Origin of the sequence: Streptomyces sp. 7N604 (assembly GCF_052245475.1) — a bacterium.
GTDB lineage: Bacteria > Actinomycetota > Actinomycetes > Streptomycetales > Streptomycetaceae > Streptomyces.
The window spans coordinates 57,672-173,014 of record NZ_JBQQBX010000009.1; the positions used below are offsets into that span (position 1 = coordinate 57,672).

Sequence of the window (115,343 nt, forward strand, 5' to 3'; positions counted from 1 at the left end):
CTTGGCGAGGCCCGCGAGATAGCCGATGACGCAGAGCACGAGCGCGTAGCGGCCTACCGCGTGGTCGGCGGGTGGCGCGAGGTCGGCGAGCAGTCCCGCGCCGAAGCCGACGAGGCAGCCGCCGGTGTGCCCGTACACGAGGGCGAGGGCCAGCACAACGAGGAGCATCAGGTCGGGCACCGCGCCCGGCAGCTGCAGCCGGGCGAGGATCGTCACCTGTACGACGAGCGCGACGACCACGAGCGTGGTGGCGAGCAGCATCCGGTTGAAGCGCATGGGTCAGCTCCTGGTCGGGCTCGGCGCGGGCGTGGCCCCGCCGCCGGCGGGGGTGGCGCCGGCCGCCGACGGGCTCGCCGAGCCCGAAGGGTCGGCCGATCCTCCGGCGGAGGGGGTGGCGGTGACGGTGACCGTGGGCGTCGGCTTGGGCTTGGCGGGCGGCGGCAGCACCGTGTCGCGCGGGTCCTTGCGCGGCGGCTGGACGACGATCCCGACGATGTCCAGCTTGGTGAAGCCGACGAACGGGCGGACCTGGAGGGTGCGGGTGAGGTCGTTGCCCAGGGGGTCGACGCGGATGACCTCGCCGACCGGTACGCCGGGTACGAACGGCCGGTCGGCGCGCGAGCCGAAGGTGACGAGCCGGTCGCCCTTCCGCACCTTGGCCTTGCTGTTGAGGAGCTGGAGGCGCAGCGGCCGGTCGCCCTGGCCGGTGGCGAAGCCCAGTTCCGCGGTCTTCTCCATGCGCGTGCCGACCGTGAAGTCCGGGTCGTTGGCGAGCAGGACGGTCGAGGTCGACGGGGAGACGGTGGTGACGCGGCCGACGAGGCCGTCGCCGTTGAGCACGGTCATGTCGCGGGCGATGCCGTCGTCGCTGCCCGCGTCGATGGTGACGGTCCAGGAGAAGCCCTGGGCGGCTCCTATGGCGATGACCTCGGCGCCCTTGATGCCGTAGCGGCCCGCGCCCGCGGTCTTGAGCATCTTGTCGAGCTCGGCGGCCCTGCCCCGGGTACGGTCGTCGCTGCCGAGCCTGGCCTTGAGAGCGGCGTTCTCGCGCTCCAGGTCGGCGATCCGGTTGTGCCGCGCGTCGGAGTCGCGCACCGCCCCGATGGCGTTGCCGATGGGGTCCACGGCGGAGGCGACACCGTTCTCGACGGGACCGAAGGCCGACGCGGCTGCCCGCCGGGCGCTGTCGAGCGGGGAGTTCTCGCCACCGCGGATGTCCACCGTGATCAGGGCGAACGCGATGGCGATCAGCAGCACCAGGAGCAACCGGCTCTCTCGTGTGTCCCTCACGTGCGGCGGCCGTGCCTTCCTCGTCGGATGCGGGTGTCCTGCTCGGGAATTGTCCCGGAAAAGTCCGGGAATCGTCAGGCAGTTGTCGTGCCGGATGTTCCGATGTGCGAACGATCCGCTCCCTGACCTACGGTGGGGAGGCCCCACGCGCGACAGCTCTGCGCGTGGGGTTCATGTTCCGCTCCGTCATCTGCGGGGCTGGGCGTCCAGCACCTGCTGGAGCGCCTCGAACTCCTCGACACACTTGCCGGAACCGAGCGCGACGGAGTCCAGGGGGTCCTCGGCGATATGGATCGGCATGCCGGTCTCGCTGCGCAGCCGCTCGTCGAGGCCGCGCAGCAGCGCACCGCCGCCGGTGAGCACGATGCCGCGGTCCATCACGTCGCCGGAGAGCTCCGGCGGGCACTTGTCGAGGGTCGTCTTGACCGCGTCGACGATCGCGTTGAGCGGCTCCTCCATGGCCTTGCGGACCTCGCCGGTGGAGATGACGACGGTCTTCGGCAGGCCGCTGACGAGGTCGCGGCCGCGGATCTCGGTGTGCTCGTCGTCCTCGTTGTCGTAGGCCGAGCCAATGGTGATCTTGATGCTCTCGGCGGTCCGCTCGCCAAGGAGGAGGCTGTACTCCTTCTTGATGTGCTGGATGATCGCGTTGTCCAGCTCGTCGCCGGCGACCCGGATCGACTGTGCCGTGACGATTCCTCCGAGCGAGATCACGGCGACCTCGGTGGTGCCGCCGCCGATGTCCACGACCATGTTGCCCGTGGCCTCGTGGACCGGGAGGCCGGAGCCGATCGCGGCCGCCATCGGCTCCTCGATGATGTGCACCTGGCGGGCGCCCGCCTGGGTGGACGCCTCGATGACAGCGCGGCGCTCGACGCCCGTGATACCGGAGGGGACGCACACGACGACCCGGGGGCGGGCGAGATAGCGGCGCTTATGGATCTTCAGGATGAAATAGCGGAGCATCCGCTCGGTGATCTCGAAGTCGGCGATGACGCCGTCCTTGAGAGGTCGGACCGCGACGATGTTGCCGGGGGTGCGGCCGATCATCTTCTTCGCTTCCGCGCCGACCGCCAGGATGCCGCCGGTGTTCGTATTGATGGCGACGACGGATGGCTCGTTGAGGACGATCCCACGACCCCTGACGTACACCAGCGTGTTGGCGGTGCCGAGGTCGACAGCCATGTCACGGCCGATGAACGACATATTGTTCCCCATGAGGATACGTCTGGCCTTCCCAGCTGGAGCGAGTGTGTGTAGGTCGGCGAGGTGAGCGCTGTAAGGGCGTGGAGTCCATCGTAGTCACGCCGGATCGAACGCGCCGCGAGGGCTACTCCGCCATTGTCAGCAGAACACGCGCCTACCCCCGTATTGGTGACGTCGTGTCGGAGTGACAGGTTCCCCGTTTCGCCGAGCATATGCCAGGGTTCGAACGAATAATTGAGGTCGCCCCAGGTCACAAGGCGGAAACGACTGACGAGCCGTCAAGGGAAAAACGGGAAAATGCAGCCTTCAGCCAACCGTGGGAAAAAACAGCTTCAGCTCACGCTCGGCGGACTCCTCCGAGTCCGAGGCGTGGATCAGGTTCTCGCGAACGATCGTGCCGAAATCGCCGCGAATGCTGCCGGGCGCGGCCGCGATCGGGTCGGTCGGACCGGCCAGGCCCCGCAGGCCCTCGACGACCCGCTCACCCTCGACGACCAGGGCCACGACCGGGCCCGAGGCCATGAACTCCACCAGCGGCTCGTAGAACGGCTTCCCGACGTGCTCGGCGTAGTGCTGCTCCAGCAGCGAGCGGTCCAGGTGGCGCATCTCCAGGGCACTGATCTTCCAGCCGGCCTTCTTCTCGATACGGCCGACGATCTCGCCGATCAGGCCGCGTCGTACGGCGTCGGGCTTGAGCAGGACGAGCGTGCGCTGGCTCACGGTGCGGGCTCCTTTGGAGATACGCCGACGGGGGCGGCAATGTGCGGGTGCGAAGAGGCTACATGGGCGAACGGCGGCACCGTCACGCAGCGTCGGATCCTTGGGCCGCGGCCTGGGCCGCGAACCGGGCCTTCGCCTCGTCGACCTTCCGGCCGAAGTGGACCGAGGCCCACCACAGGGCCGCGAAGACCGCGCCGAGGAAGAACATCACCGGGACGACGAAACCGCTGGCGATCAGCCCGATCTGCAGCGCCCAGCCGGTCTGCACGGCCCCCGGCCGGGACAGCATGCCGCACAGCAGGACGCTCAGCACCATGGCGGTGCCGCTGACCGCCCAGACGGTGGTCGCGGGCAGACCGGCCGTCTGCATGGCGACCAGACCCGCGAAGCCGATCACGAAGAACTCGCCGATCAGCGTGGAAGCGCACAGGGTTCGCATCTCAGGCCCTCCCGAGCAGCAGCCGGGCCTCGCCGACCGTGATCACGGAGCCGGTCACCAGCACGCCCCCGCCGGCGAACTCGCTCTCCTCCTCGGCGAGCGTGATCGCCGCCTCCAGGGCGTCGTCGAGCCGCGGCTCCACCTGCACCCGCTCCTCGCCGAACACCTCGACGGCGATCGCCGCGAGCTCGTCCACGTCCATCGCCCGGTGAGTGGAGTTCCGGGTCACCACGACCTCGGCGAAGATCGGCTCGAAGGCCTCCAGGAAGCCCTTCACATCCTTGTCGCCACTCGTGCCGACCACCCCGACCAGCCGGCTGAAGCCGAACGCCTCGCCGACCGCCGCGGCCGCCGCCTGCGCCCCGCTCGGATTGTGCGCCGCGTCGAGGATCACCGTCGGGCTGCGCCGTACGACCTCCAGGCGGCCCGGCGAGAAGACCGACGCGAACGCCGCGCGTACGGTCTCGAGGTCGAGCGTGCGGGCGTGCTGCGAGCCGACGCCGAAGAAGGCCTCGACGGCGGCCAGCGCCACCACCGCGTTGTGCGCCATGTGCGCGCCGTGCAGCGGCAGGAAGACGCCCGGGTACTCGCCGCCCAGGCCGCGCAGCGTCAGCAGCTGCCCGCCGACCGCGACCTCCCGGCTGACCACCCCGAACTCCATGCCCTCGCGGGCCACGGTGGCGTCCATCTCGGCCGCCCGCTTGAGCATCACCTGCGCCGCGTCGACCGGCTGCTGGGCGAGGACGACGGTCGCGCCCTGCTTGACGATGCCCGCCTTCTCGCCGGCGATGGTCCCGGGCGTATCGCCGAGCCGGTCGGTGTGGTCCAGCGCGATCGGGGTGACCACGGCCACCTGGCCGTCGATCACGTTCGTCGCGTCCCAGGTGCCGCCCATGCCGACCTCGACGACCGCGACGTCGACCGGCGCATCGGCGAACGCCGCGTACGCCATGCCCGTCAGCACCTCGAAGAACGACAGCCGGTGCTCCTGGGAGGCGTCGACCATCTCCACGTACGGCTGGATGTCGCGGTACGTCTCGATGAACCGCTCGGCGGAGACCGGCCCGCCGTCGAGGCTGATCCGCTCGGTGACGGACTGGACGTGCGGGCTGGTGTAGCGGCCGGTGCGCAGCTCGAACGTGGCCAGCAGGGCCTCGATCATCCGGGCGGTGCTGGTCTTGCCGTTGGTGCCCGTGACGTGGATGGCGGGATACGCGCGCTGCGGCTGGCCGAGGACGTCCATCAGGGCCTCGATCCGGACCGTGGACGGTTCGAGCCTGGTCTCGCCCCAGCGGCCCGCCAGCTCGGCCTCGACCTCGCGCAGCGCCTTGTCCACCTCGGGGTCGGCGGGCCTGGCCGGGATGACGTCGCCCTGCGGCGGCCCGGCCTGCGTACGCAGGGTCCGGCTGCCGGCCTCGATCACCGCGAGATCGGGGTCGCGGCTGGTCTCCTCCTCGACGATTTCGTCGAACTGGGCGAGGGGGTCGGGGCCGCGGTCGTTCCGGCCGTCGGGGCCTTCGGGGCCGTCGTTCTCGGGGCGCTCACTCACGCCCCCAGTCTACGGACGCGGTGGTGGCGTCCATGACGAAGGCCCCGCGCAGTGCGCGGGGCCTTCAGCGTGCTGCGGAACGCCGGGGACTCAGCCCGGGGGCAGGGCCGCCAGCTGGGCGGAGATGCGCTCGATGTCGGACTTCGCGGTCTCCTGGCGCTTGCGGATCTTGTCCACGACCTGGTCCGGGGCCTTCGCCAGGAACGCCTCGTTGCCCAGCTTCGCCGTCGTCTGCGACAGCTCCTTCTCGGCCGCCGCCAGGTCCTTCGCCAGCCGCTTCCGCTCGGCCTCCACGTCGATCGCGCCCGAGAGGTCGAGGGCGACCGTCGCCCCGGCCACCGGCAGGGTGGCCGTCGCCGTGAAGCCCTCGCCCTCCGGCTGGAGGCGCAGCAGCTGCCGGATCGCGTCCTCGTGGTCCGCGAGCGCCGGGCTGCCGGCCAGATCCAGCCGGGCCGGGACCTTCTGGCCGGGCTGCAGGCCCTGGTCGGCGCGGAACCGGCGGACCTCGGTGACGACCTGCCGGACGGTCTCGATCTCCCGCTCGGCCTCCCGATCGCGAAACCCGCTGTCGCGCGGCCAGTCGGCGACCACGACCGACTCCTGGCCGGTCAGCGTGGTCCACAGCGCCTCGGTGACGAACGGGACGACGGGGTGCAGCAGCCGCAGCGTCACGTCCAGGACCTCGCCCAGAACGCGCCGGGACGCGTCGGCGGCCGGGCCGCCCTTGGCGAAGGTGGTCTTGGACAGCTCGACGTACCAGTCGAAGACCTCGTCCCAGGCGAAGTGGAACAGGGCCTCGCTGAGCTTGGAGAACTGGTAGTCCTCGTAGTACGCGTCGACCTCGGCGATGACGCTGTTCAGCCGGGACAGGATCCAGCGGTCCTCGGCCCGCAGCTCCGCGGCGGCCGGGAGTTCGCCCTCGACCGTCGCGCCGTTCATCAGCGCGAAGCGCGTCGCGTTCCAGATCTTGTTGGCGAAGTTCCGGGACGCCTGGACCCAGTCCTCGCCGATCGGGACGTCGACACCCGGGTTGGCGCCGCGGGCCAGGGTGAAACGGACGGCGTCGGAGCCGTACTTGTCCATCCAGTCCAGCGGGTTGACCGCGTTGCCGAAGGACTTCGACATCTTCTTGCCGAACTGGTCACGGACCATGCCGTGCAGGGCGATGGTGTGGAACGGCGGGGCGCCGTCCATCGCGTAGAGCCCGAACATCATCATCCGGGCGACCCAGAAGAAGAGGATGTCGTAGCCCGTGACCATGACCGAGTTCGGATAGAACTTCTCGAGGCTCTCGGTCCGCTGCGGCCAGCCGAGCGTGGAGAACGGCCACAGGCCGGACGAGAACCAGGTGTCCAGCACATCGCTGTCCTGGTGCCAGCCCTCCTCGCTCGGCGGCTCCTCGTCGGGACCGACGCAGACGACCTCGCCCTCCGGCCCGTACCAGACCGGGATGCGGTGGCCCCACCACAGCTGGCGCGAGATGCACCAGTCGTGGAGGTTGTCGACCCAGCCGAAGTAGCGGGACTCCATCTCCTTGGGGTGGATGGTGACCCGGCCGTCGCGGACCGCGTCGCCCGCCGCCTTCGCCAGCGGGCCGACCCTGACCCACCACTGCATCGAAAGACGCGGCTCGATCGTGGTCTTGCAGCGCGAGCAGTGGCCGACGGAGTGGGTGTACGGGCGCTTCTCGGCGACGATACGGCCGTCGGCGCGGAGCGCGGCGACGATCGCCGACCGGGCCTCGAGCCGGTCCAGGCCCTGGAAGGGGCCGTGCGCCGTGATGACCGCGTGCTCGTCCATGACCGTGAGCGAGGGCAGGTCGTGCCGCTGCCCGATCTCGAAGTCGTTCGGGTCGTGGGCGGGCGTGACCTTGACGGCGCCGGTGCCGAACTCCGGGTCGACGTGCTCGTCCGCGACCACCGGGATACGGCGGCCGGTCAGCGGCAGTTCGATCTCGGTGCCGACGAGGTGCCGGTAGCGCTCGTCGTCGGGGTGGACGGCGACGGCCGTGTCACCGAGCATCGTCTCGGCGCGCGTCGTCGCGACGACGATCGCTGTGTCGCCGTCGCCGTAGCGGATCGAGACCAGCTCGCCCTCGTCGTCCTGGTACTCCACCTCGATGTCGGAAATGGCGGTCAGGCAGCGCGGACACCAGTTGATGATGCGCTCGGCGCGGTAGATCAGCTCGTCGTCGTAGAGCCGCTTGAAGATGGTCTGGACGGCCTGGGACAGCCCCTCGTCCATGGTGAAGCGCTCGCGGGACCAGGCGACGCCGTCGCCGAGGCGCTTCATCTGGCCGGAGATCTGGCCGCCGGACTCGGCCTTCCACTTCCACACCCGCTCGACGAACGCCTCGCGGCCGAGGTCGTGGCGCGACTTGCCCTCCTTGGCCAGCTCCCGCTCCACGACGTTCTGCGTCGCGATACCGGCGTGGTCCATGCCGGGCTGCCACAGCGTCTCGTAACCCTGCATCCGCTTGCGGCGGGTGAGGGCGTCGATCAGCGTGTGCTCGAAGGCGTGGCCGAGGTGGAGCGAGCCGGTGACGTTGGGCGGCGGGATGACGATCGTGTACGGCTCTTTGTCGCTCTTCGCGTCCGCCTCGAAGTAGCCGCGCTCTACCCAGCGCTCGTACAGCTGCCCCTCTGCCTCGGCCGGTGCGTACTGGGTCGGCAGGTCTGCTGGGCGCGCGCTGTTGGCCCCGTCCTGGGGGCGCTGGGTGTTGTCGGTCACGACGGCCAGTGTAAGGGCCGCGCCGGGGCGCTTACGAACCGCTTCCCGGGCCGCTTCCCGAGCCGCTTCCCGGGCAGCCTGAGGGCGGTCGAACACCGTCGGTGCGCGACAGCGCGTCCCATTTGATCCGGTGGGCCCGCACCTGTCCGACAACAGTTTCCAACCTGTTGCTCCCCCGGGTTAAAGACCGCATAAGACGTCCGGAAGGATGTGCCCAACTGTCTTGTCAACGAGGGGATGCAATGAGTTACCACCAGCCGCCACCGCAGCCTGGTCCCTACGGGGGCGGTGCGCCGGGCCCGTACGCCCAGGGCGGCGCGGCCGGTCAGCCCGGATACGGCTCCCCGCAGGCGGGCCCCGGCCAGGTGCCGCCGCAGCAGGGCTACGGCTATCCGGGCCAGGGTCAGGGGCAGCCGGGCCCGTACGGCGGTCCGCCGCAGCAGCCCGGCCCGTACGGCGGCCAGCCGCAGCAGCCCGGCCCCTACGGGCAGCAGCCCGGTCCTTACGGCCAGCCTGGTCAGCAGCCCCCGTACGGACAGATGCCGCCGATGCCTCCGCAGGGCGGCAGCGGCAGGAAGACCGGGATCATCGTCGGCGCGGCAGTCGCCGTCGTGGCGGTGGGCGCCGGTGCGTACTTCCTGCTGAGCGGCAAGGGCAGTGCGGCGGATGACGGTCCGCACAAGCTGACGACGCCGGCGACCGTGGCGAAGGAGTACAAGCGCCAGGGCCCGGGCAAGGACGACTCCAGCATGAGCTCCAGCGACAAGGAGGAGCTCAAGCGGATGCCGGGGGTGTCCGACCCTCATCCGGTCCAGGCCGAATACGCGTCCGGCTCCAAGAAGTCGATGCTGTTCACCGGACTCTGGGGGAAGATCGAGAACCCTGAACAGGTCGTGGACGCCATGTTCGTCGTGCTGACGAAGTCCGCCGGCGACGAGGGCGACACCGAACCGGTCGGCAGCCCGGAGACGGTCGAGCGCGAAGACCTCGGCAGCGCCGTCATGAAGTGCCAGAAGTTCAAGGTCACGAACGATGACCCGGACGCACCCGTCAAGTCCGCCGAGATCCCCGTCTGCATCTGGGGCGACTCCAGCACGGTCGGCGGCGTCCTGATCGTGGACCCGGTCGCCGCCATCTCGGGCAAGGCCGACATCGGAGCCGCGGCGGAGACCACGGCCGAGGTACGCAACGACGCGCGCGTCGAAATCAAGCAGTCATAACCGCGAGAGGAACCCCATGAGCTACAACCAGCCCGGTCCGTACGGCGGCCAGCCGCAGCAGCCGGGCCCGTACGGCGGCCAGCCGCAGCAGCCGGGTCCCTACGGCCAGCCGCCCCAGCAGCCCCAGGGCCAGCCTCAGCCCGGCTACGGATACCCGCAGCAGGGCCCCGGCCAGGTGCCGCCGCAGCAGGGCTACGGCTACCCGCAGGGCCAGCCGCCGCAGCAGCAGCCCGGCCCGTACGGCCAGCAGCCGCAGGGCGGTTGGGGCGGCACTCCCCCGCCCCCGCCCCCGCAGGGCGGCGGCGGCAAGGGCAAGACGATCGGCATCGTCGCCGGTGTGGTGGGAGTCGCGGTGATAGCCGTCGGCGCCTACTTCATCGTGGGCGGCGGTGGCGGCGGCGACTACAAGCTGGCGACGCCGAAGACGGTCCTCGGCGGCAAGTACACCAAGGACGACAGCCAGAAGGCGCCGTCGGAGCGCGGCAGCGGCGACGGCATCGAGGACGGCCAGTCCACGGGCGCGGCGTACAAGGGCGACGACGCGAAGATCGGGTTCGGCGGAGCATACGGCAACGTCACCGACCCCGAGCAGGCCGTGGACGCGATCATCTCGGAAGGCCTCACCAAGGGCACCAAGACCACGGAGCAGAAGCCTTCGGGCTTCGACGGCGACCTGATGAAGTGCGGCGAGTACGACCTCAAGGTCATCAAGACGCCGTTCTGCGTGTGGGGCGACGACAGCACGGCCGCCCTCGTCATGTGGGGCCCGTCGGACACGGCCAACGACCCGAGCGCCCTCAAGCCGCCGTCCGTCGAGGAGTGGGCGGAGACCACCGCCAAGTTCCGCGACGAGGTCCGCGTCGAGAAGTAGGCAGCAGGAGCAACGCCGAAGGGGCGCCCGGCAGTTGATGCCGGGCGCCCCTTCGACGCGTGTGAACGGGCCGCGCGCTACGCGCTCTTCTCGTGGCGTTCGCCCTTGCCGATCGCCCGGGGCTCCCGCGGGACGAGGGTGGGGTTGACGTTGGAGTGGACGACCTCTTCGGTGATGACGACCCGGGCCACGTCCTTGCGGGACGGGACCTCGTACATCACCGACATCAGGACCTCTTCCATGATGGCGCGCAGGCCGCGCGCGCCCGTGCCGCGCAGGATCGCCTGGTCGGCGATGGCCTCGAGGGCCGGGCGGTCGAAGTCCAGCTCCACGCCGTCGAGTTCGAAGAGCCGCTGGTACTGCTTGACGAGCGCGTTACGCGGCTCGACGAGGATCTGGAGCAGCGCCTCGCGGTCGAGGTTGTGGACCGAGGTGATGACCGGCAGGCGGCCGATGAACTCCGGGATCATCCCGAACTTCACCAGGTCCTCCGGCATGACCTCGCGGAAGTGGTCCGAGGAGTCGACCTCGCGCTTGGAGCGGATCGTGGCGCCGAAGCCGATGCCCTTCGCGCCCGCCCGCGCCTCGATGATCTTCTCCAGGCCCGCGAAGGCGCCGCCCACGATGAACAGCACGTTCGTCGTGTCGATCTGGATGAACTCCTGGTGCGGGTGCTTGCGGCCGCCCTGCGGGGGGACCGAGGCCGTCGTGCCCTCCAGGATCTTCAACAGCGCCTGCTGGACGCCCTCGCCGGAGACGTCGCGGGTGATCGACGGGTTCTCGCTCTTCCGCGCGACCTTGTCGATCTCGTCGATGTAGATGATGCCGGTCTCGGCCTTCTTGACGTCGTAGTCGGCGGCCTGGATCAGCTTCAGCAGGATGTTCTCGACGTCCTCGCCGACGTAACCCGCCTCGGTGAGCGCGGTGGCATCGGCAATGGCGAAGGGGACGTTGAGCATCCGGGCGAGGGTCTGGGCGAGGAGGGTCTTGCCGGAGCCTGTGGGGCCCAGCAGCAGGATGTTGGACTTCGCCAGCTCGATGCCGTCGTCACGCCCGCCCTGGCCGTTCTCGCCCGCCTGTACGCGCTTGTAGTGGTTGTAGACGGCCACCGACAGCGCCTTCTTGGCGGCCTCCTGGCCGACGACGTACCCCTCGAGGAACTCGTAGATCTCCCGGGGCTTGGGGAGTTCCTCCCACCGCACCTCGGAAGTCTCGGCGAGCTCTTCCTCGATGATCTCGTTGCAGAGATCGATGCACTCGTCGCAGATGTACACACCGGGACCTGCGATGAGCTTCTTCACCTGCTTCTGGCTCTTCCCACAGAATGAGCACTTGAGCAGGTCGCCGCCGTCACCGATGCGTGCCACGAGGTGCTTCCCCTTCGCCTGGGATCTGCATCGCCTGCGCAGACCCGGGTGCTTGCCTATCGACGGTACCTTGCCGGGCCCCCCGTGCGGGCCCCCCTTGGCCCGGTTCACTTGACCGTGACCGGCCCAAGGGGTTGCCAACGGTACTGTCAGCCGCCCAGACCCACGGAGCTCTTCCGGGTGGACACGATCTGGTCGACCAGACCGTACGCCAACGACTCCTCGGCGGTGAGGATCTTGTCGCGCTCGATGTCGTCGCGGATCTTCTCGATCGGCGTGGTGGAGTGCTTGGCCAGCATCTCCTCCAGCTGCGAACGCATCCGCAGAATCTCGTTGGCCGCGATCTCCAGGTCGGAGACCTGGCCGCGGCCGGTCTCGCTGTACGGCTGGTGGATCAGGATTCGGGCGTTGGGCAGCGCCATCCGCTTGCCGGGGGTGCCGGCGGCGAGCAGCACGGCCGCGGCGGACGCCGCCTGGCCCATGCAGACCGTCTGGATGTCGGGCTTCACGAACTGCATCGTGTCGTAGATCGCCGTGAGGGCCGTGAAGGAGCCGCCGGGCGAGTTGATGTAGATCGAGATGTCCCGGTCCGGGTCCATCGACTCCAGGCACAGCAGCTGCGCCATGACGTCGTTGGCCGAGGCGTCGTCGATCTGCACGCCCAGGAAAATCACGCGCTCCTCGAAGAGCTTCGCGTACGGGTCGTACTCACGGACGCCCTGGGAGGTGCGCTCGACGAAGCGCGGGACAACGTAGCGGGACTCTGCGGCCGGGCCCTGGTGCAGGCCGCTGCCGGGGAAGTTGTTCATCTGGTTCTTCACCATCCTGGTGGCGATCAGTGGGCTGGGGTCGGCTGCGGGGTGGCCTGCGGGGCTCAGGCCCCGGTGCCGCCACCGCCCGGAACGCCGGCCGCCGTGGCCATGACGTCGTCGACCAGGCCGTACGCCTTCGCCTCCTCGGCGGAGAACCAGCGGTCGCGGTCCGAGTCGTGGGTGATCTGCTCGACGGTCTGACCGGTGTGGAACGCGGTCAGCTCCGCCATCTTCTTCTTGGTGCGCAGCAGCTGCTCGGCGTGGATCTTGATGTCCGAGGCGGAGCCCGCCAGGCCCGCGGAGGGCTGGTGGATGAGGATCTCCGCGTTCGGCAGCGCGAAGCGCTTGCCCGGGGTGCCGGCGCTCAGCAGGAACTGGCCCATGGAGGCGGCCAGGCCCATGGCGATGGTGACCACGTCGTTCCTGATGTACTGCATGGTGTCGTAGATCGCCATGCCGGCCGTGATCGAGCCGCCCGGGGAGTTGATGTAGAGGTAGATGTCCTTGTCCGGGTCTGCGGCAAGGAGGAGCAGCTGCGCCGTGATCCTGTTGGCGATCTCGTCGTCGACAGGCTGGCCGAGGAAGATGATCCGCTCGTTGAGCAGCCGGTTGTAGACCTGGTCGCCGTGGGTACCGAAGGTCGGCTCGCCGCCGGCGGCCGAAGGCATCAGATTCGTCACGTATCCACCTGCTCGTTGTTTGACGGCCGCGCGCCGTCAGCGTCTTCTTGTGGGCGCGGGGACTCCCCCTGCCCTCATACCTACGGACCCTAACGCGCTGGTCGGCGGGCGCCATCCCGCACAGCGAACTGTTCGCTGTGAGCGCAGGGGGGTACCCGGCGGCGCGGCGCGGCCGGCGGCTGAGCAGCGGGCCCGTCGCGGGGGTCAAGGGGCCCGGGGCCGGTGATCAGGCCTCGGGCTTCTCCTCGGCGGCCTCCGCCGTCTCCGCCTCGTCCGCGGCGGCGGCCGGCTCCTCGGCCGTCACTGTCTCGGCGGTCTCGTCCCCGTCGTCCAGGTCCACGACCTCGCCGTTCGTGTCCTTGACCGTGGCGGCCTCGACGACCAGCGCGAGGGCCTTGCCGCGGGCGACCTCGCCGACGAGCATCGGCACCTGGCCGCCCTCGACGACGGCCTGGGCGAACTGGTCCGGGCTCATGCCGGAGGACTGCGCACGGCGCATGAGGTGCTCGGTGAGCTCCTCCTGGCCGACGGACAGCTGTTCCCGGGAGACCAGCTCGTCGAGGACGAACTGGGTCTTGATGCCCTTCTCGGCCTGCTCCTTCAGCTCGGCCTCGAACTCCTCTGCGGACTTCTCCTGGATCTTGAGGTACGCCTCGAGGTCCAGGCCCATCTGGCCGAGCTGGTGGTGCTCCAGGTTGTGCTTGCGGGTCCCGATCTCGTCCTCGAGGAGCTTCTCGGGGACCGGCACCTCGACCAGCCCGATGAGGGCGTCCAGGACCTTCTCCTGCGCCTGGGTGGCCTGCTCGTACTTCTTCGACTGCTCGAGGCGCTTGCGGCTGTCCGCCTTGAGCTCCTCGAAGGTGTCGAACTCGCTGGCCAGCTGGGCGAAGTCATCGTCGAGCTCGGGCAGCTCGCGGACGGCGACGGCGGTGACGTCGACCTTGACCTCGGCCTCCTTGCCCGCGGCGGAACCGCCCTTGAGCTCGGAGGTGAAGGTGGCGGAGCCGCCGGCCTCGAGGCCGGTCACGGCCTCGTCGATGCCGTCGAGGAGCTCGCCGGAGCCGATGGTGTAGCTGACGCCCTTGGCGACGCCGTCCTCCAGGACCTCGCCTTCGACGCTGGCCTCCAGGTCGAGCGTCACGACGTCGCCCTCGGCGGCAGCGCGCTCGACCGGGGAGGTGGCGGCGAAGCGCTCACGGAGCTGCTCGACGGACTTCTCGACCTCCTCGTCGGTGACCTCGATGGCGTCGACCTCGACCTCGATGCCGGAGAAGTCCGGGATCTCGATGGACGGGCGGACGTCGACCTCGGCGGTGAAGGCGAGGAGCTCGTTGTCCTTGAGCTCGGTGATGTCGACCTCGGGCTGGCCCAGCGGGTTCAGATCACCCTCGTTGACGGCCTCGGTGTAGAACTTCGGCAGCGCGTCGTTCACGGCCTCCTCGAGGACCGCGCCGCGGCCGAACCGCTGGTCGATGACGCGCGCCGGTACCTTGCCCTTACGGAAGCCCGGCACCGTGACCTGCTGGTTGATCTTCTTGTACGCCGCGTCGAGGCTGGGCTTGAGCTCCTCGAAGGGCACCTCGACAGTGAGCCGAACCCGAGTCGGGTTCAGGGTCTCCACGGCGCTCTTCACGGTTCGGTCTCCTTGGGGGCTGATTTCTGGGGTCTGCCGGTCTCAGCTGTGCTGAGTTTCGGCGGATCGCGCCCGGTACAGAGACACAGGGGCACGTAGCTTGCATAGTAACCGCAAGCAGGACGGGCCCCACAACGTGATCTTGATGGTCGGGGTGGCCGGATTCGAACCGACGACCTTCCGCTCCCAAAGCGGACGCGCTACCAAGCTGCGCCACACCCCGCTGGTGCGACACGTAGGGTACATGCCCAGCCGAGCTGCGGCTGCCGCATTACAGGGGGCGGAATGGAGTGTGCGCGGGGGCGCCCGGACCCGCTACGATGCAGTCCGTGCGCCGCGCTTCTCATGATCCTCGGCGCGTGCGGGCGTAGCTCAATGGTAGAGCCCCAGTCTTCCAAACTGGCTACGCGGGTTCGATTCCCGTCGCCCGCTCAGCGGCCTCCGGCCCGGTCCCGCGAGTGCTCTCGAAGCCTCGCAGGACCGGGCCGGAGGCGTTTCCGCGACCCACGACGCTCAGAGGTTGATCTGGCTGATCGTCTCGGATATCGAGTTGAGGAAGCGGTTTATCGACGGGGCCATGTCGGTTGACGCCAGGAAGAAGCCGAACAGCGCCGCCACGATGGCGGGCCCAGCTTTGATCGAACCTGAGCGGATCATGACCACCAGGACGATCGCCAACAGCACCACCACGGACAGCGAAATGGCCACAACGGATCACACCCTCGGTCGGAAAAGCCTCACCGGCCCGGGGATGATGCCCCGCACACCCCCGCTTCGACCATCGTGCCACCAACGTGGCCGGTGATGCCCCCCGGTGACACACCGTCGGTCACGTGTTCACTGCCACATGAGGGCGCCCGCCCCGGGGTGATTTGACCGATTTAAGTGGGACTAGCCGTGATAGAACGGGCACTTGACGGCATAGCGAGGGAGGTTTTACGGATTCCGCACCCGGCGCTATCGTGCCTCAGATGTTCCACGCTGCCCTGACCCCCGCATGCGCAGTGAGGTCGCGAATCGTCTCCCCCAGTTCCTGGTGGGAGGGCCTGTGACGAACTCACTGAGCCCGCACGACTATCAGCGGGCACCACTCCCCCCGGCCCGGAAATCAGCGGACATCCCGCAACGACCCGACACAAGAGCGGCCGGACGCGACAAGCCGGACACGCCGCCCAAGCGCGGCGAGCCGAAGCAGCGCGACGCGTTCTTCGACAACGCGAAGTACCTGGCCATCGTGATGGTGGCCTGCGGACACGCCTGGGAGCCGCTCACCGACGGCAGCCGTGCCGCAGAAGCGCTCTACATGGTCATCTACACCGTCCATATGCCGGCGTTCATCCTCATCTCCGGCTATTTCTCCCGTAGTTTCGACATGCGGCCGGACCGGCTCAAGCGGCTGGTGACCGGGATCGCGGTGCCGTACGTCCTCTTCGAGGTCGCGTACAGCTTCTTCAAGCAGTGGGCGGACGACGACCCCGGGTACCCCATCAGTCTGCTCGACCCCTGGTACCTGACGTGGTTCCTGGCCGCGCTCTTCGTCTGGCGGCTGTCCACCCCGCTGTGGAAGCTGGTCCGCTGGCCCGTGGCGCTCGCGCTGGCGATCGCCGCGCTCGCCTCGATCTCCCCGGACATCGGCGACGACCTCGACCTCCAGCGCGTCCTGCAGTTCCTGCCGTTCTTCGTGGTCGGCCTCTTCATGAAGCCGGAGCACTTCCAGCTGATGCGCCGCCGCGAAGTGCGGATCCTCTCCGTTCCGGCCTTCGCCGTAGCGACCGTCGTCGCATACTGGGCGGCGCCCCGGATGTCCTCGGCGTGGTTCTACCACCGGGACAGCGCCCAGGAGCTCGGCGGCCCCTGGTGGAGCGGCCTGGTGATGACGCTCGCGCTGTTCGGCTGCTCGATGGTGCTCGTCTCCTGCTTCTTCGCCTGGGTGCCGCGGCGGCACATGTGGTTCACGGCGCTGGGTGCCGGGACGCTGTACGGCTACCTGCTGCACGGCTTCCTCGCCAAGGGATCCCGCTTCTGGGGCTGGTTCGACGACTACGCGTGGGTGCAGACCCCGCTGGGCGCCATCGCCGTCACCTTCATTGCCGCGATCGTGATCACGGTGCTGTGCACCAGGCCCGTACAGCGGATGTTCCGCTTCGCGATGGAGCCCAGGATGGAGTGGGCCTTCAAGAAGGACGCGGCCGAGCTGGCGCGCGACCGCTCGAAGCCGGTCAAGGCCGCCTGAGGGGGCACCGCCTGCGCATGGGTGAACGGCCCCGGAGCCCCGCTCCGGGGCCGTTCGGCCGTTCAGGCGCCTTCAGGTGCGCCATCTGCGCAACAAGCTCGACCGGCCCTTCGGGCGCGCGGCGATCGAGACCCGCCAAGCGGCCCGGGTGGCGCTCAGTCCCGGCAGATCAGCAGCAGCGCCCGGTCGTCGTTGACATCCCTGGCCACGGTCTCGATCAGGTGCCACGCCGCACCCTGGAAGCCGGAGGAGATATAGCGGTCCGCTGCGCCCGTCAGGCGGTCCATGCCCTCGGTCAGGTCGCGCTCGGAGGACTCGACCAGGCCGTCCGTGAAGAGCATCAGTACGTCGCCCTGGCGCAGCGTCCCCTTGATCGGGTCGAACTGCGCCCCGTCGTAGACCCCGAGCAGCGGCCCTTCCGCCGCCTTCTCCTCCCACGTGCCCGCGCCCGCGCTGCGCTGGAGCGCGGGCAGGTGGCCTGCCGACAGCAGTTCGTAGTCGCCGGTGTCCAGGTCCAGGACCATATGGATCGAGGTCGCGAAGCCCTCGTCCCAGTCCTGGCGGAGCAGATAGCCGTTGGCCGCCCGCAGGAACTCGTGCGGCGGGAGCGAGCCGAGCAGGCCGCCGAAGGCGCCCGACAGCAGCAGGGCGCGCGAGGCCGCGTCCATGCCCTTGCCCGAGACGTCGGTGAGGACGACCTCGAGCGTCCGCCCGCCGTTCGTACGGGCCGCCACGACGAAGTCGCCCGAGAAGGACTGCCCGCCCGCCGGCCGCAGGGCCATCTCCCGGTGCCAGCCTCTCGGCAGCTTGGGCAGTTTGCTCTGCACCCGGATGCGCTCGCGCAGGTCGAAGAGCATGGTGCCGCCGCGCCGCCACGGCACCCCGACCCGGCTGCGGAACTGGGCGATGACAAGACCGACGAAGCCGATGGCTCCGACCAGCAGAATCGTGCCCGGGGTGACGCGGGAGGTGCCCTGGCTGTACGGGCCGAGGACCGCCGCCTCCACGATCAGCCCCACCGCGGACCCGCCATAGAGCAGCAGCAGGCTCGCGGGCCGCAGCAGCAGTCCGCCGAGCACGATCGGGAGGACGAGCGCCGCGGGCGGGCACCAGTCGGGGACGGCGATCGTCCCGGCGGCGATGGCCGGGACGGTGAGCATCAGGGCGGCGAGGACGATCCAGTCGGAGCCGTCGCCGCGGAAGTAGTCGACCCCGGCCCGGCGCAGCCCGATGCGGACCCGATGCGAACTCCTGCGCATCCGGGCCGTCAGGGTCTCTGCTCCCGCGACGCGTGCCATTGCTCCGGGACCCTATCCACCCGGGCCCGTGATGTGCACTGTCGGCCTGCCGGGTGACGCACATGCGTACGGGAAATGCGCTCGCACGTACAGGAATGCGCTGATAGGGATGGCGTATGAGGACACGGGTGCCGGCTGAGCTGCGTGTGCTGCGGCCCGCGGAGTGGGACGAGTGGTTCGACACGCTGGTGCGCGCGTTCGGCGGGGTGGCCGTGTCCCCGGAGGAGCGGGAGCTGGACCACGACCTGACCGAGGTGGAGCGCTCCATCGGCGCCTGGGACGGCGACCGCCCAGTGGGCACGGCGGGTGCGTTCAGCTTCCGCCTGTCGGTGCCGGGCGGCGCGCTGGTCCCGGCGGCCGGCGTCACGATGGTCTCCGTGGCAGCGACGCACCGCCGCCGCGGCGTGCTGAGCGCGATGATGCGGCGCCAGCTGGACGACGTACGGGCGTGGGGCGAGCCGCTCGCCATCCTGACCGCCTCGGAGCCGGAGATCTACGGCCGGTTCGGCTACGGCATCGCGACCGGGCTGATGCACGCGGAGGTGGACACCAGCCGGGTCCGGCTGGCGGTCCCGCCCGGCACGGACGATGTACGGCTGCGGATGGCGGACCCGGCGGACGTGCTCCACGCGTGCGAGGCGGTGTACGCGGCCTCGGTGGGGCTGCGCCCGGGCATGCTGGTCCGGATACCGGGCTGGGAGCGGCACGCTCTGCTCGACCCGCCGTCGGAGCGCGCAGGCGCGTCCCCGCTGCAGTGCGTGGTGGCGGAGGCCGGCGGCGAGGTGGCCGGCTACGCGCGCTACGCCGTCGAGCCGGAGTGGGACGCGGCCGGTCCGAAGGGTGCGGTCCTGCTGCGCGACATCTGCGCGCCGGACCCGGCCGCGTACGCCGCGCTCTGGAGGTTCCTCTTCGACCTCGACCTCACGTCGACGGTAAAGGTCAGGAACCGGCCGGTCGACGACCCGCTGCTGCACATGGTCTCCGACCCGCGCCGGTGCCGGATCGGGTTCCGCGACTCCCTGCACGTACGTCTGGTGGACGTCGGCGCGGCGCTTCAGGCGCGGGCGTACGCGGCGCCGGTGGACGTCGTGTTCGAGGTGCAGGACTCCTTCTGTCCCTGGAACGAGGGACGCTGGCGGCTCACGACTGACGCCAAGGGCGGCGCCGACTGCAGGCGTACGGACGACCCGGCCGATCTGGCGCTGTCCGTACGGGAGTTGGGGGCCGCCTACCTGGGCGGGACCACGCTCGCGGCGCTGGCGGGGGCGGGGCGCGTACGGGAGTTGCGCGGGGGCGCGCTGCGGGAGGCGTCGGTGGCGTTCGCCTCCGACGTGGCGCCGTGGCTGCCGCACGGGTTCTGAGCGGCCCGGCCCAGGGCCACTTGGGCCGTCAGGCCTGACAGGTCGGGCACCAGAAGAGATTGCGGGCGGCGAGGTCGGCGGTGCGGACCTCGCCGCCACAGATATGGCACGGCAACTGCGCGCGGCGGTAGACGTACACCTCGCCGCCGTGGTCGTCGACGCGCGGCGGGCGGCCCATCGCCTCCGGCGTGTGCTCGGGGCGGACCGTGTCGATCCGGTTGTTCCGTACTCCTTCCCGCATCAGCGCCACCAGATCCGCCCAGATCGCGTCCCACTCCGCCCGCGACAGATCGCGGCCCGCCCGGTACGGGTCGATGCCGTGCCGGAAGAGGACCTCCGCGCGGTAGACGTTGCCGACGCCCGCGACGACCTTCTGGTCCATGAGCAGCGCCGCGATCGACGTACGGCTGCGGGCGATACGGGCCCAGGCGGGCTCGCCGCCCCTCGTCTCATCAGATGCGGTCGCGGAGCGCAGCGGATCGTCGCCGAGCCGGTCGTGGATCGCCTGCTTCTCGCCGTCCGTGATCAGCTCACAGGCGGTCGGGCCGCGCAGGTCCGCGTACGCCTCCGGGGTGGCGAGCCGCAGCCGTACGGCGCCGACGGGCGCGGGTGCCGGACCGTCGCCGAAGCGGAAGGTGCCGTAGAGGCCGAGGTGGATGTGGACCCAGCCGACCGCTCCGAAGCCGAGGAAGAGGTGCTTGCCGTGAGCGTCGGTCTCCGCCAGCTCCGTGCCGTCGACGAGCGCGGCGCCGTCCGCGAACTTGCCCTGCGGGCTCGCGGCACGCACGGACCGGCCGCCGAACCTCGCGAAGTGGTCGGCGGCCAGCCGGTGGATGGTGTGCCCCTCGGGCATCCGGCGCTCAGCCCTCCTGCTGGGGCTGCTGGGGGTGGTGCGCGGGGATGGGGGGCAGCTCGCCCGTGGTCTCGTACGCGGTGAGCATGTCGATGCGGCGGGTGTGGCGCTCCTCGCCCGAGTACGGGGTGTTCAGGAAGATCTCGACGAACGTCGTCGCCTCGTCGCGGGTGTGCATCCGGCCGCCGATGCTGACCACGTTGGCGTTGTTGTGCTCGCGGCCGAGGGCCGCGGTCTGCTCGCTCCAGGCCAGCGCGGCCCGTACGCCCTTGACCTTGTTGGCGGCGATCTGCTCGCCGTTGCCCGAGCCGCCGATCACGATCCCGAGGCTCTCGGGGTCGGCCGCGGTCTTCTCGGCGGCGCGGAGGCAGAACGGCGGGTAGTCGTCCTGGGCGTCGTAGATGTGCGGGCCGCAGTCGACGGGCTCGTGGCCGTGGGCCCTGAGCCACTCGACGAGGTGGTTCTTGAGTTCGAAACCGGCGTGATCGGAGCCGAGGTAGACGCGCATGATCCGAGTGTGGCATGCCCACGGCCGGGCCGACGGCATCGGGTGGCGCGTGGGTGGCCTGTGTCGCATCTGAAGGGAAGTTCCCCTATAACGATCCGGAATCAAAGGTTTTCCTCAAACTTCCCCTGCGTTTCACTGGCCGGGCTCGTAACCCGAGAGCTAAGGATCGTGCACATGAGCGCACAACCCACGGCCACGAAGACGGCGGCGGACCCGGGCACCCCGGGCCATCCCTCCTCCCCCGACGGCCTCAAGGCGGGTCTCAAGAACCGCCACCTCTCCATGATCGCCATCGGCGGCGTCATCGGCGCCGGGCTGTTCGTGGGCTCCGCCTCCGGCATCGCCGCCGCGGGCCCCGGCATCCTGCTGTCCTACGCCCTCGTCGGCGCCATGGTCGTCTTCGTCATGCGGATGCTGGGCGAGATGGCCGCGGCCAACCCGACCTCCGGCTCCTTCTCCGCCTACGCGGACCGCGCCCTTGGGCGCTGGGCCGGCTTCTCGATCGGCTGGCTGTACTGGTTCTTCTGGGTCGTGGTGCTGGCGGTCGAGGCGACCGCCGGCGCGGTGATCCTGGAGGGCTGGGTCCCTGCCGTCCCGCAGTGGGCCTGGGCCCTGATCGTCATGGTGGTGCTCACCGCCACCAACCTCGCCTCCGTCAGCTCGTACGGCGAGTTCGAGTTCTGGTTCGCCGGGATCAAGGTCGTCGCAATCGCCGCGTTCATCCTCATCGGCGGGCTCGCGGTCTTCGGCCTGCTGCCCGGCTCGCAGAGCGAGGCGGCGGGGCTCGCCAACCTCACCTCGCACGGCGGTTTCCTGCCGAACGGCGCGGGCGCCATCCTCACCGGTGTCCTGATGGTCGTCTTCTCCTTCATGGGCAGTGAGATCGTCACCCTCGCCGCCGGTGAGTCCGAGGACCCGCAGCGCGCGGTCACCAAGGCCACCAACAGCGTGATCTGGCGGATCGGCGTCTTCTACCTGGGCTCGATCTTCGTCGTGGTGACGCTGCTGCCGTGGGACGCCAAGGCGATCACCGAGCACGGCTCGTACGTCGCCGCGCTCGACTCCATCGGCATCCCGCACGCCGGGCAGGTCATGAACGTCATCGTGCTGACGGCCGTGCTGTCCTGTCTGAACTCCGGCCTCTACACCGCCTCCCGGATGGCCTTCTCGCTCGGGCAGCGCGGCGACGCGCCGAAGGCGTTCGCGCGGACGAACGCCAAGGGTGTGCCGCAGGCCGCGATCCTGGCGTCGGTCGTCTTCGGCTTCGTTGCGGTCTACTTCAACTACCAGTCGCCGGATACCGTGTTCAGCTTCCTGCTGAACTCCTCGGGCGCGGTCGCGCTCTTCGTCTGGCTGGTGATCTGCTTCACGCAGCTGAGGATGCGGGGGATCATCCTGCGCGAGGCGCCGGAGAAGCTCATCGTCCGGATGTGGCTGTTCCCCTACCTGACGTGGGCGACCATCGCGATGATCTCGTTCGTGCTGGTCTACATGCTCACCGACGACGCGGGGCGGGAGCAGGTCGTGCTCTCCGTGCTGGTCGCGGCGCTGGTGGTGGCGATCGCGCTGGTGCGCGACCGGCTGAACGCGCGCAAGAAGGACGCGGCCGTCAAGCCGTAGGGCCCCCGCGTAAGGCACCCCGTAAGGCCGCCGCGCCATACGGGTCGGGGCCCGCGCCCAGTTACAAAGAAGGAAGGGCCCCCGCGCGGACGTGACGGGCGGGGGCCCTCCTGCATGTCGGCCCGCGGTGTGGTTCAGTCGAAGATCGGGCCGACCGTCCGCGTCCTCTTGATCTCGTAGAAGCCGGGGGTGGACGCCACCATCAGGGTGCCGTCCCAGAGCTTGGCCGCCGCCTCACCCTTGGGGGCCGGGGTGACGACCGGGCCGAAGAAGGCGACCCGCCCGCCGTCGGCGCCGGGTACGGAGATGACCGGGGTGCCGACGTCCTGGCCGACCAGTTCGATGCCCTCGCGGTGGGAGTCGCGCAGCTCGGTGTCGTACGCGTCCGAGCCCGCGTAATCGGCCAGCTCCGCCGGGAGCCCGGCGTCCGCCAGAGCTCCGGCGATCGCCTCCGGCGTGGCGCCCTCGCCGCGGTTGTGGAAGCGGGTGCCGAGCGCCTCGTAGAGCGGGCCGAGCACCGCTTGGCCGAATTTCTGCTCGGCGGCGATGGCGACCCGGACCGGTCCCCAGGCCTTGGTGGCCAGCATCTCGCGGTACTCCTCGGGCAGCTCGTCGAGCTTGTTCTCGTTGAGCACCGCCAGGCTCATCACATGCCAGCGCACCTCCACCGGGCGCAGCTTCTCCACTTCGAGCATCCAGCGCGAGGTCATCCAGGCCCAGGGGCAGAGCGGATCGAACCAGAAGTCGACCGGGGTTTTCTCGGAGGCGGTCACGTAAAGCTCCTCAGGGGTCACTACCGCTTGGGGACTCCCGGAGAACACCGCGCGGTGCCGCCGCCATTCCCGCACATGTCGTGTGCTGGCTGTCAGCGCAGCGTGACACCATGGCGAACGTTCAGAGTGTGAGACGGAGACGACGATGACGAGGGAGAGGAGCCGCCGTGCCCGGTGAGAACCTGACCCGTGACGAGGCCCGCGAGCGGGCCCGGCTGCTGTCCGTGGACGGGTACGAGGTGGCGCTGGACGTGCGCTCGGCCGTCGGGGCGGGCCCCGCCGCGGGCGCAGGGGACGGTGACGAGCCGCGCACCTTCCGGTCGGCCACGACGATCCGCTTCCGCTGCGCCGAGCCCGGCGCCGCCACCTTCGCCGATCTGGTCGCGCCGTCCGTGACCTCGGTGGTCCTCAACGGGCGGGAGCTGGACCCGGCCGGGGTCTTCGACGGGGCGCGGATCGCGCTCGACGGCCTGCTGGCGGAGAACGTACTGACGGTGGACGCCGAGTGCGCGTACAGCAGGACGGGCGAGGGGCTGCACCGGTTCGCCGACCCGGAGGACGGCGAGGTCTACCTCTACACGCAGTACGAACCGGCCGACGCCCGGCGCGTCTTCGCCAACTTCGAACAGCCGGACCTCAAGGCCCCCTTCACCTTCACCGTGACCGCCCCCGCCGACTGGACGGTGCTGAGCAACGGCGCGGCGGAAGGCAACCCGGAGCCGGCCGGTACGGGGGCCTCGACCTGGCGATTCGTGACGACCCAGCCCATCGCGACGTACATCACGGCGGTCGTCGCGGGCCCCTATCACTTCGAGCGCGAGCACTACAGCCGGACGCTGCCCGACGGGAGGGTTCTCGAGATCCCGCTCGGTGCGCTCTGCCGCAGGTCACTCGCCAAGCACTTCGACGCGGACGACATCTTCACCGTCACCAAGCAGGGCCTGGACTTCTTCCACGACCACTTCGACTACCCGTACCCGTTCGGGAAGTACGACCAGGCGTTCGTGCCGGAGTACAACATCGGGGCAATGGAGAACCCGGGCTGCGTGACCTTCCGGGAGGAGTTCGTCTTCCGGGGCAAGGTCACCCAGGCCTCGTACGAGCACCGGGCGAGCGTCATCCTGCACGAGATGGCGCACATGTGGTTCGGCGACCTGGTCACCATGGAGTGGTGGGACGACCTGTGGCTGAAGGAGTCCTTCGCCGACTTCATGGGCTCCTTCTCGCTGGTCGAGGCCACCCGCTTCACCGACGGCTGGATCACCTTCGCCAACCGCCGCAAGGCGTGGGCCTACCGCGCCGACCAGTTGCCCTCCACCCACCCGGTCACGGCCGACATCCGGGACCTGGAGGACGCCAAGCTCAACTTCGACGGGATCACGTACGCCAAGGGCGCGTCCGTGCTCAAGCAGCTCGTCGCCTACGCCGGGCGGGAAGCCTTCCTCGAGGGCGCCCGGCGCTACTTCCGGCGGCACGCGTACGGGAACACCCGGCTCGAGCACCTGCTGGACGTGCTCGAGGAGACCTCGGGCCGCGACATGGCCGCGTGGTCGCGGGCCTGGCTGCAGACCGCGGGCGTCAACTCGCTGACGCCGCATGCGACATACGACGCCCAGGGCCGCGTCACCGAGCTCGCCGTCCTCCAGGAGGCGTCCCCGTCCCACCCGACCCTGCGCCCGCACCGGGTCGCGGTCGGGCTCTACCGGCGCGAGGAGATCTCGGGCCGGCTGGTGCGGTACGCCAGGGCCGAGGTGGATGTCGCCGGGCCGCGCACCGTCGTCGCCGAGCTGGCCGGGGCCGAGCGCCCCGAGCTGGTCCTGATCAACGACGAGGACCTCACGTACTGCAAGATCCGCTTCGACGAGGCCTCGCTCGACACGCTGCGGGAGCGCCTGGGCGACCTCGGCGACCCGCTCGCCCGCGCCCTGTGCTGGTCCGCGCTGTGGAACCTCACCAGGGACGGGCTGATGCCCGCGCGGGATTACGTGAACCTGGTGCTGCGCTTCGCCGGCCGGGAGAGCGACATCGGCGTGCTCCAGACGCTGCACACCTGGGCCAAGTCGGCGCTGGTGCACTACGCGGCGCCGGAGTGGCGGGCGGAGGGCGGCAGGGCGCTCGCCGAGGGTGCCCTGCGCGAGCTGCGGCTCGCCGAGCCGGGCAGCGGCCACCAGCTGGCGTGGGCGCGCTTCTTCGCGCAGGTCGCCTCATCGGAGGCGGATCTGCGGCTGCTCGAGGGGCTGCTCGCGGGCACCGGCAAGATCGACGGTCTGGACGTGGACCAGGAGCTGCGCTGGACGTTCCTGGAGCCGCTGGCCTCGCACGGGGTGGCCGATGCGTCGGTGATCGGGACCGAACTGGCCCGTGACGACACGGCGTCGGGGAAGCGGCACCAGGTGCGCTGCCTGGCGGCCCGGTCGTCCGCGGAGGTGAAGGCGCAGGCCTGGGCCGATGTGGTGGAGTCCGACCATTTGTCGAACGCGCTCGTGGAGGCGACGATCGCGGGCTTCGGCCAGCCCGGCCAGCGCGGACTGCTCGCGCCGTACGCGCCGAAATACTTCGCCGCGATCGAACGGGTCTGGCGGGAGCGGTCGATCGAGATCGCCATGGCGATCGTTCGCGGCCTCTACCCGGCGCTCCAGGACGACCGCAGGACCCTGGAGATGTCCCAGGCGTGGCTCGACGAGCACACGGACGCGCCGCCCGCCCTGCGCAGGCTCGTGCTGGAGGCGCACGACGACCTCGCGCGCGCCCTGCGCGCGCAGCGCTGCGATACCCAAGCCGCCCCAGGCGCCGGGGCGTTGTGACATCTGGGGGCGAAGCCCCAGGTGAGCGGCGGGAACCCCCGTTCGGTGGAACGCCTGTCGGCACTCGAACTCCCGTACTTTAGGGCGGCGATGTCTGCGTTTGTCGACGGGCGTGTAACAGCGGTTAGGGGGCGGTCGGGCGGCGGGAATCGGCGGGTCATGAACTCCAACCTCCCGCTCTCCCCCCGCCCCTTGCGCCACCTTTCCGACGCCCAGCGGCGAGTTTTGACGCTTCGTCAGTTGCGCGACCACGGCATCTCCACGGCCGACGCCGCCGAGCGCACCCGCCCCGGCGGCTGCTGGCAGCGCCTGCTCCCAGGCGTCTATCTGCTGCACCCGGGGCCACCCACGAGCGAGGAGCGGCTGCACGCAGCCCTGCTGTACGCGGGAAGGCACGCAGAGGCCGACAGCGGCGAGGCGATGATCACCGGTCTCGCGGCGCTCACCCTGCAGGGCTTCGCCTCCGCTCCACCGCTGCGCTCCCTGGACCGCATCGACGTCCTGGTTCCGCGGAACCGCCGGGTCCGCTCTTCGGGCCTGGCGCACATCCTGCGCACCGCACAGCTCCCCGCGCCGCTGGAGATCACCGGTGTGCCTGTGGCCCCCGTGCCGCGCGCCCTCGCCGACGCCGTCGCCCAGCTCTCCGACCCCGCTGCCGTACGCCGCCTGCTCACCGAGGCCGTACGCGGCGGTCACTGCGAACCCGGCGCTGTCGTACGGGAGTTGAACCGCGCCCGGCTGCTCTCCCGGCCGCATGTCGTCGATGCCGTGGACACGCTCCTCGCGGAGAGCAGGGCGCTCGCCGAGGGCCGTCTCTACGAGATGGTGCGCTCGTACGGCCTGCCCGAGCCGGTGTGGAACGTCGACCTGCGGCTGCCGGGCGGCCCGCTCCTCGGGGGCGTGGACGCGTACTGGCCCGAATACTCGGTGGCCCTGGAGCTCGACGCGCGCACCCCCCGGCAGGACGAGAACACCGCCTGGGCGGAGGGCGCGCGCAAGCGTGAGCACCTGGAAGGGCTCGGCATCACGGTGGTGCACACCACCCCGAAGAAGCTGCGCGAGGCGATCGAGCAGCAGGCCGCCGTGGTCCGCACGGCCCTGATGGCGGCCGGGGACCGGGAGCCCGCGGCCTACGTGGCCGTCATCCCTCGGTGAGGAGGCCCGCGCACCTTCGCTACGGCGTTACAGCGCTGCGGTGCTGCGGTGCTGCGGTGCTGCGGTGCTGCGGTGCTGCGGTGCTGCGGTGGAGCGGCGCTACGGCCGCTTGAGCAGCAGCTCCGTGTTCCGGTCCACCGGGTCGCCCGCCAGCGCGGACCGCGTGCCCGGGGCGTTGAAGGACAGTTCCCGGTAGAGGGCGGCGAGGCCGGTCTGGGACAGGTCGGCGAAGTCCGTGCGATAGGGGGCGGCCGACTCGATGAGCGTGGTGAAGAGGGACAGCGTGCCGTCGCCGTTGTCCACCAGCTCGATGATCCGGGCGAGTTGGGGGAAGTCGATGTGCGAGGCGGTGGAGATCTCCCAGAAGGTGCCGTGCGGAGTGATCTTGTTCTTGTGGCTGTGGCCGTTGATCCAGGCCACCGCGTTGCGATGCCGCTTCAGCACCGCGACCACCTCGTCGCCGCCGTGCCGCTGCTCGTTCGGCCGCGCCGGGTCGGGCCGCAGGTTCCGCATCGTCTTGCTCGTGTGGTGGCTGAAGATCAGGGCGTAGCGGTCCTTGTGCTTCTCCAGCGTGCGCTCCAGCCAGCGCAGCTGCGCGGTGCCGAGCGAGCCCTCGTAGTGGCCTCCGGGGTCGGTCGTGTCAAGGCTGATGCCGATGACGTCGTCGGAGATCCGGAAGGAGTAGTGCAGCCGGTTCGCGGCCAGGTCGGCGGCGGTGTAGCCGTGGCCGACGGGGCCCGCGCCGGCGTACTTGGGGTCGAGGTGCGCCTGGAGGTACTCGCGCGGGGTGAAGGGGGCGCGGCCCTCGTCGGGCGTCACGCTGCGCATCTTCCGCGCGTATGTGCGCAGCAGCTCCTTGAAGTTCTCACCCTTGGGGTCGAGCCCCTTCTTCACGGCCTTCCACAGGGCCGCTCCCTCGGCCTCCGGCAGGGTCTCCAGCTTGCGGCCGCCGACCGCGAAGTCGGCGAAGAAGCTGTCGCCGGGCGCGTAGCAGCCGCCGGGCAGGCTGTCGTGGTTGCCGACCGTGGAGTACCAGGGCATGCGCAGACCAGGGCTGTTGACCTGCCGGATCGCCGCGTCGAGGAAGCCGTCGATACGCGGGAAGCCGAGCTGCTTGTCCGCGTCACGGAGCGCCGCCTCCGGCTGCCAGTACAGCTTCAGGCCGCTGTCCTGCACGCCTTCGTAGCGGTGCGGGTCACCGGAGTTGGGCGTGACGCGCCCGCCGCTCATGGCGGTGAGGAACCAGTCGAGCTCGGTGCGGGAGTTGTTGTCGGTGTTGTCGCCCGTGGTCATGACGAAGGAGAGCGGTGCGCCGGTGGCGGGGCCGCCGCGCAGGGCGTTGACCCGCTCGACGAGCGAAATGGCACCGGCGACGGACAGGGCCTCCTGCGGCCGCCAGGCGCTGGCGGTCTGGGCGCGCATGTACTCGTAGCGCAGCGGGTGCTGGACATCGACCACGTGGAGATCGGTGAACTGCACAAAGGAGGCGAGCGTGGTGCGGCGGTCCTCGCGGCCGGACTTGGCGGAGACGATCTCGGGGCGTACGACACGGGGCCAGGCGGGCCCGTCGGTGAGTCGCTGGTAGCCACCGGAGCCGCGCGGGGCCGAGACGGTGCGGAGGGTGGTGCCGGCGGTCGACGGCGCGGCGGCGGGCTCGGTGGCCGGGGCGCCGGGCGCGTCCCGTACGGCCCTCTGTCCGGCGAGGCGCCCGGTCGCGGGCGACGTCGCCTCGGCCGATCCACCGCCCGGCCCGAAGGCGAGCCCGAGCCCGGCTGAGACGCCGACGGCGCTCGCTGCGGCGAGCAGGGCACGGCGGTCGAGGGCGGAGGCGACGGACTTGGTCCGGGACATGCGCGAACTCCCCGAGTGCGGTTGGGCGCGAGCGGGTTTCCCGCTCTCTCGGGATGGTTGGCACCGGGGGTGGCCTGAGCTTTAACGATGCAGAAACGACCGACGCCGATCGCGGCACATGGATCATGTGCCGCGAAAGCGGTCACCCTGCACTTGCGTTCCGGCGAGTTGGCGATCACCGCATGTTCATCTGACGGGGTAGCGGGCCCTGCCGTCCGGGCTTGCCGCATCGTGGCCGACTGCGGGCCGGTGGTCGTGTTGTGCCCACCCTCCCCCATGGCCTGAACGGCATGGAGGCACCCCCATCGCCCTGCGGAACGGCTGCCCACAACATGAAATGTGCGCCTTTGCGCTCGGTGGCGTGTGGCGGAAATGTGCCATGGCCACCACGCGTCTCGGACAACGCTCCCCAAACCCCCGCCGCTTACATAAAAGTTCGGTCATCCGGCTCCGAAATCCGGACCCCCTTTTCCTTTTGAGAAGCAGGGATGACCATGCCTTCATCTTCGCTACCCGAGTCCCCCGCACCCGGGCCGAGACGCACGGTACGGATCGCGATAGCCGCGGGCCTGGTGGCCGCCCTCGCCGCCACCGGGCCCGCCGCCGCTCCCGCACTCGCCTCGGACGGTGACCCCGCCCCGGCTGCGGTCAAGTCGGCCGACGACAAGCTCGGTTCGGCCGACGCCGACCTCCTCGCCGAGGCCAAGGCCGACGGCGACAAGAACGTCACCCTGATGATCGCCACCGCTCCCGGCGCGACCGAGCAGGTCGCGGACCAGCTGGATGCGGTCAAGGGCGCCTCCGTCGGCCGCACGTACGACAAGCTCGGCTACGTACGGGCCACCGTCCCGACGAGCAGAGCCGATGCGGCGATCGCCGACGCGAAGAAGCTCTCCAGCGTCCACGCCATCGACCTCAGGCACGAGATCGAGCTCGACGACCCGACGCCGAAGGCCGACCGGGCCAAGGGCGCCGGGACCGCGGCGGAGGGCACGTACCCGGCGCCCGGCAAGAACACCCCGGCCAGGAACCCCTACCAGCCGTCCTTCGAGACCGGCGCCGTCGACTTCGTCAAGCAGTACCCGAAGGCGGACGGCCGCGGCATCACCATCGGCATCCTCGACTCGGGCGTCGACCTGGGACACCCGGCGCTGCGGAAGACGACCACCGGCGAGCGCAAGATCACCGACTGGGTGACGGCGACCGACCCGATCGTGGACGGGGACGCGACCTGGCGGCGGATGACCAACCCGGTCACCGGGCCGACGTTCACCTTCAACGGCCGCACCTGGACCGCGCCCGCGGGCTCCTACCAGGTCAACGTCTTCCGCGAGGCGGCGAGCACCGGCGGCGACGCCAAGGGCGACCTCAACCGGGACGGCGACACCACCGACCTGTGGGGCGTGCTGTACGACCCGGCCGCCGGCACCGTCCGCGTCGACCTCGACGACGACGGCGACTTCACCGACGACGAGGCCATGAAGCCGTACAAGGACGGCTACCAGACTGGCTACTTCGGCAAGGACGACCCGGCGACCGACGTGGTCGAGCGGGTGCCCTTCGTCGTGGAGATCCGCAAGGACGTCCCCACCGACCCCTACGGCGGCGACTGGGTCGGCAAGAAGGCCGACTTCGTCAGCATCGGCATCATCGAGTCCGAGCACGGCACCCACGTCGCGGGCATCACCGCCGCCAACAGCCTCTTCGGCGGCAAGATGAACGGTGCGGCGCCCGGCGCCAAGCTGGTCTCCTCGCGCGCGTGCACCTGGACCGGCGGCTGCACCAACGTCGCCCTCACCGAGGGCATGATCGACCTCGTCACCAAGCGCGGCGTCGACATCGTCAACATGTCGATCGGCGGCCTCCCGGCGCTCAACGACGGCAACAACGCCCGCGCCGAGCTCTACACCCGCCTCATCGACGACTACGGCGTGCAGCTGGTCATCTCGGCCGGCAACAGCGGCCCCGGCGCCAACACCATCGGCGACCCCGGCCTCGCCGACAAGGTGATCTCCGTCGGCGCGACCGTCTCCAAGGAGACCTGGGCCGCCAACTACGGCTCCCAGGTGGAGAAGCGGTACGCCCTGTTCCCCTTCTCCTCGCGCGGCCCGCGCGAGGACGGCGGCTTCACCCCGACCATCTCCGCCCCCGGCGCCTCCATCAACACCATCCAGACCTGGCTGCCGGGCGCCCCGGTCGCCGAGGCGGGCTACGCGCTCCCGGCCGGCTACGGCATGCTCCAGGGCACCTCGATGGCCTCCCCGCAGGCCGCCGGCGCCTCCGCGCTGCTGCTCTCCGCCGCGAAGCAGAAGCACATCGACCTGACCCCGGCGACCCTGCGCACCGCGCTGACCAGCACGGCCGACCACATCAGCGGCGCCAAGGCGTACGAGGAGGGCTCCGGCCTGATCGACATCGTCGACGCCTGGGAGTCGGTCAAGGACGGCGCCTCCGCCCACGAGTACAAGGTCAAGGCCCCCGTCGACACCTCGATCGACTTCGCGCTCAAGGAGCCGGGCTTCGGCACCGGCCTCTACGACCGCGAGGGCGGCCTCAAGGCGGGCAAGAAGAAGACCTACGACATCACCATCACCCGTACCACAGGCCCCGACCGCCCCGTGCGCCACGAGCTGTCCCTGGCGAACAACGACGGCACGTTCCGGCTGGCCGGCTATGACGAGATCGGCCTGCCGCTGAACAAGCCGGTCACCGTCAAGGTCGAGGCCAGGCCCGGCTCGGCCGGACTGCACAGCGCGATCCTGGAGCTGGACGACGAGCGCACCGAGGGCACCGACCGGCAGATCCTCACCACGGTGGTCGTCTCCAGGGAGCTCGCGAAGCCCGCGTACGCCTTCTCGGCGTCCGGCTCGGTGCAGCGCAACAGCACCAGGTCCTACTTCGTGACCGTGCCGGAGGGCGCGAAGACCCTCGAGGTCGCTATCGGCGGGCTGAAGACGGGCAGCCAGACCCGCTTCATCGCGATCCACCCGTACGGCGTTCCGGTCGACCCGACCTCCACGCCCAACTGCTACAACAACTACCCGAATCCGGCCAACACCTGCCGCCCGGACCTGCGCTCGTACGCGGACCCGCAGCCGGGCGTCTGGGAGATCGAGGTCGAGGCGCGCCGCACCTCGCCGCTGCTCGACAACCCGTACACGCTGGACGTCACCGCGCTCGGGGCCACCTTCGACCCGGCCGTGAACACCGTCCCCGAGGCCGAGGTCGGCGCGCCCGCCCCGGTCGAGTGGAAGGTGACCAACGGCTTCGCCGCCATCGACGGCAAGCTGAAGGGCGGCTCGCTCGGCTCGGCCAAGGTCGCGCGCCCGTCGATCAAGGACGGCGAGACCCAGACCACGGAGCTCACCCTCGGTGAGGGCGTGGAGCGGCTTGACGTCGCCATCGGCAACGTCTCGGACACCGCCGCCGACCTGGACCTCAACGTCTACCGGGACGGCGAGCTCGTCGGCTCGGCGGCGGACGGCGACTCGGAGGAGGCGGTCAGCCTCGACAAGCCGGCCGCCGGTACGTACACCTTCGAGGTCATCGGCTACGCGGTCCCGGCGGGGAGCACCGAGTACGACTACCGGGACGTGTACTACGCGTCCTCGCTCGGCCAGGTCAACGTCGACGAGTCGCAGGCCGTCAAGCTCGCCAATGGCGCATCGACGCAGGTCACAGCCGAGGTCGTGGTGGGCGGCGCGGCCCCCGAGGGACGGCAGTTCTTCGGCGAGGTCCAGCTGCTGAACGCCCGTGGCACGGCCGCAGGCACCGGCAGCGTCCGGATCGAGAAGGTCACTCCGTAACCCGGAAGGGCCCTGTGACGGCGGGGCGGGCGCCCGGAAACGGCGCCCGCCCCGTCCGTCTGTCCGGCCGTCTGTCCGGGGCCCGCTCGATCGGCCCGTCCCGTCGGCCGCCCCATCTGCCCGTCCCGCAGTCCGGACAAACCAGACAATCGAGTGGACAGAACGGCCGGGTCCCGGCTCATGATGTGGGGCATGTGTCGTGCCGTTCCGGCACGCCGGAACGGAGAGGGAGTCGTATGAGGGTCGGAATCGTCGGAGCCACGGGGCAGGTCGGCAGCGTGATGCGGGCCGTGCTCGCCGAGCGCGGGTTCCCGGTGGATGAGCTGCGGCTGTTCGCGTCCGCGCGCTCGGCGGGCTCGACGCTGGCATGGCAGGGCCAGGAGATCAGCGTCGAGGACGCCTCGACGGCCGACTACTCCGGCCTGGACATCGTGCTGTTCTCGGCCGGCGGCGCGACCTCCCGCGCGCTGGCGGAGAAGGTCGCCGCGCAGGGCCCCGTCGTCATCGACAACTCCTCGGCCTGGCGCCGCGACCCCGAGGTGCCGCTGGTGGTCTCCGAGGTCAACCCTCACGCGATCGGGAACCGGCCCAAGGGGATCATCGCCAACCCGAACTGCACGACGATGGCCGCGATGCCCGTGCTCAAGCCGCTCCACGCGGAGGCGGGTCTCGCAGCGCTGGTCGTCGCCACCTACCAGGCCGTATCCGGCTCGGGCCTGGCCGGCGTCGCCGAGCTGCACGGCCAGGCGTCCAAGGTGATCGCCGACGCGGACAAGCTCACCCACGACGGCCGGGCCGTGGACTTCCCGGAGCCGGGGGTCTACCAGCGCCCGATCGCCTTCAATGTGGTGCCGCTGGCGGGCTCGATCGTCGACGACGGCCTCTTCGAGACCGACGAGGAGCAGAAGCTCCGCAACGAGTCCCGCAAGATCCTCGAGATCCCTGGGCTCAAGGTCTCCGGCACCTGCGTCAGGGTCCCGGTCTTCTCAGGCCACTCGCTGCAGGTCAATGCCCGTTTCGAGCGTCCGCTCAGCGTGCGGCGCGCCTACGAGCTGCTGAAGGACGCCCCGGGCGTGGAGCTCTCCGAGATCCCGACCCCGCTCCAGGCGGCGGGCAAGGACCCCTCGTACGTGGGCCGCATCCGCACCGACGAGACGGTCGAGAACGGTCTCGCGCTCTTCGTCTCCAACGACAACCTGCGCAAGGGCGCGGCGCTCAACGCGGTCCAGATCGCGGAGCTGGTGGCGGCCGAGCTCAGGGGCTGACGCCGACCGGACGCAAAGAGGGGCGGGCGCCACGAGCGCCCGCCCCTCATTCGTCGTGCGGCCCGCCCGCCGAGGCCCGCTCGCAGACCCCGGGCGGAAGCGCCACGACGTGGAAGGATGGCTGAAACGTAACGACGAAGGAGATGACGCCGCGTGCCTGGCACGAATCTGACCCGCGAAGAGGCGCAGCAGCGGGCGCGCCTGCTCACCGTCGACTCCTACGAGATCGAGCTCGACCTCTCCGGCGCCCAGGAGGGCGGCACGTTCCGCTCCGTGACCACGGTGCACTTCGACTCCGCCGAGGCGGGCGCGGCGACCTTCATCGACCTGGTGGCGCCGACCGTCCACGAGGTCGTGCTGAACGACGCCGCGCTCGACCCCGCCGAGGTCTTCGCGGACAGCCGGATCGCCCTGCCGTCCCTGGAGGCGGGCCCCAACGAGCTGAAGGTCGTCGCCGACTGCGCGTACACCAACACCGGTGAAGGGCTGCACCGGTTCGTCGACCCGGTCGACCAGCAGGCGTACCTCTACACCCAGTTCGAGGTGCCGGACGCCCGCCGGGTCTTCGCGTCCTTCGAGCAGCCGGACCTGAAGGCGACCTTCCAATTCACCGTGAAGGCCCCCGAGGGCTGGACGGTGATCTCGAACTCGCCGACGCCCGAGCCCGTCGGCAACATCTGGCGCTTCGAGCCGACGCCGCGGATCTCCGGCTACGTCACCGCGCTGATCGTCGGCCCGTACCACAGCGTGCACAGCAGCTGGGAGAAGGACGGCCGGTCGGTGCCGCTCGGGATCTACTGCCGGCCCTCGCTCGCCGAGCACCTCGACTCGGACGCGATCTTCGAGGTGACGCGGCAGGGCTTCGACTGGTTCGAGGAGAAGTTCGACTACCCCTACCCGTTCGCGAAGTACGACCAGCTGTTCGTGCCGGAGTTCAACGCGGGCGCGATGGAGAACGCGGGTGCGGTCACCATCCGCGACCAGTACGTCTTCCGTTCGAAGGTGACGGACGCGGCGTACGAGATGCGCGCCGAGACGATCCTCCACGAGCTGGCCCACATGTGGTTCGGCGACCTGGTGACCATGGAGTGGTGGAACGACCTGTGGCTGAACGAGTCGTTCGCCACGTACACCTCGGTCGCCTGCCAGGCGCACGCACCCGGCAGCAAGTGGCCGCACGCCTGGACCAGCTTCGCCAACTCCATGAAGACGTGGGCCTACCGGCAGGACCAGCTGCCCTCGACCCACCCGATCATGGCCGAGATCCGCGACCTGGACGACGTCCTGGTCAACTTCGACGGGATCACGTACGCCAAGGGCGCCTCGGTGCTGAAGCAGCTCGTCGCGTATGTCGGCATGGACGAGTTCTTCACCGGCGTGCAGACGTACTTCAAGCGCCACGCCTACGGGAACACCCGGCTGACGGATCTGCTGGGCGCGCTGGAGGAGACCAGTGGCCGCGACCTGAAGACGTGGTCGAGGAAGTGGCTGGAGACGGCGGGCATCAACGTGCTGCGGCCGGAGATCGAGACGGACGCCTCGGGTGCGGTCACCTCCTTCGCCGTACGGCAGGAGGCCCCGGCGCTGCCGGCCGGCGCGAAGGGTGCGGCGTTCGATGATGCGGCTCCGCCGCATGGCACGCTCCGCCCGCACCGGATCGCGATCGGCAACTACGACCTCAAGGACGGCAAGCTGGTCCGTACGAGCCGGATCGAGCTGGACGTGGACGGCGAGCTCACGGAGGTCCCGTATCCGCAGGGCACGCCCCGCCCGGCGGTGATTCTGCTCAACGACGACGACCTGTCGTACGCCAAGGTGCGGCTCGACGCCGAGTCGCTCGCGACCGTCACCCAGCACCTCGGCGCCTTCGAGGCCTCGCTGCCGCGCGCGCTGTGCTGGGCCTCGGCCTGGGACATGACGCGCGACGGCGAGCTGGCCACGCGCGACTACCTGGACCTCGTGCTGTCCGGAATCGCGAAGGAGTCGGACATCGGCGTCGTCCAGTCGCTGCACCGCCAGGTCAAGCTGGCCCTGGACCTCTACGCCGACCCGGGCTGGCGGCCCACCGGCCTCGCCAAGTGGAGCGAGGCGGCGCTGGAGCGGCTGCGGGCGGCGCAGCCGGGCAGCGACCACCAGCTGGCGTGGGCGCGGGCGTTCGCGGCCACGGCCCGTACGGACGAGCAACTCGCCCTGCTGCAGGGCCTGCTGGACGACACGGAGACGATCAGCGGCCTGGCCGTCGACACGGAGCTGCGCTGGGCGCTGCTGCAGCGGCTGGCGGCGATGGGCAGGGTGGACGAGAAGGGGATCGCCGCGGAGCTGGAGCGGGACAGGACCTCGGCGGGCGAGCGGCACGCGGCGACGGCGCGGGCCGCGAGGCCGACGGCGGAGGCGAAGGCCGAGGCGTGGGCGTCGGTGGTGGAGTCCGACAAGCTGCCGAACGCCGTGCAGGAGGCGGTCATCGCGGGCTTCGTCCAGACCGACCAGCGCGAGCTTCTCGCCCCGTACACCGCGAAGTACTTCGAGGCGGTGAAGGGCGTCTGGGAGTCGCGCAGCCACGAGATGGCGCAGCAGATCGCGGTCGGGCTCTACCCGGCGGTCCAGGTCTCGCAGGAGACGGTGGACGCGACGGACGCGTGGCTGGCCTCGGCGGAGCCGAGCGCGGCGCTGCGCCGGCTGGTGACGGAGTCCCGCGCGGGCGTCGAACGCGCTCTGAAGGCCCAGGCCGCGGACGCCGCAGCCGCCGACCAGCCGTAACAACCCCACGAGTTGGTGGTGCCCCGGACCGTACGACGGCCCGGGGCACCCTGCGTGGCGGCAGGCCCTGCGCGGCGGCCGTGGCGGCGATCAGAAGGCCCATGCGACGCGTACCGCGCCGTATTTGGACTGCGATACGGCGGACCGCGGCCGCTTCTGCACGACCAGGTGCGGCCCGGGAGCCGCCCGGTGTGCCGCTACTTCGAGATGCTCGCGCCGGCGGCCGCGCCGGACGCGGGCGGCGGGATCGGCGACGCGCTCTGCGACTTCGGCGAATCGGGGCTGGCAAGGGCCGACGGGGCGGCCACACCCGCAGCCGGGTCGAGACCCGGCTCCGCGCCCGCCTCCAGCGGTATTCCGCCGACGATCCGGATCCCCGCCTCGTCGAAGGCCTTCTTGATCCGCCAGCGCAGCTCCCGCTCCACGCCCAGCGCCTTGCCGGGCATGGTCTTGGCCTGCGTACGGATCACCATCGACTCCAGCGTCACCGAGTCCAGCCCGAGGACCTCGACCGGGCCCCACAGCCGCTCGTTCCACGGCTCGTCCTTGGCGAGCGTCTCGCCCGCCTCGAGGATGGTCCTGCGGGCCTTCTCCAGGTCCTCGTCGTAGCGGACCTGCACGTCCACGGCGGCGGTGGCCCAGCCCTGGCTCTTGTTGCCGATCCGCTTGACCTCGCCGTTGCGGACGTACCAGATCTCGCCCTCGTCGCCGCGCAGCTTGGTGACCCGCAGCCCGACCTCGATGACCTCGCCGGATGCGACCCCGGCGTCGACGGTGTCGCCGACCCCGTACTGGTCCTCGAGGATCATGAAGACGCCGGAGAGGAAGTCGGTCACGAGGTTGCGGGCGCCGAAGCCGAGCGCGACGCCTGCGACGCCCGCGCTGGCGAGCAGCGGCGCCAGGTTGATGTTCAGGACCGACAGGATGGTCAGCGCGGCTGTGCCGAGGATCACAAACGACGCGACGCTGCGGAGCACGGATCCGATCGCCTCGGAGCGCTGGCGGCGCCGCTCGACGTTCACCAGCAGACCGCCGAGCGCGGTGCCGTCCACGGCCTGTGCGGTGCGGTTCATCCGCGCGATGAACCTGGTGATCGCCCGGCGGACGAGCGATCGCAGCACCATCGCGATGACGAGGATCAGCAGGATGCGCAGGCCTGCGCCGAGCCAGGCGGACCAGTTCTGCTCCACCCAGCCGGCGGCCTGGGACGCGTTCTCCTGCGCCTCCTGGAGCGAGGGCGCGGCGTCGGGCGACGTGCCGTCGGCGAGGAACCAGGACACAGTGAACACCTTCCGTATGGGACGACCAACCACACTAACGGGGCATCCTGCATGGTCCGCTGCTCTGTTCGAGAGAGGGCCGGTTTCGAGCTGGGGAAAAACCAAGGTGTGGTCGAAAACACTCCTGATGCGTTACCCGGACGTGGTGGCGCCGCGACCAGGCATGAGGAGAGACTGAGACCAGATCGTCCCGGCGCGAGCCACGCGCCGCCGGCGTACAAGGAGGCACCCGTGCCGCATGTCCTGGTCCTCAACGCGTCGTACGAGCCACTCGGCGTCGTACCGCTTCGCCGCGCGCTCATCCTCGTGCTCAACGACAAGGCGATCAGCCTCGAGGATTCCGGCGCGCTCATGCGGAGCGCCACCCGCGTCGTCCCCGCACCCAGCGTCGTCCGTCTGAAGCGCTTCGTGCGGGTCCCCTTTCGGGGCCCTGTCCCGCTCACCCGCCGCGCCCTGTTCGCCCGTGACGGCGGCCGGTGCGCGTACTGCGGTGGCGTCGCAACCAGCGTCGATCACGTCATTCCGCGCAGTCGCGGCGGGCCGCACTCGTGGGAGAACGTGGTGGCCGCCTGCCGCCGCTGCAATCACGTCAAAGCCGACCGGCACGTCGCCGAGCTCGGCTGGCGGCTGCGGCACCAGCCCGCACCGCCGTCGGGTCTCGCCTGGCGGATCATCGGCACAGGCCATAGGGATCCGCGCTGGCTGCCATACCTGCAGCCGTACGGCGCGGACGACGCGATGGCCCGGATCGACGGCATATCTGCCTGAAGCCGGGCCATCGTCATGCCGCCTGACGGCCGCGGACGCCGTCGGGCGGTTCCTCGTGCCGCGGCCCCGGTCCTTCCTGCACCATCGGACCGCACGAAATCGGGCAAATCAGGGCATGCGGTGAGCCGTTCGTGCAGCAAAGCCGACCCCTGCCCGTAGAGCCGCCGGAAACGGCCGGGTGATGGACCGTACGCCGTACAGTGAGGGCGTGGATGACGTGCATGAGCTGAGCATGCTCGAGCAGGCCGCTGCCGTTCGCCGCGGGGACGTGTCGCCCGTCGAGCTCGCCGAGCACTATCTGCGGCGGATCGAGCGTCTCGACGGCGCCGTCGGCGCCTATCTCACCGTCACCCCCGAGCGGGCGCTCGACGACGCCCGCCGCGCGGAGCGGCGGCTCGCCGCCGGCGGGGAGCTGCCGCCGCTGCTGGGGGTGCCGCTGCCGGTGAAGGACCTCGACCCCGTGCCCGGGATCCGCTGCACCGCCGGGTCGGCCGTCTTCGCCGACCGGGTCGCCCCGCCCGAGGCCGCCACCCACCTCGTCGGCCTGCTGGAGCGCGCCGGGACCGTGCTGCTGGGCAAGACCAACACCCCCGAGTTCGGGCTGCCCGCCTACACCGAGAGCCGCGTCGGGCCGCCCGCCCGCAGCCCGTACGAGCCCGCCCTCGGCGCCGGCGGGTCGAGCGGCGGGGCGGCCGCCGCCGTGGCCGCCGGTCTCGCGCCCGCCGCGCCCGGCAGCGACGGCGGCGGGTCCATCCGGATCCCCGCCAGCTGCTGCGGCATCGTCGGCCTCAAGCCCAGCAGGGGCAGGATCAGCCCGGCTCCGGAGGGCGACGTCAGCGGGCTCGCCACCGCCGGGCCCCTGGCCCGTACGGTCCGGGACGCGGCCGCGCTGCTCGATGTGATGGCCGGGCCCGTGCCCGGCGACCCGGTTCCGCTGGCCGCGACCGAGACGCCGTTTCTCGCGTGGTGCGAGCGGACTCCCGGGCGTCTGCGCATCGCCCGCTGGGCGCGGCCCGACGTGCCGGACGTCACCGTGGAGCCCGAGGTGCTCGCCGCGTACGAGAAGACGTCCGCGCTGATCGCCGAGCTCGGCCACGACGTCATCGACGCGGACCAGCCGCTGCGGCCCGGCGACCGGGACGCCTTCACGCCCGTGTGGGCGGTGCTGGCGGGGCTCGCGCCCGTGCCGCCGGAGCGGGAGGCGGAGCTGATGCCGCTCACCCGCTGGCTGCGCGAGCAGGGCCGGGCCGCGACCGGCCTGGAGTACGCGCGTTCGCTGGCCGCCATGCAGCGCGTGGGGCGTCGGCTGGCCGCCGCCGTGGCCCCGTACGACGCCGTGCTCACCCCCACCCTCGCCCGGCTCCCGCAGCCCGTCGGCGCCCTGCGCGACGACGCCGACCCGGCCGCCGACTTCGCCGCACAGATCGCCTTCACGCCCTTCACCGGTCCCTGGAACATCGCCGGGCTGCCCGCCGTCTCCCTTCCGCTCGGCTGGACCGGCCAGGGGCTGCCCGTCGGGATGATGCTGGGCGCGCCGCACGGCGCGGAGGGTCCGCTGCTGGCGCTCGCGGCCCAGCTGGAGGCGGCGGCCCCATGGGCGGGCAGGCGCCCGAAGATCTGGTGACGGCGGCGCCCCGGGGCCCGGCACCCGTACGTCGCGTCCGGGCACGCGCGCGTGCCCGGTGTCCGTGCGTTGGGCCCGACGCGGGTCGTACGTCCGGGTCCGTACGTCGGGGTCCGTACGTTCCGGAAATTCGACGCCGTAGACTCTCGTTCCGCCGCAATCCCTGCGCTCGACACCGCACGCGGCCGTGAAATCACGCACGGGAACCATATGTGACCTGTCCCACGTTCCTGTGGTGTTTACGTCTGCGGCCGCGCCCGGTGGGTAGAGCTGCTGTGACCCACTCCCGTCTACTCACGGAGGCCCGCGTGGCCGCGCCAGCCCAACTGCTTCTGTCCGCTCAGTCCAAACCCGCCGACCCCCTGGATCCCGAGCCCGTCAACCCGCTCGACCTGGACGGCCTGTCCGACCCCGACTCCGGCCTCGAGGGCGCCAGCTCCAGCGAGTGGGCCGAGCCCCCGCTCACCAGCGAGCCGCCGCTCGCCGACACCGCTCCCCTCACGAGCGAGCCGCCGCTCGCCGCAGAACTTCCGCTGACCAGCGAACCGACCGCCACCGGCATGGGTGCTGGGGGCACCTCCCAGCGATAGCTGGGGGAGCACGGAGTCCATGGAGGTCTAGATGGGCCGAGCGCGGCTCGCCACCCTGCACGGAGTTGCCACTTCGTACGAGCCCGCCCCCGGCCGTACGGTCGAAGTGCCCGAAGACACCGTCGTCGCCGTGCTCGCCGCGCTGGGCGTCGACGCGTCCACACCGCGCGCGGTACGCGCGGCACTCGACGAGCACGCGCACTGGGAAGCGAACCGCCTGCTGCCCGACACCGTGGTCCTGCGGAGACCGCCCGCTCCGGCCGCCGCACCCGCGCACGGCGCCGCCGTCCCACCGGCCCCCCAAAGCGCCGTACCAGCCGGGCCGCCGGCCCGCGGCAGCGCGGGCAGCGCGCACCCGCGCGACGTCGCCCGAGTGCAGGGCGTCCTGCGGTACGCGCCCGTACCGGCCCTCCCCGAGGGCACCCTGCTGCACGTCGACACCGAGAGCGGCGACAGCCTCCCCTGGGACGGCTCCGCGTTCTTCCGCGGCAACCCCGCCCCGGGGCGCACCGCATCCGCCTGGGCCGCCTCCGCCCCCACGGCTCCCTCGGCCTCCTCGGCCTCCTCGGCCTCCGGCGCCGCGGGTCAACTCCCGCTCGGCACCCACACGTTGCGCGCCCTGGCCCCCGACGGCCGCTCCGCCCGCGCCACCCTCATCGTCGCGCCCGACCGGATGCCCGAGCCTCCGGGGCGCAGCTACGGCTTCCTGGTCCAGCTCTATTCCCTCCTGTCGGCCCGTTCCTGGGGCATGGGCGACCTCGGCGACCTGGCGGATCTCGCGGCCTGGTCCTGCAGATCGCTGGGCGCCGGATTCGTCCAGCTCAACCCGCTGCACGCGGCCGTGCCGGGGAACGGGACAGAGCCGACCGACCCGTCCCCGTACCGCCCGTCCTCCCGGCGCTTTCCCGACCCGGTGCATCTGCGCGTCGAGGACGTGCCCGAGTACGCGCACCTGACCGGACCGGCCCGGGCGCGGGCCGCAGAACTCGCGGAGCAGGCCACCGAGTTGCGCGACGGCGTCCTCCACAAGGGGGCGCTGATCGACCGGGACGCGGTGTGGCGGCTCAAGCGGGAGGCCCTGGAGCTGGTGCGCGGGGTCCCGCTGAGCCCCGGCCGCCGCGCCGCGTACTGCGACTTCCTCGCCGAACAGGGCCGGGCCCTGGACGATCACGCCACGTGGTGCGCGCTCGCCGAGGTCCACGGCTCCGACTGGCACGCCTGGCCGAGCGGCCTGCGCGACCCGCGCTCGGCCCGTACGGAGCGGGCGCGCCGCGAGCTCCTGGACCGCGTCGACTTCCACTGCTGGCTCGCCTGGCTGACCGACGGCCAGCTGGCCGCCGCGCAACGGGCCGCGCGTGACGCGGGGATGGGCATCGGGCTCGTCCACGACCTGGCGGTCGGCGTGCACCCGGGCGGCGCCGACGCCTGGGCGCAGCGGGACGCCTTCGCCGCGGGAATGTCCATTGGCGCGCCCCCGGACGCCTTCAACTCCCGCGGCCAGGACTGGGGCCTGCCACCGTGGCGCCCGGACGCCCTGGCGGCCGCGGGCTACGGGCCGTACCGCGACCTGCTGCGGGGCCTGCTGCGGCATGCGGGCGCGCTGCGCATCGACCATGTGATGGGCCTGTTCCGGCTGTGGTGGGTCCCGGAGGGCCGCGAGCCGACCCAGGGGACGTATGTCCGCTACGACGCGGAGGCGATGCTGGGCGTGCTCGCCCTGGAGGCGCACCGCGCGGGCGCGGTCGTCATCGGAGAGGACCTCGGCACGGTCGAACCGGGCGTGCGGGACGCCCTGGCGGGACGGGGGGTGCTGGGCACGTCGGTGCTGTGGTTCGAGCGCGACTACGAGTCGGCGGCGCTGCCGGACGACCCGCCCGCCGATGGACCAAGCGACCCGCCCGCCGCCGAGACCGCCGACCCGCCCGCCGCCGAGACCGCCGACCCGCCCGCCGCCGAGGACGCTGCCGCGGGCGGCAGCCCAGGGGGCGGCAGCCCAGGGGGCGGTGCGGGCGGCCGGGGCGCGGAGCGTTCCGGGCGGGCGCGGCCGTTGGGGCCCGAGGCGTGGCGGGCCGGGTGTCTGGCCACCGCCACCACGCACGATCTGCCGAGCACCGCCGCCCGGCTCACCGGCGAGCACGTCGAGCTGCGCCACCGGCTCGGCCTGCTCACTCGCCCGCTCGCGCAGGAGCAGGCCGAGGACGCCGTCGAGGTCGCCGAGTGGCTGGCGCTCCTCGGGCGGCTCGGCCTGCTGCCCGAGGGCGCCGAGGACGAGGAAAGCTCCATCAAGGCGGTCTACCGCTTCCTCGCCGGCACACCGGCCCGGATGGTCGGCGTCTGGCTGCCCGACACCGTCGGGGACCGGCGGCCGCAGAACCTGCCGGGGACCTGGGACCAGTACCCGAACTGGCGGCTGCCCATCGCCGACGCGGATGGGCAGCCCGTCACGCTGGAGCAGCTCGCGGCCTCTCCGCGCCTGCGCGCCCTGATGTCGGAACTCGCCGAACGCCTCCCGCCGCCGTGCCCGGCGACGGAGCAGCCGTAACGGAGCGGCCATAGAGGGCACCCCGGGCGCGCGGGCCGCCAGGGCGCCCGCTACGGTGAGGCTGTGGACAAGAAGAACGCCCTGCGCACCGGAGCCGTCGCCGCCGGTTCGACGCTGATGATGCTGCTGATGTCGTCCCCCGCGCTCGCGGTCACCCGCGACGACGGTGACGACCCGGGTTCCGGCCTGAGCGTCGTCCAGACGCTGGGCCTCTTCGTCGGGCTGCCGCTCCTGCTCTTCGTGGTGATCGCCGGCCTGGTGGTCATGGGCGAGAAGAAGTCCGGCCAGCAGAGCTGAACTCCCGCGCAGCACCCCGCATCACCTGACCGACGAGGGCGCCGCCCCGCCGTACGTACCCATACGAGTACGAGGCGAGGGCGGCGCCCTCGTCGCGCTGCCCGCCGCTTCCCCGCCGCGCTCCCCGTCCTTTCACGCCGTTTCCCGCCGGTAACGCTTCAGCCGTCTCCGCGGGGACCATTGACGCCCGCTCTCACCGCGGCCTACCTTTCCTCCCAGCAATAGGAAACTTTCCTAACAGTGCAGCACCAGCTGGGGGTATGCGCATGGCTGTGACACCGGGGAGCACAACGCCGGGAGGCACGACGCCGGGTACGCCACGGGTGCTGCGGGCGATGAACGACCGCGCCGCCCTCGATCTGCTGCTGGAGCACGGCCCCCTCTCCCGCTCCCGCATCGGCAAGCTCACCGGACTCTCCAAGCCGACCGCCTCTCAGCTGCTGGCCCGGCTGGAGTCGGCCGGGCTCGTAGTCGCCACCGGCACGAGCGAGGGCCGCCCGGGGCCGAACGCCCAGCTGTACGCAGTGAATCCGGCCGCTGCGCACGTCGCCGCGCTCGACGTCACCCCCGACCGCATCCTCACCGCGGTCGCCGACATCACCGGCCGCACCGTCGGCTCGTACGAGCTGATCACTCCGGGCCGCCACGCCCGGGGCGCCGTACGCCAGGTGGTCGAGGCCCTGGACGGCGCGGTCAAGGTGGCCGGGCTGACCCGGGCCGACCTGCACCGGATCGTCATCGGCACCCCCGGCGCCTTCGACCCCAGCACCGGCCGGCTGCGCTACGCCAGCCACCTGCCCGGCTGGCACTCCGCCACGCTCCTCGACGACCTCGCCGCCGCCCTGCCGATGCCGCTGGAGTACGACAACGACGTGAATCTGGCCGCGGTCGCCGAGCAGCGGCTCGGCGCCGCCCGGGGCCACGACGACTTCGTGCTGTTCTGGAACGAGGAGGGGCTCGGCGCCGCGATCGTCATCGGCGGACGGCTGCACCGGGGCTGGACCGGCGGCGCAGGCGAGGTCGGCTTCCTGCCGGTGCCCGGCACCCCGCTCGTACGGCAGGTCGCCAAGGCCAACAGCGGCGGATTCCAGGAGCTGGCGGGCGCCCAGGCCGTACGGGTGATCGCCCGCGAGCTGGGCCTCGACGTGCCGGAGGGACCGCACAAGGAGGTCGCGGCAGAACTCCTTTCGCGGGCGGCGGAGGCTGCGAAAGCGGCGACGACCGCAGAAGTCACCGCACCCGCAGAAGTCACCGCACCTGCCGAGGCCGCCGAAGCGGCCGGGCAGTGGCCCCAAGACCCCGGCCGGGAGCGCGAGTTGCTGCAGCGCTTCGCGACCGGACTCGCGACCGGACTCGCCTCGCTGGTCGCCGTGCTCGACCCCGAACTCATCGTCCTCTCCGGCGGGGTGATCGCCGCCGGCGGAGAGCCCCTGCGCGAGCTGGTCCAGGCCGAACTGGCCGAACTCGCCGTGCCCCGCCCGCACCTCGTCCTCGGCGACGTGCAGGAACGCCCTGTCCTCTGCGGCGCGTTGCAGAGCGCCCTCGCCACCACTCGCGACGAGGTATTCGACACCTCCCGCTGACCCGCCCACCGTTCCACCCCAGCACCTCCCTTTCGTCCCACGAACCCCTGGGAGACACCGTCATGTCCGGAACACGTACGGCCACCGCAGCGGCCCTCGCGGCGACCGCCGCCCTGTCCCTCCTCGCCACGGCCTGTACGGGCCAGAGCGGCACCGCCGCGAGCGACGACCCCAAGGCCGAGACGACCATCAACTTCTGGCATGGCTGGAGCGCCCCCAGCGAGGTGAAGGCCATTCAGGAGAACGTCGCCCGCTTCGAGAAGGCCCACCCGAACATCAAGGTCAAGGTCACCTCGAACATCACGGACGACAAGATCAACCAGGCGCTGCGGGCCGGCGGCGCCAACGCCCCGGACGTCGTCTCCTCCTTCACCACCGACAGCGTCGGAAATTTCTGCACCTCCGGCGCCTTCGTCGACCTGAAGCCGTTCCTGGAGAAGTCGGATATCGACCCGGCGAAGGTCTTCCCGGAGGCGCTGCGGCAGTACACGCAGTTCGACGGGAACCAGTGCACGCTGCCGCTCCTCAACGACGCGTACGGCCTCTACTACAACAAGGACGCCTTCGAGAAGGCCGGTATCAAGGCCCCGCCGAAGACCTGGTCCGAGTTCGAGAAGGCCGCGGTCAAGCTGACCAGAGCGAAAGGCGACTCGTACGAGCAGCTCGGCTTCATGCCGATCTTCCACGGATACGAGACCACTCCCGGCCATTACGTCGCCCAGTGGGGCCCGGAGTACTTCGACGAGGACGGCAAGTCCAACATCGCCAAAGACCCCGCCTTCGCGAAGATGTTCACCTTCCAGAAGGACCTCATCGGCAGGCTCGGTGGCTTCGAGAAGCTGACGAAGTACTTCAACACCTTCGGTGACGAGTGGGGCGCCAAGCACCCCTTCCACACCGGCCAGGTCGCCATGCAGCTCGACGGCGAGTGGCGGCTCGGCATGGCCAAGGACGCGGGCGCGACGTTCGAGATCGGTACCGCGCCGCTGCCCGTCCCGGACGACCAGGCCGCCGACTACGGCAAGGGCTACCTGTCCGGCACGATCATGGGCATCGCCGCCACCAGCAAGAAGCAGAACGCGGCCTGGGAGCTGGTCGAATACATGACCACGGACACCGACGCCGTCGTGGCGTTCTCCAACGCGATCCACAACGTGCCTTCCACGCTCGAGGCGCTGAAGTCACCGAAGCTGAAGATCGAGCCGGAGTTCCGGACCTTCATCGAGATCGCTCAGCACCCGGAGTCGAACACCACCCCGGCGCAGGCCGACGGCGGCGCGTACCAGGTCACGCTCCAGGACTTCGGCTACGCCTACGAGAGCGGAAAGCAGAAGGATCTCAAGGCCGGTCTGAAGAGGACCGCCCAGCAGATCGACACGGACATCGCGAAGCAGAAGTAGAACGCCGATGACCACGCACACCCTGCGGGCAAAACGCACGCGCAGTGCCCTTGGCGCGAAGCGCAGAAAATCGGCACTGCGTACTGCGGCCTTCATGTCGCCCTGGCTGATCGGCTTCAGCGTCTTCTTTGCCTATCCGCTGATCTCCACCGTCTACTTCTCCTTCATGAAGTACGACGGCTTCCGGGCGCCCGCTTTCAACGGCCTGGACAACTGGAGCTATGTCTTCAGCGACTACCGGCTGTTCTGGCCCGCCCTGCAGAACACCCTGTGGCTGGTGCTCGTCATGGTCACCTGCCGGGTCGTCTTCGGGCTCGGCGTCGGGCTGCTGATCACCAAGATCAAGACAGGCGCCGGGGTCTTCAGAACCCTCTTCTACCTGCCCTACCTCGCCCCGCCGGTGGCCGCGACGCTGGCCTTCGTCTTTCTCCTCAACCCCGGTACGGGACCGGTCAATTCGATGCTCGCCGACCTCGGCCTGCCGGCCCCCGGCTGGTTCACCGACGCCGCCTGGTCCAAGCCCGCGCTCACCGCGCTCGCCCTCTGGGGCGTCGGCGACCTGATGGTGATCTTCATGGCCGCGCTGCTCGACGTACCCGGGGAGCAGTACGAGGCGGCCGAGCTGGACGGCGCGTCCGCCTGGCACCGCTTCCGGTACGTCACCCTGCCGAACATCTCCCCCATCGTGATGTTCGCCGTGGTCACCGGCGTGATCCAGACGATGCAGTACTACACGCAGCCGCTGGTGGCGGGGAAGGTCGCCTCCGGCATCATCGGCGGCTCCGGCCAGCAGTTCGAGCCGGGCTACCCCGACAAGTCCACGCTCACCCTCCCCCAGCTCGTCTACAACCTCGGCTTCCAGCGCTTCGACTACGGCTCCGCCTGTGTGATCGCGCTGGTGCTGTTCGCTCTCGCCATGGCCTTCACCGCGCTGCTGATGCGCCGCCGCGGCGGCCTCGTCCAGGCAGGTGACTGACCATGGCCCAAGTCCTCACCGCCCCCACGACGCCGGCCACCCCATCGGCCACCCCGGCCGCCCGCACCGCGCGCCGCAAGGTCCTGCTCCACTGGATCGCGGTGCACGCACTCGGGGTCGCCACCGCGCTCTTCTTCGTGCTGCCGTTCGTCTTCGTCTTCCTGACCTCGGTGATGAGCGACCAGCAGGCACTCACCCGCGATCTGTGGCCGCACACCTGGGAGTGGGACAACTACGCGCAGGTGTGGAACACGCCGGGCTTCCTGACCTGGTGGCGCAACACCCTGCTGTACGCCGGGCTCGGCACGGTGCTGACCGTGCTCTCGTCGATCCCCGTCGCGTACGCGCTCGCCAAGTTCCGCTTCCGCGGCCGCAATCTCTCCCTGATGCTGGTCATCTCGATGATGATGCTGCCGCCGCAGGTCGTCATCATCCCGATGTACCTGTTCTGGGCGAAGCAGCTCGGGCTCTCCGGGACGCTGTGGCCGCTGATCATTCCGATGGCGTTCGGGGATGCGTTCTCCATCTTCCTGCTGCGCCAGTTCCTGCTGACCATCCCGAACGAATACCTGGACTCGGCCCGGGTCGACGGCTGCGGTGAGTTCCGCACGCTGCTCAGGATCGTGCTGCCGATGGCGAAGCCGGGCATCGCGGCCGTGGCGCTGTTCCAGTTCTTCTACGCCTGGAACGACTACTTCGGCCCCCAGATCTACGCATCGGAGAACAAGGCCGCCTGGACGCTCAGTTACGGCCTCGAGTCCTTCAAGGGGGCGCACCACACCGACTGGAACCTGACGATGGCCGCGACCGTGCTGGTCATGGCGCCCGTCATCGTCGTCTTCTTCTTCGCCCAGAAGGCATTCGTCGAGGGCGTCACGCTGACCGGAGTGAAGGGCTGACCTCACGCTATGAAGCTCGCTGTAGTGGGTGGCGGATCCACCTATACACCGGAGTTGATCGACGGTTTCGCACGGCTGCGGGACACGCTCCCCCTCACTGAGCTGGTCCTCGTCGACCCGGCGGAGGAGCGTCTTGAGCTGGTGGGCGGGCTCGCGCGGCGGATCTTCGCCAGACAGGGCCACGGCGGACGGATCGTCACCACCTCCGACGTGGACGCGGGCGTGGACGGCGCCGACGCCGTACTCCTCCAACTGCGCGTCGGCGGGCAGGCCGCGCGCGAGCAGGACGAGACATGGCCGCTCGAGTGCGGCTGCGTCGGGCAGGAGACGACCGGCGCGGGCGGCCTCGCCAAGGCGCTGCGCACCGTCCCGGTCGTCCTGGACATTGCCGAGCGGGTGCGCCGTACGAACCCGGACGCCTGGATCATCGACTTCACCAACCCGGTCGGCATCGTCACCCGCGCGCTGCTTCAGGCCGGGCACCGGGCCGTCGGGCTGTGCAATGTCGCGATCGGCTTCCAGCGACGGTTCGCGAAGCTGCTCGACGTACGCCCCGAGGACGTGCACCTCGACCACATCGGGCTCAACCACCTCACCTGGGAGCGGGGCGTACGGCTCGGCGGCCCGGAGGGCGAGGACCTGCTGCCGAAGCTGCTCGCCGAGCACGGCGACGCGATCGCCGACGACCTGCGCCTGCCGCGCGCCGTACTCGACCGGCTCGGCGTCGTCCCTTCGTACTACCTGCGCTACTTCTACGCGCACGACGAGGTGGTGGAGGAGCTGCGGACCAGGCCGTCGCGGGCGGCGGAGGTGGCGGAGATGGAGCGGCAGCTCCTCGAGCTGTACGGGGACCCGGCGCTCGACGAGAAGCCCGCGCTGCTGGCCAGGCGCGGCGGGGCGTTCTACTCGGAGGCGGCGGTGGACCTGGCGGCTTCGCTGCTGGGGAACAGGGGGAGCGCGGTGCAGGTCGTCAACGCGTACAACAACGGCACGCTGCCGTTCCTCGCCGACGACGCGGTGATCGAGGTCCAGGCGCGTATCACGTCCGAGGGTCCCGAGCCGCTCCCGGTGCCCGAACTCGACCCGCTCTACGCCGGGTTGATCGGATGCGTTACGGCGTACGAGGACCTGGCGCTCGAGGCGGCCCTGCGCGGCGGGCGCGACCGGGTCTTCAAGGCGCTCCTCGCCCACCCCCTGATCGGCCAGTACGGTCTCGCGGACGCGCTCACCGACCGACTCGTCGCGCACAACCGGGAGCACCTCGCGTGGGCCTGACCGCTTCCGTGCTCGCGATCGACGCGGGCAACAGCAAGACCGACGTGGCACTGGTCGGCGCCGACGGCCGCGTCCTCGGCACCGCGCGCGGCGGCGGCTTCAGCCCGCCGTCGGTGGGGGTCGAGGCGGCGGTGGACGCGCTGGCGGAGACGGTTCGCCGGGCGACGACGGAGGCGGGCATCGCCATCGGCGGCGACCCATTCACGTCGTACACCTCGGCCTGCCTCGCCAACGCCGATCTCGCGGTGGAGGAACAGCGGTTGAGGGAGACCCTGCACGCGCGGGGCTGGGCCGTCACGACCGACGTGCGCAACGACACCTTCGCGGTCCTGCGCGCGGGCGTCGACGAGCCGCGCGGCGTGGCCGTCGTCTGCGGCGCGGGCATCAACTGCGTCGGCATGCTCCCCGACGGCCGTACCTCCCGCTTCCCCGCCATCGGCCGGATCTCCGGCGACTGGGGAGGCGGCGCGAGCCTCGCGGAGGAGGCCCTCTGGTACGCGGCCCGGGCGGAGGACGGCCGCGGAGAGCCGACGGAACTCGCCTGGACGCTGCCCGCGCACTTCGGGCTCACCACCATGTACGCGCTGATCGAGGCGCTCCACCTGGGGCAGGTGCCGGGGCGGCGCAAGCACGAGCTCACGCCGGTGCTGTTCGAGACGGCGGCGGCGGGCGACGCGGTCGCCCGGTCGATCGTGCACCGCCAGGCGGAGGAGGTCGTGGCCCTGGCGACGGTCGCCCTGACCCGGCTCGACCTGCTCGACGAGGAGGCGCCCGTACTGCTCGGCGGCAGCGTCCTGGCCGCCCGGCACCCGCTGCTGCACGACCGCATCGCGGAGCTGCTCGCCACCCGCGCTCCGAAGGCGGTCCCCCAGGTGGTCACCGCCCCACCGGTGCTGGGCGCGGCCCTTCTGGGCCTGGACGGCACGGGTGCGCCGGGCGAGGCACATGCGCGCTTGCGGACGCACTACATGGGCGCCTGACGCCGGTGTGTGGGCAGCCGTTGCGCAGGGGGATGGGCCCCCATGCCGTTCAGGCTATGGGGGAGGATGCCCACACAGCGACCTACCGAAGTCCGTCGTCGATGGCGGCGAGCATCACGGAGGTGTCCGGCCGCACACCGAAGCGGCCGGTGCCGCGCGGAAGCGCCCTGGTTCCGTCATCAGGGAGACACGCCCGGCAATCAGGCCCGCAGCCGGACGACCTTTGTTTTCGCACATTCCACCTCGAGGTCATGCCGGGGACCGCGCCGAGGCTGAAGACTGGTGGAACGCAGGGCCGGACGGCGACCGCCCCTGCCGCGAGCACCCGTCTCCGGAGTACGTGTGAAGTCATCACAACTGCTGCCCCTGTCCAACCCCTCCACATCGTCTCCGGCCGCGGCTGCGGAACTCCCGCGCGCAGCGGGCGCATCGCCTCCGGCCGGCGCCGGCCGCCTGCGCGAACTCGACGGGCTACGCCTGCTGGCAGCGTTGATGGTCTGTCTCTTCCACTACGCGGGCCGCGGCGGAGCGGTGGAAACCGCCTGGGGTTCGTCGCCCCGAGACCTCTTCCCCCATCTGTCGTGGGCGGCGCTCTACGGCAACCTCGGGGTCGAGATCTTCTTCGCCATCAGCGGTTTCGTGATCTGTATGAGCTGCTGGGGCCGTACGGTCGGGGCCTTCTTCCGCTCCCGGGTGGTGCGGCTGTATCCCGCCTACTGGGCGGCGCTGATCCTCGTCGGCGGCGTCTTCGCCCTGGCCCCGCAGGTCGATCACCCGCCGAGCGTCACCGACTTCGTCGTCAACCTGACGATGCTGCAGCAGCCGGCCGGCTCACCGAGGATCCTGGGCGTCTGCTGGACGCTGTGGGCCGAAGCCCGCTTCTATCTGCTGTTCGCCCTCTTCGTGGTGTGGAAGGGCACGAGCTACCGGCGCGTGGTGACGTTCTGCTGCGGCTGGACGATCGCCACCGTGATCGCCCAGGCCGCGCCGCACCCGCTGCTCGGCCAGATCGTCCAGCCCACCTTCGCCCCGTACTTCATCACGGGACTCGCGCTGTACCTGATCCACCGCTACGGCGGCGACCTGACGCTCTGGGGCATCATCGGCGTCAACTGGGCGCTGGGCAACGCCTTCGTCATCCGCGCGCTGGCCGACTCCAACGGCTTCCTGCCCCGCGAACCGCTCATCATCGCGGCCGTACTCACCTGTGGAATCGCCACCCTCGTCCTGGTGGCCACTGGCCGTCTGTCCTGGGCCCGCTGGCGCTGGCTGACGACCGCCGGGGCGCTGACGTACCCGTTCTACCTGATCCACGAGCACCTGGGATGGGCCTCGATCTACCTGCTCCACCAGCTGCTCGGCATCCCCCCGGCCTGGACCCTGCCGCTGACGGCTGCCTCGATGCTCGCCCTGGCCTGGGGAATTCACCGGGCGGTCGAACGCCCGCTGGGCGCATGGATGCGATCCACGATGGCCGCACAGGCGGCCCGCGGGGCCCTGCGGGGACGCTGAGCGCGTCGGGTCCGCAGCTCATGATTCTGGACGACCCGACGCTCCTCGCACTGGGATACGGAACCCAGGCCAGATCCACCGTTCTGGCCCAACGCGGCCGGCCAGGCCGCTTTCCGATACGTGGTGGAACCGAACGGACACCGAACACGTCATGCCCGTCGGGGGCCACGCCCGGGAAACCGCTCAGCTCAGGACGTCCGGTCGCGATCCCGCGCAGGATCTCGATCCCGATCCGAACAAGATCGAGTCATTCCCGGTGTGGATGCCCGCCCCCGCGGCCATACTTCTGGCCATGTGGCTGTACAGCCACGTAGCTGAAGTAGCTGTCCTCCGCCGCACCGGGCGACGGGCCATCGTCAGCGACCGAGGGGGAGGTCCCGTGTCACACCCGCCGGCGGGCACCGCGCCGCCACAGCCGCCGGCCCCGCCGTCGGCGCCCGCTCCGGCCTCCGCCCCCACAGCAACGTCCGCTTCGGCGGCCGCATCCGCGTCCGCGCACACCCCCGCGCGGAGGACCGCGTGGGCCGAGAGTGTCGACCGGCTCCGGGCCGGGGCGACGACCGAGCCCGGACGGCTGCGGATCATCGGAGCCGTACTGGCCGCGCTGGTCGTCACGTTCGGCGCGGTGACGGCCTGGCAGGTGTCGGACCGGGCGAGCGCGGCGGACGACGTGGTGAACCGTAGCCAGCGGCTCAGCGCCGACGCCGCCAGCATCTACCGCTCACTCGCGGACGCCGACACCACCGCCGCGGCCGGCTTCCTGGCGGGCGGCCAGTGGCCGCGCGGGGTGCGGGAGCGGTACGAGCGGGACATCGAGACCGCGTCCGCCCTGCTGGTGAAGGCCGCGGCCAACAGCGAAAGCTCGGCGTCCGCCGGCCGGCATGTGCGCACGCTCAACGAGCAGCTGCCCGTCTACACCGGCCTGATCGAGCAGGCGCGCGCCAACGGCCTCCAGGGCCTGCCGCTCGGCGGCGCCTATCTGCGCTACGCCAACGACTGTATGCGCAGTCGGCTTCTGCCCGCCGCCCGCGCGCTGTACGACGCCGAGACCGAGCGGCTCGGCTCCGACTACGACGACGCCAAGTCCTGGCCGTGGCTCGCGCTCGGCGCGGGCGGCCTCGCGCTCGGCGCCCTGGTCTGGGCGCAGCGCCGCGACTACCGCCGTACGAACCGGGTGTTCAACCCCGGCCTGCTCGGGGCCACCGCCGCTTCTGCGGTGGTGCTGCTCTGGCTGGCGACCGCGCACGCCGTGGCCTGGTCGGGCCTCAACACCTCGTACGAGGACGGGGCGAGGTCGCTGCGGGTACTCAACGAGGCGCGGATCACCTCGCTTCAGGCGCGCGGCGACGAGAGCCTCACGCTGGTCGCACGCGGCGCTGTCCTCAACGACGACGGCGAGGACTTCTACGAGACGGGCTACGGCTCCGCCATGGACGAACTGGCCGGGGACGACAACGGCGCCGGCCGCGGGACCCTCCTGGGGAACGCCGCCCTCCTCGCCGACGACCGCGAGGGAACTCATCCGGTCCGCACCGGCGTTGACGCTGTGCGGGACTGGCGGAAGCTCCACCGGGAGGCCCGCGCGACCGATGAGAACGGGGAGTACGAGGAGGCGCTGAAGAAGGTCATCGGCAGCGGCGGCGAGACCACGGGCAAGCAGTTCGACGAGGTCGACGCGAGCCTGGAGACGGCGCTGGCGCACGAGCAGCGGGAGTTCAGGCGCGCCGCGGACGACGGGCGGGGCGCGCTCGCCGGGCTTCCGGCAGGCGCCGCGGTCCTGGCCCTGCTGGGGGCGGTGGGCGGCGTGCTGGGCATAGGCCGCAGGCTGTCGGAGTACCGGTGAGGGGAGGCGTCGTGCGACACGGACCGGCAGGGCCCACAGAACCGGCGGGGCCGACGCGACCGGCGGGATCTGCGGGACCTGCGCGACCCGCAAGGGCGGCGCTGGGCAGACTGCGGGGCTGGGGAGGCGTCGCAGGGATGGCCCTGGCGTGCGCACTGGCCGCCACCCTGCTGCCGCTGGCACAGCACAAGGCGGAGCTGACCGTGAAACTGCCCGCCGGTCACCCGTACCGGCCGGGCGCGGCCCAGGCGCAGTCCGCCACCGACGAGAAGGACGAGAAGTGCGAGGACCCGGAGGCCGGCCTGCGCCCCTCGGGCGCCGACGGCCCCGCCGTCGGCAGAATCAAGAAGCGCGGCTATCTGATCGCCGGAGTCGACCAGAACAGCTACCGCTGGGGCTACCGGAACCCGGCGACCGGCAAGCTCGAGGGCTTCGACATCGACCTCGTCACGGCCATCGCCGAGGACATCCTGGGCGCCGACGCCAAGGTCGTCTACCGCGCCATCCCCACCGACCAGCGCATCCCGGCCCTGCAACAGCGCAAGGTGGACATCATCGCCCGGACGATGACCATCAACTGCGACCGCATCGAGCAGGTCGCCTTCTCCACCGCCTACTTCCAGGCCGGACAGCAGGTCCTCGTCCCCAAGGGCTCGTCCGTCACGGCCTTCAACGACACACTGCGCGGCAAGCGGGTCTGCACGGCGGCCGGTTCGACCGGCGAAGCGGAGCTGAAGAAGCGCTCGCGCGGCGCGAAGGTCACGACCGTGCCCAACCAACTCGACTGCCTGGTACGGCTGCAGCTCGGCGAGGTCGACGCGGTGATCACGGACAACGCGCTCGCGGCCGGGCAGGCGGCCCAGGACCCGTCCGTGACACTGGTGGGTGAGCCGTTCACGGAAGAGCCCTACGGCGTGGCGATGAACCTGGAGGATGAGGACCTGGTACGCCGGGTGAACAAAGTCCTGGAGGACTATCGCGAGAGCGGGGCGTGGATGACGGCGTACGAGCGCTGGCTCGCGGCGGACCTCAAGGGCATTACAGGACCACCGGCGCCGAAGTACCGCACCAACTGACCCCGCAGACCAGCAGACCAGCCCGGAAGCAGACCAGCCCGGAACAGGAACCGGACAGAACAGGAACCGGACAGAACAGGAGAGGTGATCGATGGGGGTCCCGGGACCCGTCCCCAGCTCCGCGGGGAAACCCCACGGTCCGGTCATGGACCGGGAGGAGGTGGACCGTGCGCTGGCCAGGCTCGGCGCCGAGCACGAGGCGATCGAGACCTCGCTGCTCGCGCTCCAGGACCACGCGGGGCGCAGACTTCTCGAGGGGGCCGATCTCACCGGCACCACCAAGCGCCGCTGGGCATCCACCGAACAGGTCATCTCCCTTCTGTGGACCCACTTCGAGGTGTACACCGAAGCCCTGCGGGAGGCGCGCGGGCTGCGCGCCAAGCGGCGCTGGCCGGGCCGCGAGGAGCTCGTCGAGCTGACCGAGCTGCTGCGCGGCCCCAGCGTCACGATCCCCGGCAGCGCCACCGCCGCGCCGGTGGGCCCCGCCGCCTCCGAGCTGCCCCCCACCCTCACAGGACCGGCCAGGCTCAGCGAGCAGTTGAGCCTGGAGGAGCTGGTCGAGCGGATGAACGCCTGGTACGCACAGGCCCTGGACGTGGTCGTGGCCGCGGACGCCATCTGGTCCGCGCTGCCCGCCCGGATAGACCTGCTCTCCGCCGAGCTGCAGCGCACCCGATCACTGGCGCACTCCGTCGGCGTACGCCCGGGTGAGCACCCGGCGGGCGACGACCTGGAGCGGATCACCGCCGGGCTCACGGCGCTGCGCGCCGAGGTGGTCTCCGACCCGCTGGCCTTCTGGAGCCCGGCGGCGTCGGGCAGTTCGGCGCCCGGCGGCGGCCGCCCCGACACCTCCCGCTACGACCGGGAGGCCCGCGCCCTGGAGGACGTACGGCGCGAGATCGAGGCGGTGCTCGCCGTCCGGCAGGACGCGGAGCGGCGGCTGCTGCACCTGCGGGATCTGCTGTCCAGGGCCGACCGTACGCTCACCGAGGCGCGCCAGGCCCGCGGCGAGGTGCTGGCGAAGATCGCCGCCTCCGAGGTGCCCGCGGTGAGCGGCCCGCCGACCGCGCTGCACGAGCAGCTGGCGACCGCGGCGGACTACCGCAGGCGCGCCCAGTGGCACCGGCTCTCACCGCTGCTCGACAGCCTGGAGGAGCGGGCCGAGGACGAGTTGATACGGGCCCGTGAATCGCTGACCGCGGTGACCGCGCCGCTGGCGGTACGGGCCGAACTGCGCGGCAGGCTCGACGCGTACAAGGCGAAGGTCGCCCGGCACGGCATGGCGGAGGACCCGCTGCTGATGGAGCGGTACGACCTGGCGCGCCGGATGCTGTGGAGCGCGCCGTGCGATCTGCGCGCCGCGGAGGCCGCGGTGCTGCGCTTCCAGCAGGCGGCGGCTGAGGTCCTGGTGCCGCGGCAGGCGGGAGCGCCCGGTGCGGAGGACCGGCGCGCGGAGGATGAGGGGGGCTCATGACGACGAGCACGGGCACGTGCCAGCGGCCGGGGTGCCCCGGGTCGTACGAGGACGTCGGCGGCGGGGAGCTGTACTGCGATACGTGCGGTCTCGCGCCTGTCGTGTCCGCCGACGGGATGGTGGGCTCCTCGCCCACCGGCGTCACGGGCGCGGGCGGGCCGCGCGGCAGCTCGTCCGGCCGGTCCAAGTCCGGCCCGTCGAACTCCGGCCCGTCGAACTCCGGCCCCTCGTCGGGCGCTTCGCCCCCCGGCGCTTCGTCATCCGGCAGTTCACGGTCGTCCCGCTCCTCCTCGTCCCGCCGCTCGGTGTCGGGGCGGCTGTCGGGCCGGGCCGGGTCCCGGTCCGTGTCGGTGCGCAGCTCCGGCTCCGCAGGCTCGGCGTCGGGCCGCAACAGGCTGGGAGCGGGGCTGGTCTCGGTGCCGGAGGTGCCACGCCCCGACCCCCGGACGGCGGTCCTGGACCACCCCGAGGTCCCGGAGCGGAAGCGATTCTGCAGCCGCGGCGACTGCGGAGCGCCGGTCGGCCGGGCGCGCGGCGGGCGGCCCGGCCGCACGGAGGGCTTCTGCACCAAGTGCGGGCACCCGTACTCGTTCGTCCCGAAGCTGCGCCCCGGCGACATCGTGCACGGGCAGTACGAGGTGGCGGGCTGCCTCGCGCACGGCGGCCTCGGCTGGATCTATCTCGCCGTGGACAGGGCGGTGTCCAACCGGTGGGTCGTACTGAAGGGCCTGCTGGACACCGGCGACGAGGACGCGCTCGCCGCGGCCGTCTCCGAGCGGCGCTTCCTCGCCGAGATCGAGCACTCCAACATCGTGCGGATCTACAACTTCGTCGAGCACCTCGACCAGCGCACGGGCAGCCTCGACGGCTACATCGTGATGGAGTACGTCGGCGGCAAGTCGCTCAAGGACATCGCCAACGAGCGGCGGGCGCCGGACGGCAGGCGCGATCCGCTCCCGGTGGAGCAGGCGTGCGCCTACGGCCTGGAGGCGCTCGAGGCGCTCGGCCACCTGCACAGCAGGAACCTGCTGTACTGCGACTTCAAGGTGGACAACGCCATCCAGCAGCAGGATCAGCTCAAGCTCATCGACATGGGCGCGGTCCGCAGGATGGACGACGACGAGAGCGCGATCTACGGCACGGTCGGCTACCAGGCGCCGGAGGTCGCGGACATCGGCCCGTCCGTCGCCTCCGACCTCTACACCGTGGCGCGCACCCTGGCCGTCCTGACCTTTGACTTCCAGGGCTACACCAACGTCTACGCGGACAGCCTGCCCGACCCCGACAACATCGAGGTCTTCCGCCGCTACGAGTCGTTCTACCGCTTGCTGGTGCGGGCGACGGATCCCGATCCAGGGCGGCGGTTCGCCTCGGCGGAGGAGATGTCGGAGCAGCTGACCGGCGTGCTGCGGGAGGTCGTCGCGCTCCAGACGGGGCGGCCGCGGCCTGCGCTGTCCACGCTCTTCGGACCGGAACTCCGCGTGACGGACACGGAGTTGTTCGCCGACGAGGACGCGGGCCCGGTCCAGAACCCTGGCCTGCCCGCGCCGCAGTCGCACTCCCCTGCGGCCGGTTGGGCGCAGGCGGGCGGGTACGGGCACGCGGCCGGGTACGCGCACGCGGCCGGAGGCGGTGGCAGTCGCCCCGGCCTCGCCCCGCTCGATCTGCGCGGGACCGCGCTGGCGCTGCCCGTGCCGCGCGTCGACGCCCGCGACCCGAACGCCGGATTCCTGGCCGGTCTGATGGCCTCCGCGCCCGGGGAGCTGCTGGCCGCCCTGCGCAGCGCGCCCGCCGACTCCGTGGAGCTGCGGCTGCGCGAGCTGCGCGCCCGCCTCGAGAGGGGCGAACTGGCCGCGGCCGCCGAGTCGTTGGCGCAGCTGGAGGCGTACCACCCGGACGACTGGCGCGTCGTCTGGTACCGCGGGGTCGCCTCGCTGGTGACCGGCGACCACGAGACAGCGGCCCTCTCGTTCGACGCCGTCTACGACGCGTTCCCCGGTGAGCCCGCCCCGAAGCTCGCGCTCGGGATCTGCGCCGAGGTGCTGGGCCAGCTGGACAACGCCGCCGAGTACTACCGCCTCGTCTGGACGGCCGACCCGAGCTATGTGAGCGCCGCCTTCGGGCTCGCCCGGGTACGGCTCGCGGCAGGCGACCGTACGGGCGCGGTGCAGGCCCTGGAGTCCGTACCGGAGGCGTCGATCCACTACACGGCGGCCCGCATCGCGGCCGTACGCGCCCGGCTCCGGCAGCGCGCCGCCCACGACCCGCTGCTCGACGACCTCACGGCCGCGGCCGGACAGGTCGAGCGGCTCCAGGACTTCGGCCTGGACGCGGTGCGGCGCGAGCGGCTGTCGGCGGAGGTGCTGGGCTGCGCGCTGGACTGGGTGGTCTCGGGCAGACACGGCGCCCCGGCGGCGGGCGCGTTGGCCGGTACGGGTGCCGTTGCCGGGGTCGGTACGGGTCCCGGGGCGGTGTCCGTCGCCGGGCCCGCGGCCGGTGCCGGTGTCGGTTCCGCGGCCGGGGCCGAGGGACAGCCCGTGCTGCTCGGCAGCCGCCTGGACGAGCGGGGCCTGCGCTTCGGCCTGGAGCGCTCGTACCGCGTTCTGGCGCGGCTCGCGCAGCGCGGCGAGGAGAGGATCGAACTGGTGGAGCGGGCCAACCGCTTCCGTCCCCGGACGTGGGTGTGAGTGATGTCGCAGATGCCCCAGGTGCCTCAGCTGTCCGCCTGCCCGCGCTGCGACGAGCCGCTGGAGTCGGGTGACAACTTCTGCGGCGCATGCGGAACCGACCTCTCGTCCGCGCCGCAGCCACCGGCCGACCGCCCGGCGGCCGCCCCGGCCCGCGCCGCCTCCGCTGCCCCGCCGCGGCCCGGCCACGCACCGACGGCCCCGGACGGCGCCGCCGGGCCGGCCGGTACGGAGAGCGGGAGTGCCTCCGCTCCGTCGTCGACGCAGCCGCTCGGCCAGGGCGAACGGGCGCTACCTCCCCCGGTGCCGGGCACCCGGCTCCCGGACGGCACCGCGGTTCCCCCACTGCCGGATCATCCACCGACAACGGAGGGTACGGCCCCCGCGGCAGGACCCCCACATGGCGCGGGCATCCCGTCCGCCGCCCAGGAAGCCCACGCACCCGAGGACTTGGCGAGCGCTGACTCGGCACCGACACCGCCTCCGCCTCGGGGCGCGGCAGCCGTGTCTCACGGCTCGGCCGCGGCCGCGGCCGCCCCCGCATCCGCGCCCGAGGACCGGGAGCCGGCGGATGCCGGAGGGGAGCCGTCGTCCGGCGGCCGGACCGCCGGCGCCGAGGACTACCCATTGGCGTCTCCCGCCGCGGAGAGCGGGCACGGCGGTGCGCCCGTCGATCCGCGGACCACCGATGCGTACGGACTCGCCGCGCCCCCGCGGACGGTGGACGACACCCCGGGCGGCGCGGCGGCCGATCCCGCTGCCGCGGAAGGGCGCGCGGGCGCGAGCACGGGCGAGACCTGCGTCGCCTGCCGGGCCGGAGTCGTCGACCACGACGGCTACTGCGGGCACTGCGGGCACGCTCAGCCCCGTAAGCGGGACCACATGGAGCAGGTGCTCGACAGCGTCGCGGCCGTCAGCGATCGCGGGCTGCGGCACCACCGCAACGAGGACGCGTTCGCCGTGTCCGCCACCGCGCTGCCCGACAGCTCGCCCGCCGTCGTCGCCGTCGTCTGCGACGGCGTGTCGTCGGCGACGCGGCCCGACGAGGCTTCGCAGGCGGCGTCCGACGCCGCGAGCGAGTCGCTCCTCGCCGCCCTCCCGTGCGGCACGCACCCGCAGCAGGCGATGCACGACGCGATCCTGGCCGCCGCCGAAGCCGTCAACTCCCTTGCGGCCGCGCCGAACCAGCCGCAGGAGCACGACCCGCACCGCCACCACGAGAACGCCCCCGCCTGCACCATCGTCTCGGCCATCGTCGCCTCCGGCATCCTCACGGTCGGCTGGATCGGCGACAGCCGGGCGTACTGGGTGCCGGACGACCGTACGGCCACGGCCGCGCGGCTGACCGAGGACGACTCCTGGGCCGCCCAGATGGTGGCCACGGGCCTGATGTCGGAGGCCGAGGCGTACGCGGACGAGCGCGCGCACGCGATCACCGGCTGGCTCGGCGCCGACGCGTACGAACTCGAGCCGCACACCGCGTCGTTCAAGCCGGACCGGCCGGGCGTGGTCGTGGTCTGCACCGACGGGCTGTGGAACTACGCGGAGGGCGCGGACGAGATGGCCCTGGCCGTACCGGCCGACGCCCGCGCCCGGCCGCTGCACAGCGCCAGGACACTGGTGGGTTACGCGCTGGACGGCGGGGGCCACGACAACGTAACAGTGGCCGTGGTGCCGTTCCCCTCCCCCGCCGCGGGGGCAGGATCGGCCTGAGCGACACCGCGATTCAGCTTCAGGCATCATGCGTGGGGGGCGTACCGGATGGCCAACTTCTCCAAGTCGAACGTGCCGCGGTTCTCGGCCGAGGTGTACCAGAACGTGTACCTCTCGGAGGGCGGCCGCGAGGTGAACGCCATCGTCACCGTCACCGCCACCGGCGGCGGCACGACCGGCGGGATGCCGCTGACCTCCCGGACGTACTCCCGGGACACCGGGCCCGGTGCCGCCGTCGTCATCATGGTCGACTGCTCCGGCTCCATGGACTACCCGCCCACCAAGATGCGCAACGCGCGCGACGCGACCGCCGCCGCGATCGACGCCCTGCGGGACGGCGTCGCGTTCGCGGTCGTCAGCGGCACCCACCGGGCGAGCGAGGTCTACCCGGGCGGCGGCCGTCTGGCGACCGCAGACGCGGACACGCGCGCCCAGGCCAGGCAGGCGCTGCGCAAGCTGAGCGCGGGCGGCGGCACGGCCATCGGCACATGGCTGCGGCTGGCCGACCGGCTGCTCGCCACCGCCGATGCGTCTTCGCCTCAGCAGGAGTTCATCCGCCACGGCATTCTGCTGACCGACGGGCGCAACGAGCACGAGTCGCCGGAGGACCTGCAGGCCGCGCTCGACGCCTGCGCGGGCCGGTTCACCTGCGACGCGCGCGGCGTGGGCACGGACTGGGAGGTCAAGGAGGTCACCGGGATCGCCTCCGCGCTGCTCGGCAGCGCCGACATCGTGGCCGATCCGGCCGCTCTCGCCGCGGACTTCACGCAGATGATGGAGACCGCGATGGGCAAGGAGGTCGCGGACGTGAGTCTGCGGCTGTGGACCCCGGTGGGCGCGCACATCGCGTTCGTGAAGCAGGTGGCGCCGACGGTCGAGGACCTGACCGGCAGGCGGACGGACGCCGGACCGCGCGCCGGGGACTATCCGACGGGCTCGTGGGGCGACGAGTCGCGCGACTATCACGTGTGCGTACGGGTGCCGGCGGCGGGCGTGGGCCAGGAGATGCTGGCCGCCCGGGTCTCGCTGATCGTGCCGGCGCCGGACGGCGGCCCGCCGGAGACCCTGGCGCAGGGGCTCGTACGGGCCGTGTGGACGGACGACATGGCCTCATCCACCTCCATCGACCCGCAGGTCGCGCACTATACGGGCCAGGCTGAACTGGCACAGGTCATCCAACAGGGGATCGATGCCCGCAAGTCGGGCGATCGGGACGGAGCGACCGCGAAGTTGGGCCGGGCCGTGCAGCTGGCGAACGCCTCGGGGAATGCCGAGACGGCGAAACTGCTTGCGAAGGTGGTGGACGTGGTCGACGCGGCGACAGGTACTGTGCGATTGAAGGCGAGGGTCGCGGAAGCCGACGAGATGACTCTCGAGACGCGGTCGACGAAGACGGTTCGCGTCATGAAGTAGTCCGGAAACAGTCCCTGAGCAGTCGCAACGCAAGAAAGACGGTCCGGAGGGGCCGAGGTGAGAGGGGGAAGCACCGACATGCCGACCTGCCCGAACGGACACCAGTCGGGTTCCGACGACTGGTGCGAGGTCTGCGGACACCACATGGCCGGTGCCGCGGCTCCCGCCGGTACCGTCCCGCCGCCACCCCCGCCCCCGCCGGTTCCGGGCGCGCCCGGGGGGCCGGGAGGACCCGGAGCGCCGGAGGGCGGCTACGGGTATCCGAACCCGAATCCGAACCAGCCCTCGCCGGGGGGTTACGGGTACCCGAACCCGAACCAGCCCGCGGCGCAAGGCGGTTATGGGTACCCGAACCCGAACCAGCCCCCGGCGCCGGGCGGTCCGTACGGCCCTGGCGCCGGACCGGGTCCTGGGCCCGGTCCCGCTGCTGGTCCCGGTTTCGACCCGAACGCCACCGCGCAGGCGGAGCTGTGCCCGCAGTGCCGTACGCCGCGCGAGGCGCAGGCGCCGTTCTGCGAGGAGTGCCGCTACAACTTCCTGACGCACTCGCCGACGTTCGCGCCGCCGGCCCCGCCGTCTCCCGGCATGCAGCCGCCGGGCCTGTTCCAGCCGCCGCAGCAGCAACCGCAGGCACCCCAGGCGCCGCAGCAGCCCCAGTCACCGGACGGCTTCGACTACCAGAGCTCGCGGCCATCCCAGGTCAACCGCCCGGCCGAGCCGCTGGCCCCGCAGCAACTACAGCAGCCGCTGCACGGTGTCCCGCCGCAGGGCCCGTACCCGCAGCAGGCCCCGGCGCCGTCCGGAGCCCCGGACTTCGGCGGTGGAGGCGGTGGCGGTGATGACTGGACGCTTCAGCCGCCCGCCCAGGCCCCAGCGCCGGGGCCCGGACCGGGCACCGGCCAGGTACCGGGCGCGCCGCAGGCCGCCCAGCCGGCCGGCTGGGTCGCGGTCGTGGCCCCGGACCGCCAGTACTTCATGGCGATGATGGGCCGCAGCGGCCCGGAGGCTGCCGGGCTCAACCTCCCGGCGTACTCGCCCGCGCAGCAACTCCCGCTCACCGGCAGCCAGGTCACCATCGGCCGCCGCCGGCACAGCACCGGCGAGTCCCCCGACATCGACCTGTCCCGCCCGCCGGAGGACCCGGGCGTCTCGCACCAGCACGCGGTGCTCGTCGCGCAGCCCGACGGGTCCTGGTCGGTGGTCGACCAGGACTCCACCAACGGCACCACGATCAACGGCGGGGAGGACCCGATCCAGCCCTTCGTCCCGGTACCGCTCCAGGAAGGCGACCGCGTCCACGTGGGCGCCTGGACCACGATCACGCTCCGCAGGGGCTGAGCCGGGACTGCGGCGGCCGGTTGTGGGCAATCGTTCCGCGGGGCGATGGGGGTGCCCCCATGCCGTTCAGGCTATGGGAAGGGTGGGCACACCCCGACCACCGGCCCGCGGTCGGCGACGATGCGCCAGCCCCCGCCGGGGATTCCGTTTCGTGCACAATTGTCCGGCAGGTCCGTCCCCATCCCGCCCCGCCCCGTAACCAGGGGCTGGGGCGGGTCAGGGGAACACGCCGCAGGCAGCGGCGCTTCAGGCGTCGCCGAGCAGCGGCCAGGCGTCCGGGCCCGACGGGTCGTCCAGCCATGCCCACTGGCGCGCGCCGCGGACCGTGACGCCGAAGCGGGCGTGCTCGGGGTGGCGTTCGCGCTGCCACAACTCGTACGCCTCCCGCGCCTTCAGCCTGCCCGCGGTCAGGCTGAGCAGGAAGTGGAACGGCTCGTGCCGCAGGACGTGTTGCGGGACCCCGCTGACGTCCGTACGACCTGTGTCCTGCGGCCGGTGCCGGGGTTCGGGCCCGTCGCGCAGCGGCACGAAGTACGCGGGCGTGTTCAGGAACCGGCCTTCCGCATGGCCGGGGTCGTCGACGAGCAGTGCGAGCAGGCCGGTCGCGAGCGGAGCCAGGACGAGCCCGCCCGGCCAGCACTGCTCGAGCCAGTCGCGCGGTACGGACGTCAGCGCGCAGGTCGCCAGGATGCGGTCGAAAGGAGCGCGCGACGGGCAGCCGCGCGCCCCGTCGCCCGTGACGACCGCGGGGTGGTATCCGGCCGCAGCGAGGTGGCCGCGGGCGGACTCGGTGATCTCCGGGTCGAGGTCCACGGTCGTGACCCGGTCCTCGCCCAGCCGGTGGGCGAGCAGCGCCGCGTTGTAGCCGGACCCCGCGCCGATCTCCAGGACCGTGTCCCCGTCGCGGACGTGCAGCGACTCCAGCATCCGAGCCATCAGCGAGGGCTGGCTGCTGGAGGAGATGAGCTCGCCGTCGCGGACGCGGATGGCCAGGGGCGTGTCGGCGTACGCGCCGGAGAGCCAGCGGGCCCGTACGCCCGGGTCGGGGTTGCCGGACGACAGCCGCTCGAAGCCGCCCCTGACCGGCACGTAGTAGTAGGGCACGAAAAGATGGCGCGGCACATCCTCGAACGCCGCCCGCCACGCGGGATCCGCGAGCCAGCCGTCGGCGGCGATCGTGCGCACGAGCGCCGCCCGCGCCACCGCGGCCGCCACCTCCGTCCCTGCGTCCGCCGCCTCCGTCATGCCTCCACTGTCCTGCGGGCGGCCGCGCGGCGCGACACCCGTGTCCGGGCGGGCTGAAGCAGGGGCAGGACCGAGGCCCCTGGTCCTAGGCCTGGTGTCTGAGACCATGGGTGGGTGACTGAGATTCCACGTGGCACGGTGCAGGAGCAGACCTTCTACGAGCAGGTCGGTGGGGAGCCGACTTTCCGCAAGCTGGTGCACCGCTTCTACGAGGGCGTCGCCGGGGATCCGGAGCTGCGGCCGATGTACCCGGAGGAGGACCTGGGGCCGGCCGAGGAGCGGCTCACCCTGTTCCTCATGCAGTACTGGGGCGGGCCGCGCACGTACAGCGACAACCGCGGGCACCCGCGGCTGCGGATGCGGCACGCGCCGTTCACGGTGAACCGGGCCGCGCACGATGCGTGGCTGCGCCACATGCGCACCGCGGTCGACGAGCTGGAGCTGGCGCCGGAGCACGAGGCGCAGCTGTGGAGCTACCTCGAGTATGCGGCCGCGTCCATGATCAACACCGCGGACTGAGGCCCCGGTCACTCTGCCGGCCTGCCTGACCTGCCAGGATGGGCGGGTGCCCGACCCAGCCGACCCAGCCGACCTCGTACCTGCCGGACCTGCCGCGCCTGCCGGACCTGCCGCCCCCGCCGTAGTCGGTCCGGCCTGTCCCGTGGCAGCCGAGCCCGAGGTGCTCGACCCCGCCGACGAGTCCTTCGCCCGCGATCCGTACCCGTACTACGCCGCGCTGCGCTCGCAGAGGCCCGTGGCGCGGGTCGCCCTCGCCAACGGCACGCACGCCTGGCTGGTCACCGGCTACGAGCAGACGCGGGCGGTGCTCGCCGACCCCCGGTTCTCGAACGTCCCGCCGCAGGCCGCGGGCCGCCCCAAGCCCGACTCCCCCGCACAGCGCGCCCGCGCCTGCCTCGCCCGCCACATGCTCAACTCCGACGCCCCGGACCACACCCGCCTCCGCCGGCTCACCTCCGCGGCCTTCTCACCGCGCCGGGTCGACGCGCTGCGGCCGCGCATCGAGGACCTCACGGACGGGCTCGTACGCGATCTCGCCGCGCGGCTGGACCGGGACGGCTCCGCGGACCTCGTCGACGCCTTCGCGTTCCCGCTGCCGGTGCTGGTGATCGGCGAGGTGCTGGGAGTGCCGGAGGCCGACCGCGACGCCCTGCGCGCGTGGACGTACCGGGTGGGGTCGCCTGCGGACGCCCTCGAGCAGGGTGCGGTCGACGAGGCGTGGACGCGGCTGTACGGCTACTTCACCGGGCTGATCGCCGAGAAGCGGCGGGCGCCGGGCGGGGACCTGTTCAGCGCGCTGGTGCACGACTCGTCGGAGGGCGGTCTCGACGACGGCGAACTGCTGGCCATGGCCTTCCTGCTGCTCTTCGCGGGTTACGAGACCACGATGAACCTGCTGGCCTCGGCGTCGCTGCTGCTGCTCACACATCCGCACGAGCTCGCGGCGGCGCGCCGGGAGGGTCCCGACCGGTGGGCGGCGGTCGTGGAGGAGGCGCTGCGGCACGCGAGTCCGCTGGAAGGCACGACCTGGCGGCGTACGACCGAGGCGGTGGACCTCGGCGCCGGCGCCCGCATCCCGGCGGGGGCCTCGGTCCTCGCGGTCCTCGCGTCCGCCAACCGCGACCCGTCCCGCTTCCCGGACCCGAACGCCTTCCGCCCGGACCGCTACGGGGCCGGGCCCGAACGCGCAGCGCCCCACGTCGCCTTCGGACACGGCCCGCACTTCTGCGTCGGGTCCCGCCTGGCCAGGCTGGAGGCGGCGACCGCCCTGCCTCGGCTCTTCGCCGCCTTCCCGGGCATGCGCCTTGCAGCGGAGCCGACACAACTCCCGTACCGCCCGGGCCTATTGGTCCGAGGCCCCCGCCGCCTACCGGTCACAGCCGCACCCTCCGACTGACCCACCCCGTGTGGGCAGTCGTTCCGCAGGGGCGATGGGGGTGCCCCCATGCCGTTCAGGCTATGGGGGAGGGTGGGCACAACCCGACCACCGGCATGCAGCCGCGTACGAGGCGGGAACCCCGACGGCGGGTTGCGCACCGTTGTCTCGGCGAAGAACTGCGGCTCAATGGCGCGGGAGCCGGGAACGTGGAGGCAAAGCCGGTCACGCAGGGGTGACGGCAAGTCCCGGCGCGAGAGCCGTACGGCGAACGGCGATCGAGCCGTAGGGCGTGCGCAGACGGAGCCAGCTGCCCGTCGAGAACAGCGCCAGCGTCTCCGTCTCCGGCGGCCTCTGCGCAAGAGCCGTCGGCGCACCATTGCCGCGCGGAACCGGTACGGCCGCCCCACCACGCCCCGCCCCGCGCCCCGCGGCCGCCGCCCCGGCCGGGAGCCGCCGCAGGAAGCCCAGCGACTGGGCGGCGTGGACGGCGCGCAGCGGAAGCTCGGTGGCGCCCAGAGTGCGGGACCAGATCTCGCGGCCGATGCGGTCGAGTTCGGCGCGGGTACGGCGGTCCTCGGGGAGGCCCTCGATCCGTGCGCGGAATTCGCCGACGGCCGCCGCGACCGCCGCCCGGACGTCATCGGGCTCCGGCAGCCCCTCGACCTGCCGCCAGCCACTGCGCGGCGGCAGAACCCCGGCCCACGGCGGCCCCGTGACCGGCTCGGGCACGGTCACCGGCTCGGGCACGGTCACCGCCGGCCCGCCGCCGGCCGACGTCCCCGCCGCTGTCGCCGCCGTGGCCGCGTCGATCGCGTCGGCGAGCTGACCGGCCGAGACGGTGGCGTCGAGTTCGTACGGCTCGGCCAGCCGGGCGGTGCGGATGGCGAGCACCTCGAAGGAGGCGGGGCGGCCGAAGACCGCGAGCACGCCTCCTCCGCCTCCGGCCTGCGGCGGGGGACCTCCCACGCCCGCCTGCAGGCGTACCGCCGCGCGGCGGTCGTAGTGCAGCAGCCGGGCGAGGAAGGCGGCGAGATCCGCCGCCTCCCTGGCGTCGGCCAGGCGCAGCGCCGTCATACGGCGACGGCCTCCTCCATGCAGTCGTCCATGTACTCCTTGAGGAAGGCGCGCTCCTCGGCGGTGATCCGCCGCGGCCGCCCCTCCTCAAGGTTGAACGGAACGACGACCGTTGAGGCGCGGACGTACAGCTCCTTCTCGTCCTTGACCTCGTACGCGACGGTCAGCGAGGCCGCGGCGATCTTCGTCACCCACACCTCGACGGTGACCGGCTCGTGCCGGTGGACCAGTGGCCGCAGATAGTCGATCTCGTGGCGGGCCACCACCGAGCCGCCGGTGAAGGACGAGCTGCCTTCCCCCGGCGCCAGGCGCCACATGAAGTCGATCCGCGCCTCCTCCAGGTACCGGACGAAGACCGCGTTGTTCACGTGACCGAACGCATCCATGTCCGACCAGCGCAGGGGGCAGGCGTAGACGTGACGGGCCACGCGCTCAGCCCCGGGTCAGCTTCTTGTACGTGGCGCGGTGCGGGCGCGCCGCGTCCGGGCCGAGGCGCTCGATCTTGTTCTTCTCGTACGACTCGAAGTTGCCCTCGAACCAGAACCACTTGGAGTCGCCCTCGTAGGCGAGGATGTGGGTCGCGATGCGGTCGAGGAACCAGCGGTCGTGGGAGACGACCACGGCGCAGCCGGGGAACTCCAGCAGCGCGTTCTCGAGCGACGAGAGCGTCTCGACGTCGAGGTCGTTGGTCGGCTCGTCGAGGAGCAGCAGGTTGCCGCCCTGCTTGAGGGTGAGCGCCAGGTTGAGACGGTTGCGCTCACCGCCGGAGAGGACGCCGGCCGGCTTCTGCTGGTCCGGGCCCTTGAAGCCGAACGCGGAGACGTACGCCCGCGAAGGCATCTCGACCTGGCCGACGTTGATGTAGTCCAGCTCGTCGGAGACGACGGCCCACAGCGTCTTCTTCGGGTCGATGTTGGCGCGGGTCTGGTCGACGTAGGAGATCTTGACGGTGTCGCCGACCTTGATCGTGCCGGCGTCCGGCTGCTCCATGCCCTGGATCATCTTGAACAAGGTGGTCTTGCCGGCGCCGTTGGGGCCGATGATGCCGACGATGCCGTTGCGCGGCAGGGTGAAGGAGAGGTCGTCGATGAGGACCTTCTCGCCGAACGCCTTGGAGAGGTTCTCGACCTCGACCACGACGTTGCCCAGGCGCGGGCCCGGCGGGATCTGGATCTCCTCGAAGTCCAGCTTCCGGGTCTTCTCGGCCTCCGCCGCCATCTCCTCGTAACGGGTCAGGCGCGCCTTGGACTTGGCCTGGCGGCCCTTGGCGTTGGAGCGGACCCACTCCAGCTCTTCCTTCAGGCGCCTGGCCCGCTTGGCGTCCTTCTGGCCCTCGACCTTGAGGCGCGAGGCCTTCTTGTCGAGGTACGTGGAGTAGTTGCCCTCGTACGGGTGGGCGCGGCCGCGGTCGAGCTCGAGGATCCACTGGGCCACGTTGTCGAGGAAGTAGCGGTCGTGGGTGACGGCGACGACGGTGCCCGGGTACTTCGCGAGGTGCTGCTCCAGCCACTGGACGGACTCGGCGTCCAGGTGGTTGGTCGGCTCGTCGAGGAGCAGCAGGTCGGGGGCTTCGAGCAGCAGCTTGCACAGCGCGACGCGGCGCTTCTCACCACCGGAGAGGTTGGTGACGGGCCAGTCGCCGGGCGGGCAGCCGAGGGCGTCCATGGCCTGCTCGAGCTGGGTGTCGAGGTCCCAGGCGTTCGCGTGGTCCAGCTCCTCCTGGAGCTTGCCCATCTCGTCGAGCAGCGCGTCGGAGTAGTCGGTCGCCATCTGCTCGGCGATCTCGTTGAACCGCTTGACCTTGCCGATGGTGTCGGCGACGCCGTCCTGGACGTTCTCCAGCACGGTCTTGGACTCGTCGAGCGGGGGCTCCTGAAGGAGCATGCCGACGCTGTAGCCGGGCGTGAGGAACGCGTCGCCGTTGGACGGCTGCTCGAGCCCGGCCATGATCTTGAGGACCGTCGACTTCCCGGCGCCGTTCGGTCCGACCACGCCGATCTTCGCGCCGGGCAGGAAGCTCAGCGTGACGTCGTCGAGGATCACCTTGTCGCCGTGCGCCTTGCGCGCCTTGCGCATGGTGTAGATGAACTCAGCCAAGAGAAACCGTCCGGCAATCGATGAGTGGGCAGATACACCCCATCTTGCCGTACGTCCAGCGCGCGATGAAAACGAGTACCTCGGGGACGGTGCGCGGGGCCCTGACCTGGACCACCGCCGAGCCGCCTCCCTGGTCACCTGTCGTTGTTGGTCACCCGCGGCCGACCTCGCACGGCCCAGAGACGGTCCGGGGCCGCATGCCTGCCGACTATCGCCCCTGCTGGCTCCGCGGACGAAGCCCCGCAGGGCGCACGGCAGCGCGAGTGAACGCTCACGACTGTCTGCGCGCGCCCGGAATCGGTGAGGGTGCCCGCGCCGAGCATCCTCCGGCTCAATGCAGCACCTTCTCCTTGGCCCGCTGGAACTCGTCCTCGGAGAGCTCGCCCTTGTCCTTGAGGGCGGAGAGCTTGGCCAGCTCGTCCGCACCCGTGCCACCGCTGCTGACGGTCTGCCGGATGTAGGCGTCGAGCGCCTGCTGTCGCTCCTGCACCTCCTGCCTCTCGCGCTCGCCCATTCTGCGGCCACGCGCGATCACGTAGACGAGGACGCCGAGGAACGGCAGGAACAGGACGAAGAGAAGCCAGCCTGCCTTACCCCACCCTCCCATCTCACGGTCGCGGAAGATGTCGGTGATAACGCGGAACAGCACCACCAGCCACAGGATCCACAGGAAGATCCACATAACGGTCCAGAAAGCACCTAGGACTGGGTAGTCGTATGCCAGTTGCACTTGGTCGGCCATCGTTCTTCTCGCCGCCTTACAAGCTTGTCCCTGTCGTTTTCCACCGTACGTCCGTCGATCTCACCCGCAGCAGGTGAAACAGAGAACTGGGCGGGAAGCCACAATTGCGGAGCCGATGATGCCATGGTGAAGGCATGGATCCTCGGCCACGAGCTGGGGATATCGCAGCCGCCATCGAGGAGGAACACGCTGCCTCCTCGCCTCGCCGCGTCAGGGTCGAGGGAGAGAGTTTCCGACTCCCCGGGTGATTCAGCGGCGTCGTCGCAGAGTAAATGCCCAGGCGAGCATGCCGAGACCCCAGGCAATCAGAAGGGCGCCCCAGAGTGGCATGGTCACCTCTGGAATGAGAAGGCGGATGTTGACGCTGGCGCGGTTCTCGAAGATGAAGATCAAGGCGATTGCGGTGATCAGAGCGAACGGGGCGAGGCGGCGGACACCTGGACGGGAGAAGAATGACGTGCGCGGCCGCCGGTCTGTACTGGTCCGAGCCATGGGATGCCTCTCAATCACGCTTCCCCCTCCATCCAGCGTCCCTCCGTCACCGGGTGGCTCGCTACCGAAGGCACCGCGCGTCAGTCCGTATGCGCCATGGCTGACGAAGTCGGCGAGCTGCGAATCTGTCGGGCTTACGCCTACGCAGGTTCGGACCTGCAACCGCCATCGTGAAGACAACGGCCCCTGACCAGCAAGAACGGTCAGTGGCCGTTGTCGTTTCGCCGTGACGGGGTGGCCCCGTGGTGACCCGCGCTTCCGCGCCTCATCGGGCCTGCAGCGGGCACGCGCGGCTGAGCGATCACCGTAGGTCGGTGGAGAGAGTTCGAGGTCTGGCCCTTGGGGCGAGAGATCATGGCCCCTTACGCTGACCACGAATCGAGCTGGCTCCTCGCCTGCCAATATCCTCGTTGAGCAGTACCGTGATCCCGCCTTGGACGCGCTTGCTCCGTACCTCTCCAACGTCCTGGAGGCCCCGGCCGGACGCGGCTTGGGCATCGGCCCGGCGGCGGACGGGTGGAGGCCGGGACCGTTACGGGACGTAGGCCGGGCCCCAGCGACCCGCTAGGGGCGGGAGGCCGGGAACCCCATACGAGCACGGAGGCCGGAACCACGGCGACCCGCTTTGGGCGGGAGGTCAGGACGCCCGGCACGCACTGGAGGCCGGGACCTTCTGGGTCCCGGCCTCCGCGCTCGCACGGCTACGGGTGAGCGATCACTCGCCCGCCGCCGTGGACTTCCGCTTGCGGAGGAAGAAGACCGTGCCGCCGCCGGCCACGAGGAGGGCGATGGCGATGCCCGCGATCACCGGGGTGGCGCTGCTGCTGCCGGTCTCGGCGAGGTCGTCCCCGCCGCCGGTGGAACCCTCGGAGGAGCCGCCGGCCGTGGCCGGGCTCGGCTCGGAGGAGGGCTGGTCACCGGGGGTCTCGGCGGTCTTGCAGTCCAGGACGCCGGAGAAGTTTTTCTCGAACCCGTTCGGACCGTTGATCGTGAAGTCGTAGGCCTGGTCCTCCTTCACCGGGACGGTGACGGTCTCGGACTTGCCCGCCTCGATGGTGTGCTTGATCCCGTCCAGCTCGAAGGTGAACGGCTCGTCCCCCTGGTTGGAGGCCGTGACGTCCACACCGCCCTTGGCGCAGTTCTTCTCCGCGGACAGCGCCGGGATCGGCCCCTTCTTCGCCCAGTTCGCGGTCGCGGTGGCGGAGACGGTGCTCTCGCTGGAGCCGGCGAGGATCTGGGTCTGGCTCTTGGTGTCGCTGGCGAAGGCCCGGCCGACCGGAACGGTGGTGGTGGCCTGGGCGGTCAGCGAGGTCGAGCCGTCGGGGGTGCCGGCCGGCACGTCGAAGAACAGCTGCCCGCCGTTGGCGACGCTGGTGACGACCTTGCCCGCCTTGTCGACGACCTTGACGCCGGTCGCCTCGGACACCGGATCGGGGCTGACCGTCACGCTGGCGGCGTCGGTGTGGACCGTGATCGGGCCGAGCCGGTCACCGGCCTTGCCGGACACCGCCGGCGGGTCGAGCGTCAGCGACGCCTTCGGCTCCTCGAGGTCCTGGGCGCTCTTCTGGAGGTAGTCGGCGAGCTTCTCCGCCGCGGGGTCGACCGCCTCGACCTCCGCCTGGTCGGAGAACCGCCAGATCGCGACCTGGGTGCCGGCGGCCGCGGTCTTCTCGGTCAGCGTGCCGGAGTCGGCGGCGGCAGCGAGCTTGCTGAGGTCGTTCACCTGCGGGTACGAGTTCTGCAGGATCCAACGGATCTTGCCCGCGTCGGCGTTGTTGTGCAGCGACGTGGCACTCCAGGGCTTCTCCTGGTACTGCGCCTTGCTCTGCGTCGGGTTGTGGATGTCGATGCAGTACGTCTGGAGCGTGCCGCCGCCGTCGACGGTCATCTCGAAGAGCCCGGCACCGACCTTCTGCTTGCCGCCGTCGTGGTTGATGACCGCCTGGTCGAAAATCTTCAGGCCATCAAGGGTGGCGGTCGCACCACCCGAGCTCGGGGCGGCGTCGTCGGCGGCGGCCGGACCCGCGGTGGCCATCACGCCAGCGGCGACCAGGCCGGAGGCCAGCACCGCGGCGGCGAGGCGGGCAGAGCCACGCCTGCGTACAGAAATCATGGATTCCCCTCCGGGCGAGGCGACGTGGGGGGATGCGCCCCGCTTGCAAACTCAAGAGCCCCCGTGAGTACGGTCGGATCCTAGGGATAAAGCGCAACAGCGTCCCCACCAATCACACGCGACAACCGATCCGAATCGGAATCGTTATCGCCAAGACCCCTGCTGACCTGGGATCATCGACAAATCCGCACGCTAAAACCGGCTGATTCGGCGTCAGTTCGGCAACCCGCCCATTGCGGGTCGCAGTGGATCACAGGCCGCGAAGCGGACGGCCGGTCTGTGCGGCAGCCACGCAGGCGCCAGCACCAGTCCAGTGCTCCCAGCCACTTGCCATCAGTCCTCAGCCATCAACCACGCGCAACTAGCCACCTATTGGTGCCGTCAGCGCCGGGTTCGCCACCGAGACCCGGCGGAACACCGTGGTACCGCACGCCAGATCGTGTCCCACCGCCGTCGCGTCGATATCAGCCGACAGCCGCGGCCGACCGTCGTGCTCCTCCTCCCGCACTCGCAACCACCCCTGGACGACGAGAGGTTCACCCACCGTCACGGACGTGGCGATGTTCGCGGCCAGCGCGTGCGAGGCCCACACCATGTAGTAGCTGGTGTGCCCAGCGGTCCAGCCCTGCCGCCACCGGTCCCAGCGGCGGGCGGTCGCCGCCAGTCTGAACCGCACCCTCGGAACGCCTTCGCCCGTCTCCCACAAGTCCACCTGCGTCGCCGCGTTGCCCACCACCGTCACGGCCGTCTCGCTCATGTCCGCCCCCATGCCCGACCCGATGCCCGATCCCAGGTCCGATCCCGTCTCGAATCCCATGTCCGCCCCCCGGCGCTCGTTCGTCCCACGCACCATGCTGCACGCGATCGCGGACACTCGCCGATGCCTGTGGATGGACGGCCGGTTGTGGACAACTCCGTCACCGTGATGGGTGACTTGCCCGACGGCACGGCTCCCGCGAGGACTCCCGCTACACCGGCTACAGGAGCGTCGCGTGTGTGGGACCACCCGCCGCGACCAGGTACTGGTCCCGCAATTCCCGGTAGCGCAGCAGCTCCGCTGCCACCGGCTCCAGCACGCGCGCCCGCCCGCACGACGCCGCCGCATCCCGCAGCCGCCGCTCCGCCTCGTGCCCGTACCGCCGGGCCGGCCCCCGAGCAGCCAGCCGGCAGACCCACGCCACTGCGGGCCCGCCCGTCACGCCGATCGCCATCAGCAGGGCGGGCAGCATCCAGCCGTCACCGGGGCCGCTCGCCACGGACGCCACCAGCCAGAGTCCGCCCACGACTTGGAGCACCAGCAGCAGGCCCTGCAGCACCGATGCGACCGACCACCAGCCGGGCCCCGACGGCCGCGCCGTACCGGCCGCCTGGACGGTGGCCGCCTGGTCCAGCGCGTCGGGCAGCCGCTCCGCGCCGCGGACCGCGGCCTCGCGCACCGCCTGGGACCAGGCCACCGGCAGCCCTGCCGACGCCTCGTCGGCCAGCGTCCGTACGGCCTGCTCCACCATCGCGCGGGCGGTGCGCGGCGCCTGCTGCACCGCCTCGGCCCCGATCGCCGCCTCCACGCCCACAGCGCCCCCCGTGCCCACGCCCACGCGCGCCCCCATGCCCGCTACGGCCTCCCCGGCAGCCGAAGCCGAGCCCGGAGCCGGAGCCGGAATCGACGCTGAACCCGAACCCGAACCCGATGCCAACGCAGGCGCAGACGCAGACACAGACGTAGACCCAGACGCCGGGATCGCGCCCGAGAGCGGATCTTTGGCCCGGTCACGAGCCCGCCCCCGGGCCCGCGCAGACGAGCGCTTCACCTCGTACCACCGGCGCAGCCGCGCCGAGGGCGCGCCGCAGGCCAGCTCCGCGTACCGCAGCCACTCGCGCTCCGCCGCCTGCCCAGCGGCCACCGCGCCCACCGCGTCCGCCAGCCGGTCCTCGAAGTCCGCGCGCGCCTGTTCGGTGAGCCCCGGCCGCCCGTCGGCCAGGTAGACCGGGCGCAGCCGCTCGGCGGCGCCGTCGACGTCCGCGACCAGCCTGCGCTCGGCGGCCGTGCCCTCCGATACCAACTGGCCGATTCTGCAGCGGAGTTCGCCGACTCCCTCGCCGGTCAGGGCGGAGACGGGCAGGACGGCCGCCCCGGGCTCGCCGTGCTCGCCGAGCGCGAGCCCGTCCTCGTCCAGCAGCCGCCGCAGGTCGTCGAGCACCTGGTCGGTGGCGTCCCCGGGCAGCCGGTCGATCTGGTTGAGGACGACGAAGGTGACCTCGGAGTACCCGGCGAGCGGCCGCAGATAGCGTTCGTGCAGCACCGCGTCCGCGTACTTCTCCGGGTCGACGACCCACACCACCGCGTCGACGAGTCCCAGGAGCCGGTCGACCTGCTCCCGCCGCCCGCTCACGGCCGAGTCGTGGTCGGGCAGGTCGATCAGAACGAGTCCGCGCAGCGCCGAGTCGTGCACCCGCTGCGGGCGGCGGCGCAGCCGGGGCGGGATACCGAGGCGGTCCAGCAGCCCGTCCGCGCCTTCGGACCAGGTGCAGGACATGGCCGCCGAGGTGGTCGGCCGGCGAACGCCCGCCTCCGAAAGGGGCGCTCCGGCAAGGGCGTTGAAGAGGGTCGACTTACCGCTACCGGATGCCCCGGCGATGGCGACGACGGTGTGGTCGAGGGAGAGCCGGTGCCGGGCGGCCGCCTCCTCCAGGACGCGGGAGGGCTCGGCGAGCGCCCGCGCGTCGAGGCGGGCGCGCGAGAGCCCGACGAGCTCGCGCAGTGCCTCGAGCCGCTGGCGCAGCGCACGGCTGAAGCCGACGCGCTGGGCGGGATGCCGGTGATGCGAGGGATACGGAGGATGCGGGGCGCCGGGCGTGCCATGCGCGAGTGCAGAGCGGCCTGTGCCGGGGTGCGGCTCTGCCCTCGGGCCTCCGGGCGAGGTGTTGTCGCTCTCCCACAGAGAGGTGCCGGATTCGGTCCGCCGGGCCGCCCGGTAGTACGCGGTGTCCGCCGCGTCCCGTGCCCGTCTGGCGATGAGGCCGTCGTCCCACGGTCCCGTCTGCTCGGCCTCGGGGTCGGGACCGGGGCCCCCTTCGGTGCCAGGGCCGGGGCCGGGGCCCGGGCCGGGGCCGCCTTCGGGGCCGGGACCGGCGAGTGGCGCACTGCCCTCCGCGTACCCCTCCACCACCCGCGGCTCCGTACCCCGCGCAGGGGCGTAGTCGGGCGCGGGCGCGTACCCCGCGTATGGGTAGTCGGGCGCGGGCGCGTGAAGGGGTGCGTGACTGCCGCCCCTATAGGCGGCGGAGTCCTGATACGCCGCCGAGCCCTGATATGCGGCCGCGTCAGCACCCCCATGCCCGTACGTGGCCCCAGGCCCGTACCAAGACTCACGCCCGTACGCAGGCTGCTCGCCCCCAGCCCCGTACGCGGCCCCGGCCCCCTCCAGCGGCGGAAGTCCGGCCCACTGCGCGGGCGGTGGCTCCACGGCTCCGCCCGCCGGGTACGGGTATGGGTAGGGATAGGGGTACGGGTACGGGTCGACGGCCTCGCGGTCAGGTCCAGCTCCAGTTCCAGGGCCGGGGCCCTGGCCGGAGCCGTCCCCTGGGCGGTCCGACGGACGCCGGGGGTCGCCTGGGCGGTCGGCGGCGGAGGTCACCGCGTCACCTCTCCTTCTGCAGTACGGACAGCGCGGCGATCAGTGCGGCCTGCTGCTCGGGGGTGACGTCCAGGGCGTCCAGCGGGGCCAGGCGGCGGTCGCGTTCGCCTCTCAGGAGTCCGTCCAGGCACTCGGCGAGCAGCTGCCCACCCCGGTCCCGGAGCCGTACGGCGCATTGTGCGCCGAGTGTTTCGGCGAGGGTCTCCCCCGCCGCACGGCCCCGGTCCGCGCCCAGCAGCACCGCTGCCAGGAGGACGGCGGTCCGGTCGGGGTCCGCGTTCGCTGGGCGTTCCAGGGCGCGGACCTCCTCGTCGGCCAGTTCCTCGAGACAGCGCCGCCAGCGCCGTACCGCGACCCCGATCCGGGCGGCGGCGCCCTCCGCGGGCGCGCTGCCCGGCTCGTACGCCCCCGCGCCTGCCCGGTCCGCGCGCCATGCCCGCTCGGTGCGCTCGTCGGCATCGGCGATCGCGCAGCACATCAGGGCGGTCAGGCTGTCGGCGAGGGCGTCGAGGAACTCGGCGGCGCCGCTGTCCTGGGGGTAGCCGCGCCAGCGGGTGAGGGCGTTGCCCGCGAGGACCCCGCCCCCGACGATGTCCCGGCGGACCCGATCGGCCGCCTGCGCGTACGCCTCCTCGACGCAGTGCGCCAGCCGCAACGCGGCCGCGTGCTGGGCGGCGGCCGCTCCGGCGAGCCCGGGCAGCCGGGCGTTCAGCGAGGCGAGCACGCCGCGCGCGGTGCGGGCCACGGCGGCGGCGCGGGCGCCCGGGTCCTGGGCGTGCCGGACGAGCCACTCCCAGAGGCCGGCCACGGCGCTGGCGGGCAGGAGCCCGCTGCCCGCACCCGTGGACTCGGGCAGCTCGGGGATGGTGAACCGGGGTACGTCCCCGAGCCCGGCCTTGTCGAGCAGCGCGCCGTACTGCCGGGAGACGTCGGTGACGACCTGGTGCGGTACGCGGTCGAGGACAGTGACGAGCGTGGCGTCGTACTCCTTGGCCGTGCGCAGCAGGTGCCAGGGCACAGCGTCGGCATACCGGGTCGCGGTGGTGACCATGACCCAGATGTCGGCGGCGCAGATGAGCTCGGCGGCGAGCTCGCGATTGCGGGAGACGAGGGAATCGATGTCCGGGGCGTCGAGGAGGGCGAGGCCGGGCGGGACGGTGTCGACGGTCTCGATCCGCAGCGCGGGCGGGCCGCCGTCGGACGCGGCGCCCGGCTCTTCGCCGTACCTCTCGTCGTCGTACGTCTCATACGGGCCGTAGGTGCCGGAGCCGTTGCCGGCGGCACCGCCCGCGAGGCCTTTCCCGTCCTTCATGGCGCCGGGTCCGGGGTGGCGCCCGGGCACGGTCGGCGTCCACACGCGCGTGAAGCCGGGCAGCACCCGCTGCCCGGCGAACCAGTGGTGGTCGTCCGGGTGGCAGACGAGCACCGGCGTACGGGTGGTGGGGCGCAGCACCCCGGCCGCGCTGACCTGGCGGCCCGCGAGCGAGTTGACGAGCGTGGACTTCCCGGCGCCGGTGGATCCGCCGATGACGGCGACGAGCGGGGCGTCGGGGGCGTGCAGCCGGGGAATCAGGTAGTCGTCGAGCTGAGCGAGGAGTTCAGCGCGGTCACGCCGGGCCCGAGCCGCGCCCGGCAGCGCGAGCGGAAAGCGTGCGGCGGCGACACGGTCGCGCAGTGCGGACAGTGCTTCGAGCATCTGAGGCCGTACGTCCATGATCGCCACATGCGAAGAATGCCCAATTTTGGCGCCTTTTTGAAGCGTATGCTGACCCCTGCGCGCCGACCGGAGCAACGCGGTACGCGTGTGACGCCCGGGGCTCAGGCATAACGAGTGCACAACACCGCATGGCGGGGGCGCGGAAAACGGTGCAGGATTCGTACCTGCCTGCGATTATCGGACCGCTTCACCGAACCTCCACAACGTGTCACAGAGGTGAAGCAACCGGGATGAGGCATGCGGAGCCCTATCCTTGTCCAGGCCAATCCAGCCACACCCGGCCCCCGTAGCTCAGTGGATAGAGCAGGCGCCTTCTAAGCGCTTGGCCGCAGGTTCGAGTCCTGCCGGGGGCGCCGACCCGGGCATTGCGCGAACTTTCGGCCTTTGTCGAGGGTTCGCGCTGGGCCCGGTAACCCGAACGCCGGCACGATCCGGTGCCGGCTTTCCCCGGCGGCGTCGTGGGCATCCTATGGACTGCCATCCCCCCAACGGCCGCCTTCCTGCCTCACCGGCTTGATGGCACTGGCCCTTGTCAAGCTGCTGACCGCGAATCGCCGACAGGTGCGGGACGCATGGCTCCTTGCATCGATCGACTCACCGTGCAGGTTGTCACCGGTAGGTGGTGACCAGCATCAGCCAGCCCTGGTGCGGGCTCGCGTAGGGCCTTCCCTGGAGGATCGAGGTTCCGTCGGGGCCGACCTCCAGTGCCCGCCCGCTGGCGGAGTTGACGACACGTACGTGCCTCATCGAGGTATCTGCGCCGTGCCGGTTGCCGAACTGGAAGAAGTGGAAGTGCTGCCAACCGTCGTGCGCCCGGCACACCTGCAGTGACGGCGCGGGGGCGGGCGCGTGTGACGAGGACGGCGGAGTGAAGGTCAGGCAGGCGTTCGTGGCCCGGTTCCGCAGCCGGTGGGGTCCGGTCCCGTCCTGGTCGGCGGACCATGACTGGGTCGGCCACGAACCGCACTCCGCTGCCTCGGGCCGCACCTGCTCCCGGATCTTGATCGCCGTCAGACACTTCCCTCCCGCCCCGTCGCTGAGCAGGGACAGGCCTGCGCCCGGGGCGCCTGACGTGCCCGTCCGGCCACTCCTGCGCGTGGGCTCGGCCGGGGCCCCGGCGGACGGCCGGTCGTCGGTCCCGGCTCGGCCGTCCTGCCGGGTCAGCCCGGCCGCGCAGCCGGTCAGAGCCGTACCGGCCAGGACCGTGGCCAGTACTCCGAGTGGGCGAGGGCGGCGGCTGCGCGGCGGGATCGCAGCGGACGGCCGTTGCGGCTTCTCGGCGCCTCGCCGGGAGATGAGGAACACGGTTGCTCTCCTACCCTCGTGGTGGGGTGGTGCGGGGTACCAGCCTGTGCAGGAACCGGGTCCGGAACGGATCGGCCGCCCACTGGCCCGCGCCGAACCACAGCACCTCGGTGCACGGCGCGAGCGACGGTGAGCAGCGGGCGGTCAGGAACACCTCGTGCACGCCTCTGGTCGCGGGGATCGGGACGGTCACCTCGCCCAGTGAGCCGTCGGCGGGTGCCGCCAGCATCGCGACCGGACGTGCGGCGAGCGAGTCCAGTCGCACTTCCAGCACACCGTGCCGGCCGGCGGGGGCCACGATCCCGGCGCTGAAAAATCGGGTCGCCGCGGTGTCGGTGAAGTCCACCCGGTCGTAGCGCAACCAGGAGAAGGGGCCGAGCGCACGGGCCCGCGGGTGCTCGCCGCTGCCGGGGGCGGTGTGGACCTGCACCGCGTAGGTGTCGGCAGGCACCGGCGGAGCGCTCGGCGCGGCCGGATCCGCCTGCAGTGTGCACACCAGGGCGACCAGCACGGCGGCGAGCCCTGTCGCGCCGAGCGCACCGGACCGCACCGCTGGCGGGTACCGTCGGCCGGACGCCCCGGGCCCGTGCCAGGGGGGCCCGCCGTCCCTGTCGGCAGGCACCGCCTCGGGAGCGGGCCCAGGAAGGGATCCGGGTACGGAATCGGGGTCGAGATCGGGTTCGGGTTGTGAAGCGGGTTCGGGCACAGGACCTTTGATGTGCGAGCCGAGCAGTATCCGTTCGAGGAATCGCGGTTCGTGCTGCGGTGTCGCGGTGGACGCCTTGGTCGCCCGATAAGCGTCTCCCGGCCACCACCCCAGCAGCAGGGGCGGCAGCATCCGCTGCAGCCGGGTGGTCAGCTCCTTCACGTCCGTGTAGACGGCCAGGCAGGCGGAGCAGGTCTGCAGATGCGGTGCGATCCCCCGCAGCACCGGCAGTCCGTCCGGCCGCGCCGCGGCCACCAGTTGATCGGCGGTCTTGCGGCAGTCCTCGCCGACGCGTAGGGAGTAGGAGTAAGTGTCGACGACGGCCTCGCGCAGCGTGTCCATGGCCTGCTCGGTCATCGGGGCGAGCCGGTCCGGGCTCAGCCCGGTGACCCGGACCACGAGCGCGGGTTCGTCTCGCTCCACGACAGCGTGCCACAGCAGGCACTGCGCGGATTCCGGGAGGCTGGTGAACGGGATCATGAGGGACCGGCTGTCGTGCAACGGCCACTGGCAGCCACGGGCCACCCAACTGCGGAACCTCGGAGTGAGGGACATCCCGGGCTCCTGGGCCGACTGCGACTGCTGCACGGCCGCGGAGCGAACGGCGACCAGCAGTCGTAATCGCAGGCAGCCCCGGTGACGCCGGTCCGACACCGTGCCGGCCCCGAGCACGGTCGCCCGGAGCACCTCGGTATAGGCCTGGCGGGCGAGCCGGTGCGCGTCGGCGGGACAGTTGGCGCAGTGGGCGGCATAGCCGAACACGGCGGGATAGTGACGGCGGTAGAGCGTCCGCAACGCCGTGATCCACCGCTCGCGTACCAGGTTGAGCAGTTCGGCGTCGGAGTGGGACTCCAGGCGATCGTCGGAACGGGGACCGCGGCGTGGCCGCATGGTGAGTCTCCTGGGGCGGTAGGACAGCGGTAGGACAGAGGAAGGCGCCGGTGGCCGCGCTCGCTTACCGGCCTCGCGGTGTCCGGGGCGGCGTTCGGTGTACCGGAGTGGGCGCGACCCGCTCCGGGTCGAGACGCGATGGGCGGCAGCAACGCCAGCGGTCGCGGGGAGTGGCGGGCCCGGCGGCACCGGTGGGCTCCGGGCGTACCGGAGCTAAGACATGACGCAGCGCTGAGTGCCGCGGTCCGCGTCCGGGGTGGCGTCGGGACCAACGGGGGCGGCGGCCGGGAACCGCAGCCGACCGGGATGGCCGCCGACCGGTCCCGGGCGACTCCCGGGACCCCGCGCCCTTTTGCCGGCAGCCGTCGTCGTGCCGCAGGCCGCGGACGGTTTCTCGTCAGTCGCCGTCCGCCTGCGTACGGTTCACGCTGCCCCGCGCGTCCGGTGCGGACCCATCGGAGCCGCTCACGCCGTCATGGTCGTCGCGGCCATCACGGCCATCACGGCCGTCGCGGCAGCCTCGAAGGCCCGTCCTCGGCACGTTGATCCGTCGTCGTAGTCGCGGCACGTTGATCCGTAGTCGTAGCCGGGGTACCGCCTTCGAGTGCTCGCTCGGCGTGACGGGCGGGAACCGTGTCCGCGGCATCGTTGTCGGCACCCTCCTCGTCCAGCGGACAGGGGCGACCCACCGCCCGTCGGCACTGGCACGGTGGCCACGCGGACTGGCAACCCGACGCCGCGGGTGGATCGATCGCCTCCACCTCCACACGGGGGTCCTCGCGCACGACCACACCTTTCCCATCCACTGTGTAGACACGCAGATTCATCCGATGGGCGCGCATCGCTCATCCCTCTCATGTGCTCGGCCTGATGTGCCCGGCAGGGCGCGTGGTGTCCGGCAGGCCCCGGGGTCGATGGACTCCTGCATCCGGTTGCCGACAGGATCCGATCCACACGCCTGAAACTCGGCTGCTTCTCCTCACCGCGTCGGATCGCCGGGAGTGACCGTGCTCAACGGCCCCTGGCGGTGCTCCTCAGCGGCAAACGGCATCAGTGTGCTCGGTCGACCATGGACAAAACTTCGCTGATTCTTGATATCCGCAGGCTGGCTTCCCTATGGGGAGGACGGACTTGAGCAGTCGAGGTTGGTCTCCGCAAGAAACGGCGGAACCGGCGCAGGGCGTCGCCGTGCCGCGGCAGGGCAGGTCCGCCCCCACAGGTCCGCCCGCAGGACAGCCCGCATGACACCCGCATGACGGCCCGTACGGCAATCCCGGGGGGCGCGCACACACTTCCGCGCTCCCCCCAGGGTCGCCCGCGCCCCTTGGTACGCACCAATCCGCTCCTCGATGTCCCACCGACACGCGCTGAACCCGCCGGTAGGGCCCACTATCCGGAAGACGGAGATCCAATCGGCAAGGAGTGTGACCACAGTGGCGGTGGAATTCGGGATCCTCGGTGTCATCGAGGCGCGCGTCGACGGCCGTCTGGTCGATCTCGGCCATGCCCGGCAGCGGCTGCTGCTGGCAGCGCTGCTGGTGGATCCCAACCATGAGGTGACGGTGGATCAGATAGTCGAGCGGGTCTGGGGAGACCGTCCGGTCCAGCGCGGCACGCTCCACAGCTACCTGTCCCGGCTGCGGCAGACCCTGACCGCCACCGCCGGGGTACGCATCACACGACGGTCCGCGGGCTATGTGATCACCAGTGACGCGCAGGCAGTGGATCTGCACCGGTTCCGCCACCGTGTCGCCCAGGCCCGCAGGACTTCCGACGACGAGCATGCCGCAGCCCTGCTGGAGCAGGCCCTCGGCCTGTGGCGCGGGGAGGCCCTGGCCACGGTGGACACCCCCTGGGCCAACACCCTGCGTGAGACCCTGCGCCACGAGCGTCGCGCCGCCGAGCTGGATGCCGCCGACATCGGACTGCGCCTGAACCGGCACACCGAGCTGCTGCCCGGCTTACGCGATCGCACGCATGACCACCCGCTCGATGAGCGCCTCGCCGGGCAGCTCATCCTCGCCCTGCACCGATGCGGGCGCACGGCCGAAGCCCTGGAGTGCTACACGAGCACCCGGCGGCGGCTGGCCGAGGAACTGGGCATCGATCCCGGTCCGCCGCTCAAGCGCCTTCATCAGCAGATCCTCACCGGCGACCCCGCCCTCACCCCACGCACCGGACCCACGGTGATCACCCGGGCCGCACCGGCCACCGTGCCCGCCCCCGTACCGCGCCAGTTGCCCGCGCCGCCGGCACTGTTCACCGGCCGTACCCGGGAGCTGGCCGCGTTGTCGGCCGCCCTGGACCAGCACGCTGACCCCGGCGGCACGGTGGTGATCTCAGCGATCGGCGGCACCGGCGGCATCGGCAAGACCTATCTGGCCCTGCGCTGGGCCCACGATCACACCGAGCGCTTTCCCGACGGCCAGCTCTACGTCAACCTGCGCGGCTTCGACCCCTCCGGCGAGTCGGTGCCCCCCTCGGTGGCCATACGGGGCTTCCTCGGTGCCCTGGGCGCGCAACCCTCCGCCGTCCCGGTGGACCCCGACGCCCAGACCGCGCTGTACCGCAGTCTGGTCGCCGACAGACGGATGCTCATCGTGCTGGACAACGCCCGCGACACCGCCCAGGTCACCCCGCTGCTGCCGGGCAGCCCGAGCTGCACCGTCCTGGTCACCAGCCGTCGCCGGCTGATTGGCCTGCGCACCGCCCAGGGAGCCCGGCCGCTGACCTTGGGCACGCTCTCCGAGGCCGAGGCCCGTCAGCTCCTCGTCCGCCACCTCGGCGAGGCCCGGATCGCCGCCGAACCCGACGCCGTCACCGCGATCCTGGAGCACTGCGCCGGACTTCCTCTGGCGCTGAGCATCATCGCCGCACGCGCCGCCGCCCACCCCGACTTCCCCCTCACCCACCTCGCCGCGGAACTTGCCGAGTCCGCAACCCGGCTCGACGCACTCGACGCCGGGGACCTCGCCGCCGACCTGCGCGCCGTGTTCTCCGCCTCCTACCAGGCCCTGGAGCCCGAAGCAGCACGCGTCTTCGCCCTGCTCGGACTGGCCCCCGGTCCGGACATCAGTCTGCCCGCCGCGGCCGGCCTGACCGGCTGCACCCCCGCCCGCACCCGCACCCTGCTACGCACCCTGGAGACCGCCCACCTGCTACGGCAGCACATCCCGGGCCGCTACCAACTGCACGACCTGGTCCGCCTCTACGCCGCCGAACGCGGCCAGCGCGACCTGGACGAGCCCGACCGCACCACCGCCCTGCGCCGCGTGCTCGCCTTCTACCTGCACACCGCCCACCGAGCCGACCGCCTGGTCGAACCCCACCCCGCCATGCCGGTCGAACTGGACCCGCCCGCCCTCGGCTGTCTCCACCAGCCCCTGGCCGACCAAAAGGAGGCGCTGGCCTGGTTCGTCGCCGAATACCCCTGCCTGCTGGCCGCCCAGCAGCTGGCCGCCGACCACCACTGGCACACCCCCGCCTGGCAACTGCCCTGCACCCTCGACGCCTTCCAGCTCTACCACGGTCGTCACCGCGACCGGCTTCCGATGTGGCGGGCCGCCCTCGCCGCCACCCAGTACCTCACCGACCCCGCCCTGCAAGCCCGGGCCCACGTCGGCCTGGGATGGGCCTGCGGCAGGGAGGGGCAGCACGCCGAGGGCGGCGGCCACCTCAGCCAGGCGCTCGCCGTGTTCGAGCAGACCGGCCACCTGCGCGGCCAGGCGTGTGCCCACTGGGGGCTGGCAAGCTCCTGGTCGCAGCAGGGCGACGCCGCGCGGGCCTTGCCCCACGCCGAGCACGCCCTGCAGCTCTACCGCCGCCTCGGCGACCCCGCGTTGGAGGCCACGATGCTCAACAATGCGGGCTGGATCCACGCCCAACTCGGCCACTACGAGCAGGCCCGCGCCCACTGCACCCAGTCCCGGGACCTGGCCCGGCGGCTCGGCGACGACCGCTGCGAGGCCGGCGCCTTGGACAGCCTGGGCTACATAGCCCACCACACCGGCCAGCACACCCAGGCCCTGGACCACTACCACCAAGCCCTCACCCTGTTCCGCAAGGCCAACACCCCCCATGACGAAGCCGGCAGCCTCGAAGACCTCGGCGAGATCCACCGCGCCCTGGGCCAGCACACCCAGGCCCGCCACGCCTGGCAGCAGGCCCTGGAGCTGTACCGCACCCAGCACCGCTCCACGGACGCCACACGCGTCCAGGAACAACTCGACGCCTCCGACCAGGCGCAAACGCACACCGATGCCGCCAAGGGGGCGTCCGCACCTGCGTCGGACACCTGAAGCAGGGCGGTGAGCGCGGGGAGGTCAGCGAGTTGAGCCACCGACGTGTAAAACAAGCGACTGGCACCATCGCCGGGGCAGGCGAGGCAGTATTGCCGCAGCGGCGATCGTCCAGCTCAACGCAACGCGAGTTCGGAACCCCAGCCCCCGGACATTCGCCGGACCGGATGCCGCCCAGCTCGGGACCACCCTCGCATCAACCCTCGGCGACAGCACGGCCGACTGGTCCTTCGACGGCGCAGCCAACCATGACCACCGCGGCGGCGCCTCGACAGGACCAACCTCACGTCGATGATGCTGATGTCGAAGTTCTGCGTACCGCCGATGCGGCGGGCAGGCGGCGGCGCGAATCGTCCATGTCTCCTCGGTGGCCGGACTGCTGGGCGGATACCCCAACGTCGCCTACCCGGTCACCGAGGGCGCGATCATCCCGCTGACCCGCGCCATGGCCGCGCAGCACGGGCCGGAGGGCATCCGGGTCAACGCGGTGGCCCCCGGCATGGTGTACACCCCGATGGTCGCCACCACGCCCGGGATGACCGAGGAGGTGCGGGAGACCCGCCGAGGCCGGTCCCTGCTCGGCACCGAAGGCAGCGGCTGGGACGTCGGGGGGCGGTGGCGTTCCTCGCCAGCCGCCGCGCCGGATGGATCACCGGGGGGGCTTCCGGTCGACGCGGGCTCGACGGCGGGCCGCGAGTTCGCGCCGAACCTGGCGCTGGACCGGATGCCGGCTCAGGTGACCAGCAGCTAGAGCACCGCGCGGGACAGCCGCCCGGACAGGGCCCGTATCCCTGCGTACGGGTATGCGGGGCGTACGGGTACGCGTGGAGTACGGGGTACGCGTGCGGGTCGGGTTCGCCGATCCGCGGGAGCCCGCAGTCCACGCTGTCGTGGCTGGTCCTGGAGGCACGGATGGCATACTGCGGTGGCGATGAGCGAATCCACCGCGGCGGCCGGACGCCGCCCGACCAGGCGTGATGACCAGCGGGAGACGTCCCGGCGCAAGTTGCTGGACGCGGCGCTGGAGATCCTCGCCGAGGAGGGCTACCGCGGCCTGACGGTCAAGCGGGTCGGTGATCGCGCCGGAGTCAGCCGCGGCTTGGTCAACTACCACTTCACCTCCAAGGCCGGACTCGTCGAAGCCGTGGTCACCGACATCCGCGAGGTCTTCGTCGACCAGCTCCGGGCGCTGCCCGGGTACGGCACGATGAGCGGCCTCGAGACCGTGGTGGCCAGGGTCGACCAGTTCTTCGTACGGCTTGCAGAGCCGGAGCCGGGCGTACGGGCGCGCGCCCTGCTGGTGCTTCTCGTCGAGGCGATCGGCAGTCCCGGCGGGATGAAGAGCACCATGGCCGGCCACTTCAGCCTCGTCCGCACCGCTGTCGAGGACGACATCCGGCGAGGGATCGCGGACGGGAGCATCCGTCAGGACGCCGACCCCGTCGCGGAGGCTTTCCTGGTGGAGAGCATCGCCCGGGGCGTGCTGCTCCAGTACCAACTGGGCTCGACGCGTGACCGGTTGGCCGACATCGGGCGGGCCGCGCACGCGATGCTGGTCCGCGAACTCTCCCCGGCGCGGGACGCGGACTGAGCCCGTACGGCGGCTGAACCCCCCACGCCAACACCCGACGCTGAAACGGCGGACGGAAACGGCACACGGAAACCGCGCCTTGAGAACGGCGCATGGAAAGCTCACGCCCGCCGGCCCGCACGGACGAGTCCGCGCGGGCCAGTGGCCGTAGTGCTGCCGGGGCGGGCGGTCAGACAGCGTCCAGTCCGCCGTCCACCACCAGGCTCTGGCCGGTGATGTAGGAGGCCCGGTCGGAGAGCAGGAACGTGACGGCCTCCGCCACCTCCCACGCGGTGCCCTGGCGGCCCAGCGGGATCCGCGTGAACGCGGCCGTCCTGGATGCCCGCCTCGCCGACGCCTGCCGCCCCATCGGGGTGTCGATCAGTCCGGGGACGACGAGGTTGGCGCGGATCCCGCGCGCCCCGCCCTCCTTCGCGACATGGCGCGTCAGTCCGTACAGGCCGGCCTTGGAGCTGTCGTACGCCGGTGAGTTGGTGGCGGCGCGCAGCCCGGCCGTCGACCCGATGAAGACGAACGCGCCGCCGTCGGCCATCGCCGGAAGCCCGTACTTGGCGGCCAGGAAAGGCGCACGGAGATTGAGGGCGAGCACCCGGTCCCAGTCCTCCGGTGACGAGCCCGCCAGCCCGGCGCCGAGGCCGACCCCGACGTTGACCACGACCCCATCCAGACCACCCAGTTCGCGTACCGCCTCCTCCACCATGGCGGCCGAGGCGTGCGCATCCGTGGCGTCACTCACCAGGGCAACGCCACGAGCACCTTCGGCGGCCACCAGCGCGGCGGTCGCGGTTGCGGCCTCTGCGACGACATCGGCGCAGGCGACGCTCCCGCCTTCACGGGCGGCGAGAACGGAGATCGCCCGGCCGTTGCCGACCGGCGCTTCCGGGTCGTCGTCGGGACGGGTCCCCGCTCCTATCACCAGCACCCTGCGTCCGGCCAGGCGGCGGTCGGCCGTACGCCCCGGCTTCCGGACCTCCGCAGCAGGCTCTCCCAACTCACCCATGCCTGCGAGCTCCCCCTTCGAACCCCTCGCTGTCGAAGCCGGGGTCCAGCTCCACACCAGCGGAGTTCAGGAAGAACGCCACCATGTGGTACTGCCCGACGAGCATGGTGATCTCGATCAGGTCCTTCTCGTCGAAGTGGGCGGCGAGGAAGCCCCAGGTGGCGTCGGACAGCCGGGCGTCGCGGTGCAACTCGTCCGCGGCTCGCAGCAGATGCCGCTCGAGGTCCGGCCATCCCTCGGCGTCCGGGCCCAGCGGTATGCGCTCGATTTCGGCGTCCGTGACGCCCGCGGCCCTCGCCAGCGGGGTATGACGGCCCCATTCGTACGAGGCGGACGTGTTGTACGAGGTCCGCAGGATCAGCAGCTCGCGGACCCTTCCCGGCAGCCGTCCCGTAAGGAGCAGCCGACCGCCGAAGGGCATGAACTTCTCGTACAGGTCGGGGTGGCGAACCAGGGTGGTGAAGACATTGGGGACCCGGCCTCCCGGGTCCCGCGTGGCATGGGCCATCAGTTCGCGCGTCCTCGTATCCCAGCGATCTTCGGACAGCGGCAGGAGCCGGGGGCGGGCGGCACCGTCGCGGTCGTGGCCGCTTTCGCTGGTGCCGTCGGTGGTGTGTGTTGCCGGAACTCTTTCGGACATGGAAACCTCCCGCCGCCCACCATAGAAACTGGCTGAACGCCTAGCAAGGGAGCAGAAGGACGACGGTCCGTTGCCTTGACCTCGGCGTCAAGGTCTAGCGTCCCTGTCATGCGCATTGGTGAGCTTGCGGAACGGGCAGGGGTCAGCACCCGGACGCTGCGGTACTACGAGTCCCGCGGGCTGCTCCCCGCCCGTCGCTCGGTCAACGGATACCGCGTGTACGGCGACGATGACCTGCGGCTGGTGGAGCAGATCCGCACACTTCAGGACTTCGGGTTCGGCCTGGAGGAGACCCGGCCCTTCGTGGAGTGCCTGCAGGCGGGGCATCCGGCAGGGGACTCCTGTCCTGCCTCGCTCGAGGTCTACCGCAGCAAGCTCGCCGAACTCGATGCGCTGATCGACCAGCTGCGGGCGGTGCGTGCCCAGGTGAGTGCGCAGCTGTTGCGGGCCGAGGCGGAACTGCCGGACGGGCCCGAGCCACGGTGCCAACTGAGAGGATGACGATGATCGAGACAGCGGGCGTGGACGAGATCACGGACGCCACCTTCACCGACGAGGTGCTGAACGCGGACCGTCCGGTGCTGGTGAAGTTCACCGCCGACTGGTGCCCGCCGTGCCGGCAGCTGGCCCCGGTGCTGAGCGCGATCGCCGCAGAAGAGGCCGGCCGGATCAAGGTCGTACAGCTCGACGTCGACACCAATCCCGGGACAACGGCTGCCTACGGTGTCCTGTCGATGCCCACGCTGATCGTCTTTCGCAACGGCGAGCCGGTGAAGTCGATGGTGGGCTCCAGGCCCAAGCGGTGGCTGCTCCAGGAGCTCGAAGAGATCCTATAGAAGACGTCATACAGAACACGCCATGTGAACCTGCCGCATATGAACCTCCCGCCCTCACTGCCGCGGCGTTGGCGGTGAGGGTGGGCGAGCTTTATTCGGCGGTGGCGAGGATCTCGGCGAGAGCGGTGGCGGCCTGGTCCGCGTCCCGGCCTTCGGCGTGGACGCCGACCGGGTCGGAAACCACGTCCCCAGCCTGGACGTGGCAGGCGTTTCGATCACCATAGGCAAGGTCACAGCAGACATGCTCGACCTGTGGGACGCACCCGTGCACACCCCTGCCCTGCCCTGGGGCGCACGCCCCGACGAACGGAGACACCGTGGACATCACCCTCGCTCGCACCTGGGTGCAGGCCATCGCCGCGGCCGTGGACGAGCACCAGGACTACCTGACCCAGCTCGACTCGGCCATCGGCGACGCCGACCACGGCACCAACATGCACCGCGGCTTCCGCGCGGTCACCGCCGCCCTCCCCGGAACCGAGCCCGCCACCGTCGGGGAGGTCCTGGTCAAAACCGGAAGCTTCTTGATCTCCGCCGTGGGCGGCGCCTCCGGCCCTTTGTACGGCAGTGCCTTCCGCGCCATGGGCCGGGCACTCGACACACCCACCGCCGACACGACGCAGTTCGCCGCAGCGCTCGCCGCCGGCCTGGCAAGCGTGCAGAATCTCGGCGCGGCCGTCCCCGGGGACAAGACGATGATCGACGCATTCGCCCCCGCGGTGGAGGCCTTCCAGAACATCGCCCAGGCCCGCGGTGACTTCGCCGCCGCCGCCGGCGCCGCCGCCGATGCCGCGGAGGACGGCATGCGCGCGACGACCCCCCTGCAGGCCCGGAAGGGGCGCGCCTCCTACCTCGGCCCACGCAGCGTCGGCCACCAGGACCCCGGCGCCACCTCTACCGCGCTGATCTTCCGCGCTCTCGCCGAGACGGCGGCTGCCCGATGACCCGGGACTGCTACTCCGGCCACGGCACCTCCCACGGCACGGCCCGAGGACGTCAGTAGGATCGCCTGACCATGGATGTGATCGCGGGAAACGAGATGATGGCCGTCCCGGCGGGGCGGGTGACCCTCTCGGACCGGCGAACGCAGCGCAGTTGGGCGGTCGAGCTTGCGCCGTACGAGCTCGCGGCGTTCCCGATCACCCAGGGGCGGTACGCACGAGTCACCGGCCGGCTGCCGAGCAACGCGCAAGGCGACCAGGTGCCTGTCGAGGGCGTTTCGTGGCTGGACGCGATTCGGTTCTGCAACGCCCTGTCCCAGCGTGAGGGGTTGGCACATGCGTATCGCCTCCATGCCGGTGCCGACGGCGTCGACGGCGTCGAGTGGGACGCATCCGCTGACGGGTACCGGCTACCGACCGAGGCCGAGTGGGAGCACGCATGCCGTGCGGGTACGACCGGCGCGCGGTACGGGCGGCTCGACGAGATCGCTTGGCACCGCGGCAACTCGCACGAGCGGATTCACGAGGTGGGCGGCAAGCAGCCCAACGCATGGGGCCTGTACGACATGCTGGGCAACGTGTGGGAGTGGTGCTGGGACCTCTACGATGCCGACGTCTACGGCACCTACCGGGTGCTGCGTGGCGGTGGGTGGTTCGACGAGCACTGGAGCTGCCGGGCCTCGGTGCGGCGTCGCAGCCACCCGACCTTCCAGATCGACGACGTGGGATTCCGCATCGCGCGTTCCACTGGCGGCTGATGCCGTAGTACCCCTGCATCCCTCGCCGCCCGACTGCTGCCCTCACGAGCCCGCGCACGGAACAAGCCGGCACACGGAGGTTGCACCTCACGATGAGCGGCTGTGCCTGAACCGGCGTATTGGAGGGAGAGGGGAACCAACCCGCGAAGCCCTTCCATCCAGGAGGTACCTCACCCGTGGCCGCCACCAAAGCAGCCCCGCCCCGGGTCGACCACCGCGACGCGGACGATCGGGAAGGTTGGGAGTTCAACTCACCCCTCGTCCTGACCATGTTGCTGCTGGTGGTGGTTGCGCTGCAGGGGCCGATCCGCCGGGGGCTGTCCGCGCCGGTGATGCAGAGCTGGATGACCGTGTTCGTCGCGGTGGTCGTCCAGGCTCTGCCCTTCCTCGTCCTCGGCGTGCTGCTGTCGGCGATCATCGCGGTGTTCGTACCACCGTCGTTCTTCGCCCGCGCGCTGCCGGGACAACCCGCCCTGGCCGTGCCGGTCGCCGGGATGGCCGGGGCGGTCCTGCCCGGCTGCGAGTGCGCCTCCGTTCCGGTGGCCGGGGCACTGGTGCGCCGGGGCGTCACCCCCGCGGCGGCGTTGGCGTTCCTGCTGTCCGCCCCGGCGATCAACCCGATCGTGCTGACCGCCACCGCCGTCGCTTTTCCCGGCAACCCACGGATGGTCCTCGCCCGGTTCGCGGCGAGTCTGCTCGTGGCGTGCGCGATGGGCTGGTTGTGGCAGCGGCTGGGGCGCACCGGCTGGCTGCGCCCACCGGACCGCCCGTCGTTCGACGGCCTCGGCAAGGGGGCGGCGTTCTGGGGATCCGTACGGCACGACGTGATGCACGCCGGCGGCTTCCTCGTCGTCGGCGCGATGGCCGCGGCCACCCTCAAGGCCGTGGTCCCGGCAAGCTGGCTGCACACCGCGGCCCATAACCCTGTGGTGTCAGTCCTCGCCCTGGCGATCCTCGCGGTGCTGTTGTCGATCTGTTCCGAGGCCGACGCGTTCGTGGCCGCGTCGCTGTCCCAGTTCTCGCTCACCGCCCGGCTGGCATTCCTCGTCGTCGGACCGATGATCGACCTCAAACTATTCGCCATGCAGGCGGCCACGTTCGGCCGCGGGTTCGCGCTGCGGTTCGCCCCCGCCACCTTCACCCTGGCCGTCCTGATATCGGTCCTGGTCGGGGCGGTCCTGCTGTGAACCGGCAGGCGCAAGCAGTCGTACTGTTCCTCGTCGGCGTGGCGGTGTTGCGGGCCGGCTTCACCGACCTCTACCTGCGCTACGTCAAGGCCGGGCTGCGCCCGTTGCTGCTCGTGGCCGGCATCGTCCTGATCGTCACCGCCATCGCCACCCTCTGGTACGAACGGCGACGGCCGCGCGCGACCCATGAGGCCCAGAAGACCCAGGAGACGGAGGAAACCCAGGAGACCCAGCACGAGCGTGAGCACCACGACCAGCGTGGCCGGCGCGGCCACGCCCACCGCGAACCGCGCATCTCCTGGCTCCTCGTCCTGCCCCTCTTCGCTCTCATCCTGGTCGCCCCACCCGCACTGGGCTCCTACAGCGCCATGCACACCGGCACGGCCCTGCAACAACCCTGGGGCTTCCCCGCCCTCCCCGCCGACGACCCCCTCCGGCTCAGCGTCGTCGACTACGCCGGGCGGGCGGTCTACGACCACGGACGCTCCCTCGGCGACCGGCGGATCAAGGTGACCGGCTTCATCGCCCTCGACCGCAGCGGCGCACCCTACCTCGTCCGCATGGCCCTCAACTGCTGCGCAGCCGATGCCCAACCCATCAAGATCGGCCTGTCCGGGCAGATGCCTCCCGTCCTGGCACCGGACACCTGGCTCGAAGTCATCGGCACCTACACCGGCAAACAGACAAAAGACCCCGTCAACGGCGGCGTCATCCCCTTCATCGACGTCAGCCGGGCCAGACCGGTCCCGGCCCCACACGACCCCTACGAGAGCTGGAACTGAGCCCAGCCCTGTACTCCCTCTACGGCGAGCCCCGCCTCGACGGCATCGAGTATGCGATTCCGCCGCCAGGGTGCGCGCGGGCGGTACGGGTAGCCCCGCGGTCCAAGCCGCCCTGGACCTCGCGCCGGCCGACGCGCGCTCCCCCGGGGCGGCGCTGCGCCAGAGAGGAGATCCAGCCCCAGCCGAGAGACGATCGAGGCAGAGAGGACGGAGCCATGGCGCTGCTGGTTTTGGACGGCGAAGATCTCGTAGTCCGTCTGCGGTGGTGGGAGAAAGCTGCTGCTGGACGCCGACGCAACATACGCATACCCGTTTCGTCGGTGGACGGGGTGAGAGCCGAGCCCGACTGGTGGCGCGCCGTCCGCGGCGTGCGCGGCCGAGGGCTCTGGATGCCGAATGTGCTCTGTATCGGCACGCGGCGGCATTCGGGAGGGGAGGACTTCGTGGCGCTCCGGCCGCCGAACCTGCCCGTCGTGTGCGTGGAATTGCGTCCGCCTTTCCCATTCTCGCGGGTGGCAATCTCGACCAGAACTCCCGAAGCCACGGTCCAATCCATCCAGAATTCTCCGCGAAGAGACGAAGTGAGGTGATCCAGGCACGGGTGAGCATGTACACGTCCGGCTCACGCACGGCATGGGCGTGACAGCGGACGGCGAACTCGTCGAAACCTGGCCCCCGCCATCACCGCCTGCTTTCCGGGTCTAGGTGCGCTGAGGGCGTCCGAAGAGGAGGTCGTAGCCAGGGGGGAGCTGGATCAGGACGCGGCGGATGAGCTCTTCGCCCGCAGCGTCGGCGGTCACGCTCAGCACGGCGCCGACGTCCCAGGTCGCGGTCTGTTCGGTGGCCCCCTCGATCCATGCCGCGGTGGCCCGCACGAACCGGTCCGGGGAGAGCGGTTCGGCGGCCTGCAGCGGGTTGAGCAGGATCAGAGCGAGGGTTTCCGGGAGCCGGGCGGCCAGCTCGGCCCGTACCTCGCCCACCAGGTGCGCGCCCAATAGCGCCAGAACGGTGCGTGCTGCCCGTTCGGCTTCCCGGCTTGTGGCGTACTCGCCGCGTTCCTGGATCTGTTCGAGGAACGCTTCCCATCGCATGGCCACCGCTGCCCCCTTTTCCTTGGTGCAGAGCGCAGAGCACGGGGCTGGGGGGAAATCGCTTCCTTCCGGCCCTCCGCCGCCGGCGCCGGTGAGAATGCGGCTCATCCGCTGATGTGCCTACGTGTGGAGATTCTACGCCGACAGCGATCTTGCGGTGGTGCGGCCGCGTCGGTCACTCCTGGCCGGGGGTCATGACCGTCACCGCCGCGGGGACGCACTGCACCCGCAGCGGCAGATCGCCTACGAGCTCCCCGTCGGCGTAGCCGAACACGCCCGGCGATTCGACGGTCACCGACCGGGCCGTGAAGGTCCGCACCCGCGGGTGCGTCGTGTGCGTGCCCTTGTAGACGCGGGGAAAGACCCTGACGAGTTCGCTCCGCCCCACCGCTTCCACCACCGTCACGGCCAAGCGCCCATTGGACAGGGCAGCTTCGGGGCACATCCTCATGCCGCCCCCGTAGTAGGGGCCGTTCCCGACGGCCACCAGCGTCGCCTCCGTCTCCAGGACTCGTTCGTCGAGCCGGAGGGTGAAGGGCAGGGGCCGCAGCCGGGCGAGCTCGGCGAGGATCGCCAGGTTGTAACGGGCCCTGCCCCGCGGCCACGCCATGCTGTTCGCCCGGTGTGTGACGAGCGAGTCGAAGCCGGAGGTCAGTACGGTCCCGAACCACCGGTCGCCGCAGCGGCCGAGGTCGACTGACCGGCGTACGCCCTCCGCTATGAGGCGCGCCGCCGCCGAGGTGTCGTCGCGCGGAATCCCCAGGGACCGCGCGAAGTCGTTGCCGGTGCCCGCCGGGATGACCGCGAGCGGCGTCCGGGTGCCGGCCACCGCCTGCAGGCCGATGCTCACCATGCCGTCGCCCCCGGCCACCGCGAGCACGTCGGCACCCGACGCCACGCACTCCCGCGCGCGGGCGCGGGCGTCGGCGGCATCCCGGCTGGTGACGGTCAGTGGCTGCCACCCGGCCGCCTGCAGCACCCGTACGGTCTGCTCGGCGGCGCGGCCCGCAGCTCCACGTCCCGCGGCCGGGTTGACCAGCACCGCGACGCGACGGCCGGTCATGACAGCGTGGGGATGAGCTTGCCGGGATTGAGGACGCCGACCGGGTCCACGGTCTTTTTGACCGCCGTCAGCACCTCGACACCGAGGGGGCCGATCTCCGCCTCCATCCAAGGGCGGTGGTCGATGCCCACCGCGTGGTGATGGGTGATGGTAGCGCCGCTCGCGGCGATGGCCTCGCTCGCCTTCCGCTTGGCCGCCCGCCACCGCGCTTCCGGCTCGGCTCCGGCGTCGGCGGCGACGGTGAAGTACAGCGAGGCGCCGGTCGGATACGCGTGCGAGAGGTGGCAGAAGACCACGGGGTCCGGGCCGTCCTGCCCAAGGCTCTCGGTGAGCGCCCCCATCACCTGCTCGCGCAGGGGCACGAGGCGGGACCAGGCCGCCGCGGTCTCCAGCGTCTCGGTCAGCACGCCGGTGTCCAGCAGGGCGTCCCTCAGATACGGCCCGGAGAAGCGGGACCTGCGCCAGGCCTGCGCCGTCTCCTCGCCGAGCGGGGAAGCTCCGTACTCCCGGAGTACGGCGTCCACCGCGGCGCGGCGCTCGCCGTTCTGCCGCGCCGTCCCCTCGTAACCGACCACCGCCAGGCACCCCTTCGGCGCGGGAGAGCCCGCCACGGCGGCGTTGACGAACGTCTCCGTCTCGTCCGAGACGCGCATCGCGGTCGGCAGCGTGCCCGACTGCGCGAGCCTGCGCACCGCGGCGATCCCGCTCCCGAAGTCGGGGAACGACCACGCCTCGTCGCGGCGTTCCTCCGGAAGCTCGCGCACCCGCACGGTGACCTCGGTGATGACGCCGAAGGTGCCCTCGGAGCCGAGGAAGAGCTGCCGGAGGTCGGGGCCGGCGGCGGACGCGGGGGCGCGTCCGAGGTCCAGCGTGCCGCGCGGGGTGGCCACCCGGAGCCCCGTCACCATGTCGTCGAACCGCCCGTAGCCGGCCGAGGCCTGGCCGGACGACCGGGTGGCGGCGTACCCGCCGATGGTCGCGTACTCGAAACTCTGCGGGAAGTGGCCGAGCGTGAGGCCCTGGGCATTCAGCAGCTCTTCGGCCTCCGGGGTGCGCAGCCCCGCCTCCAGGGTCGCGGTCCCCGACTCCGTGTCCAGTCCGGCCAGGCGGTCCATGCGGCGCAGGTCCAGGCTCACCAGGGAGTCGAACCCGCCGCGCAAGGGTTCCACTCCGCCGACCACGCTGGTGCCGCCGCCGAAGGGCACGACGGCGACCTGGTGCCAGGCGCAGGCGGCGAGGAGTTCCTCCACCTGCTGGTGAGTGGCGGGCCGGACCACGGCATCCGGGGCGCGGGAGACGTCACCGGCCCGGCGGCGCAGCAGGTCGGGGGTGCTCTTGCCGCCGGTGTGCCGGATGCGGGACTCCGGGTCGGTGAGGACGTGCTCCGGGCCGACCACGGTCACGAGGGCCGCGTGGGCGGCTTCGGGGAGCGCGCTCGGCGCGAGGGAGAGTTCGCTCTCCGGGACCGGGGCGGGAGCCTCGGCGGAGACGCTCAGCACCTGGGTTATCAACTGGCGTACGGAATCGCTGAGTATGCGCGCCTGCCCGGGGTCGCCCCAGGCGTTCCAGGCCATCTCACCGACGCGGTAGCGGGGACGAGTCATGCCGTACAGTGTTACACATGACGTCAATGCGTAAAAGAGAGGACGCGATCCTCGATGCGGCCCGGCAGTGCATCGAGGCTTTCGGGGTCCGCCGCACCACGCTCACCGATGTCGCCCGGCGGGCCGGCGTCAGCAGGCCCACCGTCTACCGGCACTGGCCCGACATCTCCTCGCTGGTCGGTGATCTGCTCACCCGCGAACTGCGCGCGGTGTTCGACGCCAGCGCCCTCCACGCTCCCGACACCGGCGCCCGTGAGCGTCTGATCCACCAGTGCGCGGGCACCGTCGCGGCGCTCTGGGCCCACCCGCTGTTCAACCGCCTCGTGGACACCGAGACCGACGTGCTGGCCACGTACGTCTTCCACCGGCTCGGCTCCAGCCAGCGCGCCGCGCTGGAGCTGATCCACGCCGAGATCGAGGCCGGTCACGCCGACGGCTCCATCCGGGACGGCGATCCCGCCGAGCTCTCCCGGATCGTGCTGCTCACCGTCCAGTCCGTCACGACCTCACGGCGCCTCGTCGAGGACGCCCTCTCCGACGACCGGCTCCTGGACGGACTCCGCCGGCTGCTGGCCGGATATCTGCAACCGCTGGAGGCCACGCGATGACCCGCCGCGCAGGACACCGCCCCGGCTCACTGAAGTCCGCACACCGCCCCGGCTCACTGAACTCAGCGCAGCGCGAGCGGTCCCTGGACCATCTCACCCACCGACCCGGCGTCGACGTCGTGGTGGTCGGCGGCGGAGTCACCGGAGCGGGCATCGCGCTGGACGCCGCATCCCGCGGCCTGCGCGTGGTCCTCGCCGAGCGCCACGACCTCGCCTTCGGCACCAGCCGCTGGAGCTCGAAGCTGGTCCACGGCGGGCTGCGCTACCTCGCCTCCGGTGATATCTCCATCGCCTACGAGAGCGCCCGAGAGCGGGGCCTGCTCATGAGCCGCACCGCTCCGCACCTGGTGCGCGCCCTGCCCATGGTGCTTCCCGTCCACCGCGAGATCACCCGCCTCCGGGCCGCCACCACCCGCACCGGCTTCCTCCTCGGCGACGTCCTCCGCCTCGCCGCGGGAGCCGGAGCGCGCGCGCTGCCGCCCGCCCGCGGCATCTCCGCCGCCCTCACGCTCGCCCTCGCCCCCGCCCTGCGCCCGGCCGGGCTGCGCGGCGGCCAGCTCTCGTACGACGGCCAACTCGTCGACGACGCACGGCTGGTGGTTGCCCTGGCCAGGACCGCCGCGGCGCACGGCGCGCACATCGTCACCCGGTGCGCAGCGGTGGAGCTGGACGGGAACGCCGCCGTGCTGCGGGACGAACTCTCCGGACAGACCCTGGAGATACGCGCGCGGTGCGTCATCAACGCCACCGGTGTCTGGGCGGACACCCTGGCCTCCGGCGTCCGGCTGCGGCCGAGCCGCGGCACCCATATCGTGCTCCCGGCCTCGGCCCTCGGCCATCCGCGAGCCGCACTGACGGTCCCCGTCCCCGGCGAGACCAACCGGTTCGTCTTCGCGCTGCCGCAGCCCGACGGCCGAATCTACGCGGGCCTCACCGACGAGCCGCTGGACACACCGGTCCCCGACATCCCCGAAGCGCCCGGCCACGACATCGACTTCCTGCTCGACGTCCTGTCCGGGGTGCTCGCTACACCCCTGACCCGCGAGCACGTCATCGGCTCGTTCGCGGGACTGCGTCCCCTCCTGGACTCGGGGTCGGGGCGCAGCGCCGACCTGTCACGGCGGCACGCCATCCTCACCTCGCCCTCCGGTGTGATCACCGCGGTGGGCGGCAAACTCACCACGTACCGCGCCATGGCCGAGGACGCGGTCGACGCGGCTGTCACCAGGGCCGGCATCGCGGCACAGCCCTGCCGCACGCGGTCGCTGCCGCTCATCGGAGCCGCCGCACCGCGCAGGCCGGCGGGGGTGGACGCCCCGCCGCGGCTGGTCGCCCGGTACGGGAGCGAGGCCGGCGCCGTCCTGGCCGAGGCGGCGGAGGACCCCACTCTCCTCGAGCCCGTCGCCGCGGGCGTCACCGGGGCGGAACTGCGCTGGGCCGTACGGCACGAAGGGGCCCTGGACGTCGGCGACCTGCTGGACCGCCGCACCCGTATCGGCCTGGTGCCCGGCGACCGGGAGCGCGCGCTGCCCGCGGCACGGGCGGCGCTCGGGGGCTGATCCGGCCGCTCCACGCCGCGGGCGGCACTGCTGTGAAGAGGCGCTGTCAGAAGGAGCGCTGCTGTGAAGGAGCGCTCAATGGCGTCACGACAACGTGCCGTCGTAGTCGGGCAGTTTGAAGGTCCGCTCCACATGAACCCCCGACCAGGTCGCCGGGGCTGTTCCCGATGCCGGCGATGATCGTGCAGCCCCTCGCCTCGATCTCCGCGCGCTTGGCGGTCTTGTACGCGCTGACCTCGTCGAAGAGATCGGGCAGATCACGCGACGGCCCGGGCGCCGGGTGCGGCCTGCGAGGCCGACGCCGCGGCCGCGCCCGGCAGGGCGACGACCGGAGCGACACGCGCAACGGTTGGGGGCCGCTGACATGTTCGCGTTCAACGATGGACGGAATGGAACGTTCCCCTACCGCCGGGTAGTCGAGACTTCTCTCCGGCCACTCCTCGACGGCCTTGGGGTGTCGGCCGGGCCGCGGGAGCTTCCGGAGACCCGCACACCGTTGGGCCTATGGAAAACTTTGGCTATAGGGTGTAACCCTTTGGGCTTCCAGCGCAGGAGAGGTTGATCGCCCATGCCGACCGGCCGGGACACACCACGGCAGCGCTACCGGAACCAGGTGCGCAACGAGATCAAGCAGGCGGCGCTGGCCCAGATGGGCACCGGCGGTGCCGGAGCGCTCAGCCTCAACGCCATCGCCAGGACACTGGGCATGACCGGGCCGGCCCTTTACAAGTACTTCGGAAGCCGCGACGACCTTCTCACCGAGCTGATCCGCGACGCTTACGACGACGCAGCCGCCGCCGTACGGAGAGCGGCGAGGGCGACTGCCGCCGGCTCGCCGCGCGAGCGGCTTCACGCCCTGGCCGCCGCCTACCGGGAGTGGGCGGTGAAGGCGCCCCACCTCTACCAACTGCTGGCGGGGACACCGTCACCCACGTACCAGGCGCCTGCTGAGACGGTCGAGGACGCCAGAGCGGTGCTCGGCCCGTTCCTGACCGTGCTGGCACACGGACAGTGCTGGCCCGCGGCCGAAGGACTCCGGGCCGAACTGGAGCAGTGGCTCTCCCGGACGCCGACCGCCGCCGCGTGGGTCCATGACTACGCGCCGGAGGCCGACGCAGCCACCGCGCTCGCCGGCACGATCATCGTGTGGGCCCGGCTGCACGGCATCGTCAGTCTCGAAGTGCAGGGGCAGTTCGACGGGATGGGCCACCGCGCCGCCACCCTGCTCGCCGTCGAAGTGGAGTCGATCGCCGACTCCATGCAGCTGTCCGGCAGCCAGCCGCCGGCATAACGACCCGGCTGACCACAGCGGCCGCGCGGGCCGGGGCGCAGGGCGGGCGGTGTCACGCCTTGTGCGGAATGGCGTGGAGGGTGTCGGCGGCCTGGCTGATGGCGGCTTCAGCGGCGTGGGTCTCGCGCAGGGCTGTCCGCAGCGTGCTCCTGGCTGAGCTGGTTGGCGCGGTCGATCTCGGCCATGTGTTCCTCGGCCCAGGCCCGGACCATGGCCAGCGGACCTTCCAGTGACAGCCCGAGGCCGGTGAGCCGGTAGTACACGCGCGGGGGCACGGTCGGCTCCACCCGGCGGTCGACCAAGCCGTCCCGCGCCAGGCCTCGCAGCGTGACGGAGAGCATCTTCTGCGAGACGCCGGGCATCCGGCGCTGGAGCTCAGCGAAGCGGACCTCCTCCGGGGACGCCTCCGCCAGCACCTTGATCGCCATCGAGGTCCATTTCGTACCGATCCGGTCGAGCAGTCGACGGGTCGGGCACTGCGGGTCGAACAGGTCTCCGCGGGCACGCTTGGGCGCTCGCGCCGTTCGGGAGGTCACCTGCGGCTCACCACCTGTGGCAGAAGTGCGGTCTTGGCGCCTCCACCGTAGTTACCTATCGTTTTGCTGTCACCATTGGTAACCGCAAAAGCAGGAGGTCGTTGTGCCCCTCACTCCGCCCCAGGCCCCGCGCCGTCACGCGTCCGGGGTCGAGCTCCGCCGTATCGCGGCCAACGGGGTCGAACTCAATGTGGCCCTGGCCGGTGAGGGGCCGGCCGTTCTGCTGTTGCACGGTTTTCCGCACACCTGGCAGCTGTGGACCGAGGTCCTGGACGGGCTGGCCGGGCAGCACCGGGTGATCGCTCCGGATCTGCGGGGCTTCGGCGCGAGCACGCGGGCGGCGGACGGCTACGACGCCGGGACCCTCGCCACCGACGCCGAAGCCCTCCTGGACGCCCTCGGCGTGACCTCCGCTGCCGTGGTCGGCATCGACGCGGGCACCCCGCCGGCATTCCTGCTCGCCATGCGCCGCCCCGACCTCGTCCGACGACTGGTGGTCATGGAGTCGCTCCTGGGCAGGCTGCCGGGCGCCGAAGGGTTCCTCGCGGGCGGGGCGCCGTGGTGGTTCGGCTTCCACGCGGTACCCGGCCTGGCCGAGTCCGTCCTGACCGGCCATGAAGCGCAGTACGTCGACTGGTTCCTCGAATCCGGCACCCTCGGACGAGGTGTGCGCCCCGCCCTCCGGGAGGCCTTCGTCCGCGCCTACACCGGAAGCGAGGCCCTGCGCTGCGCCTTCTCGTACTACCGCGCACTGCCCACCAGCGCACAACAGATCCAGGACGCCGTCGATCCGGGCCGGCTCACCGTGCCCACCATGGCCATCGGCGCCCGCCCGGTCGGTGCGGCGCTCGAACGGCAACTCCGGCCTGTGGCCGACGACATCGTCGGCCATGTCCTCGAGGACTGCGGGCACATCATTCCGCTCCACCGTCCCGAAGCGCTGCTCAGCCTGGTGCGGCCGTTTCTCGCCGCTTGACCCGCGCCATCAATTCCCTGCTTCTCCATTCCTCACTTTCCGAAATCGACTGATCGGACGCCGGCCGGCGCAGGAGTGCCGGGGTGACGCCCCGGTACGCCGCTGGTCGATCGCGTCAGGTGAGTGCTGTCGCCAGCAGTGCGGCGGTCTTGGCGACCAGTGGGTTGTCGGCCGGTGCGTCCGGTTCGTGTTTGGTCGTCAGGACGGCCAGCACGATCGGTGACCGGTCCGGAGGCCACGTGATGCCTACGTCGTTGTTGGTCCCGTACTCCCCGCCGCCGGTCTTGTCGGCGAGGGTCCAGTCGGCGGGAAGGCCGGCACGGAAGCGCTCGACGCTGGTCGTGTTGGCCAGCAGCCACTCGGTCAGCTGCCCCCGGTCCTGGGGTGTGAGCGCGTCGCGGAGAGTGAGGCGCGCGTAGGTCTGGCCGATGGCTCGGGGGCTGGTCGTGTCGGTCATCCGCCACGGTTCCGCGGAGTTCAGTTCGGGCTCCCAGCGGTCGAGCCGGGTTGTCCCGTCCCCGATCGAGCGGCAGAAGCGCGTGACGGCGGTCGGTCCTCCCAGCTCGCGGAGGAGGAGGTTCGCCGCGGCATTGTCGCTGTAGCAGATGGTGGCGGCGCACAGTTCCCCGACGGTCATGCCGTTGGCGAGGTTCTCGGGCTTGCCGGTGATCGGGGCGTGGCCGGAATCCGTGACGTCCTTCTCGGTGTACCGGATGCGCTTGGCCAGGAACGTGCCGTCCCGGTCGAGGTCCCGCAGGACGGCCGCGACGGCGAGCGTCTTGAACAGCGAGCACATCGGGAACCGCTCGTCCGCGCGGTACAGCACCGTTCTGCCCGTGGCCGTGTTGCGGGCGAACACACCCAGACGGGCGGAGTGCTCCTGCTCAAGCTCTTTCAACTGCCTGGATAACTCGTCTCCGCAGGGCGCTGAAGCGTACGCCCTCCCGCCCGTGGACAAGGCGGCGGTCAGTGCTGTCCCAGCGCCGAGGGCCAGTACCGCGCGGCGGGACGGGCGTGGTCCTGTGGTCTCCAAGACTCTCTTCTCTCTCCTACGGGTCATGACGTTGTTCAAGACGGCCCGACAGGCCGACTGGTTCAACGTCGGTGCTGTCTACGGCACGCCACCCCTGGCCGATCGACGCCATCGACGTCCACCTCCGCGCCTGGCAGGCCTCCCAGCCCATCACCTGACCGCAGCGACGCTCCGCCTCTCACTCAACCAGCCCTCTCGACCGCGCCCAGTGACCGCAGCTCACGCAGACTCGTCAACGGCCGACCCATCGCGCAAGCCGCCGACCGCGGCGGCGGTGGCCCCCGATCTGGAGCAGCACATGAATCCCAATGATCTTCCTGCACCGACCGAAGGCCTCGTGCTCACGCACTTTCTCACCGTCAGCGACGTCCCTCGCTCGCGGGCGTTCTACGCCGACGTGCTGGGCGGAGAGGTGGTGCTGGAGGAGAACCCGTGCATCATCAAGGTCGCCAACAGCTGGATCATCATGAACCCGGGCGGCGGCCCCACCGAGGACAAACCCGATGTCGTCCTGCGGACACCCGATGACCCCAACACCGTGTCCAGCTTTCTGAATGTACGGGTGGCAGATATTCACGGCTTCTATGCCGCGGCGAGCGCCAAGGGTGCTCAATTCCTCACCCCACCCATTGACCGCCGTGCCGAACTGCGCTGCTACATGCGTGATCCGGACGGGTACCTCATCGAGGTCGGCCAGGCGACGGGGCTGCTCGAAGGCATCCTGGCTCGCACCGACACCTGAGCGCGCTGGGCCGTATGCGAAGGAGCGCAATGTCGATCCAACTCGGGTTGGCTCTCCCGCAGGGAAGGCAGTTTCAGCATCGGCCGTGACGTCCCCGCGCCGGCACGATCCGCGGAGGAGACGGGCTACGACAGCCTGTGGGTCTTCGAACGCATCCGTCCGAGGTCGGCCCCAAGCCGGTCCGCCCCATCCCGGTCTACCTGCCCGCGTTCAGGCCGCGTGCTGCCCGTCGTGTGGTGGACCGGGCGGACGGCTGGATGCCGGTCGGCATGGGCGCCGGCATAAGGCGACGGGCGCCACGGCATAAGCCTTGGCGCCCGTCGCCCATGGGGGGTGCGATCGACTTACCGACTCCGGGAATTCCGGCTTCAGCGGCCCTGCAGAGCCTTGACGTTGTCCCCGAACGTCCATCCCTTTGACCCGTCCCAGTTGATCGACCAGGTCATCAGGCCCTTCAATCCGTTGTTGTAGGTGTTCCAGGCCTGCGACACCAGGTTGGGCGACATGTGGCCACCCCCGGCGCCCGGTTGCGCCGGCAATCCCGGGACCTGCTTGTCGTAGGGAACCCGGATCGTGGTGCCCTGGACGACCAGGCCCCTGTTCAGGCAGTCCGTCTGCGCGGTGAACCCTTCGACCGTGCCGGCGGAGTACGAGTCGCCGGAGCACCCGTACATGCTGCCGTTGTAGTACTGCATGTTCAGCCACCAGAGCCGGCCGTTGTCGGCGTACTTCTTCACGATCGGCAGGTAGGCGCCCCAGATCGAGCCGTATGTCACGCTGCCCCCGGTGACGTAGGCCGTCTCGGGCGCCATCGTCAGGCCGAAGTTCGGGGGCATCCGGGCGAGCACGCCGTCGATGATGTGCACGAGGTTGGCCTGCGAGGTCGACAGCTCGTTGATGCTGCCGCTGCCGACGAGGCCGGTCTCGATGTCGATGTCGATGCCGTCGAAGTTGTACGTCTTGAGAATCGGGACCACGGTCTCGATGAAGCGGTCGGCGACCGTACGGGAGCTGAGGTCGATACCGGCCGCCGCACCGCCGATGGACATCAGGATCGTGGCACCGGCCTCCTTGGCCTGGCACATCTCGGCCGGGGTCGCCACCTTCACCGTCGCGTCCATCCCGTCCTCCCACAGGACGGTGCCGTCCGAGCGGATGACCGGGAATGCCGCATTGATCACGTTGTAGCCGTGATCGCGGATACGGGTGTCAGTGATCGGAGTCCATCCGAACGGCGGGTGAACGCCGTTCGCCGCGCCGTCCCAGTTCTCCCAGTACCCCTGGAGCACCTTGCCCGAGGGCTTCGACTTGACCGCGCAGGTTCCGTCCCGCGGTGCGCTCGGCGCACTCGGTGCCGCGGCGACCGGCATCTGCACGGCGAAAGCCATCGCCAGGCCGACCACCAGCAGACGTGCCGTCCGACCCATCATGCTGCGCTCCCTCGCATGCCGGTGACCGCATTCTGCGTAACACGCTTTGAACGTAAGTTGGTCCAGACCTATCGTCAATAGGTCTGGACCAACCCGGGGCGTTGTCGCCTCCAGGACGTGGTCAGCAGGCCGGTATCAGCCGACAGGCGGGGACTGACCCGCCCACACCCGTCCGAGGTCACGGTCAGTCGTCGAAGTGCGTTTTGGAACCGGCGGTGGACGTGGTGGTACCGGTCGCCAGCAGCAGAGCGCGGTCGTTGATGGCCGGACGTCCGTCGGGCAGGACGTTCAACTGCCGTGTGGATTCATAGACATAAGGAATCGCGCCCGCTCCTGCCCGGCGGTGATGACGTGCTGCCGCGCGCCGGGGGCAGGATTCGGCGGTCCGGCCACGCGGTGTTCGTCTCTCGAACGCCGAGCACGTTAGAGGTGTCCTGCGATCGAACACAAGGTCTTCACAAACGGATACGGAGTCAACTCACTTTCATCACAGGGGAGTTCGAGACGCGTAAGCACGATATCTCCGGCAAAGGCGGCGTAGGCCCGGCCTCATGGTTGGGACGGCGTACCGTCGCACGTGGCCGTCCACGGAGCCCACATGCACCAGGTCGGCCCGACGCCCCCTGGGCCGCGGCGTGCGGCGGATGCGGGCCGTGTGCTGGGGGAGTTCGTCATGGCCCTCACGCTCCACCGCGCCCGGGCCCGCAACCAGGCAGCCGGTCTCCTGGGAGCGGCGCGCCCACCCACTCCGCACGGTGAGGCACGTACGCTCGCGCATGGGGGTACGGCGTCAGGTGCCGCCGCGCACCATGCGCCTGAGGCCGATGAACTCGAGTTCGGCGAAGACCGCGACCACCACCGCTCCCACGATCAGGAACGCTACGCCGAGTCCGGTCAGCGGCGCCAGATCCCCGAACGCGAGGACGAGGCAGCCGATGCAGGAGAGCGCATTCACCGCGATCACCGTCCAGGCCAGGCCGCGCGGGATCGCGGGGTAGCCGGCGATGAGGGCCAGCGCTGCCGCCCCGCCGAGCTGGTAGAGCCCGAATCCGACCGACATCGCCACCGGCATCCCGGTGGGCGAGGTGAGTGCCCCGCTCGCGGCGATCAGTACGACGGCCATGACGGCCGTGCTCGCGCTGTCGATCCGTAGCACGGTGCGGAGCAGCCGCGCTGCGTCCCCGTCCACCACGGGGGCCGTTGCCGGCATGGTCTGCGTGGTCATCCCTGTCCCCTTCTCGCAGTCGTTTCGCCAGAACGGTGGCAGGGGCGCGGTCACCTCATCAATGACCTCCGAGGTCATGGCCGTACGCCGTGGCGCGGCTACTCTCGGCGGCATGAGCGCTGACACGGGCACCGGTCAACTCCCCCGCATAGGCGTGCTGTTGCGCGAATGGCGACAGCGCCGCCGGTTCAGCCAGCTGGATCTGGCGCTGCGGGCCGAGACCTCCACACGGCATCTGTCGTGCGTGGAGACCGGCCGCGCGCAGCCGAGCCGGGCGATGGTGCTGCGGCTGGCCGAGCACCTCGACGTCCCCCTGCGCGAGCGCAACAGCCTGCTGCTGGCCGCCGGTTACGCACCCGCGTACCGGGAGAGCTCCCTGGACGGCGAGGACATGCTGGCCGTGCGCTCGGCGCTGGACCTGCTCCTGGCCGGGCACGAGCCGTACCCCGCGGTCGTGGTCGACCGCTGGTGGAACGTGGTGACCGTGAACCGCGCGATGTCCGTGCTGCTCGACAGCACGCCACCGGGCCTGCTGGAGCCCGGCCGTCAGCAACCGCCGAACGTCATGCGGCTGGTGCTGCACCCCGAGGGACTGGGCTCGCGGTGCATCAACTTCGCTGAAGTACGCGCGCATGCGCTCGACCGGCTGCTCCATCAGGTCAACGCCACCGGCGACGCGGAGCTGCGCGCGCTGTACGAGGAAGTGTCCGCGTACGAGCTCCCTGCCGGGGTGGAGGCCGCGCCGGAGCAGGGGCGGCGGCCCCCTCACGTAGTGGTCCCGCTACAGCTGCGCACCCCGCACGGCGACCTGTCGATGTTCAGCACGATCGCCACCTTCGGCGCACCAGCCGACGTCACGCTGTCCGAGCTGGCGATCGAGTCCTTCTTCCCGTTCGACGCATTCACCGAGCGCGTCCTCAGGGAGCTGGCCGGAAACGCGCGCTAGGCGTGCGCTGCCGGGGGTGTCACCAGCAGCGCCCAGGCGCACGTGCCGTGGGGCGTGACGTGGACGCCGTACCGCCGTGCCAGGGCGTCCACCAGGGGGAAGCCGCGGCCGCACTCGGCGAGGTCCGCGTCCACGTCCACGTCCATGCCGGGAACGGAAGGGCCCGGAACGGAAGGGCCGGGAGCGGGCCGCCACCGGCCGCCGTCGTAGACCTCGATCCACACCTCCGGAGGGGCGTGGGCCAGCCGTACGCTGACGTCGGCGGCACCGCTGTGCCGCACGGCGTTGGTGACGAACTCCGTGACGATGATGCGCGCCGACTCGGCCAGGTCGTCGCCCGTCCGCCACGCCATGAGCTGTGCGCGGGCGAAGGACCTGGCCCGGTGCACCGCCCAGTCCTCGGCGGGCAGCGCGCAGAACGCCATAGCGCTGGGGTGCTCCGGACGCGGGACGGTGCGCTCATGCACCGCAGCCCGCGGGAGGCTCGGGTATCGGTCGAGGACGGTCATGGCAACTCCCTGCAAAAATAAGGACACGCGCGGACATCAGACGACGATCAGGGCCTCGAGCGTGCGCGGTCCGTGCACGCCTTCGACCCGGTCGAGTTCGATGTCGCTGGTGGCCGAAGGGCCGGAGACGAAAGTCAGCGGCCGGGCGGGATCCAGCCGGGCCAGAGCCTCCGGCACGGAGGCCACGATCTGGTCGGCCCGGATCAGGCACAGGTGGTAGTCGGGCACCAGGGTCAGGGCTCGCCGGCCCTGGCCGGGGCCGCCGTCGAGGACCAGCGTTCCGGTGTCCGCGATGGCCGCGGCCACCGTCGTCACCGTGCCGTCGACGCGGTCGAGTTCACGTACGGGCAGCCGCGGATCGTCGCTGAGCACCCGCTCCGGGGGCAGCCCGGCCCGCCACGCGGGCGGAAATCCGTGGGGCACGACGACGCAGCCCGCGCGGCGAGCGGCGAGAGCCTCCGCGACGGCCGCGGCCACTGCGCCGGAGGCCGCGCTGCCGGAGGCCAAAAAGCCGCCGGAGGCCGCGCTGTCGACGCCCGCCCCCACCGCTTCGGCGCCCCCGGCCACGTCGTCGGCGGTCACCAGCCGCACCACAGCCCCGTAGTCCGCCATCCGTTCCGCCAGCAGCTTCACCGCCGCCTGCGACCCGGTGGGCGGGGATCCGCCCCGGGAGTAGTGCCGGGCCACCGGCACGTCCTCCGGGCGCTCGCCCTCCGGTACGTCCGCCAGCGCGCGGCGTATGCGGTCCAGCACTTCAGTGCGTGCGTTCACGAGTGTGTCCTCCTCCACCAGGCCCGGAAGCTCTCCTCGGCCGGGAGCGGGGCGTCGCGGGCGTCGGTCCAGGCGGACAGCGGCCCCGGCAACCGGCGTACGCCCCGGCGCCCGCCCAGCAGCCGCCCGGCCACGGCCCCCACCCGCTGTACCGCCGCCAGCCGGGACGGACGGGAGAGCACCCAGCCCGCCACCGCCATCGCCGCCCGCTCGAGCCCCGGCACCCGGCGCCGCCTGGCACCGTCCACCACCCGGGCCCGCAGATGGACGAGCACCTCCGGGATATTGATCTTGACCGGGCAGACCTCGTAACAGGCCCCGCACAAGCTCGACGCATACGGCAGGGAGCGGTCCACCGGCGACGTCGCACCCCGCAGTTGCGGGCTGAGGATGGCGCCGATCGGGCCGGGATAGACGGACCCGTAGGCGTGTCCGCCGACCCGCTCGTACACCGGGCACACATTCAGGCAGGCCGAGCAGCGGATGCAGTTCAGCGCCTGGCGGCCGACCGGGTCGGCGAGGGTGTCCGTCCGGCCGCCGTCCAGCAGCACCAGATGGAAGGTGCGGGGACCGTCACCGCCCGCAGTCCCGGTCCAGGTCGAGGTGTACGGGTTCATCCGCTCGCCCGTGGAGGAGCGGGGCAGGAGCTGCAGAAAGACCTCCAGGTCCTGCCACGTCGGCACGACCTTCTCGATGCCGACGACGGAGATGAGGGTCTCGGGGAGCGTGAGGCACATCCGCCCGTTGCCCTCCGACTCCACCACCACCGCGGTGCCGGTCTCGGCCACCAGGAAGTTGGCCCCGCAGACGGCGACCTTCGCCCGCAGGAACTTCTCCCGCAGATGCCGCCGCGCCGCTTCGGCCAACTCCCGTGGATCGTCACTGAGTCCGGCGGGTGCGGCGGCGCCGTACTCCCCCATCGCGCGCAGGAAGATCTCCCTGATCTCCGCCCGGTTGCGGTGGATGGCCGGCACCAGGATGTGCGAGGGGAGGTCCTGCCCGAGCTGGACGATCAGCTCGGCCAGGTCGGTCTCGTACGCGGCGATGCCGGCCTCGGCCAGCGCCTCGTTCAGGCCTATCTCTTGGGTGGCCATCGACTTGACCTTGACCACCTCCCGCTCGCCCGTGCCGCGGACGAGGTCGGCGACGATCCGGCTCGCCTCCTCGCCGTCGCGCGCCCAGTGCACCTGGCCGCCTGCGGCCGTCACCCGCTCCTCGAGCTGGAGCAGATAGCGGTCCAGGTGGCGCAGCGTGCGTTCCTTGACGGCACGCCCGGCCTCGCGCAGCTCCTGCCAGTCGTCCAGCTCGCCGACGGCCTCCGCCCGCTTGTCCCGGATGGTGGCGGTGGCGTGGGCGAGATTGCTGCGCAGCTGCGTGTCGGCGAGAGCCGATCGTGCCGCGTCCGGGAACGCCGGCATACCGAGGAACGTCCGGCCGCTCATGCGGACTTCACCCCTTCCGCGCCGCACTGGGCAGGACGGGGCGGCCCCGTCCTGCCCACCACCTGGACCGACTCGCTGGAAGCGGCGGACGAGGTGGACGCCGTGGACTCGGTGGAGGCGAGGATCTCGGCCAGGTGCACCGTGCGGACGCCCGTGCGCAGCCGGGAGAGCATCCCGCCGATGTGCACCAGGCAGGAGTTGTCGCCCGCGCACAGCACCTCGGCTCCCGTGTCCAGCGCGTGCCGCACCTTGTCCGCGCACATCGCCACCGACGTGTCGGCGTTCTTCAGAGCGAAGGTGCCGCCGAAGCCGCAGCACTGCTCGGCCGCGGGCAGCTCGACCAGATCGATGCCGCGCACCGCGCGCAGCAGCGCCAGGGGCCTGTCGCCGATGCCGAGCGCGCGCAGCCCGTGGCACGTCGGGTGGTACGTGACCCGGTGCGGGAAGTGGGCCCCGACATCGGTCACGCCCAGGACGTCGACGAGGAACTCGGAGAGCTCGTACACCTTCGGCGCTGCGCTCACCGCCGCGGACAGCCGGCCGTCGTCGTCCGCCGCGCCGGCCACCCGCCCGTGGTACTCGCGCACCATGGCGGCGCACGACCCCGAAGGCGTCACCACCGCGTCGTAGCCCGCGAAGGCACCGGCGAAGCGCCGTACGAGCGGCACGCACTCCCGTACGTAACCCGTGTTGAAGTGCATCTGCCCGCAGCAGGTCTGGGCCTGCGGGAACTCCACCTCGCAGCCCAGCCGTTCCAGCAGGCTGACCACCGCCCGGCCGGTCGCCGGGGCGAGGGTGTCGTCCAGGCAGCTGATGAACAGCGCGATCCGCATGATTCCTCCGATGCGCGGGCGCCGTGCGGCGGCGCCCGCGGGGATCTAGGGGAGCATCCAGGCGAGGACGCCCGACTGCAGGAAGACCAGCACGCACATGGCCAGGAGGAGCAGCAGGCTCCACTTGATCGCGCCCCGGAACAGGACGGACTCCTTGCCGACGAGGCCGACGGCGGTGGCGGCGATCGTCAGATTCTGAGGGCTGATCATCTTGCCGACGACCCCGCCTGAGGTGTTGGCCGCGACGAGCAGGGTCGGATCGAGGCCGGCCTTGTTGCCCGCGGCCTGCTGGAGGGTCGCGAACAGGGCGTTGGCCGAGGTGTCCGAGCCGGTGACGGCCGTGCCCAGCCAGCCCAGTACGGGAGAGAGGAACGCAAAGGCAGCGCCCGTACCGGCAATCCACGTGCCGATGGTGATGGTCTGTCCCGACAGGTTCATCACGTAGGCGAGAGCGAGGACGGATGCGACGGTGAGCAGGGCCCAGCGCAGCTTGGCCACGGTGGCGGTGAACTCGCGGGCGGCGGCCGCCGGGCTCACGCGGTAGACGGCGGCGACGACGAGGCCGGACAGCAGGAGCAGCGTGCCCGGCGAGGACAGCCACGGGAAGGTGTAGACGGTGGTGGTCGACGGCTCGCCCGCGGCCGTGAGGACCTGGCCGTCGAGACCCGGCCAGCTGATCTTGAGATCGCTGGACGCCAGGAACTCCTTGACCGGCTCCCACAGTTTCGCCAGGGAGAAGACCGCGATCACGATGAGGTAGGGCAGGAAAGCCATGACGACCCGGGAGCCGCTGGCGCGGTCCTCGGGGGCCGCTGTGCTGTCCGCCGCCGAGCGCGTACGGGTCGTGGCGCCGGAGACGCCGGAGCCCGGCCCGCCCGGGGCGCGGCCACGGTGCGGTCCTGCGCCCGCGCCATCCGCCGGCTCGTCCCCGCCGGCGGTGCCGACGGACCCGGAATCGCCGTCGCGCGCCAGGGCTGCCCTGGCCTCGTCGCCGCCCCGCGGCCGCCAGACCCGGAGGAAGAGGACGATCGCCGCCAGAGCCGCGAGCGAGGCGATGATGTCGGTCAGCTCCACCGAGATGTAGTTGGCGCTGACGAACTGGGCGAGCGCGAACACGACACCGCACACCACCGCCACCGGCCAGGTCTGGCGGACTCCGCGCCGGCCGTCGACGAGCGCCACGAGCAGCAGCGGCACGAAGAGGGCGATCAGCGGCGTCTGGCGGCCCACGTAGGCGCCGATGTCGGTGTACGGGATCTTGGTGAGGTTGCCCGCCGTGATGATCGGAATCGCGATCGCGCCGAACGCGACGGGTGCGGTGTTCGCGACCAGAACGGTGATCGCCGCCCGTACGGGGGCGAAGCCCAGCGCCATGAGCATGACGCCGGTGATCGCCACCGGGGCGCCGAATCCGGCGAGCGCTTCGAGCAGGCCGCCGAAGCAGAACGCGATGATCACGGCTTGGACCCGCGGATCGTCGCTGATCAGGCCGAAAGCCCGGCGAAGATCCTCGAAGCGACCGCTCACCACGGTGAGTTGATAGACCCAGATCGCCGTGACGACGATCCACATGATCGGGAACAGGCCGAAGGCCGCTCCCTCACTGGCCGACAGGGCCGCGAGGCCCGCGGGCATGTCGTAACAGGCCACGGCGACGGCGACGGCCACGGCGAGTGATGCGAGGCCGGCCCAGTGCGCCTTCAGCCGGAACCCGCCGAGCAGGACGAAGAGCGTAAGGAGCGGGAGCGCGGCGAGGAGCGAGGACAGGGCAAGGCTGTCGGCGACGGGGGACAGATCAGGCTGGTACATGCGACCCTCACATTGGTCAGACCATGCTTTGGATATCTCACGCTAAGCACGCTCGGGGAACCGTGTCCAGAGGTGTGTCACAGAAATTTCGCTTGGTCCGACCAAGCATCGGGTGCCTCAAGCTATGATCGGATGCGAGCGGGGGCTCACCCCCGACCCGCAGCGATGAGGAATCCATCGGCTATCGATGCGGCCATCACCGGGTGAAAGGGCTTTCCATGGCTCAGACGACCGCGGCCTGGGAGCCAGTGCCGCGATCCCGTACCTTCGAGCTCGTCCTCGCCCGGATCGAGGAGCAGATCCTGGCGGGCAACCTGCGCGTGGGAGACCGCCTGCCCCCGGAACGGGAGCTGGTCGAGCTGCTGGGCGTGAGCCGCGCCGCCGTACGGGAGGCGCTGCGGGTGCTGGAGGCCCAGGGCGTGCTGCGTTCCCGGGTCGGGACGGGCCCGGCGTCCGGCAGCGTGATCGCCGCCATGCCCAGTGAGGGCCTGACCCAGCTCCTCCGCCTCCACATGGCGCTGGCCAATTTCCCGCTCGGCGACGTCGCCGAGGCGCGCGCCACGCTGGAGCGGTCGAGCGCCCGCCTCGCGGCCGAGCGCGCCACCGAGGACGATCTCGCCCGCATGCGCGAGCCCCTTCTCCGTATGGATCAAGGGGGACTGGCCCGCGAGCAGTTCAACGACAGCGACACCGAATTCCACGTCGCCATCGCCGAGGCCGGAGGCAACCGGCTGATGGCCGACATGACGATCGCCGTCCGCAACGCGGTACGGCACACCCTGCTCTCCGCGTTCAACAAGCTGTCGGACTGGGAAGCCGTCCGCGCCCGTCTGCGGGCGGAGCACCACGCGATCTACGACGCCGTGGTGGCGAAGGACTCCGAGCTGGCCGGGAACCTCGTGGAGGCGCACATCCGTGGCTTCCACAAGGACATCGTCCACACGGTCCTGGAGACCCCGGAGAGCGCGGCGGAGTAACACAAGGCCGGGGGCGGCTCAGGCGGGCCGCGACGCCCGGGAGACCCGCGACGCCCCGCATGCCCGCGACCCCGGCGACCCCCGGGTTCCCGGCCGGGGCCCGCGGGCCCGGGCACGCCGGGGCCGCCCGGATCGTGGCACAGCTCGGCGGCGCGCCGTTCAGCCTGCCGAAGCCGGGGCGGGAACGGCGTGCGGACTGCGCTCGTCGCCGCTCCCGGGCACCGGCTCGGATGCGTCCGCGCCGAGGCCGGTGATGCGGTTGCTCGCGTCGACGTGGACGACCCGCGGACGGAGGCGGCGGGCCTCGGCGTCGTCCACCTGCGCGTAGCTGATCAGAATGACCAGGTCCCCCGGGTGTACGAGATGGGCCGCCGCTCCGTTGATCCCGATGACGCCGGAGCCGCGCCGGCCCTCGATGACGTAGGTCTCCAGGCGAGCACCGTTGTCGATGTCGACGATGTGGACCAGCTCACCGGGCAGCAGGTCGGCCGCCTCCATGAGGTCGGCGTCCACCGTGACCGATCCCACGTAGTGCAGGTCGGCCTCGGTCACCGTGGCGCGGTGGATCTTGGACTTGAACATGGTGCGCAGCACAGCGTCACACTCCTGACAGACAAGGGTCGCGCCCCCGGACCGGGGTACGCGCCGATGACGCCATGCTAAGGGCACGGCGGGCCGTACGGGAGCCGTGGGGCACCCCGCCCGCCCGTCGCCGGAGGTCAGGGGTGGGCCGCGAGCTTGCGGGCGGAGGGCGGACGGGCCACCGGCGCTGCTGGTGGCCCGTCGCGATGTCCGGCGATGCCGAACGCTTCCGCGTCAGGGATACGTCTCAGGAATACGTGTCAGGAATACGTCTGGCCGTAGCCGTACGGGAACAGCG

Annotated in this window: 93 protein-coding genes, 3 tRNA genes and 2 pseudogenes (2 of these 98 cut by a window edge); 49 read left to right on the forward strand and 49 right to left on the reverse strand. The window is 71.4% G+C overall.

What is annotated here, in order from left to right; genetic code table 11:
* The 7 genes from mreD to ACTWP8_RS11915 form a co-directional block, all read right to left on the reverse strand.
* On the reverse strand, positions 1-276 hold the 5' portion of the coding sequence (gene mreD, locus ACTWP8_RS11885) for a rod shape-determining protein MreD (protein ID WP_443322106.1). 426 nt of this gene lie to the left of the window's left edge; only the first 276 of its 702 coding nucleotides appear in the window; its start codon is at positions 274-276; the stop codon falls past the left edge of the window.
* Positions 277-279: 3 nt separating this feature from the next.
* Complete coding sequence (mreC, locus tag ACTWP8_RS11890; RefSeq protein WP_443322107.1) at positions 280-1,290, reverse strand: rod shape-determining protein MreC; 1,011 nt, start codon at positions 1,288-1,290, stop codon at positions 280-282.
* A gap of 186 nt (positions 1,291-1,476) precedes the next feature.
* Positions 1,477-2,496: a rod shape-determining protein gene (locus ACTWP8_RS11895; RefSeq protein WP_443314868.1), complete on the reverse strand. Its 1,020-nt coding sequence runs from the start codon at positions 2,494-2,496 to the stop codon at positions 1,477-1,479.
* A gap of 306 nt (positions 2,497-2,802) precedes the next feature.
* Positions 2,803-3,216: a nucleoside-diphosphate kinase gene (gene ndk, locus ACTWP8_RS11900; RefSeq protein ID WP_443322108.1), complete on the reverse strand. Its 414-nt coding sequence runs from the start codon at positions 3,214-3,216 to the stop codon at positions 2,803-2,805.
* An 82-nt stretch (positions 3,217-3,298) separates the two neighbouring features.
* On the reverse strand, positions 3,299-3,655 hold the full coding sequence (locus tag ACTWP8_RS11905) for a DUF4233 domain-containing protein (RefSeq protein ID WP_443322109.1): 357 nt from the start codon (positions 3,653-3,655) through the stop codon (positions 3,299-3,301).
* A 1-nt stretch (position 3,656) separates the two neighbouring features.
* Complete coding sequence (folC, locus tag ACTWP8_RS11910) at positions 3,657-5,204, reverse strand: bifunctional tetrahydrofolate synthase/dihydrofolate synthase (protein WP_443322110.1); 1,548 nt, start codon at positions 5,202-5,204, stop codon at positions 3,657-3,659.
* A 90-nt stretch (positions 5,205-5,294) separates the two neighbouring features.
* Positions 5,295-7,934, reverse strand: coding sequence for a valine--tRNA ligase (locus ACTWP8_RS11915; protein ID WP_443322111.1), 2,640 nt, complete (start codon positions 7,932-7,934; stop codon positions 5,295-5,297).
* Between the two features lie 242 nt (positions 7,935-8,176).
* Between ACTWP8_RS11915 and ACTWP8_RS11920 the strand changes: the two genes are divergently transcribed.
* Positions 8,177-9,154 (forward strand): hypothetical protein, encoded by a 978-nt coding sequence (locus tag ACTWP8_RS11920; protein ID WP_443322112.1) that lies wholly within the window; start codon positions 8,177-8,179, stop codon positions 9,152-9,154.
* Positions 9,155-9,170: 16 nt separating this feature from the next.
* Positions 9,171-10,025, forward strand: a complete 855-nt coding sequence (locus tag ACTWP8_RS11925) for a hypothetical protein (protein ID WP_443322113.1) — start codon at positions 9,171-9,173, stop codon at positions 10,023-10,025.
* Between the two features lie 77 nt (positions 10,026-10,102).
* On the opposite strand, the gene clpX is transcribed toward ACTWP8_RS11925, so the two are convergent.
* From clpX to ACTWP8_RS11950, 5 genes are all read right to left on the reverse strand, one after another.
* The gene (gene clpX / locus ACTWP8_RS11930) at positions 10,103-11,392 is read right to left on the reverse strand and encodes an ATP-dependent Clp protease ATP-binding subunit ClpX (protein ID WP_443314800.1); all 1,290 of its coding nucleotides are present in this window, start codon (positions 11,390-11,392) and stop codon (positions 10,103-10,105) included.
* Positions 11,393-11,541: 149 nt separating this feature from the next.
* On the reverse strand, positions 11,542-12,213 hold the full coding sequence (locus ACTWP8_RS11935) for an ATP-dependent Clp protease proteolytic subunit (protein WP_443322226.1): 672 nt from the start codon (positions 12,211-12,213) through the stop codon (positions 11,542-11,544).
* Between the two features lie 53 nt (positions 12,214-12,266).
* Positions 12,267-12,872 carry an ATP-dependent Clp protease proteolytic subunit gene (locus tag ACTWP8_RS11940; RefSeq protein WP_443322227.1) on the reverse strand — a complete coding sequence of 202 codons (606 nt, stop codon included), beginning with the start codon at positions 12,870-12,872 and terminating at the stop codon, positions 12,267-12,269.
* A gap of 238 nt (positions 12,873-13,110) precedes the next feature.
* Positions 13,111-14,517, reverse strand: coding sequence for a trigger factor (tig, locus tag ACTWP8_RS11945; protein WP_443322114.1), 1,407 nt, complete (start codon positions 14,515-14,517; stop codon positions 13,111-13,113).
* A gap of 146 nt (positions 14,518-14,663) precedes the next feature.
* Positions 14,664-14,740: transfer RNA gene (locus tag ACTWP8_RS11950), tRNA-Pro, on the reverse strand.
* A gap of 138 nt (positions 14,741-14,878) precedes the next feature.
* Between ACTWP8_RS11950 and ACTWP8_RS11955 the strand changes: the two genes are divergently transcribed.
* Positions 14,879-14,949, forward strand: a tRNA-Gly gene (locus ACTWP8_RS11955).
* Between the two features lie 81 nt (positions 14,950-15,030).
* Here the strand turns inward: ACTWP8_RS11955 and ACTWP8_RS11960 are convergent.
* Positions 15,031-15,225 carry a hypothetical protein gene (locus ACTWP8_RS11960; RefSeq protein ID WP_360849776.1) on the reverse strand — a complete coding sequence of 65 codons (195 nt, stop codon included), beginning with the start codon at positions 15,223-15,225 and terminating at the stop codon, positions 15,031-15,033.
* A 340-nt stretch (positions 15,226-15,565) separates the two neighbouring features.
* Here ACTWP8_RS11960 and ACTWP8_RS11965 point away from each other — a divergent pair, with 340 nt between their 5' ends.
* Entirely contained in the window at positions 15,566-16,750 is a 1,185-nt protein-coding gene (locus tag ACTWP8_RS11965; RefSeq protein WP_443322115.1) for an acyltransferase family protein, read from the forward strand.
* A gap of 155 nt (positions 16,751-16,905) precedes the next feature.
* On the opposite strand, the gene ACTWP8_RS11970 is transcribed toward ACTWP8_RS11965, so the two are convergent.
* Positions 16,906-18,048: a PP2C family protein-serine/threonine phosphatase gene (locus ACTWP8_RS11970; RefSeq protein ID WP_443322116.1), complete on the reverse strand. Its 1,143-nt coding sequence runs from the start codon at positions 18,046-18,048 to the stop codon at positions 16,906-16,908.
* A gap of 116 nt (positions 18,049-18,164) precedes the next feature.
* Here ACTWP8_RS11970 and ACTWP8_RS11975 point away from each other — a divergent pair, with 116 nt between their 5' ends.
* Complete coding sequence (locus tag ACTWP8_RS11975; RefSeq protein ID WP_443322117.1) at positions 18,165-19,409, forward strand: GNAT family N-acetyltransferase; 1,245 nt, start codon at positions 18,165-18,167, stop codon at positions 19,407-19,409.
* A gap of 28 nt (positions 19,410-19,437) precedes the next feature.
* Here the strand turns inward: ACTWP8_RS11975 and ACTWP8_RS11980 are convergent, their stop codons facing one another.
* Together ACTWP8_RS11980 and ACTWP8_RS11985 are read right to left on the reverse strand one after the other, a co-directional pair.
* On the reverse strand, positions 19,438-20,262 hold the full coding sequence (locus ACTWP8_RS11980) for an Fpg/Nei family DNA glycosylase (RefSeq protein WP_443322118.1): 825 nt from the start codon (positions 20,260-20,262) through the stop codon (positions 19,438-19,440).
* A 7-nt stretch (positions 20,263-20,269) separates the two neighbouring features.
* Positions 20,270-20,770, reverse strand: coding sequence for a ribose-5-phosphate isomerase (locus tag ACTWP8_RS11985; RefSeq protein ID WP_443322119.1), 501 nt, complete (start codon positions 20,768-20,770; stop codon positions 20,270-20,272).
* Between the two features lie 174 nt (positions 20,771-20,944).
* On the opposite strand from ACTWP8_RS11985, the gene ACTWP8_RS11990 reads away from it, so the two are divergent.
* Entirely contained in the window at positions 20,945-22,390 is a 1,446-nt protein-coding gene (locus ACTWP8_RS11990; RefSeq protein WP_443322120.1) for an amino acid permease, read from the forward strand.
* Positions 22,391-22,524: 134 nt separating this feature from the next.
* Here ACTWP8_RS11990 and ACTWP8_RS11995 read toward each other — a convergent pair whose 3' ends face one another.
* Complete coding sequence (locus tag ACTWP8_RS11995) at positions 22,525-23,163, reverse strand: mycothiol-dependent nitroreductase Rv2466c family protein (protein ID WP_443322121.1); 639 nt, start codon at positions 23,161-23,163, stop codon at positions 22,525-22,527.
* A gap of 167 nt (positions 23,164-23,330) precedes the next feature.
* Here ACTWP8_RS11995 and pepN (ACTWP8_RS12000) point away from each other — a divergent pair, with 167 nt between their 5' ends.
* Positions 23,331-25,967, forward strand: coding sequence for an aminopeptidase N (gene pepN / locus ACTWP8_RS12000; protein ID WP_443322122.1), 2,637 nt, complete (start codon positions 23,331-23,333; stop codon positions 25,965-25,967).
* 159 nt (positions 25,968-26,126) lie between these two features.
* A complete protein-coding gene (locus ACTWP8_RS12005; RefSeq protein ID WP_443322123.1) occupies positions 26,127-27,122 on the forward strand; it encodes a hypothetical protein in 996 nt (331 codons plus the stop codon).
* Positions 27,123-27,221: 99 nt separating this feature from the next.
* Here the strand turns inward: ACTWP8_RS12005 and ACTWP8_RS12010 are convergent, their stop codons facing one another.
* Entirely contained in the window at positions 27,222-28,973 is a 1,752-nt protein-coding gene (locus ACTWP8_RS12010) for a TIGR03767 family metallophosphoesterase (RefSeq protein ID WP_443322124.1), read from the reverse strand.
* A gap of 494 nt (positions 28,974-29,467) precedes the next feature.
* Between ACTWP8_RS12010 and ACTWP8_RS12015 the strand changes: the two genes are divergently transcribed.
* From ACTWP8_RS12015 to pepN (ACTWP8_RS12025), 3 genes are all read left to right on the forward strand, one after another.
* Positions 29,468-32,779 carry a S8 family serine peptidase gene (locus tag ACTWP8_RS12015; RefSeq protein WP_443322125.1) on the forward strand — a complete coding sequence of 1,104 codons (3,312 nt, stop codon included), beginning with the start codon at positions 29,468-29,470 and terminating at the stop codon, positions 32,777-32,779.
* Positions 32,780-33,015: 236 nt separating this feature from the next.
* A complete protein-coding gene (locus ACTWP8_RS12020; RefSeq protein ID WP_443322126.1) occupies positions 33,016-34,044 on the forward strand; it encodes an aspartate-semialdehyde dehydrogenase in 1,029 nt (342 codons plus the stop codon).
* A gap of 153 nt (positions 34,045-34,197) precedes the next feature.
* Positions 34,198-36,801 (forward strand): aminopeptidase N, encoded by a 2,604-nt coding sequence (gene pepN, locus ACTWP8_RS12025; RefSeq protein ID WP_443322127.1) that lies wholly within the window; start codon positions 34,198-34,200, stop codon positions 36,799-36,801.
* 197 nt (positions 36,802-36,998) lie between these two features.
* On the opposite strand, the gene ACTWP8_RS12030 is transcribed toward pepN (ACTWP8_RS12025), so the two are convergent.
* On the reverse strand, positions 36,999-38,090 hold the full coding sequence (locus tag ACTWP8_RS12030) for a mechanosensitive ion channel family protein (RefSeq protein ID WP_443322128.1): 1,092 nt from the start codon (positions 38,088-38,090) through the stop codon (positions 36,999-37,001).
* 222 nt (positions 38,091-38,312) lie between these two features.
* Between ACTWP8_RS12030 and ACTWP8_RS12035 the strand changes: the two genes are divergently transcribed.
* From ACTWP8_RS12035 to ACTWP8_RS12125, 19 genes are all read left to right on the forward strand, one after another.
* Entirely contained in the window at positions 38,313-38,849 is a 537-nt protein-coding gene (locus ACTWP8_RS12035) for an HNH endonuclease (protein ID WP_443314784.1), read from the forward strand.
* A 208-nt stretch (positions 38,850-39,057) separates the two neighbouring features.
* Entirely contained in the window at positions 39,058-40,473 is a 1,416-nt protein-coding gene (locus ACTWP8_RS12040) for an amidase (protein WP_443322129.1), read from the forward strand.
* Positions 40,474-40,781: 308 nt separating this feature from the next.
* Positions 40,782-41,063, forward strand: coding sequence for a hypothetical protein (locus ACTWP8_RS12045; RefSeq protein WP_443314782.1), 282 nt, complete (start codon positions 40,782-40,784; stop codon positions 41,061-41,063).
* A 31-nt stretch (positions 41,064-41,094) separates the two neighbouring features.
* Positions 41,095-43,605 carry a 4-alpha-glucanotransferase gene (malQ, locus tag ACTWP8_RS12050; protein ID WP_443322130.1) on the forward strand — a complete coding sequence of 837 codons (2,511 nt, stop codon included), beginning with the start codon at positions 41,095-41,097 and terminating at the stop codon, positions 43,603-43,605.
* A gap of 63 nt (positions 43,606-43,668) precedes the next feature.
* Positions 43,669-43,902 (forward strand): hypothetical protein, encoded by a 234-nt coding sequence (locus tag ACTWP8_RS12055; RefSeq protein ID WP_443322131.1) that lies wholly within the window; start codon positions 43,669-43,671, stop codon positions 43,900-43,902.
* A 266-nt stretch (positions 43,903-44,168) separates the two neighbouring features.
* The gene (locus tag ACTWP8_RS12060; protein ID WP_443322132.1) at positions 44,169-45,485 is read left to right on the forward strand and encodes an ROK family transcriptional regulator; all 1,317 of its coding nucleotides are present in this window, start codon (positions 44,169-44,171) and stop codon (positions 45,483-45,485) included.
* A 62-nt stretch (positions 45,486-45,547) separates the two neighbouring features.
* Positions 45,548-46,885: an ABC transporter substrate-binding protein gene (locus ACTWP8_RS12065; RefSeq protein WP_443322133.1), complete on the forward strand. Its 1,338-nt coding sequence runs from the start codon at positions 45,548-45,550 to the stop codon at positions 46,883-46,885.
* A 7-nt stretch (positions 46,886-46,892) separates the two neighbouring features.
* Positions 46,893-47,861 carry a carbohydrate ABC transporter permease gene (locus ACTWP8_RS12070; protein WP_443322134.1) on the forward strand — a complete coding sequence of 323 codons (969 nt, stop codon included), beginning with the start codon at positions 46,893-46,895 and terminating at the stop codon, positions 47,859-47,861.
* A gap of 2 nt (positions 47,862-47,863) precedes the next feature.
* On the forward strand, positions 47,864-48,760 hold the full coding sequence (locus ACTWP8_RS12075) for a carbohydrate ABC transporter permease (RefSeq protein ID WP_443322135.1): 897 nt from the start codon (positions 47,864-47,866) through the stop codon (positions 48,758-48,760).
* Between the two features lie 9 nt (positions 48,761-48,769).
* Positions 48,770-50,035, forward strand: coding sequence for a 6-phospho-beta-glucosidase (locus ACTWP8_RS12080; protein ID WP_443322136.1), 1,266 nt, complete (start codon positions 48,770-48,772; stop codon positions 50,033-50,035).
* A complete protein-coding gene (locus ACTWP8_RS12085) occupies positions 50,026-51,015 on the forward strand; it encodes an N-acetylglucosamine kinase (protein WP_443322137.1) in 990 nt (329 codons plus the stop codon). Before ACTWP8_RS12080 ends, ACTWP8_RS12085 begins: the two co-directional genes overlap by 10 nt.
* A gap of 342 nt (positions 51,016-51,357) precedes the next feature.
* Positions 51,358-52,527: an acyltransferase family protein gene (locus ACTWP8_RS12090; protein WP_443322138.1), complete on the forward strand. Its 1,170-nt coding sequence runs from the start codon at positions 51,358-51,360 to the stop codon at positions 52,525-52,527.
* 379 nt (positions 52,528-52,906) lie between these two features.
* Complete coding sequence (locus ACTWP8_RS12095; protein WP_443322139.1) at positions 52,907-54,370, forward strand: hypothetical protein; 1,464 nt, start codon at positions 52,907-52,909, stop codon at positions 54,368-54,370.
* Between the two features lie 137 nt (positions 54,371-54,507).
* A complete protein-coding gene (locus ACTWP8_RS12100; RefSeq protein ID WP_443322140.1) occupies positions 54,508-55,446 on the forward strand; it encodes a glutamate ABC transporter substrate-binding protein in 939 nt (312 codons plus the stop codon).
* A gap of 91 nt (positions 55,447-55,537) precedes the next feature.
* Positions 55,538-56,920, forward strand: coding sequence for a hypothetical protein (locus ACTWP8_RS12105; RefSeq protein WP_443322141.1), 1,383 nt, complete (start codon positions 55,538-55,540; stop codon positions 56,918-56,920).
* Positions 56,917-59,607 (forward strand): tetratricopeptide repeat protein, encoded by a 2,691-nt coding sequence (locus ACTWP8_RS12110; RefSeq protein WP_443322142.1) that lies wholly within the window; start codon positions 56,917-56,919, stop codon positions 59,605-59,607. The genes ACTWP8_RS12105 and ACTWP8_RS12110 overlap by 4 nt, the downstream gene beginning before the upstream one ends.
* Before the next feature lie 3 nt (positions 59,608-59,610).
* Positions 59,611-61,320 carry a protein phosphatase 2C domain-containing protein gene (locus ACTWP8_RS12115; protein ID WP_443322143.1) on the forward strand — a complete coding sequence of 570 codons (1,710 nt, stop codon included), beginning with the start codon at positions 59,611-59,613 and terminating at the stop codon, positions 61,318-61,320.
* Positions 61,321-61,368: 48 nt separating this feature from the next.
* Complete coding sequence (locus ACTWP8_RS12120) at positions 61,369-62,733, forward strand: vWA domain-containing protein (protein ID WP_443322144.1); 1,365 nt, start codon at positions 61,369-61,371, stop codon at positions 62,731-62,733.
* 78 nt (positions 62,734-62,811) lie between these two features.
* Entirely contained in the window at positions 62,812-64,071 is a 1,260-nt protein-coding gene (locus tag ACTWP8_RS12125; RefSeq protein WP_443322145.1) for an FHA domain-containing protein, read from the forward strand.
* 246 nt (positions 64,072-64,317) lie between these two features.
* Here the strand turns inward: ACTWP8_RS12125 and ACTWP8_RS12130 are convergent, their stop codons facing one another.
* On the reverse strand, positions 64,318-65,316 hold the full coding sequence (locus tag ACTWP8_RS12130) for a methyltransferase domain-containing protein (protein WP_443322146.1): 999 nt from the start codon (positions 65,314-65,316) through the stop codon (positions 64,318-64,320).
* Positions 65,317-65,430: 114 nt separating this feature from the next.
* On the opposite strand from ACTWP8_RS12130, the gene ACTWP8_RS12135 reads away from it, so the two are divergent.
* Together ACTWP8_RS12135 and ACTWP8_RS12140 are read left to right on the forward strand one after the other, a co-directional pair.
* The gene (locus tag ACTWP8_RS12135; protein WP_443314765.1) at positions 65,431-65,835 is read left to right on the forward strand and encodes a globin; all 405 of its coding nucleotides are present in this window, start codon (positions 65,431-65,433) and stop codon (positions 65,833-65,835) included.
* 142 nt (positions 65,836-65,977) lie between these two features.
* A complete protein-coding gene (locus tag ACTWP8_RS12140) occupies positions 65,978-67,231 on the forward strand; it encodes a cytochrome P450 family protein (RefSeq protein ID WP_443322147.1) in 1,254 nt (417 codons plus the stop codon).
* Between the two features lie 204 nt (positions 67,232-67,435).
* Here the strand turns inward: ACTWP8_RS12140 and ACTWP8_RS12145 are convergent, their stop codons facing one another.
* The 9 genes from ACTWP8_RS12145 to ACTWP8_RS12185 form a co-directional block, all read right to left on the reverse strand.
* The gene (locus tag ACTWP8_RS12145) at positions 67,436-68,287 is read right to left on the reverse strand and encodes a hypothetical protein (protein ID WP_443322148.1); all 852 of its coding nucleotides are present in this window, start codon (positions 68,285-68,287) and stop codon (positions 67,436-67,438) included.
* Positions 68,284-68,715, reverse strand: coding sequence for an acyl-CoA thioesterase (locus ACTWP8_RS12150; RefSeq protein ID WP_443322149.1), 432 nt, complete (start codon positions 68,713-68,715; stop codon positions 68,284-68,286). The genes ACTWP8_RS12145 and ACTWP8_RS12150 overlap by 4 nt, the downstream gene beginning before the upstream one ends.
* A 4-nt stretch (positions 68,716-68,719) precedes the next feature.
* Positions 68,720-70,384 (reverse strand): energy-dependent translational throttle protein EttA, encoded by a 1,665-nt coding sequence (ettA, locus tag ACTWP8_RS12155; protein ID WP_443322150.1) that lies wholly within the window; start codon positions 70,382-70,384, stop codon positions 68,720-68,722.
* A gap of 331 nt (positions 70,385-70,715) precedes the next feature.
* On the reverse strand, positions 70,716-71,126 hold the full coding sequence (locus ACTWP8_RS12160) for an SHOCT domain-containing protein (RefSeq protein ID WP_443322151.1): 411 nt from the start codon (positions 71,124-71,126) through the stop codon (positions 70,716-70,718).
* A gap of 249 nt (positions 71,127-71,375) precedes the next feature.
* Positions 71,376-71,636: a hypothetical protein gene (locus ACTWP8_RS12165; protein ID WP_443322152.1), complete on the reverse strand. Its 261-nt coding sequence runs from the start codon at positions 71,634-71,636 to the stop codon at positions 71,376-71,378.
* Between the two features lie 697 nt (positions 71,637-72,333).
* Complete coding sequence (locus tag ACTWP8_RS12170; protein WP_443322153.1) at positions 72,334-73,731, reverse strand: LAETG motif-containing sortase-dependent surface protein; 1,398 nt, start codon at positions 73,729-73,731, stop codon at positions 72,334-72,336.
* A gap of 361 nt (positions 73,732-74,092) precedes the next feature.
* A complete protein-coding gene (locus tag ACTWP8_RS12175) occupies positions 74,093-74,548 on the reverse strand; it encodes a single-stranded DNA-binding protein (protein WP_443322154.1) in 456 nt (151 codons plus the stop codon).
* A 160-nt stretch (positions 74,549-74,708) separates the two neighbouring features.
* The gene (locus tag ACTWP8_RS12180; protein ID WP_443322155.1) at positions 74,709-77,366 is read right to left on the reverse strand and encodes a GTPase; all 2,658 of its coding nucleotides are present in this window, start codon (positions 77,364-77,366) and stop codon (positions 74,709-74,711) included.
* A gap of 4 nt (positions 77,367-77,370) precedes the next feature.
* Positions 77,371-79,080, reverse strand: coding sequence for a dynamin family protein (locus ACTWP8_RS12185; protein ID WP_443322228.1), 1,710 nt, complete (start codon positions 79,078-79,080; stop codon positions 77,371-77,373).
* Between the two features lie 283 nt (positions 79,081-79,363).
* Here ACTWP8_RS12185 and ACTWP8_RS12190 point away from each other — a divergent pair.
* Positions 79,364-79,436 (forward strand) — tRNA-Arg (locus ACTWP8_RS12190).
* 256 nt (positions 79,437-79,692) lie between these two features.
* On the opposite strand, the gene ACTWP8_RS12195 is transcribed toward ACTWP8_RS12190, so the two are convergent.
* Positions 79,693-80,388: an RICIN domain-containing protein gene (locus ACTWP8_RS12195; protein WP_443322156.1), complete on the reverse strand. Its 696-nt coding sequence runs from the start codon at positions 80,386-80,388 to the stop codon at positions 79,693-79,695.
* Between the two features lie 10 nt (positions 80,389-80,398).
* Positions 80,399-81,985, reverse strand: coding sequence for a carbohydrate-binding protein (locus ACTWP8_RS12200; RefSeq protein ID WP_443322157.1), 1,587 nt, complete (start codon positions 81,983-81,985; stop codon positions 80,399-80,401).
* A gap of 1,433 nt (positions 81,986-83,418) precedes the next feature.
* Here ACTWP8_RS12200 and ACTWP8_RS12205 point away from each other — a divergent pair.
* The 3 genes and pseudogenes from ACTWP8_RS12205 to ACTWP8_RS12215 all read left to right on the forward strand — a co-directional run bounded on the left by ACTWP8_RS12205 (position 83,419) and on the right by ACTWP8_RS12215 (position 87,874).
* A complete protein-coding gene (locus ACTWP8_RS12205) occupies positions 83,419-86,283 on the forward strand; it encodes a BTAD domain-containing putative transcriptional regulator (RefSeq protein ID WP_443322158.1) in 2,865 nt (954 codons plus the stop codon).
* Positions 86,284-86,629: 346 nt separating this feature from the next.
* Positions 86,630-87,034, forward strand: a pseudogene (locus ACTWP8_RS12210) (SDR family oxidoreductase); the annotation flags it as partial.
* A gap of 180 nt (positions 87,035-87,214) precedes the next feature.
* Entirely contained in the window at positions 87,215-87,874 is a 660-nt protein-coding gene (locus ACTWP8_RS12215) for a TetR/AcrR family transcriptional regulator (RefSeq protein WP_443322159.1), read from the forward strand.
* Positions 87,875-88,043: 169 nt separating this feature from the next.
* Here ACTWP8_RS12215 and ACTWP8_RS12220 read toward each other — a convergent pair whose 3' ends face one another.
* Together ACTWP8_RS12220 and ACTWP8_RS12225 are read right to left on the reverse strand one after the other, a co-directional pair.
* Positions 88,044-88,874 (reverse strand): SDR family NAD(P)-dependent oxidoreductase, encoded by an 831-nt coding sequence (locus ACTWP8_RS12220; protein WP_443322160.1) that lies wholly within the window; start codon positions 88,872-88,874, stop codon positions 88,044-88,046.
* A complete protein-coding gene (locus ACTWP8_RS12225) occupies positions 88,867-89,514 on the reverse strand; it encodes a carboxymuconolactone decarboxylase family protein (RefSeq protein ID WP_443322161.1) in 648 nt (215 codons plus the stop codon). The genes ACTWP8_RS12220 and ACTWP8_RS12225 overlap by 8 nt, the downstream gene beginning before the upstream one ends.
* A 108-nt stretch (positions 89,515-89,622) precedes the next feature.
* On the opposite strand from ACTWP8_RS12225, the gene ACTWP8_RS12230 reads away from it, so the two are divergent.
* The 6 genes from ACTWP8_RS12230 to ACTWP8_RS12255 all read left to right on the forward strand — a co-directional run bounded on the left by ACTWP8_RS12230 (position 89,623) and on the right by ACTWP8_RS12255 (position 94,018).
* Positions 89,623-90,015, forward strand: a complete 393-nt coding sequence (locus tag ACTWP8_RS12230; RefSeq protein WP_443322162.1) for a MerR family transcriptional regulator — start codon at positions 89,623-89,625, stop codon at positions 90,013-90,015.
* A gap of 2 nt (positions 90,016-90,017) precedes the next feature.
* The gene (gene trxA / locus ACTWP8_RS12235; RefSeq protein WP_443322163.1) at positions 90,018-90,350 is read left to right on the forward strand and encodes a thioredoxin; all 333 of its coding nucleotides are present in this window, start codon (positions 90,018-90,020) and stop codon (positions 90,348-90,350) included.
* Between the two features lie 317 nt (positions 90,351-90,667).
* Positions 90,668-91,294 (forward strand): dihydroxyacetone kinase subunit DhaL, encoded by a 627-nt coding sequence (gene dhaL, locus ACTWP8_RS12240; RefSeq protein ID WP_443322164.1) that lies wholly within the window; start codon positions 90,668-90,670, stop codon positions 91,292-91,294.
* 71 nt (positions 91,295-91,365) lie between these two features.
* Positions 91,366-92,049 (forward strand): formylglycine-generating enzyme family protein, encoded by a 684-nt coding sequence (locus tag ACTWP8_RS12245; RefSeq protein ID WP_443322165.1) that lies wholly within the window; start codon positions 91,366-91,368, stop codon positions 92,047-92,049.
* Positions 92,050-92,225: 176 nt separating this feature from the next.
* Positions 92,226-93,236, forward strand: a complete 1,011-nt coding sequence (locus tag ACTWP8_RS12250; RefSeq protein ID WP_443322166.1) for a permease — start codon at positions 92,226-92,228, stop codon at positions 93,234-93,236.
* A complete protein-coding gene (locus ACTWP8_RS12255; RefSeq protein ID WP_443322167.1) occupies positions 93,233-94,018 on the forward strand; it encodes a TIGR03943 family putative permease subunit in 786 nt (261 codons plus the stop codon). The genes ACTWP8_RS12250 and ACTWP8_RS12255 overlap by 4 nt, the downstream gene beginning before the upstream one ends.
* A 701-nt stretch (positions 94,019-94,719) precedes the next feature.
* On the opposite strand, the gene ACTWP8_RS12260 is transcribed toward ACTWP8_RS12255, so the two are convergent.
* From ACTWP8_RS12260 to ACTWP8_RS12270, 3 genes are all read right to left on the reverse strand, one after another.
* Positions 94,720-95,109: a DUF2267 domain-containing protein gene (locus ACTWP8_RS12260; protein ID WP_443322168.1), complete on the reverse strand. Its 390-nt coding sequence runs from the start codon at positions 95,107-95,109 to the stop codon at positions 94,720-94,722.
* A 175-nt stretch (positions 95,110-95,284) separates the two neighbouring features.
* Complete coding sequence (locus ACTWP8_RS12265) at positions 95,285-96,172, reverse strand: diacylglycerol kinase (RefSeq protein ID WP_443322169.1); 888 nt, start codon at positions 96,170-96,172, stop codon at positions 95,285-95,287.
* Positions 96,169-97,776 (reverse strand): FAD-binding oxidoreductase, encoded by a 1,608-nt coding sequence (locus tag ACTWP8_RS12270; protein ID WP_443322170.1) that lies wholly within the window; start codon positions 97,774-97,776, stop codon positions 96,169-96,171. The genes ACTWP8_RS12265 and ACTWP8_RS12270 overlap by 4 nt, the downstream gene beginning before the upstream one ends.
* Positions 97,777-97,793: 17 nt before the next feature.
* On the opposite strand from ACTWP8_RS12270, the gene ACTWP8_RS12275 reads away from it, so the two are divergent.
* Positions 97,794-98,384: a TetR/AcrR family transcriptional regulator gene (locus tag ACTWP8_RS12275; RefSeq protein WP_443314723.1), complete on the forward strand. Its 591-nt coding sequence runs from the start codon at positions 97,794-97,796 to the stop codon at positions 98,382-98,384.
* Positions 98,381-99,943, forward strand: coding sequence for a glycerol-3-phosphate dehydrogenase/oxidase (locus ACTWP8_RS12280; RefSeq protein WP_443322171.1), 1,563 nt, complete (start codon positions 98,381-98,383; stop codon positions 99,941-99,943). Before ACTWP8_RS12275 ends, ACTWP8_RS12280 begins: the two co-directional genes overlap by 4 nt.
* An 84-nt stretch (positions 99,944-100,027) precedes the next feature.
* On the opposite strand, the pseudogene ACTWP8_RS12285 reads toward ACTWP8_RS12280, so the two are convergent.
* Positions 100,028-100,205, reverse strand: a pseudogene (locus ACTWP8_RS12285) (HAD family acid phosphatase); the annotation flags it as partial.
* Positions 100,206-100,511: 306 nt separating this feature from the next.
* Between ACTWP8_RS12285 and ACTWP8_RS12290 the strand changes: the two are divergent.
* Positions 100,512-101,234 carry a TetR/AcrR family transcriptional regulator gene (locus tag ACTWP8_RS12290; protein ID WP_443322172.1) on the forward strand — a complete coding sequence of 241 codons (723 nt, stop codon included), beginning with the start codon at positions 100,512-100,514 and terminating at the stop codon, positions 101,232-101,234.
* 107 nt (positions 101,235-101,341) lie between these two features.
* Here the strand turns inward: ACTWP8_RS12290 and ACTWP8_RS12295 are convergent, their stop codons facing one another.
* Positions 101,342-101,770 (reverse strand): winged helix-turn-helix transcriptional regulator, encoded by a 429-nt coding sequence (locus ACTWP8_RS12295; protein WP_443322173.1) that lies wholly within the window; start codon positions 101,768-101,770, stop codon positions 101,342-101,344.
* Positions 101,771-101,873: 103 nt separating this feature from the next.
* On the opposite strand from ACTWP8_RS12295, the gene ACTWP8_RS12300 reads away from it, so the two are divergent.
* Complete coding sequence (locus ACTWP8_RS12300) at positions 101,874-102,746, forward strand: alpha/beta fold hydrolase (protein ID WP_443322174.1); 873 nt, start codon at positions 101,874-101,876, stop codon at positions 102,744-102,746.
* Between the two features lie 115 nt (positions 102,747-102,861).
* On the opposite strand, the gene bla is transcribed toward ACTWP8_RS12300, so the two are convergent.
* Complete coding sequence (gene bla, locus ACTWP8_RS12305; RefSeq protein ID WP_443322175.1) at positions 102,862-103,806, reverse strand: class A beta-lactamase; 945 nt, start codon at positions 103,804-103,806, stop codon at positions 102,862-102,864.
* 271 nt (positions 103,807-104,077) lie between these two features.
* Here bla and ACTWP8_RS12310 point away from each other — a divergent pair, with 271 nt between their 5' ends.
* A complete protein-coding gene (locus ACTWP8_RS12310) occupies positions 104,078-104,521 on the forward strand; it encodes a VOC family protein (RefSeq protein ID WP_443322229.1) in 444 nt (147 codons plus the stop codon).
* Positions 104,522-104,889: 368 nt separating this feature from the next.
* On the opposite strand, the gene ACTWP8_RS12315 is transcribed toward ACTWP8_RS12310, so the two are convergent.
* The 3 genes from ACTWP8_RS12315 to ACTWP8_RS12325 form a co-directional block, all read right to left on the reverse strand.
* Complete coding sequence (locus ACTWP8_RS12315) at positions 104,890-105,948, reverse strand: chitinase (protein ID WP_443322230.1); 1,059 nt, start codon at positions 105,946-105,948, stop codon at positions 104,890-104,892.
* Between the two features lie 187 nt (positions 105,949-106,135).
* Positions 106,136-106,273, reverse strand: a complete 138-nt coding sequence (gene tgmA, locus ACTWP8_RS12320) for a putative ATP-grasp-modified RiPP (protein WP_443322231.1) — start codon at positions 106,271-106,273, stop codon at positions 106,136-106,138.
* Between the two features lie 468 nt (positions 106,274-106,741).
* Positions 106,742-107,176 carry a hypothetical protein gene (locus ACTWP8_RS12325; RefSeq protein WP_443322176.1) on the reverse strand — a complete coding sequence of 145 codons (435 nt, stop codon included), beginning with the start codon at positions 107,174-107,176 and terminating at the stop codon, positions 106,742-106,744.
* 112 nt (positions 107,177-107,288) lie between these two features.
* Here ACTWP8_RS12325 and ACTWP8_RS12330 point away from each other — a divergent pair, with 112 nt between their 5' ends.
* On the forward strand, positions 107,289-108,122 hold the full coding sequence (locus ACTWP8_RS12330) for a helix-turn-helix domain-containing protein (protein WP_443322177.1): 834 nt from the start codon (positions 107,289-107,291) through the stop codon (positions 108,120-108,122).
* Here the strand turns inward: ACTWP8_RS12330 and ACTWP8_RS12335 are convergent.
* From ACTWP8_RS12335 to ACTWP8_RS12355, 5 genes are read right to left on the reverse strand one after another with little or no spacing between them, the layout of a single operon-like run.
* Entirely contained in the window at positions 108,119-108,631 is a 513-nt protein-coding gene (locus ACTWP8_RS12335) for an ATP-binding protein (RefSeq protein ID WP_443322178.1), read from the reverse strand. The two genes, ACTWP8_RS12330 and ACTWP8_RS12335, sit on opposite strands and share 4 nt — an antisense overlap.
* 36 nt (positions 108,632-108,667) lie before the next feature.
* Complete coding sequence (locus tag ACTWP8_RS12340; protein ID WP_443322179.1) at positions 108,668-109,402, reverse strand: LutC/YkgG family protein; 735 nt, start codon at positions 109,400-109,402, stop codon at positions 108,668-108,670.
* A complete protein-coding gene (locus ACTWP8_RS12345; protein WP_443322180.1) occupies positions 109,399-110,844 on the reverse strand; it encodes a lactate utilization protein B in 1,446 nt (481 codons plus the stop codon). The genes ACTWP8_RS12340 and ACTWP8_RS12345 overlap by 4 nt, the downstream gene beginning before the upstream one ends.
* Entirely contained in the window at positions 110,841-111,677 is an 837-nt protein-coding gene (locus tag ACTWP8_RS12350; protein WP_443322181.1) for a (Fe-S)-binding protein, read from the reverse strand. The genes ACTWP8_RS12345 and ACTWP8_RS12350 overlap by 4 nt, the downstream gene beginning before the upstream one ends.
* A 45-nt stretch (positions 111,678-111,722) precedes the next feature.
* Positions 111,723-113,486, reverse strand: coding sequence for an L-lactate permease (locus tag ACTWP8_RS12355; RefSeq protein WP_443322182.1), 1,764 nt, complete (start codon positions 113,484-113,486; stop codon positions 111,723-111,725).
* Positions 113,487-113,704: 218 nt separating this feature from the next.
* On the opposite strand from ACTWP8_RS12355, the gene ACTWP8_RS12360 reads away from it, so the two are divergent.
* Positions 113,705-114,463, forward strand: coding sequence for a FadR/GntR family transcriptional regulator (locus ACTWP8_RS12360; protein ID WP_443322183.1), 759 nt, complete (start codon positions 113,705-113,707; stop codon positions 114,461-114,463).
* A gap of 159 nt (positions 114,464-114,622) precedes the next feature.
* On the opposite strand, the gene panD is transcribed toward ACTWP8_RS12360, so the two are convergent.
* Positions 114,623-115,057, reverse strand: coding sequence for an aspartate 1-decarboxylase (gene panD, locus ACTWP8_RS12365; RefSeq protein WP_443314709.1), 435 nt, complete (start codon positions 115,055-115,057; stop codon positions 114,623-114,625).
* A 248-nt stretch (positions 115,058-115,305) separates the two neighbouring features.
* Positions 115,306-115,343: the 3' end of a glycoside hydrolase family 3 protein gene (locus tag ACTWP8_RS12370; protein WP_443322184.1), read on the reverse strand. It continues 1,822 nt past the right edge of the window; only the last 38 of its 1,860 coding nucleotides appear in the window; its start codon lies beyond the right edge, outside the window; the stop codon is at positions 115,306-115,308.

Coding starts and splice junctions, on each gene's coding strand:
- ACTWP8_RS11895 (WP_443314868.1), bottom strand. CDS start 2,496: ATGTCGTTCATCGGCCGTGACATGGCTGTCGACCTCGGCACCGCCAAC.
- ACTWP8_RS11905 (WP_443322109.1), bottom strand. CDS start 3,655: ATGCGAACCCTGTGCGCTTCCACGCTGATCGGCGAGTTCTTCGTGATC.
- ACTWP8_RS11920 (WP_443322112.1), top strand. CDS start 8,177: ATGAGTTACCACCAGCCGCCACCGCAGCCTGGTCCCTACGGGGGCGGT.
- ACTWP8_RS11925 (WP_443322113.1), top strand. CDS start 9,171: ATGAGCTACAACCAGCCCGGTCCGTACGGCGGCCAGCCGCAGCAGCCG.
- ACTWP8_RS11940 (WP_443322227.1), bottom strand. CDS start 12,872: ATGCCTTCGGCCGCCGGCGGCGAGCCGACCTTCGGTACCCACGGCGAC.
- ACTWP8_RS11970 (WP_443322116.1), bottom strand. CDS start 18,048: ATGGCACGCGTCGCGGGAGCAGAGACCCTGACGGCCCGGATGCGCAGG.
- ACTWP8_RS11975 (WP_443322117.1), top strand. CDS start 18,165: ATGAGGACACGGGTGCCGGCTGAGCTGCGTGTGCTGCGGCCCGCGGAG.
- ACTWP8_RS11980 (WP_443322118.1), bottom strand. CDS start 20,262: ATGCCCGAGGGGCACACCATCCACCGGCTGGCCGCCGACCACTTCGCG.
- ACTWP8_RS11985 (WP_443322119.1), bottom strand. CDS start 20,770: ATGCGCGTCTACCTCGGCTCCGATCACGCCGGTTTCGAACTCAAGAAC.
- ACTWP8_RS11990 (WP_443322120.1), top strand. CDS start 20,945: ATGAGCGCACAACCCACGGCCACGAAGACGGCGGCGGACCCGGGCACC.
- ACTWP8_RS12005 (WP_443322123.1), top strand. CDS start 26,127: ATGAACTCCAACCTCCCGCTCTCCCCCCGCCCCTTGCGCCACCTTTCC.
- ACTWP8_RS12010 (WP_443322124.1), bottom strand. CDS start 28,973: ATGTCCCGGACCAAGTCCGTCGCCTCCGCCCTCGACCGCCGTGCCCTG.
- ACTWP8_RS12015 (WP_443322125.1), top strand. CDS start 29,468: ATGCCTTCATCTTCGCTACCCGAGTCCCCCGCACCCGGGCCGAGACGC.
- ACTWP8_RS12020 (WP_443322126.1), top strand. CDS start 33,016: ATGAGGGTCGGAATCGTCGGAGCCACGGGGCAGGTCGGCAGCGTGATG.
- malQ (WP_443322130.1), top strand. CDS start 41,095: ATGGGCCGAGCGCGGCTCGCCACCCTGCACGGAGTTGCCACTTCGTAC.
- ACTWP8_RS12060 (WP_443322132.1), top strand. CDS start 44,169: ATGGCTGTGACACCGGGGAGCACAACGCCGGGAGGCACGACGCCGGGT.
- ACTWP8_RS12065 (WP_443322133.1), top strand. CDS start 45,548: ATGTCCGGAACACGTACGGCCACCGCAGCGGCCCTCGCGGCGACCGCC.
- ACTWP8_RS12070 (WP_443322134.1), top strand. CDS start 46,893: ATGACCACGCACACCCTGCGGGCAAAACGCACGCGCAGTGCCCTTGGC.
- ACTWP8_RS12075 (WP_443322135.1), top strand. CDS start 47,864: ATGGCCCAAGTCCTCACCGCCCCCACGACGCCGGCCACCCCATCGGCC.
- ACTWP8_RS12080 (WP_443322136.1), top strand. CDS start 48,770: ATGAAGCTCGCTGTAGTGGGTGGCGGATCCACCTATACACCGGAGTTG.
- ACTWP8_RS12100 (WP_443322140.1), top strand. CDS start 54,508: ATGGCCCTGGCGTGCGCACTGGCCGCCACCCTGCTGCCGCTGGCACAG.
- ACTWP8_RS12105 (WP_443322141.1), top strand. CDS start 55,538: ATGGGGGTCCCGGGACCCGTCCCCAGCTCCGCGGGGAAACCCCACGGT.
- ACTWP8_RS12110 (WP_443322142.1), top strand. CDS start 56,917: ATGACGACGAGCACGGGCACGTGCCAGCGGCCGGGGTGCCCCGGGTCG.
- ACTWP8_RS12115 (WP_443322143.1), top strand. CDS start 59,611: ATGTCGCAGATGCCCCAGGTGCCTCAGCTGTCCGCCTGCCCGCGCTGC.
- ACTWP8_RS12120 (WP_443322144.1), top strand. CDS start 61,369: ATGGCCAACTTCTCCAAGTCGAACGTGCCGCGGTTCTCGGCCGAGGTG.
- ACTWP8_RS12125 (WP_443322145.1), top strand. CDS start 62,812: ATGCCGACCTGCCCGAACGGACACCAGTCGGGTTCCGACGACTGGTGC.
- ACTWP8_RS12130 (WP_443322146.1), bottom strand. CDS start 65,316: ATGACGGAGGCGGCGGACGCAGGGACGGAGGTGGCGGCCGCGGTGGCG.
- ACTWP8_RS12145 (WP_443322148.1), bottom strand. CDS start 68,287: ATGACGGCGCTGCGCCTGGCCGACGCCAGGGAGGCGGCGGATCTCGCC.
- ACTWP8_RS12160 (WP_443322151.1), bottom strand. CDS start 71,126: ATGGCCGACCAAGTGCAACTGGCATACGACTACCCAGTCCTAGGTGCT.
- ACTWP8_RS12170 (WP_443322153.1), bottom strand. CDS start 73,731: ATGATTTCTGTACGCAGGCGTGGCTCTGCCCGCCTCGCCGCCGCGGTG.
- ACTWP8_RS12175 (WP_443322154.1), bottom strand. CDS start 74,548: ATGGGATTCGAGACGGGATCGGACCTGGGATCGGGCATCGGGTCGGGC.
- ACTWP8_RS12185 (WP_443322228.1), bottom strand. CDS start 79,080: ATGGACGTACGGCCTCAGATGCTCGAAGCACTGTCCGCACTGCGCGAC.
- ACTWP8_RS12200 (WP_443322157.1), bottom strand. CDS start 81,985: ATGCGGCCACGCCGCGGTCCCCGTTCCGACGATCGCCTGGAGTCCCAC.
- ACTWP8_RS12215 (WP_443322159.1), top strand. CDS start 87,215: ATGAGCGAATCCACCGCGGCGGCCGGACGCCGCCCGACCAGGCGTGAT.
- ACTWP8_RS12220 (WP_443322160.1), bottom strand. CDS start 88,874: ATGGGTGAGTTGGGAGAGCCTGCTGCGGAGGTCCGGAAGCCGGGGCGT.
- ACTWP8_RS12225 (WP_443322161.1), bottom strand. CDS start 89,514: ATGTCCGAAAGAGTTCCGGCAACACACACCACCGACGGCACCAGCGAA.
- ACTWP8_RS12230 (WP_443322162.1), top strand. CDS start 89,623: ATGCGCATTGGTGAGCTTGCGGAACGGGCAGGGGTCAGCACCCGGACG.
- trxA (WP_443322163.1), top strand. CDS start 90,018: ATGATCGAGACAGCGGGCGTGGACGAGATCACGGACGCCACCTTCACC.
- ACTWP8_RS12245 (WP_443322165.1), top strand. CDS start 91,366: ATGGATGTGATCGCGGGAAACGAGATGATGGCCGTCCCGGCGGGGCGG.
- ACTWP8_RS12260 (WP_443322168.1), bottom strand. CDS start 95,109: ATGCGATGGGAAGCGTTCCTCGAACAGATCCAGGAACGCGGCGAGTAC.
- ACTWP8_RS12265 (WP_443322169.1), bottom strand. CDS start 96,172: ATGACCGGCCGTCGCGTCGCGGTGCTGGTCAACCCGGCCGCGGGACGT.
- ACTWP8_RS12270 (WP_443322170.1), bottom strand. CDS start 97,776: ATGACTCGTCCCCGCTACCGCGTCGGTGAGATGGCCTGGAACGCCTGG.
- ACTWP8_RS12275 (WP_443314723.1), top strand. CDS start 97,794: ATGACGTCAATGCGTAAAAGAGAGGACGCGATCCTCGATGCGGCCCGG.
- ACTWP8_RS12280 (WP_443322171.1), top strand. CDS start 98,381: ATGACCCGCCGCGCAGGACACCGCCCCGGCTCACTGAAGTCCGCACAC.
- ACTWP8_RS12290 (WP_443322172.1), top strand. CDS start 100,512: ATGCCGACCGGCCGGGACACACCACGGCAGCGCTACCGGAACCAGGTG.
- bla (WP_443322175.1), bottom strand. CDS start 103,806: ATGACCCGTAGGAGAGAGAAGAGAGTCTTGGAGACCACAGGACCACGC.
- ACTWP8_RS12310 (WP_443322229.1), top strand. CDS start 104,078: ATGAATCCCAATGATCTTCCTGCACCGACCGAAGGCCTCGTGCTCACG.
- ACTWP8_RS12315 (WP_443322230.1), bottom strand. CDS start 105,948: ATGGGTCGGACGGCACGTCTGCTGGTGGTCGGCCTGGCGATGGCTTTC.
- ACTWP8_RS12325 (WP_443322176.1), bottom strand. CDS start 107,176: ATGACCACGCAGACCATGCCGGCAACGGCCCCCGTGGTGGACGGGGAC.
- ACTWP8_RS12330 (WP_443322177.1), top strand. CDS start 107,289: ATGAGCGCTGACACGGGCACCGGTCAACTCCCCCGCATAGGCGTGCTG.
- ACTWP8_RS12335 (WP_443322178.1), bottom strand. CDS start 108,631: ATGACCGTCCTCGACCGATACCCGAGCCTCCCGCGGGCTGCGGTGCAT.
- ACTWP8_RS12345 (WP_443322180.1), bottom strand. CDS start 110,844: ATGAGCGGCCGGACGTTCCTCGGTATGCCGGCGTTCCCGGACGCGGCA.
- ACTWP8_RS12350 (WP_443322181.1), bottom strand. CDS start 111,677: ATGCGGATCGCGCTGTTCATCAGCTGCCTGGACGACACCCTCGCCCCG.
- ACTWP8_RS12355 (WP_443322182.1), bottom strand. CDS start 113,486: ATGTACCAGCCTGATCTGTCCCCCGTCGCCGACAGCCTTGCCCTGTCC.
- ACTWP8_RS12360 (WP_443322183.1), top strand. CDS start 113,705: ATGGCTCAGACGACCGCGGCCTGGGAGCCAGTGCCGCGATCCCGTACC.